102 protein-coding genes and 2 tRNA genes (1 of these 104 only partly in view) are annotated in these 115,343 nt (G+C 39.8%); 51 read left to right on the top strand and 53 right to left on the bottom strand.

The features are described from left to right. Window positions 1-592 carry the beginning of a phosphoglucosamine mutase gene (gene glmM, locus ACIQZ2_RS02000; protein ID WP_395767164.1) on the bottom strand. Its footprint begins 797 nt before the window's first position, so the window shows 592 of its 1,389 coding nt (coding positions 1-592); it begins with the start codon at window positions 590-592; the stop codon falls past the left edge of the window. 199 nt (window positions 593-791) lie between these two features. Here glmM and ACIQZ2_RS02005 point away from each other — a divergent pair, with 199 nt between their 5' ends. Genes ACIQZ2_RS02005 through ACIQZ2_RS02015 form a run of 3 tightly spaced genes read left to right on the top strand, consistent with a single transcriptional unit; the run spans window position 792 to window position 3,776 of the window. Beyond that, window positions 792-1,763, top strand: a complete 972-nt coding sequence (locus ACIQZ2_RS02005; RefSeq protein ID WP_395767165.1) for a bifunctional heptose 7-phosphate kinase/heptose 1-phosphate adenyltransferase — start codon at window positions 792-794, stop codon at window positions 1,761-1,763. Then, a complete protein-coding gene (locus tag ACIQZ2_RS02010; protein WP_395767166.1) occupies window positions 1,744-3,000 on the top strand; it encodes an AGE family epimerase/isomerase in 1,257 nt (418 codons plus the stop codon). Before ACIQZ2_RS02005 ends, ACIQZ2_RS02010 begins: the two co-directional genes overlap by 20 nt. Next, window positions 2,997-3,776 (top strand): TonB-dependent receptor plug domain-containing protein, encoded by a 780-nt coding sequence (locus ACIQZ2_RS02015; RefSeq protein WP_395767167.1) that lies wholly within the window; start codon window positions 2,997-2,999, stop codon window positions 3,774-3,776. Before ACIQZ2_RS02010 ends, ACIQZ2_RS02015 begins: the two co-directional genes overlap by 4 nt. 46 nt (window positions 3,777-3,822) lie before the next feature. Here the strand turns inward: ACIQZ2_RS02015 and ACIQZ2_RS02020 are convergent. Further along, a tRNA-Gln gene (locus ACIQZ2_RS02020) sits at window positions 3,823-3,893 on the bottom strand. A gap of 115 nt (window positions 3,894-4,008) precedes the next feature. Then, a complete protein-coding gene (gene fabD / locus ACIQZ2_RS02025; protein ID WP_395767168.1) occupies window positions 4,009-4,890 on the bottom strand; it encodes an ACP S-malonyltransferase in 882 nt (293 codons plus the stop codon). A 95-nt stretch (window positions 4,891-4,985) separates the two neighbouring features. Between fabD and ACIQZ2_RS02030 the strand changes: the two genes are divergently transcribed. Next, window positions 4,986-6,089: a hypothetical protein gene (locus ACIQZ2_RS02030; RefSeq protein WP_395767169.1), complete on the top strand. Its 1,104-nt coding sequence runs from the start codon at window positions 4,986-4,988 to the stop codon at window positions 6,087-6,089. Here ACIQZ2_RS02030 and ACIQZ2_RS02035 read toward each other — a convergent pair. Next, window positions 6,046-6,435, bottom strand: a complete 390-nt coding sequence (locus ACIQZ2_RS02035) for a DCC1-like thiol-disulfide oxidoreductase family protein (RefSeq protein ID WP_395767170.1) — start codon at window positions 6,433-6,435, stop codon at window positions 6,046-6,048. The two genes, ACIQZ2_RS02030 and ACIQZ2_RS02035, sit on opposite strands and share 44 nt — an antisense overlap. Before the next feature lies 1 nt (window position 6,436). After that, a complete protein-coding gene (locus ACIQZ2_RS02040; protein WP_395767171.1) occupies window positions 6,437-9,226 on the bottom strand; it encodes a gliding motility-associated C-terminal domain-containing protein in 2,790 nt (929 codons plus the stop codon). Between the two features lie 184 nt (window positions 9,227-9,410). Between ACIQZ2_RS02040 and ACIQZ2_RS02045 the strand changes: the two genes are divergently transcribed. The 11 genes from ACIQZ2_RS02045 (at window position 9,411) to ACIQZ2_RS02095 (ending at window position 20,388) form a co-directional block, all read left to right on the top strand. Next, window positions 9,411-10,079, top strand: a complete 669-nt coding sequence (locus ACIQZ2_RS02045) for a succinate dehydrogenase cytochrome b subunit (protein WP_395767172.1) — start codon at window positions 9,411-9,413, stop codon at window positions 10,077-10,079. A 19-nt stretch (window positions 10,080-10,098) separates the two neighbouring features. Beyond that, window positions 10,099-12,078, top strand: coding sequence for a fumarate reductase/succinate dehydrogenase flavoprotein subunit (locus ACIQZ2_RS02050; protein ID WP_395767173.1), 1,980 nt, complete (start codon window positions 10,099-10,101; stop codon window positions 12,076-12,078). Between the two features lie 9 nt (window positions 12,079-12,087). Then, window positions 12,088-12,846 (top strand): succinate dehydrogenase/fumarate reductase iron-sulfur subunit, encoded by a 759-nt coding sequence (locus ACIQZ2_RS02055; protein WP_395617969.1) that lies wholly within the window; start codon window positions 12,088-12,090, stop codon window positions 12,844-12,846. Between the two features lie 48 nt (window positions 12,847-12,894). Continuing rightward, entirely contained in the window at window positions 12,895-13,479 is a 585-nt protein-coding gene (locus tag ACIQZ2_RS02060; protein WP_395767269.1) for a thymidine kinase, read from the top strand. 1 nt (window position 13,480) lies between these two features. After that, window positions 13,481-13,939, top strand: a complete 459-nt coding sequence (locus ACIQZ2_RS02065; RefSeq protein WP_395767174.1) for a YkgJ family cysteine cluster protein — start codon at window positions 13,481-13,483, stop codon at window positions 13,937-13,939. 65 nt (window positions 13,940-14,004) lie between these two features. Next, the gene (locus ACIQZ2_RS02070; RefSeq protein WP_395767175.1) at window positions 14,005-14,922 is read left to right on the top strand and encodes an ROK family protein; all 918 of its coding nucleotides are present in this window, start codon (window positions 14,005-14,007) and stop codon (window positions 14,920-14,922) included. Between the two features lie 155 nt (window positions 14,923-15,077). Then, the gene (locus ACIQZ2_RS02075; protein ID WP_315577664.1) at window positions 15,078-15,314 is read left to right on the top strand and encodes an acyl carrier protein; all 237 of its coding nucleotides are present in this window, start codon (window positions 15,078-15,080) and stop codon (window positions 15,312-15,314) included. A 118-nt stretch (window positions 15,315-15,432) separates the two neighbouring features. After that, window positions 15,433-16,680 carry a beta-ketoacyl-ACP synthase II gene (gene fabF / locus ACIQZ2_RS02080; RefSeq protein WP_395767176.1) on the top strand — a complete coding sequence of 416 codons (1,248 nt, stop codon included), beginning with the start codon at window positions 15,433-15,435 and terminating at the stop codon, window positions 16,678-16,680. Between the two features lie 3 nt (window positions 16,681-16,683). Then, on the top strand, window positions 16,684-17,430 hold the full coding sequence (rnc, locus tag ACIQZ2_RS02085) for a ribonuclease III (RefSeq protein ID WP_395767177.1): 747 nt from the start codon (window positions 16,684-16,686) through the stop codon (window positions 17,428-17,430). 4 nt (window positions 17,431-17,434) lie between these two features. Further along, window positions 17,435-18,409: a hypothetical protein gene (locus ACIQZ2_RS02090; protein WP_395767178.1), complete on the top strand. Its 975-nt coding sequence runs from the start codon at window positions 17,435-17,437 to the stop codon at window positions 18,407-18,409. A gap of 68 nt (window positions 18,410-18,477) precedes the next feature. Further along, on the top strand, window positions 18,478-20,388 hold the full coding sequence (locus tag ACIQZ2_RS02095; RefSeq protein WP_395767179.1) for a hypothetical protein: 1,911 nt from the start codon (window positions 18,478-18,480) through the stop codon (window positions 20,386-20,388). Here ACIQZ2_RS02095 and kdsA read toward each other — a convergent pair. Genes kdsA through ACIQZ2_RS02110 form a run of 3 tightly spaced genes read right to left on the bottom strand, consistent with a single transcriptional unit; the run spans window position 20,385 to window position 22,966 of the window. Next, complete coding sequence (gene kdsA / locus ACIQZ2_RS02100; protein ID WP_395767180.1) at window positions 20,385-21,194, bottom strand: 3-deoxy-8-phosphooctulonate synthase; 810 nt, start codon at window positions 21,192-21,194, stop codon at window positions 20,385-20,387. The genes ACIQZ2_RS02095 and kdsA overlap by 4 nt on opposite strands. Before the next feature lies 1 nt (window position 21,195). Then, entirely contained in the window at window positions 21,196-22,236 is a 1,041-nt protein-coding gene (murB, locus tag ACIQZ2_RS02105) for a UDP-N-acetylmuramate dehydrogenase (RefSeq protein ID WP_395767181.1), read from the bottom strand. Between the two features lies 1 nt (window position 22,237). Next, complete coding sequence (locus ACIQZ2_RS02110; protein WP_395767182.1) at window positions 22,238-22,966, bottom strand: ABC transporter ATP-binding protein; 729 nt, start codon at window positions 22,964-22,966, stop codon at window positions 22,238-22,240. A gap of 96 nt (window positions 22,967-23,062) precedes the next feature. On the opposite strand from ACIQZ2_RS02110, the gene ACIQZ2_RS02115 reads away from it, so the two are divergent. Then, complete coding sequence (locus ACIQZ2_RS02115; RefSeq protein WP_395767183.1) at window positions 23,063-23,965, top strand: prohibitin family protein; 903 nt, start codon at window positions 23,063-23,065, stop codon at window positions 23,963-23,965. A gap of 31 nt (window positions 23,966-23,996) precedes the next feature. Here ACIQZ2_RS02115 and ACIQZ2_RS02120 read toward each other — a convergent pair whose 3' ends face one another. Continuing rightward, window positions 23,997-25,217: a bifunctional 3,4-dihydroxy-2-butanone-4-phosphate synthase/GTP cyclohydrolase II gene (locus ACIQZ2_RS02120; protein ID WP_395767184.1), complete on the bottom strand. Its 1,221-nt coding sequence runs from the start codon at window positions 25,215-25,217 to the stop codon at window positions 23,997-23,999. Between the two features lie 90 nt (window positions 25,218-25,307). Here ACIQZ2_RS02120 and ACIQZ2_RS02125 point away from each other — a divergent pair, with 90 nt between their 5' ends. Then, complete coding sequence (locus tag ACIQZ2_RS02125) at window positions 25,308-26,024, top strand: ABC transporter ATP-binding protein (protein WP_395767185.1); 717 nt, start codon at window positions 25,308-25,310, stop codon at window positions 26,022-26,024. On the opposite strand, the gene ACIQZ2_RS02130 is transcribed toward ACIQZ2_RS02125, so the two are convergent. Genes ACIQZ2_RS02130 through ACIQZ2_RS02140 form a run of 3 tightly spaced genes read right to left on the bottom strand, consistent with a single transcriptional unit; the run spans window position 26,008 to window position 28,941 of the window. Next, complete coding sequence (locus ACIQZ2_RS02130; protein ID WP_395767186.1) at window positions 26,008-26,796, bottom strand: amidohydrolase; 789 nt, start codon at window positions 26,794-26,796, stop codon at window positions 26,008-26,010. The two genes, ACIQZ2_RS02125 and ACIQZ2_RS02130, sit on opposite strands and share 17 nt — an antisense overlap. Window positions 26,797-26,807: 11 nt before the next feature. Then, on the bottom strand, window positions 26,808-28,181 hold the full coding sequence (locus ACIQZ2_RS02135; RefSeq protein WP_395767187.1) for a DUF4270 family protein: 1,374 nt from the start codon (window positions 28,179-28,181) through the stop codon (window positions 26,808-26,810). Then, complete coding sequence (locus ACIQZ2_RS02140) at window positions 28,132-28,941, bottom strand: glycogen/starch synthase (RefSeq protein WP_395767188.1); 810 nt, start codon at window positions 28,939-28,941, stop codon at window positions 28,132-28,134. The genes ACIQZ2_RS02135 and ACIQZ2_RS02140 overlap by 50 nt, the downstream gene beginning before the upstream one ends. Before the next feature lie 132 nt (window positions 28,942-29,073). On the opposite strand from ACIQZ2_RS02140, the gene ACIQZ2_RS02145 reads away from it, so the two are divergent. Genes ACIQZ2_RS02145 through ACIQZ2_RS02155 form a run of 3 tightly spaced genes read left to right on the top strand, consistent with a single transcriptional unit; the run spans window position 29,074 to window position 31,209 of the window. Continuing rightward, on the top strand, window positions 29,074-30,066 hold the full coding sequence (locus tag ACIQZ2_RS02145; RefSeq protein WP_395767189.1) for a lysylphosphatidylglycerol synthase transmembrane domain-containing protein: 993 nt from the start codon (window positions 29,074-29,076) through the stop codon (window positions 30,064-30,066). Next, window positions 30,047-30,526, top strand: coding sequence for a D-glycero-beta-D-manno-heptose 1-phosphate adenylyltransferase (rfaE2, locus tag ACIQZ2_RS02150; protein WP_395767190.1), 480 nt, complete (start codon window positions 30,047-30,049; stop codon window positions 30,524-30,526). The genes ACIQZ2_RS02145 and rfaE2 overlap by 20 nt, the downstream gene beginning before the upstream one ends. A gap of 5 nt (window positions 30,527-30,531) precedes the next feature. Then, the gene (locus ACIQZ2_RS02155) at window positions 30,532-31,209 is read left to right on the top strand and encodes a zinc metallopeptidase (protein WP_395767191.1); all 678 of its coding nucleotides are present in this window, start codon (window positions 30,532-30,534) and stop codon (window positions 31,207-31,209) included. A gap of 63 nt (window positions 31,210-31,272) precedes the next feature. Here the strand turns inward: ACIQZ2_RS02155 and ACIQZ2_RS02160 are convergent, their stop codons facing one another. Further along, window positions 31,273-32,982 carry an amino acid permease gene (locus ACIQZ2_RS02160; protein ID WP_395767270.1) on the bottom strand — a complete coding sequence of 570 codons (1,710 nt, stop codon included), beginning with the start codon at window positions 32,980-32,982 and terminating at the stop codon, window positions 31,273-31,275. Between the two features lie 91 nt (window positions 32,983-33,073). Here ACIQZ2_RS02160 and ACIQZ2_RS02165 point away from each other — a divergent pair, with 91 nt between their 5' ends. Next, on the top strand, window positions 33,074-34,078 hold the full coding sequence (locus tag ACIQZ2_RS02165; protein WP_395767192.1) for a glycosyltransferase family 2 protein: 1,005 nt from the start codon (window positions 33,074-33,076) through the stop codon (window positions 34,076-34,078). Here the strand turns inward: ACIQZ2_RS02165 and ACIQZ2_RS02170 are convergent. Then, window positions 34,075-34,296, bottom strand: a complete 222-nt coding sequence (locus ACIQZ2_RS02170; protein WP_395767193.1) for a PspC domain-containing protein — start codon at window positions 34,294-34,296, stop codon at window positions 34,075-34,077. The two genes, ACIQZ2_RS02165 and ACIQZ2_RS02170, sit on opposite strands and share 4 nt — an antisense overlap. A gap of 314 nt (window positions 34,297-34,610) precedes the next feature. Here ACIQZ2_RS02170 and ACIQZ2_RS02175 point away from each other — a divergent pair, with 314 nt between their 5' ends. Then, a complete protein-coding gene (locus tag ACIQZ2_RS02175) occupies window positions 34,611-34,805 on the top strand; it encodes a cold-shock protein (protein ID WP_130895221.1) in 195 nt (64 codons plus the stop codon). Window positions 34,806-34,940: 135 nt separating this feature from the next. On the opposite strand, the gene lysS is transcribed toward ACIQZ2_RS02175, so the two are convergent. Next, entirely contained in the window at window positions 34,941-36,653 is a 1,713-nt protein-coding gene (lysS, locus tag ACIQZ2_RS02180) for a lysine--tRNA ligase (protein WP_395767194.1), read from the bottom strand. 173 nt (window positions 36,654-36,826) lie between these two features. Here lysS and ACIQZ2_RS02185 point away from each other — a divergent pair, with 173 nt between their 5' ends. Continuing rightward, window positions 36,827-38,302 carry a Do family serine endopeptidase gene (locus ACIQZ2_RS02185; protein WP_395767195.1) on the top strand — a complete coding sequence of 492 codons (1,476 nt, stop codon included), beginning with the start codon at window positions 36,827-36,829 and terminating at the stop codon, window positions 38,300-38,302. 124 nt (window positions 38,303-38,426) lie between these two features. Here the strand turns inward: ACIQZ2_RS02185 and ACIQZ2_RS02190 are convergent, their stop codons facing one another. Next, window positions 38,427-39,518: a pyruvate dehydrogenase complex E1 component subunit beta gene (locus ACIQZ2_RS02190; protein ID WP_395767196.1), complete on the bottom strand. Its 1,092-nt coding sequence runs from the start codon at window positions 39,516-39,518 to the stop codon at window positions 38,427-38,429. Window positions 39,519-39,552: 34 nt separating this feature from the next. On the opposite strand from ACIQZ2_RS02190, the gene aroB reads away from it, so the two are divergent. Further along, entirely contained in the window at window positions 39,553-40,581 is a 1,029-nt protein-coding gene (gene aroB / locus ACIQZ2_RS02195; RefSeq protein WP_395767197.1) for a 3-dehydroquinate synthase, read from the top strand. Here aroB and gatC read toward each other — a convergent pair whose 3' ends face one another. Genes gatC through ACIQZ2_RS02215 form a run of 4 tightly spaced genes read right to left on the bottom strand, consistent with a single transcriptional unit; the run spans window position 40,582 to window position 42,921 of the window. Next, window positions 40,582-40,869: an Asp-tRNA(Asn)/Glu-tRNA(Gln) amidotransferase subunit GatC gene (gene gatC / locus ACIQZ2_RS02200; protein WP_395767198.1), complete on the bottom strand. Its 288-nt coding sequence runs from the start codon at window positions 40,867-40,869 to the stop codon at window positions 40,582-40,584. Next, window positions 40,856-41,038: a hypothetical protein gene (locus ACIQZ2_RS02205; protein WP_395767199.1), complete on the bottom strand. Its 183-nt coding sequence runs from the start codon at window positions 41,036-41,038 to the stop codon at window positions 40,856-40,858. Before ACIQZ2_RS02205 ends, gatC begins: the two co-directional genes overlap by 14 nt. Then, on the bottom strand, window positions 41,038-42,543 hold the full coding sequence (gene gltX, locus ACIQZ2_RS02210; RefSeq protein ID WP_395767200.1) for a glutamate--tRNA ligase: 1,506 nt from the start codon (window positions 42,541-42,543) through the stop codon (window positions 41,038-41,040). Before gltX ends, ACIQZ2_RS02205 begins: the two co-directional genes overlap by 1 nt. A gap of 3 nt (window positions 42,544-42,546) precedes the next feature. Beyond that, a complete protein-coding gene (locus ACIQZ2_RS02215) occupies window positions 42,547-42,921 on the bottom strand; it encodes a RidA family protein (protein ID WP_395767201.1) in 375 nt (124 codons plus the stop codon). A gap of 77 nt (window positions 42,922-42,998) precedes the next feature. Here ACIQZ2_RS02215 and ACIQZ2_RS02220 point away from each other — a divergent pair, with 77 nt between their 5' ends. After that, a complete protein-coding gene (locus tag ACIQZ2_RS02220) occupies window positions 42,999-43,892 on the top strand; it encodes a DMT family transporter (protein ID WP_395767202.1) in 894 nt (297 codons plus the stop codon). A 107-nt stretch (window positions 43,893-43,999) separates the two neighbouring features. On the opposite strand, the gene ACIQZ2_RS02225 is transcribed toward ACIQZ2_RS02220, so the two are convergent. Next, window positions 44,000-45,094, bottom strand: a complete 1,095-nt coding sequence (locus tag ACIQZ2_RS02225) for a chorismate mutase (RefSeq protein ID WP_395767203.1) — start codon at window positions 45,092-45,094, stop codon at window positions 44,000-44,002. Between the two features lie 112 nt (window positions 45,095-45,206). Between ACIQZ2_RS02225 and ACIQZ2_RS02230 the strand changes: the two genes are divergently transcribed. From ACIQZ2_RS02230 to ACIQZ2_RS02240, 3 genes are read left to right on the top strand one after another with little or no spacing between them, the layout of a single operon-like run. Next, window positions 45,207-46,403, top strand: coding sequence for a proline dehydrogenase family protein (locus ACIQZ2_RS02230; protein ID WP_395767204.1), 1,197 nt, complete (start codon window positions 45,207-45,209; stop codon window positions 46,401-46,403). Next, window positions 46,403-46,987, top strand: a complete 585-nt coding sequence (locus ACIQZ2_RS02235; protein ID WP_395767205.1) for a lipoprotein signal peptidase — start codon at window positions 46,403-46,405, stop codon at window positions 46,985-46,987. Before ACIQZ2_RS02230 ends, ACIQZ2_RS02235 begins: the two co-directional genes overlap by 1 nt. A 9-nt stretch (window positions 46,988-46,996) precedes the next feature. Beyond that, the gene (locus ACIQZ2_RS02240; RefSeq protein ID WP_395767206.1) at window positions 46,997-47,722 is read left to right on the top strand and encodes a sulfite exporter TauE/SafE family protein; all 726 of its coding nucleotides are present in this window, start codon (window positions 46,997-46,999) and stop codon (window positions 47,720-47,722) included. Window positions 47,723-47,813: 91 nt separating this feature from the next. Here ACIQZ2_RS02240 and ACIQZ2_RS02245 read toward each other — a convergent pair whose 3' ends face one another. The 9 genes from ACIQZ2_RS02245 to ACIQZ2_RS02285 form a co-directional block, all read right to left on the bottom strand. Further along, window positions 47,814-48,389 carry an OmpH family outer membrane protein gene (locus ACIQZ2_RS02245; protein ID WP_395767207.1) on the bottom strand — a complete coding sequence of 192 codons (576 nt, stop codon included), beginning with the start codon at window positions 48,387-48,389 and terminating at the stop codon, window positions 47,814-47,816. A gap of 38 nt (window positions 48,390-48,427) precedes the next feature. After that, window positions 48,428-48,967: an OmpH family outer membrane protein gene (locus ACIQZ2_RS02250; protein ID WP_395767208.1), complete on the bottom strand. Its 540-nt coding sequence runs from the start codon at window positions 48,965-48,967 to the stop codon at window positions 48,428-48,430. 12 nt (window positions 48,968-48,979) lie between these two features. Further along, window positions 48,980-51,664, bottom strand: coding sequence for an outer membrane protein assembly factor (locus ACIQZ2_RS02255; protein ID WP_395767209.1), 2,685 nt, complete (start codon window positions 51,662-51,664; stop codon window positions 48,980-48,982). Between the two features lie 9 nt (window positions 51,665-51,673). Then, on the bottom strand, window positions 51,674-52,435 hold the full coding sequence (locus ACIQZ2_RS02260; protein WP_395767210.1) for an isoprenyl transferase: 762 nt from the start codon (window positions 52,433-52,435) through the stop codon (window positions 51,674-51,676). Window positions 52,436-52,496: 61 nt separating this feature from the next. After that, on the bottom strand, window positions 52,497-53,174 hold the full coding sequence (locus tag ACIQZ2_RS02265; protein ID WP_395767211.1) for a DUF6089 family protein: 678 nt from the start codon (window positions 53,172-53,174) through the stop codon (window positions 52,497-52,499). Then, window positions 53,174-54,112, bottom strand: a complete 939-nt coding sequence (locus ACIQZ2_RS02270) for a hypothetical protein (RefSeq protein ID WP_395767212.1) — start codon at window positions 54,110-54,112, stop codon at window positions 53,174-53,176. The genes ACIQZ2_RS02265 and ACIQZ2_RS02270 overlap by 1 nt, the downstream gene beginning before the upstream one ends. 82 nt (window positions 54,113-54,194) lie before the next feature. After that, the gene (locus ACIQZ2_RS02275) at window positions 54,195-55,730 is read right to left on the bottom strand and encodes a DUF1501 domain-containing protein (protein ID WP_395767213.1); all 1,536 of its coding nucleotides are present in this window, start codon (window positions 55,728-55,730) and stop codon (window positions 54,195-54,197) included. A gap of 3 nt (window positions 55,731-55,733) precedes the next feature. Further along, window positions 55,734-57,104: a DUF1800 family protein gene (locus ACIQZ2_RS02280; RefSeq protein WP_395767214.1), complete on the bottom strand. Its 1,371-nt coding sequence runs from the start codon at window positions 57,102-57,104 to the stop codon at window positions 55,734-55,736. A gap of 64 nt (window positions 57,105-57,168) precedes the next feature. Continuing rightward, window positions 57,169-57,633 carry a hypothetical protein gene (locus tag ACIQZ2_RS02285; protein WP_395767215.1) on the bottom strand — a complete coding sequence of 155 codons (465 nt, stop codon included), beginning with the start codon at window positions 57,631-57,633 and terminating at the stop codon, window positions 57,169-57,171. Between the two features lie 152 nt (window positions 57,634-57,785). Here ACIQZ2_RS02285 and secA point away from each other — a divergent pair, with 152 nt between their 5' ends. Beyond that, complete coding sequence (gene secA / locus ACIQZ2_RS02290) at window positions 57,786-61,145, top strand: preprotein translocase subunit SecA (protein ID WP_395767216.1); 3,360 nt, start codon at window positions 57,786-57,788, stop codon at window positions 61,143-61,145. A 155-nt stretch (window positions 61,146-61,300) separates the two neighbouring features. Here the strand turns inward: secA and ACIQZ2_RS02295 are convergent, their stop codons facing one another. From ACIQZ2_RS02295 to aat, 3 genes are all read right to left on the bottom strand, one after another. Further along, window positions 61,301-61,672 (bottom strand): four helix bundle protein, encoded by a 372-nt coding sequence (locus ACIQZ2_RS02295; protein ID WP_395767217.1) that lies wholly within the window; start codon window positions 61,670-61,672, stop codon window positions 61,301-61,303. Between the two features lie 153 nt (window positions 61,673-61,825). Continuing rightward, window positions 61,826-62,854, bottom strand: coding sequence for a glutamate 5-kinase (proB, locus tag ACIQZ2_RS02300; protein ID WP_395767218.1), 1,029 nt, complete (start codon window positions 62,852-62,854; stop codon window positions 61,826-61,828). A gap of 47 nt (window positions 62,855-62,901) precedes the next feature. Beyond that, window positions 62,902-63,543, bottom strand: coding sequence for a leucyl/phenylalanyl-tRNA--protein transferase (aat, locus tag ACIQZ2_RS02305; RefSeq protein WP_395767219.1), 642 nt, complete (start codon window positions 63,541-63,543; stop codon window positions 62,902-62,904). Window positions 63,544-63,737: 194 nt separating this feature from the next. Between aat and ACIQZ2_RS02310 the strand changes: the two genes are divergently transcribed. From ACIQZ2_RS02310 to ACIQZ2_RS02345, 8 genes are all read left to right on the top strand, one after another. Further along, window positions 63,738-64,400, top strand: a complete 663-nt coding sequence (locus tag ACIQZ2_RS02310) for a GNAT family N-acetyltransferase (protein ID WP_395767220.1) — start codon at window positions 63,738-63,740, stop codon at window positions 64,398-64,400. A 3-nt stretch (window positions 64,401-64,403) separates the two neighbouring features. Next, window positions 64,404-65,600 (top strand): argininosuccinate synthase, encoded by a 1,197-nt coding sequence (locus tag ACIQZ2_RS02315; RefSeq protein ID WP_395767221.1) that lies wholly within the window; start codon window positions 64,404-64,406, stop codon window positions 65,598-65,600. Next, window positions 65,600-66,550, top strand: coding sequence for an N-acetyl-gamma-glutamyl-phosphate reductase (gene argC, locus ACIQZ2_RS02320; protein ID WP_395767222.1), 951 nt, complete (start codon window positions 65,600-65,602; stop codon window positions 66,548-66,550). Before ACIQZ2_RS02315 ends, argC begins: the two co-directional genes overlap by 1 nt. Before the next feature lie 171 nt (window positions 66,551-66,721). Then, complete coding sequence (locus tag ACIQZ2_RS02325; RefSeq protein ID WP_395767271.1) at window positions 66,722-67,849, top strand: aspartate aminotransferase family protein; 1,128 nt, start codon at window positions 66,722-66,724, stop codon at window positions 67,847-67,849. Between the two features lie 121 nt (window positions 67,850-67,970). Then, the gene (locus ACIQZ2_RS02330) at window positions 67,971-70,088 is read left to right on the top strand and encodes a peptidylprolyl isomerase (RefSeq protein ID WP_395767223.1); all 2,118 of its coding nucleotides are present in this window, start codon (window positions 67,971-67,973) and stop codon (window positions 70,086-70,088) included. 60 nt (window positions 70,089-70,148) lie between these two features. Then, complete coding sequence (gene gldG / locus ACIQZ2_RS02335) at window positions 70,149-71,819, top strand: gliding motility-associated ABC transporter substrate-binding protein GldG (protein ID WP_395767224.1); 1,671 nt, start codon at window positions 70,149-70,151, stop codon at window positions 71,817-71,819. 72 nt (window positions 71,820-71,891) lie between these two features. Further along, complete coding sequence (gene dnaN / locus ACIQZ2_RS02340; RefSeq protein WP_395767225.1) at window positions 71,892-73,016, top strand: DNA polymerase III subunit beta; 1,125 nt, start codon at window positions 71,892-71,894, stop codon at window positions 73,014-73,016. Window positions 73,017-73,172: 156 nt separating this feature from the next. After that, on the top strand, window positions 73,173-73,586 hold the full coding sequence (locus tag ACIQZ2_RS02345; RefSeq protein WP_395767226.1) for a thioredoxin family protein: 414 nt from the start codon (window positions 73,173-73,175) through the stop codon (window positions 73,584-73,586). Between the two features lie 146 nt (window positions 73,587-73,732). On the opposite strand, the gene ACIQZ2_RS02350 is transcribed toward ACIQZ2_RS02345, so the two are convergent. Then, window positions 73,733-74,545, bottom strand: coding sequence for a TerC family protein (locus ACIQZ2_RS02350; protein ID WP_395767227.1), 813 nt, complete (start codon window positions 74,543-74,545; stop codon window positions 73,733-73,735). 143 nt (window positions 74,546-74,688) lie between these two features. Here ACIQZ2_RS02350 and ACIQZ2_RS02355 point away from each other — a divergent pair. Further along, a tRNA-Val gene (locus tag ACIQZ2_RS02355) sits at window positions 74,689-74,763 on the top strand. A 483-nt stretch (window positions 74,764-75,246) separates the two neighbouring features. On the opposite strand, the gene ACIQZ2_RS02360 is transcribed toward ACIQZ2_RS02355, so the two are convergent. The 5 genes from ACIQZ2_RS02360 to ACIQZ2_RS02380 all read right to left on the bottom strand — a co-directional run bounded on the left by ACIQZ2_RS02360 (window position 75,247) and on the right by ACIQZ2_RS02380 (window position 82,227). Next, window positions 75,247-76,119 (bottom strand): YitT family protein, encoded by an 873-nt coding sequence (locus ACIQZ2_RS02360; protein ID WP_395767228.1) that lies wholly within the window; start codon window positions 76,117-76,119, stop codon window positions 75,247-75,249. Beyond that, the gene (locus ACIQZ2_RS02365) at window positions 76,116-78,212 is read right to left on the bottom strand and encodes an adenylate/guanylate cyclase domain-containing protein (protein ID WP_395767229.1); all 2,097 of its coding nucleotides are present in this window, start codon (window positions 78,210-78,212) and stop codon (window positions 76,116-76,118) included. Before ACIQZ2_RS02365 ends, ACIQZ2_RS02360 begins: the two co-directional genes overlap by 4 nt. Before the next feature lie 84 nt (window positions 78,213-78,296). Beyond that, window positions 78,297-78,638 (bottom strand): STAS domain-containing protein, encoded by a 342-nt coding sequence (locus ACIQZ2_RS02370; protein ID WP_395767230.1) that lies wholly within the window; start codon window positions 78,636-78,638, stop codon window positions 78,297-78,299. Continuing rightward, entirely contained in the window at window positions 78,635-79,006 is a 372-nt protein-coding gene (locus tag ACIQZ2_RS02375; RefSeq protein WP_395767231.1) for an ATP-binding protein, read from the bottom strand. The genes ACIQZ2_RS02370 and ACIQZ2_RS02375 overlap by 4 nt, the downstream gene beginning before the upstream one ends. A 146-nt stretch (window positions 79,007-79,152) precedes the next feature. Continuing rightward, window positions 79,153-82,227, bottom strand: coding sequence for a SpoIIE family protein phosphatase (locus ACIQZ2_RS02380; protein ID WP_395767232.1), 3,075 nt, complete (start codon window positions 82,225-82,227; stop codon window positions 79,153-79,155). 338 nt (window positions 82,228-82,565) lie between these two features. On the opposite strand from ACIQZ2_RS02380, the gene ACIQZ2_RS02385 reads away from it, so the two are divergent. Further along, the gene (locus ACIQZ2_RS02385) at window positions 82,566-83,837 is read left to right on the top strand and encodes a M28 family peptidase (protein WP_395767233.1); all 1,272 of its coding nucleotides are present in this window, start codon (window positions 82,566-82,568) and stop codon (window positions 83,835-83,837) included. A gap of 160 nt (window positions 83,838-83,997) precedes the next feature. Here ACIQZ2_RS02385 and ACIQZ2_RS02390 read toward each other — a convergent pair whose 3' ends face one another. Beyond that, window positions 83,998-85,632 (bottom strand): amidase, encoded by a 1,635-nt coding sequence (locus tag ACIQZ2_RS02390; RefSeq protein ID WP_395767234.1) that lies wholly within the window; start codon window positions 85,630-85,632, stop codon window positions 83,998-84,000. Window positions 85,633-85,907: 275 nt separating this feature from the next. On the opposite strand from ACIQZ2_RS02390, the gene ACIQZ2_RS02395 reads away from it, so the two are divergent. Beyond that, window positions 85,908-87,254 carry a Gfo/Idh/MocA family protein gene (locus ACIQZ2_RS02395; RefSeq protein WP_395767235.1) on the top strand — a complete coding sequence of 449 codons (1,347 nt, stop codon included), beginning with the start codon at window positions 85,908-85,910 and terminating at the stop codon, window positions 87,252-87,254. Between the two features lie 192 nt (window positions 87,255-87,446). On the opposite strand, the gene ACIQZ2_RS02400 is transcribed toward ACIQZ2_RS02395, so the two are convergent. Together ACIQZ2_RS02400 and ACIQZ2_RS02405 are read right to left on the bottom strand one after the other, a co-directional pair. After that, the gene (locus tag ACIQZ2_RS02400) at window positions 87,447-89,285 is read right to left on the bottom strand and encodes an FG-GAP repeat domain-containing protein (protein WP_395767236.1); all 1,839 of its coding nucleotides are present in this window, start codon (window positions 89,283-89,285) and stop codon (window positions 87,447-87,449) included. Between the two features lie 198 nt (window positions 89,286-89,483). Continuing rightward, a complete protein-coding gene (locus ACIQZ2_RS02405) occupies window positions 89,484-89,819 on the bottom strand; it encodes a DUF6150 family protein (protein ID WP_395767237.1) in 336 nt (111 codons plus the stop codon). A 340-nt stretch (window positions 89,820-90,159) separates the two neighbouring features. Between ACIQZ2_RS02405 and ACIQZ2_RS02410 the strand changes: the two genes are divergently transcribed. Continuing rightward, window positions 90,160-90,552 (top strand): hypothetical protein, encoded by a 393-nt coding sequence (locus tag ACIQZ2_RS02410; RefSeq protein ID WP_395767238.1) that lies wholly within the window; start codon window positions 90,160-90,162, stop codon window positions 90,550-90,552. Further along, entirely contained in the window at window positions 90,553-91,227 is a 675-nt protein-coding gene (locus ACIQZ2_RS02415; protein WP_395767239.1) for a hypothetical protein, read from the top strand. A gap of 41 nt (window positions 91,228-91,268) precedes the next feature. Here the strand turns inward: ACIQZ2_RS02415 and ACIQZ2_RS02420 are convergent, their stop codons facing one another. Then, on the bottom strand, window positions 91,269-91,865 hold the full coding sequence (locus tag ACIQZ2_RS02420; RefSeq protein ID WP_395767240.1) for an SOUL family heme-binding protein: 597 nt from the start codon (window positions 91,863-91,865) through the stop codon (window positions 91,269-91,271). Between the two features lie 125 nt (window positions 91,866-91,990). Here ACIQZ2_RS02420 and ACIQZ2_RS02425 point away from each other — a divergent pair, with 125 nt between their 5' ends. Next, on the top strand, window positions 91,991-92,776 hold the full coding sequence (locus ACIQZ2_RS02425; RefSeq protein WP_395767241.1) for a DUF1080 domain-containing protein: 786 nt from the start codon (window positions 91,991-91,993) through the stop codon (window positions 92,774-92,776). A 155-nt stretch (window positions 92,777-92,931) separates the two neighbouring features. On the opposite strand, the gene ACIQZ2_RS02430 is transcribed toward ACIQZ2_RS02425, so the two are convergent. The 3 genes from ACIQZ2_RS02430 to ACIQZ2_RS02440 all read right to left on the bottom strand — a co-directional run bounded on the left by ACIQZ2_RS02430 (window position 92,932) and on the right by ACIQZ2_RS02440 (window position 98,815). After that, complete coding sequence (locus ACIQZ2_RS02430; RefSeq protein ID WP_395767242.1) at window positions 92,932-95,577, bottom strand: M14 metallopeptidase family protein; 2,646 nt, start codon at window positions 95,575-95,577, stop codon at window positions 92,932-92,934. Window positions 95,578-95,710: 133 nt separating this feature from the next. Next, window positions 95,711-98,083 carry a T9SS type A sorting domain-containing protein gene (locus ACIQZ2_RS02435; RefSeq protein ID WP_395767243.1) on the bottom strand — a complete coding sequence of 791 codons (2,373 nt, stop codon included), beginning with the start codon at window positions 98,081-98,083 and terminating at the stop codon, window positions 95,711-95,713. A gap of 195 nt (window positions 98,084-98,278) precedes the next feature. Next, window positions 98,279-98,815, bottom strand: a complete 537-nt coding sequence (locus ACIQZ2_RS02440; RefSeq protein ID WP_395767244.1) for a hypothetical protein — start codon at window positions 98,813-98,815, stop codon at window positions 98,279-98,281. A 317-nt stretch (window positions 98,816-99,132) separates the two neighbouring features. Between ACIQZ2_RS02440 and ACIQZ2_RS02445 the strand changes: the two genes are divergently transcribed. Then, the gene (locus ACIQZ2_RS02445) at window positions 99,133-99,516 is read left to right on the top strand and encodes a hypothetical protein (RefSeq protein ID WP_395767245.1); all 384 of its coding nucleotides are present in this window, start codon (window positions 99,133-99,135) and stop codon (window positions 99,514-99,516) included. 127 nt (window positions 99,517-99,643) lie between these two features. Here ACIQZ2_RS02445 and ACIQZ2_RS02450 read toward each other — a convergent pair whose 3' ends face one another. The 6 genes from ACIQZ2_RS02450 to ACIQZ2_RS02475 form a co-directional block, all read right to left on the bottom strand. Then, entirely contained in the window at window positions 99,644-101,437 is a 1,794-nt protein-coding gene (locus tag ACIQZ2_RS02450) for a hypothetical protein (protein ID WP_395767246.1), read from the bottom strand. A gap of 165 nt (window positions 101,438-101,602) precedes the next feature. Then, entirely contained in the window at window positions 101,603-101,929 is a 327-nt protein-coding gene (locus tag ACIQZ2_RS02455; RefSeq protein ID WP_395767272.1) for a DUF805 domain-containing protein, read from the bottom strand. A gap of 91 nt (window positions 101,930-102,020) precedes the next feature. Beyond that, the gene (locus ACIQZ2_RS02460; protein ID WP_395767247.1) at window positions 102,021-102,398 is read right to left on the bottom strand and encodes a hypothetical protein; all 378 of its coding nucleotides are present in this window, start codon (window positions 102,396-102,398) and stop codon (window positions 102,021-102,023) included. Between the two features lie 6 nt (window positions 102,399-102,404). Further along, window positions 102,405-102,956 (bottom strand): hypothetical protein, encoded by a 552-nt coding sequence (locus ACIQZ2_RS02465; RefSeq protein ID WP_395767248.1) that lies wholly within the window; start codon window positions 102,954-102,956, stop codon window positions 102,405-102,407. Between the two features lie 242 nt (window positions 102,957-103,198). After that, the gene (locus ACIQZ2_RS02470; RefSeq protein ID WP_395767249.1) at window positions 103,199-104,098 is read right to left on the bottom strand and encodes a PIG-L family deacetylase; all 900 of its coding nucleotides are present in this window, start codon (window positions 104,096-104,098) and stop codon (window positions 103,199-103,201) included. Between the two features lie 114 nt (window positions 104,099-104,212). After that, window positions 104,213-104,713 (bottom strand): Rieske 2Fe-2S domain-containing protein, encoded by a 501-nt coding sequence (locus tag ACIQZ2_RS02475; RefSeq protein ID WP_395767250.1) that lies wholly within the window; start codon window positions 104,711-104,713, stop codon window positions 104,213-104,215. A gap of 34 nt (window positions 104,714-104,747) precedes the next feature. Here ACIQZ2_RS02475 and ACIQZ2_RS02480 point away from each other — a divergent pair, with 34 nt between their 5' ends. The 6 genes from ACIQZ2_RS02480 (at window position 104,748) to ACIQZ2_RS02505 (ending at window position 112,218) form a co-directional block, all read left to right on the top strand. Further along, complete coding sequence (locus ACIQZ2_RS02480; RefSeq protein WP_395767251.1) at window positions 104,748-106,529, top strand: DUF1800 family protein; 1,782 nt, start codon at window positions 104,748-104,750, stop codon at window positions 106,527-106,529. 6 nt (window positions 106,530-106,535) lie between these two features. Next, the gene (locus ACIQZ2_RS02485) at window positions 106,536-108,623 is read left to right on the top strand and encodes a DUF1501 domain-containing protein (protein ID WP_395767252.1); all 2,088 of its coding nucleotides are present in this window, start codon (window positions 106,536-106,538) and stop codon (window positions 108,621-108,623) included. After that, window positions 108,620-109,336, top strand: coding sequence for a hypothetical protein (locus ACIQZ2_RS02490; protein ID WP_395767253.1), 717 nt, complete (start codon window positions 108,620-108,622; stop codon window positions 109,334-109,336). Before ACIQZ2_RS02485 ends, ACIQZ2_RS02490 begins: the two co-directional genes overlap by 4 nt. 164 nt (window positions 109,337-109,500) lie before the next feature. Continuing rightward, entirely contained in the window at window positions 109,501-110,529 is a 1,029-nt protein-coding gene (locus ACIQZ2_RS02495) for an endo-1,4-beta-xylanase (protein ID WP_395767254.1), read from the top strand. Then, a complete protein-coding gene (locus ACIQZ2_RS02500) occupies window positions 110,519-110,716 on the top strand; it encodes a hypothetical protein (RefSeq protein WP_395767255.1) in 198 nt (65 codons plus the stop codon). The genes ACIQZ2_RS02495 and ACIQZ2_RS02500 overlap by 11 nt, the downstream gene beginning before the upstream one ends. Next, window positions 110,713-112,218, top strand: coding sequence for a glycoside hydrolase (locus ACIQZ2_RS02505; RefSeq protein WP_395767256.1), 1,506 nt, complete (start codon window positions 110,713-110,715; stop codon window positions 112,216-112,218). Before ACIQZ2_RS02500 ends, ACIQZ2_RS02505 begins: the two co-directional genes overlap by 4 nt. 7 nt (window positions 112,219-112,225) lie before the next feature. On the opposite strand, the gene ACIQZ2_RS02510 is transcribed toward ACIQZ2_RS02505, so the two are convergent. Next, complete coding sequence (locus ACIQZ2_RS02510) at window positions 112,226-113,860, bottom strand: M6 family metalloprotease domain-containing protein (RefSeq protein ID WP_395767257.1); 1,635 nt, start codon at window positions 113,858-113,860, stop codon at window positions 112,226-112,228. A gap of 185 nt (window positions 113,861-114,045) precedes the next feature. Here ACIQZ2_RS02510 and ACIQZ2_RS02515 point away from each other — a divergent pair, with 185 nt between their 5' ends. After that, window positions 114,046-115,302: an NAD(P)/FAD-dependent oxidoreductase gene (locus ACIQZ2_RS02515; protein WP_395767258.1), complete on the top strand. Its 1,257-nt coding sequence runs from the start codon at window positions 114,046-114,048 to the stop codon at window positions 115,300-115,302. Window positions 115,303-115,343: the final 41 nt, after the last annotated feature.

Here is a 115,343-nt window from a genome sequence, read left to right on the forward strand (position 1 = left end):
GCACTACGATGCCTCCAGTTGAGTTGACCGCATCCACTAAAACTTTAAAGTTTTTACCTTGAATAGCGGCTTTATCCACCCATCGTAAACCCAATACGTGATCGATGTGTTGCTGAAGGAAACTCGAATCTTCTGTGATTTTACCTAAATCGTTTACCTCAACAAAATTGAAATCTTGATTTTCAGCCAACAGCAATAAAGCCTTGCCATCTTCATCGGAAATAAATTCACCGGCAGCATTCAACAACTTGAGCGCATTCCATTGAGCAGGATTATGGCTGGCAGTAATGATAATGCCACCCGCCGAGTGAGTCCAAGGCACAGCTAGTTCCACAGTAGGCGTAGTAGATAGGCCAATATCCAAGACATCCCATCCCAATCCAATTAAGGTGTTTGCCACCAAAGAGGACACCATGGAACCTGAAATACGTGCATCACGTCCCAAAACGATTTGATTGGATGCGGGTTTGGTGCTTTTCAACCAAGAACCATATGCCGCAGCAAAGCTTACCACATCGATAGGACTTAGGCCATCACCCGGTTTTCCACCTATGGTACCACGAATGCCGGAAATAGATTTAATTAATGCCAAAACTTAACAGATTAAGGTAAAAAGAAGCCCAAAATTAAAGAAATTTGAGGAGAAATTATCAGTTTTACATCCCAATTTTTCATTCCAAAACCTTAGCTTTGGCAAACCTCATAGGATTGCCAAAGCTACGAAAGGAACGTGTGCAACTATTTGCCTCAAAGCATTTTTTTTGTACATTTCCACAATCAAACCTGACAGCATGAATTTCCAACGATTAGAGACCATTTTGTCCCAAATCAGCCAATTACGCATCGCAGTTATCGGTGACTTTGCGTTGGATTTTTATTATGTCTTCAATCCTGAAACGGCAGAAATTTCTGTAGAAACAGGAAAAGAGGTTCAGCATGCCTCCAAAGCCAAAACCTATTTAGGTGGTGCGGGCAATGTTGCAAAAAACCTAGCCCAACTCGGTGCCCAAGTTGATGCATATGGACTGCGCGGAAACGATGTTTTTGGTAGAGAAATGGAATACATTGCCCAATCGCTACAAATAAACACCCATCAACTGAAGGTCAAAAACGAAATCGATACACCTACCTACGGCAAACCGATGCGCCAGGAAGTGGAAGATAGACGATTGGATTTTGGAACGAGGAATCATCGATTCCAACAATTCACACCGGAGGTTATTGATGCACTCTCAGAGCATGTAAAGGAATATGATTGGATTATCATCAATGAACAATTCCAAATTCCCTTACTTGATGAAGCAAATTTAAGAAACTTGCAAAAAATTATTGGTTCAAATGCCATTGCCGACTTACGAAGCTTAGGAGCTTTTGCGACAGAAACGTTACTAAAGGTTAATGAAGCTGAATTACAAAACATCATAGGGACAAGTAGCGAGGTGGAAGAGAGCATTAAGACCTGGGCAGCCAAAAGGCAAAAACCGGTACTCGTTACGCTCGGGGATCAAGGGATGGTTTATGCATCACCCACCGAATTTCATTGGGAAAGAGCAATACCCATACAAGGGCCCATCGACACCGTTGGTGCAGGTGACATGGTGGTAGCTGGTTTTTCAGCAGCTAGAGCGACAGGGGCTTCCATTCAGGAAGCTTGTGAATTTGCCAGCTTGGCCGTACATATAAGTATTCATCATATAGGCGAAACCGGCTCCGCGAGTCCGGACGCAATCAGACAATTACATCATGGACATTCAATCGCTTAGAACTGAAATAAAGGAATACACTGAAGGAGCTTTGTTGCCCTTTTGGATTCAACGAACGGTGGATAAATCGCAAGGTGGATTTATTACGCATTTCAATGAATTTGGGGAGGATTCGGGGGAAGATGAAAAATCGTTGATTGCGATGACGCGATCAGTCTTTACGTATTCTCAGGCCTACCGACATGGATTTGGTGGGGAAGTGATGAAGGAAATGGCTGAGCACGGGGTAAGGTTTCTGTTGGAAAAGATGTGGGATAGCGAACATGGCGGATTCTATTGGATGGTGAACCGTGCTGGTCAGGCCACAAACAAGCAGAAAATCGGATATGGCCATAGTTTTGCCATCTATTCGCTTAGCGAATATACCTTAGCCACTGGAGATCCCGTGGGATTGGAATATGCGGAGCAGGTCTTTGATTTACTCCAAAAATATGCGGTGGACACCCATTACGGGGGGTATTGGGAATTTTTTGCGGAGGATTGGTCGATGATGGGGCCGGGGGCTCCCGGAGGGGACCGCAAAACTTTAGATGTACACATGCATTTGATGGAAGCTTTCACCACCTTGTATGAAGCGAGTGGCAAGGATATTCATCGAAGAAAATTGAAGGAATCGATTGATATTTTGATATACAAAATCATGGACCCCGCAACGGGAACCGGTATTCCACAGTTTTGGGCAGACTGGAGCGTAGCACCACAGATTAAATTTGATATTGTATGGGGTTGGGATCGTTTTCAGGATGGGGGCCAAAAAGCATCAGCAGTGGACAATACATCTTATGGTCACAACTCAGAATTTGCTTGGCTTTTAATGCATGCGCTGAAGGTGGGAAAAATTGATTCGACACCTTATTTGGCCAACATCAAAAAGGCATTTTACCATTCGATGGAAAATGGAATTGACTGGATTAACGGAGGTGTGTATGTTGAAGGCTCACATAGTGGAGGGCCTACGGATTTAGAAAAGGAATTTTGGCAACAGGCAGAAATGCTGATTGGGATGTTGGATGCCTACCTTATTACAAAGGATGGGCAATTTCTACAGGCATACCTGCAAGTGCATCGATTTGTATTCGATAAAATGATTAACCGAAACACCGGTGAATGGTGGCCTTTGATGACCCGGGAAGGAGAACCTATTTGGCGTCATATGGCAACTAATTGGAAAATAAACTACCATAACGTTCGTTCGATGATTCTCTCGTATGAGAAGCTAGGCGAATTAAATTTATGAAAACTAAATTATGCTTCTTGATGCTCTTGGGCTTCCAACTATTCGGACAATCTGAAACTGCGGAAAGTATTTTAAAAAAGTATTTTCATGGGGATCGTCAACAAATATCCATTCGACAAGATACCCTTTGGGTGATATGGCATGAACCAGCCGACAAGGTAAATCCGCTAGAATTTAGGGATACGTCAGCTATTCCTTTGAAACAAATTCAAGAGATTAAATTTATCAAAGGCCGAAACACACAAGGTGAAGCGGGGATTGGTATGCAATTAATACCTGTAGTTTATGACAAGGTAACCTCAATAAAATCGCTTAATGAAGTTGACAATAAAACCTTAAACCAAGTAAATGTTGCCACTGTCAATCAAAAACTACAAGGTCAAGTATCGGGCGTGACGATTGGAAATGACAATTCACCTGGCGGCGGGGCCATGGTCCGAATTCGGGGAATTGGTTCAATAAACGCGAACAGTCCCCTGTATGTAGTCGATGGTGTACCTATTAGTGGGAATATCAACTCCATTAATCCGGGTGACATTGCCTCAGTTACGGTGTTAAAGGATCCTTCTCAAACCGCCATGTATGGCGTGCGCGGTGCCAATGGCGTTATTGTGATCAGTACGATTAAAGGAGGGACAACGAATACAGGAATCCCAGAAGAATTTCAACAGGGCTTTACCCTTCCGATGACAATTTGGACCTGGGGAAAGCAAAGTAATGATTTTAGGAAAACTGGGAGTGATAAAAATCTGAAGCAAATGCTACTGATGCTATAAAAAAAGCCTTCTACAAAAATGTAGAAGGCTTTGATTTATTAATCTGTTGACCTACCAGGACTCGAACCTAGAAAACCAGAACCAAAAACTGGTGTGTTACCATTACACCATAGGTCAATACCAAATAGTGATGCAAAAGTAAGGTCTTGCTCCCAAAAAATCAAACATCGTTCTAAAAAAAACGAATTATTTCTTCAAGCGAGTACCTAACACCTCATTAGCAAGGATTTAATTAGGCCAATTCCATCGATGACACAAGTGCATCTATATGAATCTTTTTCACTAAGCCTTGTAATACCTTTCCTGGTCCACATTCGATGAATTCAGATGCTCCCATTGATACCATGGTTTCGACCGACTGGGTCCACCGAACTGCTCCTGTTAATTGAGCAATTAAATTCGCTTTGATGATCGCGGGATCTTGTGATGCCTGTGCATTTACGTTTTGAACAATCGGACAGATCGGTTTTAATACTTCAGTCGCTTCAATCGCTGCTGCCAATTCCACACGAGCCGGCTCCATAAATGGCGAGTGAAATGCCCCACCTACCGGTAAAGTTAATACACGCTTAGCGCCTGCTTCCTTCAATTGAATACCCACCGCCTCGATGCCTTCCACTGAACCTGAAATTACTACTTGACCCGGGCAATTGTAATTTGCTGCCACAACAGAAGGTCCATAAGCGCTACAAATTGCTTCAATCGTCGCATCAGGTAAACCCAAAACAGCCGCCATCGTACTGGGTTGAATTTCACATGCCTTTTGCATGGCTAAGGCGCGCTTGTATACCAACTGTAATCCGTCTTGCCAAGCTAATCCTCCTGCAGCTACCAAAGCCGAAAACTCACCTAATGAGTGTCCTGCAACCAATGCAGGCGCAAAATCTTTTCCTAATTTCGCTACCAGTACCGAATGCAAATAAATAGCGGGTTGAGTAACACGGGTTTGTTTCAACTCCTCCTCAGTTCCTTCAAACATCACTTTAGAAAGCGAAAAACCTAATACGGCATCTGCTTCTTCTACGATTGACTTTGCAGTGGAATAATTTTCATAAAGATCTTTCGCCATTCCTGGAAATTGAGACCCTTGACCCGGGAAAACATATGCTTTCATTTGTATATTTTTTTATAAATTTGACGTCGCTAATTCACTATTCTACAAAGATAAACAATTGTTAAATTTCATTGTTACGGTTTGAAATAAAACACATGAAGAACAAATTACCACTTAACGTTATTTTTTCTTTGCTGATATTGACACTTTACGCTTGCAAACCTGAGGAAATAATTACGCCTGTCAAAGAGCCTCCTACGATTGTAGATTTGGACTTAAAATCAACACGCAAGTTTGTTCAAAGGAATGATAAAAATGAAGGTGAAATTTTAATCGTAGGAAATTCCACTACCCCATTTACATCCGCAAAAGTCAAATTCAAAAACTACTTTGGGGGACAAGAAACCGATTGGCTAACCTTAACACCAGGTTCATCAAACACCTTCAGTGGCAGATTTACCTTAAAAGGTGGAGGCTATTATCCACAAATCATCCTACAAAAAGATAACGTTGTTTTAAAAGATACTTTGCTGCCCTGGAACTTTAAAGTTGGCGAGATTTTCGCAATAGTTGGCCATTCGTTAGCTGAAGGACAAATGCCCTACACCATAACTGCCTATGACCAACAATGGTGTGAAATTATCAAATGGCCCACCCAGAATGGAATTGATGGTTTTTGGGGGCGATTCGCTGACAAACTTCGGGTAAAATTACAAGTACCTATCATGGTTTACAATACGGGCATAGGCGGTAGCAATTCGTATCAATGGGGGCAATCCGCCTATGGACTAGAATTTGAAAGCCCAATATTTAATTGGAAAAACAGGCACCCATTTTTCTTTTTTGAAGAAAGACTCATTAATGATATTCCTAAAACGGGCTTAAGGGCAGTCTTGGTAATGCATGGAGAGAACGATTATACAATCGCAGAAAATCAAATTATCGAAAGCACCCGAGCCTACATCAATAAAACCAGAGAATTATTGTCGGCGCCAAAACTCACCTTTGTCATTGCAAAGTCAAATACCAACCTCGATATCATTGAAGTTTCAAGAGTTAAATCAGCGCAAAAAAGAATGCTAACGGAAATTCCATTTACATTCTTGGGTCCAGATTTAGAAACCGTGGTAGGTGGAGCATATCGTTGGGATGGTATTCACTTCAACTTTGCTGGACTTGAAGAAGCTGCGGAACGTTGGCACCTTGCTTTAACACCTACTTTTTTCCAACAAACGATTCCTGTGTATCAATCGAAATAAATTCGCATGATTTATCTGTTCCCTTAGTCCTGCGATTACGAGCTACCCAATCATATCCAACATCAAGCAGTGGTTCAGGTAAAAAGAATAGCAATCGCAAGGGCTGAGCATACCAACGAGCTATTTGTAAAATTTTAGCTATCGCCGCAGATTTAATAAACAATTGATTATTTGTTAACACTTTAATGCTGTCAACCGACCAATTCGGATCGTTTGACCACGCTAGTAATACCTCCTCAGAAACCTTATTTAAAGGAACTATAGTTAATCCGGGTTTACAAAGCCGACGCAACCAACGAGATGCCCATAAGCAGAATGAACAATCGCCATCAATAACTACTAGCATTTTATCTTACTAGCTCGAGCCAGCCTTTTAATTGTTTACTAGACTTTGAAACATCCGTTACATCAAATTCTACATCTACCGTATAAAAATACGTTCCTGTCGCCATTGGCTGCCCACTTTTTGATCGTCCATTCCATCCAAATCCTGGTAAATCACCCGCATACTCATATACCAAAGACCCGTAACGATCCACAATTTTAGCCCGCACCTGCTTCACAAACCGAGGGCAATACATGGCTTGAAATACATCATTCTTCCCGTCGCCATTTGGACTAAATAAATTAGGTAAATCAAATGAAGGACAATTATCCACACAAACTACATTACTTTTAGGACTCTCAAGCCCATTTTGGCTAACGGCCGTAACGTAATAACACGCAATGTGTGATATTAAGTTCTTATCCAAAAATTCCAAAGATTCCGTTTCAGCTATTTTGGTAAATGGTGCAGTAGATGACTTGGCAACATAAATTCGATATTTTTCAATGAAAGGGTCGCATGTCCCTGATACAACCGGTTTCCATGTCAATAGATTCGAGACCGAAATAGACTCACAATTTGACGTTTGAACACCACAGTCTGGTAAACTAACTTGTAAAACAGGAGGACAAGGAGCGGCTAACTGCACCAAGGGTTTGATGCATATTCGTTGCGATGCATTCTCTATTCTTCTGGCAGGTAACACATCACCGTAGCTACCAACCGTCTGTACATAATAACAATAGGTGGAATCTGCAGAAAACGTTACATCCAATTTTCCATCGGTTGAAATAAAATCAGTTCCCAAATCGGTGTACTGGAAAGAACTTGGTCCTGCCACAGACACATCCGAAATTTGATTGAATTTATTTGAACCGGGATACGTTTCTCTATAGATCCGATGAACCTGAAAATCATTCGACCACGGTACCACTGAAGTCCAAGCTAATTTGATGGATTTGACCGCTGCTTGCGCAATCAAACGAACAGAACTTGCTGGTGCTGGACTATCCAACAGCTTTAGTGCTCCATTAGCAGTGTAATAAAAATCAACTTGATATCGGTATCCTTTTTCGAGTGTATTCATGCCCTTGTCTAGGAAAATCGTATCAGCAGTAACCCCTACCTCAACAAATTGACTTCCTGTGAGCCCCTCGGCACGTTTCAATCGGTATTGGTAAGGCGATTTATAAATAGCCGTATCCAACTTCAGGGGTTTTGTCCATTGAACCTTCATTTCACCTGCGGTCACATCCGTTTTTATAACACTTACTTGAGTCATTAAAGGGGCAGTAGATGCAATAAATGCACAAACAGATTCCGACATCGGGCTATAGTTTAAAAACCCTTTGGCATTTTGAAACTCAACAACCAATACATATGAATAATTCGTATTCTTCATTAATCCCTCTCCCCCATTTCTATCGACAAAGGAGTTTTGATCAATCCCCACTTCACCAATTTTAACAAAGCCATTTGCCGTCATCCCCGTTGAACAAGCTGCATTAACAACGGCTCCACAAGCACCCGTCCTGCGATAAATTAAAGTCTTGGCTCCTGTCAAAGCACAACTAAATGAGTTCCAGGTCAAAAGTGCATTGGTACCCTGAAGCGCAACCTTCAAGCCTTTAGGTGCCGGAGCGATTATTTGAATCTTCCACAGCTTGCTATCCACTAATTTTACCCCATTCCCAACGGAAACAGGAGGATTATCTTCAACCTTAAACAAAACATCATAGGTTTCTTTACGAATATGTTGACATTCAGTCTGCCACCTAAATGTTCCCCTTGCTGGGGAATTTTGTCTAGCAATGGAAGCGAAAGTCGCATACGGTTGTTTAATTGCATAGTCAGAATCCATTGCATACACATTTCCAGAACTAAACAAGGTCAATGGGTCGACTCTTCCTGATTGAGAAGGGACATCAATCGCAGTAATACTTTCATTGATTAATGTACCGGCTTGAATACATACATTGGGTGGAACGGTAATTTTGGGAGCTTTATTATCCACATCTTTTACTTCAATTTGCATATCACGCACCGTTTCGGAAATTTTTACCCCATTACGCCATTCCTCAATTATGAATGCACAGTTATATAAGCCCAATTCTTGAGGTGAGTCCCAAATTAAATCGCCACTTCTTGCATTTATTGTAAAAGAAGATGGAATGCCAGAAACTTCATTAGGTTGTCTAAAATTAGGAGCAGTAATGCCGCGACTTGAAGGATTACAGGTTTCAGAATCACCTGTCCGAGAAACTGACAATCGGTATGCCAAACTATCCCCCTCCGCATCTACCGCATTGGGGTTGTGTATGAAAGGCTGGCCTACAACTGCCGTTAAATCAACTGCAGGATTCAATAACAATGGAGTTGAATTTTGGCCTAAACCTGAATTAATGGAAAAAATGGTTTCAACATAAAAAGAAACCTCCACTGAACGAGTCATATTCCTTACCCCATCATTACGGTTTGGAATTGCTACGGACACCTTGTAAAATAACGCTGGGGCAGGATAAGTATACTGAACCTTGTAGAGATTTTTCAGTGTTCCATTGCCTATATCCAAGGGAGTACCACAGCATCTTTTAGCCTTGATTATCGTAGACCCATCCCCAAAACAAAAATTCACTTCTTCCTGATCTTGATTCGCTCGATTATTCTCAGTATACGTCGTTAAAGTGAATTCATAAGTCAATGTTTTATCAGATATACGTCTAACGGTTATCTCACCTCCCTTTAAGTGCGTCGCCTGAACAGCGCTTAAAGAAAAAAGTAGCATAGAGATGATTAAAATAAATTTCCGCATAAAACATTCAAGTCAGTTGGCAAGTTACTAATGCAAAATTAAAATCGTAAAAAAAACCATTTTTTTACGTGATTAATTTGATTGACAAGCGATTGGATTGTAGTTTTGAACGCTAAAAATCAGTAGCGGAGTTGAAAACAACAATCGCTCAAAATATTTTTACTTTAATCTAATAACCTTATTTATGGCTTGGCTAGCAAAATCTCTTAATTCATCCCTTGGAAAAAAGCTTCTCATGGCAATCACAGGCCTATTTTTGATTAGCTTTCTCATTGTTCACTGCGGTTTGAATGCAACCATTTTCTTAAATGATAAAGGTGCGACATTCAATGAAGGTGCTGAATTTATGGCACATAATCCAATAATCAGAACGATGGAAATCGTTTTATTTGGAGGTTTATTGTTGCATGTTTTTGATGGCCTTCGTCTATGGTTAGACAATAAGAAAAAACGTCCAGTCGCTTATGCGGTTGTGGACGGTGCAGCAAACAGCAAATGGTACTCGCGTTCCATGGGACTTTTAGGAACTTTGTTGTTGTTATTTCTAATTATGCACCTGAAGCATTTCTGGTATTTCTCCCGTTTGACTAACGACTTAACAGAGTCACATACCTTATACAACGAAATGCAAGTTGTCTTCCAAAGCCCAATCGTCGTTATCGTTTATGTGCTTGGTTGTATTTCCCTAGGATATCACTTATTACATGGTTTTCAGAGTGCATTCCAAACATTGGGTTGGAACCACCCAAAATATACGCCTACGATTAAGGCCATTGGGGCAATTTATTCCATTGTTATCGCCGCATTATTTGCCGCTATGCCCGTTGCCTTCTATTTTAATTTGATTCAATAATTCCTCAGCAGATACGGTTATGACAAAATTAGACGCTAAAATTCCAGAAGGTTCGCTGGCTGAAAAATGGACCAAGTACCGCTCAAGCGTGCCTTTAGTTAATCCGGCCAACAAGCGTTCATTAGAAATTGTGATTGTGGGTTCAGGTTTAGCTGGTGCATCTGCAGCAGCCTCATTAGCTGAGTTAGGATATAAAGTAAAAGTATTTTGCTTCCAAGATTCGCCACGTCGTGCACACTCCATTGCCGCACAAGGTGGTATCAATGCAGCAAAGAACTACCAAAATGACGGTGACTCGGTTTACCGTTTATTCTACGATACCATCAAAGGGGGTGACTACCGAGCTCGTGAAGCAAACGTGCACCGCTTAGCTGAGGTTTCGGGAAACATCATTGACCAATGTGTGGCACAAGGTGTTCCTTTCGCACGTGAATACGGCGGATTGCTTTCTAACCGTTCATTCGGTGGAACGCAAGTTCAACGTACGTTCTATGCAGCGGGACAAACAGGCCAACAATTATTATTAGGTGCTTATTCTTCCTTACAACGTCAAGTGGGAATGGGTAACGTAAAAATGTATACACGCCACGAAATGCTTGATGTGGTTACCATCGACGGGAAAGCACGTGGTATTATCGCGCGTGATTCTGTTACGGGTGCTTTAGAGCGTCACTTCGGACACGCAGTGTTGCTTTGTACAGGTGGTTACGGAAACGTATTCTACTTGTCGACAAACGCGATGGGATCGAACGTAACAGCCGCTTGGAAAGCACATAAAAAAGGTGCTTTCTTCGCGAATCCTTGTTACACGCAGATTCACCCGACGTGTATCCCGGTTTCTGGTGATCACCAGTCGAAATTAACCTTGATGTCTGAGTCATTACGTAATGACGGTCGTATCTGGGTTCCTAAAAAGGAAAACGATACCCGCAAGGCGAATGAGATTCCTGAAGACGAAAGAGATTACTACTTAGAGCGTCGCTACCCAGCGTTTGGTAACTTAGTACCACGTGATATTGCGTCTCGTGCAGCCAAAGAGCGTTGTGATGCAGGTTATGGTGTAGGTGCTTCCAAAATGGCAGTTTACCTAGATTATGCAGCGGCGATTGTACGTTACGGAAAAGGAGAAGCAAATAAAAACAACATGCACAATCCATCCGATGAAGAGATTCAAGCGATGGGTAAGGCAGTCGTAAAAGAGAAATATGGTAATTTGTTTGATATGTACAAGCAAATTACGGGTGAGGATCCATACGAGGTACCGATGCGTATTTATCCAGCGGTTCACTATACCATGGGTGGACTTTGGGTAGATTATAATTTGATGACGACTGTTCCAGGTTTATATGCCTTAGGAGAAGCTAACTTCTCAGATCACGGCGCGAACCGTTTAGGAGCATCAGCCTTGATGCAAGGTTTAGCGGATGGTTATTTCGTGATTCCTTACACCATTGGTAATTACCTAGCCTCTGAGATTCGTACCCCTTCTATGTCAACGGATTCTGAAGATTTCGTTGCAGCTGAAAAAGCAGTACGCGATCGTTTAGAGACTTTGATGAACATCAAAGGTTCGAAACCCGTTGATTACTTCCACAAGCGTTTAGGAAAAATTATGTGGGATGAGTGCGGTATGGCACGTAGCGAAAAAGGTTTGAAAGCTTCCATCAAAGAGATTCAAGCATTACAGAAAGAATTCTGGTCAGATGTGAAGATTCCTGGCGAGATCGATAACCTGAACCCTGAATTAGAGAAGGCTGGCCGTGTGGCTGATTTCTTAGAATTAGGGGAGCTAATGTGTATAGATGCGCTAGATCGCAACGAAAGTTGTGGTGGTCACTTCCGTACGGAATACCAAACGGAAGACGGGGAAGCCCTTCGTGATGACGAGAACTACGCGTATGTAGCTGCTTGGGAGTACGAAAAACAATCGAAATTCAAGCTTCACAAAGAAGAATTGAAATACGAAAACATCAAAATTGCTCAAAGATCTTATAAATAATTCGATACAATGGAAGGACATTTAAACCTGACACTCAAAATTTGGAGACAAAAAAATGCAAGCGTAGCTGGTAAATTCGAAACATACCAGGTAAGCGGCATCTCCACAGATATGTCATTTTTGGAAATGATTGACGTGTTAAACAACCGTTTGATCGAAGAAGGAGATGATCCGGTAGCATTCGACCACGATTGCCGTGAAGGTATTTGTGGTATGTGCTCGATGTACATCAATGGCCGTCCGCATGGACCTAACCGTGGTGTGACGACTTGCCAATTACACATGCGTTCATTCCAAGATGGCGAAACAATTACCGTAGAGCCGTGGAGAGCAAGTGCATTCCCGGTTATCAAAGACTTAGTCGTTAATCGTTCGGCATTTGACCGTATCATTGCAGCAGGTGGATTCGTTTCGGTGAATACAGGTAATGCACAAGATGCGAACAGCCTACCTATTCCGAAGGAAGATGCGGATGACGCGTTTGCGGCTGCGGCTTGTATCGGTTGTGGTGCATGTGTGGCTGCGTGTAAAAATGCATCAGCGATGTTATTTACTTCAGCTAAAATTTCGCAATTAGCCCTTTTACCTCAAGGTAAAGTAGAAGCTGCGAAACGCGCAGAAGCGATGGTTGCTCAAATGGATGAAGAAGGTTTCGGTGCTTGTTCTAACACAGGTGCTTGTGAGGCGGAATGTCCTAAAGGTATTTCGCTAGAGAATATTGCACGCATGAACCGCGAATATTTCTCTGCTACTTTTTCTTCGAAATAACACTTCATTTATAGCCCCTGATTGAAATTTCAGGGGCTTTTTACGCCCTTGTTTTTAGAACCTACTCATTCACGTTCATCCCAAAACCATCCATCCCTAGGATGGATTGAAGTGATTTGTGGATCCATGTTTTCTGGTAAAACAGAAGAACTAATTCGCCGGTTAAAGCGGGCGAAGATAGCTCAATTGCGCGTAGAAATTTTCAAACCTGCCTCAGACACGCGCTATCACGACGAAGATATTGTTTCACATAATCAAAATTCGATTCGGTCTACGCCCGTTTTAAGTGCAAGTGAAATTTTATTATTAGCGGGCGATTGCGATGTTGTAGGTTTAGATGAGGTTCAGTTCTTTGATGAATCCATCGTTGAAGTAGTTGATTCCTTAGCGAATCAAGGTAAGCGTGTTGTCATCGCAGGTTTAGATATGGACTTTAAAGGAATCCCCTTTGGCCCTATGCCAAAATTAATGGCTATAGCGGAATATGTCACCAAAGTTCATGCGGTATGTGTTCAATGTGGTGATGTTGCTCATTACTCATATCGCATCGTCGACAAAGAAGAAACGGTACTGTTGGGTGAAACAGAGTCCTACCAAGCACGTTGCCGAGCCTGTTTTCAAGCATCCATCTAACATGCCAAAAGATCCGAGTTTTAAAAAGGTGTTCCAACGAATCAAGGCCAAAAAGCCGAGAGATCTGGATATTCAATTTGAAAAGGCGCATCAACAGGTTTTTGAAAACCTAGATTGCTTGACCTGTGGGAATTGTTGCAAAACAACCAGCCCGATGTGGAATGAGACGGACATCCAGCGCGTCGCTCATTTACTGAAAATGAAAGTATCTCAATTTCTAGATCAGTATTTAATTAAAGATGCGGACGGCGACTGGGTGTATCCAGCGGCACCCTGCCCTTTCTTGACTTTAGAAGATAATACCTGCCAAATCTACGAGTACCGCCCAAAAGCCTGTAGAGAATATCCTCACACCGACCGGAAAAACATGTTGGGCATCCTGAATCTAACCCAAAAAAATGCGGTAATCTGCCCAGGTGTTACGCAAATCATGGAAAAATTGGAGCGAATTTACAATTGAGTGCTAGCAGATTTGAAATTGACATGAAAAATCAAGAAATTGAACTTTCATTTTAATAGCAAAGCATGTCAGCAGTAGAATATTTAGGCATTGATGTAGGTGGTACCGGTGTGAAAATGGGTATCGTTCATGCAGATACAGGCCAAATCAATAATTTTCAAAGTTACGACACAGCCACGTGGCGTGAATCGCACCACTTTTTGGATCGTTTAGCCGATGCGATTGCTTTGCAATTGTACCAACATAAGAATGTCAAAAAAATTGGCATCGGTTTACCCGGTATTTTAACCAAAAATCGCCGTACGTTAATTGAAATTACAGCAATTCCGGAAATTGATGGTTCGCCCATGATAGACATGTTGGAGAAAAGATTTCCAGAACACGAATTTTTCATGGAAAATGATGCCAATGCTGCAGCATTAGGGGAGTTTTATTTCTCACCAGAAAAAAAATCGATGCCCGAAGATTTTGTCTTCATAACCTTAGGTACGGGAGTTGGAGGTGCAGCTATTATAGATCGTAAAATTTTCTTAGGTGGGGATGGCAATGCCATGGAGCCTGGACACGTACCATCAAAAAATGGAAAGGTATTAGAACGCAACGTAGGAAAGAAAGAGTTATTACAACTCGCTACTGAAATGCGTGCAAATTATACGGGCCAAACGGTACTTGCCAGTGACGGCACTATATCAACGACGGCCTTGGTTGTTGCCGCTGAAGAGGGTGATGCACTTGCCCTTGCGATATGGGATGAAGTAGGAAGTTTATTGGGTGATATGTTGGTATCATTAATCCGTATTTTGGATATAAAAAACATCTTTATCGGCGGTGGATTATCAGCATCATTTGACTTCATTATACCGAGTATGGAGCGCCAATTGAACTACTGGTTAACACCAGCATACTTAGAAAAGTTAAATATTAAAAAGGCATTATTAGGAAATGATGCGGGACTTTTAGGTGCAGCGTCACTCTGTTTTTAAGTTAAAACAGCCTAGGGTGCACATTTTTTTTATAAAAACAATTCGAATTATTACAATAAATACTTTTAAAGTGCAAAATGGAATAAAATTTGTTTGATTTTCTAACATTTAATTCTAATCTTTGCAACGTTTTTGAACCCCAAAATATTTATAAAATGTCAGATATTGCAGAAAAAGTAAAAAGCATCATCGTTGAGAAGTTAGGTGTTGAGGCATCAGAAGTTACAACTGAGGCGTCTTTCACAAACGATTTGGGAGCTGACTCCTTAGACACGGTAGAATTGATCATGGAATTTGAAAAAGAATTCAATGTTTCTATCCCAGATGACCAAGCTGAAAACATCCAAACAGTAGGCCAAGCGGTTGCTTACTTGGAAGAAAACGCAAAGTAATCGAATCACACGATCATAATGATGTCAATTAGTACCTGGTAATTCCTAAGGATTTTTCCTCAGTTGAACCCTTGGCTAATTGACATTTTTTATTTTTACAAAGTCTATTTATTCACACATGGAGTTAAAACGCGTAGTTGTTACGGGCCTAGGAGCTCTTACACCGATAGGAAATACAGTTGATACTTTTTGGGAAAGTTTAGCCGCTGGAAAAAGTGGATGTGCCCCCATTACCCGATTTGATGCTGAAAAATTCAAAACGCGCTTTGCTTGTGAGTTAAAAGACTTCAAGGTTGAGGATTACATCAATACCAAAGAAGCGCGTAAAATGGACCCATTCACACAGTATGCGGTAGTTGCTTCCGACGAAGCTATTGCTGATGCTGGTTTTGATATGGAGAAATTAAACCTAAATAAGGTTGGCGTTATTTGGGGATCGGGTATAGGTGGATTGAAGACCTTTGAAGATGAAATGATTTATTTCGGTCAAGGGGATGGTACTCCTAAAATCAATCCGTTCTTTATTCCTAAAATGATTGCAGATTCAAGTTCTGGACAAATTTCCATCCGAAATGGATTTCGTGGACCGAACTACGTAACGGTCTCGGCTTGTTCATCTGCCAATAATGCGATTATTGATGCCTTTAATTACATTCGTACGGGACGTGTTCACGTATGTATTACTGGAGGGTCAGAAGCACCCGTAACGATCGCCTCAGTAGGTGGATTTACTGCCATGCACGCCATGTCTACTCGAAATGATGATCCTACTACGGCTTCGCGTCCATATGACGTTGATCGCGATGGATTTGTCGTTGGTGAAGGTGCAGGTGCCTTGGTATTAGAAGAATATGAGCACGCGAAAGCACGTGGTGCAAAAATTTATGCTGAACTAATTGGGGGAGGATTTTCATCCGATGCCCACCACATTACTGCCCCACATCCAGATGGATACGGTGCTTTATTATCTATGATTGATGCATTGGAAGATGCACAAATCAAACCTGAGGAGGTTGACTACATCAATACCCACGGAACATCCACACCGATAGGTGATCCACAAGAAATAAAAGCCATCATTGATTGTTTCGGAGAGCATGCTTATTCATTGGCCATCTCATCCACAAAATCGATGACAGGCCACTTATTAGGTGGTGCGGGAGCGGTAGAAGCCGTAGCATCGGTTCTGGCGATTAAAAATCAATTTGTTCCTCCTACCATTAACGTATTCAACCGTGATCCAGAAATTGATCAACGCATTGACTTGACTGAAAATGTAGGGAAAGCTCGTAAAATTGATGTAGCCTTAAGTAACGGCTTCGGATTTGGGGGCCATAACGCAACTGTCATCTTTAGAAAAATCTAATTTATGAAGGTATTTTCTCCGGTATCCTGGTTCGGCCTAAATTCCAAAGATGAACGCGAGAAACACCTTTATAAATCTGTCAAACACCTTATAGGGGCTAATCCGTCTAATCTCGAATTATACAGATTAGCCTTTTTGCATGCCTCCGCCTCACGCGAATCAGTTGCGAAATCTTACAAAGAGTCCAACGAACGATTGGAATTTTTAGGCGATTCCGTTTTAGGTATGATTACAGCAGCCTATCTTTTTAAAAAATTCCCTTTCAAGGATGAAGGTTTTTTAACTGAAATTCGTTCCCGCATGGTAAGTAGGGAGTCGCTTAATGTCTTGGGAAGAAAATTAGGCTTAGAAGAAGTTATCGAATACGAAAATCAAAGAAAAACATCCTTGTCTCGCTCCAGTATGTATGGAGATGCCTTAGAAGCCTTTATTGGTGCCGTATATTTAGACAAAGGCTTTGGATTTACGCAGAAATTCGTAACACAAAAAATCCTTGCGCAATACTTTGATTTGGACACGGTTGTGCAAAACAATCCCAACTTCAAATCTATTCTTATCGAATGGGCACAAAAAGAAGGAAAAAAGGTGCAATTTACCCTGGATGAAGAGGGCGCTCATCACGACAAAGAATTTACAGCATTTGTCCTACTGGAGAACGAAAAAATTGCCGAAGGAAAAGGTTATTCAAAGAAAAAAGCCGAGCAAAATGCAGCTATGAAAGCTTGTGAAGCGCTAAAAATCAATCAATAAGCGTATGAAACCGAATATATTTCTACATTACTGGAACCCAAAAGACACCCTATTAAGTTTTCAAGAGATTCTATCATTGGATTGTGATCCTTTGGTACTTGCAAGCATTCAAGCGGAGTTAATGCTGCAATTGAATAGTGCTGATGTGCAGGAGAAATTGCCCAATTTTGATTGGTCAAATATGCGCATGCAAGAAAAATGGAATTCCATATCGCAAACGCTCTTGATGCAAGTTCAGTTGCCAGAACAAATTTGGATGGATTGGATACAAGCACTTAGTAGTCAAGTTACTCCTGTAGAAACTGAAATACCAACTTTTGCTGATCTTTTAAATGCGGAAGTTTACTATGAGCGCCCTTCCGATTCACTCGAGGAAATCAAAGAAGAAGAAGAAGAAGAAGAAGAAGAAGAAGAAGAATCTATTGAATTTTCAGCAACAGTAGAATCTACCGAAGACGCGTGGACAGCAATTGAAGACGAAACAGAAGAGGTAAATTTTGTTCCTGAGATACAAATAGAGGTATCTGATTTGCAAGCTGTAGCTTGGGAAGATGAAAATCCCACAGAAGAACCCATCGAACAATCGATTCCAGATTATTTTGAAGTTTCAAATGAATTGCCTGAGTTAAGTGATTTAACGCCCGAAGAGACCAAAACGCAAAGCATAAAAGACATGTTAGCGGACTCGACTGAAGAAAAGGTTCTAGACACCATTCAAGTAGACGACCATTCATTGAAAAATATGGTTGCCAACCAAATGACTTCATCACTAGCGGAAAGCATTTCCTTGTTTCAACGACTGAATTTTATTCAAGAATTATTTGATGGAAATGCTGATCAGTTTAGTCAATTTATTGAATTTATTGATTTTGAAGCTAGTCCTAGTCAATGGAAATCAGAGGTTAATCAACGCTTTAACTTACCTGACTCACCCGCCTGGAATGAGTTAAGTTTACTAATCGAACGGAAATTCAGCTAATTGATTTTCTTTATCAGTTTTAGTCCTTCTAAAAATATAATCATGAGCTAGTTTCAAGAAAAAAAAACTTGAAACAGCTCATTTTTGTTTATCTGCTTATTACAACTACCCTCTTTGCACAAAATCCCCTTATACTAACTGAGGAAAAACAAGGGATAATCGCATTTTACCAGCAAAATCCCTTTGATATCAATCAAGTTGAGGAATCTGAACTCATTGCTTTGGGTATACTTGAATCGAATCAAATTGGAGCTTTCCTGTTACACCGAAAACAAATAGGTCGCTTTCTTTCGATTTACGAATTACAAACCATTCGCCATTGGGACATTGCGACCTTAAGGATTTTACAGCCATTACTGATATGCAAATCTAAAACCTCTAGTTGGCATCAATCAGAAAACAACAAGAATCAAATCATTCTGCGAACTGAAAGAACAATAGAACAGAAAAATGGATTTTCTGAGCCTACAAACCGAAGCAAAGTACGCTTTACTGGAAATCCTTACAGTACCTTACTGCGATACAGAGGAACTTGGAATTCAAACATTCGAGTAGGATTCCTTTTAAGCAAAGATGCAGGCGAACTTCTTTACTCGGATTTCAGTAGTGCATTTATAGAACTCAAAGACCGAAAAGGACATAACAAATTAATTCTAGGCGACTACATTAATCAATGGGGACAAGGACTGGTTCAATCCGGCTCCTTTTCTTTAGGGAAGAGTTATGAAAGCATTCGAGCTACCCAAAAATTTCATGGAGGTGCGCTTGCCTATACCTCATCAGGAGAAAGCGAATTTTACCGAGGACTTAACCTTCAATCAAGTTTTCAAAATATCCAAGGTCAATTATTTTTTTCTTCACGTAAAAAAGATCTCATACTCGTTAAAGACCGACAATATTTTCGAGCTTTTCAGCTTGATGGCTTACATCGGACGCCAACTGAAATAAGCCAATTAAACAAGCTACATGAATTAGCAGCGGGCGCTAACCTTCGATATATAGGGAAACACCTAGATGTGGCAATCGCACAAACTTGGACGAAATGGAATTATCGGTTTCAACCGAGTAATCCATTAGATTGGCAAGGGGATTTACTCATGAATACATCGCTGAGCTATATTCGACAACAGGCTAATGTTCGAATATCCGGGGAAGTTGCCTATACCGCCAATTCCGCATGGGCTATGATTCAAGCGATGTCATGGGCCATCGATAAAAAAACAGATTTATCAGCCATAATCAGAGTATATGAAGCAGGTTATTTCAGTCCTATGGCTAATGCAATTAGTGAGAGTTCTAACAATAAAAATGAGTGGGGCGTGTATGTTGGACATCAATTCCAGCGTAATAAATACCAACGATTTTCAAGCTATTTAGACCTATTTCGTTTTCCTAAAGCTAGCTCAAGTCAATGGGCTGCTGAAAAAACCGGTTGGGAATTTTTGAGTCGCTTTCAATGGGACCGCCGTAAACTAGGTCACTATTTTGCACAAGTAAAATGGACTCATAAATACCTAAATAGCCGAAACAATGGATTAATTCCGCAGAATTTATATCAAATAAGTGTTGATTGGAATAGGCCCATACATAAAGTAGATTGGCATGGTAGAATCATGTGGGCACATCTTCAATCCAAAGAGCAAAATGAATCAGGTTATTTGATGCTAAATGATTTCAATTACCACTTCAAACGTATCAAAATACAACTACGAACGGCATGGATTTGGTCAGGAAGTTATGATACAAGACTTTATGCATATGAACCTAGCCTACCCTATTCTTTTTTGTTGCCTGCTTACTATGACCCAAGTACCCGAAATGTATGCTTGATTGAACTCAAAAGTAGGGATAAGCTTTCCTTTGCGCTAAAAATAGCAAGAAGTGACTACTTTCAAAAAAATGTAATTGGTTCCGGATTAGATGCTATCCCCAAATCGCACAAAACCGATATTGGAATTCAGATGACTTATGCACCCTAAACGATGGATTCCCTGACTTTCAATAGTTTCTCTAATAAACCTTCCAACTGATCCAAAGGAAGCATGTTGGCTCCATCTGATTTTGCAACGGAAGGATTCGGGTGAGTTTCAATGAATAAGCCATCAGCTCCAACCGCAATGGCAGCCTTAGCAATGGTTTCAATCAAAGCAGGTTGGCCGCCAGTTACCCCACTCCCCTGATTAGGTCGCTGTAAAGAGTGCGTACAATCCATTATGACAGGCACACCAAAATTTGCCATCTCAGGTAAATTCCGGTAATCAACCACAAGGTCTCCATAACCAAAAGAATTACCACGGTCAGTTAAGTATACTTGAGCCGCAGGGTTTTCATGCAAAACCTTCTCGACAGCAAACTTCATCGAGGCGCCTGACATAAATTGGCCTTTTTTAATATTAACCGCCTTCCCTGTTTGAGCTGCGGCAGCTAGAAGGTCGGTTTGACGACATAAAAATGCTGGAATTTGCAAGACATCTACATAGGCCGCAGCCATCGCTGCTTCGGAACTTTCATGAATATCAGTAACCGTAGGTAAGTCAAAATGCGCGCCTACTTCCTTTAAAATTTCCAACGCGACAATATCACCAATACCCGTAAATGAATCAATTTTAGTCCGATTAGCCTTTCGGTAGGAACCTTTGAAAATAAAAGGTATCCCCATGGACTTCGTAATTACATCAATGCGTTCGGCAATTTCAAATGCCAAGTCCCGACTTTCGATAGCACAACTTCCTGCCATTAAAAAGAATGGCCCTTTTCCTAAATTTTCTACTGTGGGTAACTGCATTTTATACTATATTTACTTCAGTCTCTAGCGCGATACCGAACTTTTCCAAAATCGATTTTTTTATTCTCTCTGAAAGGTCTTGAATTTCAGATCCGTTTGCCTTTCCATAATTTACCAAAACCAAAGCTTGTTTGGCATGCACGCCTGCATCACCACTCCGATACCCTTTCCATCCCGCCTGCTCAATAAGCCATCCAGCAGGGAACTTAACATCCGTACTTCCAACGACCGGATAATGCGGGATTCCTGGATATTGATCTATCAATTGATTAGCAATCGGTTCTGAAACGGTTGGGTTTTTAAAGAAACTGCCCGAATTGCCAATTTCTTTTGGATTCGGCAATTTACTTTCTCGAATCGCTATAACCGCCTCAGCAACATCACGAATACTTGGCAAATTGACGCCTTTTTCGGACAGAACAGCTTGTATAGCACCATAAGAAGTCTGTGGCTGGGCTTTTTTATTCAGGCGAAAACTAACTGATGCGATAAGATATTTTCCTTTACCAGCATGTTTAAAATAACTTTCCCGGTAACCAAATTCACAACGGGCAGAATCGAATCGCTCGACTTCCATCGTTACTAAATTTAAGGCATCAAGATGATCAAATGTATCTTTAATCTCAACGCCATACGCACCTATATTCTGCATGGGTGCCGCACCCACAGTACCTGGAATTAAACTTAGATTCTCAATGCCGGCCCATTGATGGTCCACGGCGTACCAAACTAAATCATGCCAAACAACCCCAGCACCAGCCTTTACCCAAACATGATCTGCATCCTCATCTATAACCTCAATGCCATTCATTTGGATTTTGACTACCAAGGCATTCACATCTTGTGTCAATAGTAAATTACTTCCCCCACCCAAAAACAAATGTTTGATATGTGCATAATTCCCTTCCTCCACAAGTTGAATATATTCTTGCAAATGATTGATTTCAACAAAATAGCGTGCAGCAACGTCAATACCAAATGTATTATACGGAAGCAGGGATACATGTTCAAACACACGAGGAGCCGATTTAACCGAGGGCATATTAAGTCAGTTTGGTCGATAAAAATTCTTGAAGCGCAGGGACATCTGTACTAAGTAGGTTTTGGTTGCTACCATCCCAGAGCTTTTCACCATCCTTCAAAAACATTATGTATTCGCCCATACGCATCACTGAATTCATATCATGTGAGATAACGATGGTCGTCATATTAAATTCTTTCGTAATTTCTTGAATCAATAAATCAATTTTAACCGCAGTTAAAGGATCTAATCCTGAATTAGGTTCATCGCAAAATAAATATTTTGGATTCATCACAATGGCTCTTGCAATTCCAACCCGCTTCTTCATACCTCCCGAAATATCTGACGGCATTTGATGCGCAGCATCTTCTAAACCTACCCGCTGTAAGCACATCATCGCTCGCGCATTTTTTTCTTCGATCGTTTGTGATGTTAAAGTGTCAAGGGGAAAACGAACATTTTCAAGTACGGTCTTTGAATCAAACAAGGCCCCTCCTTGAAATAAAACACCCATTTCGCGGCGAATAGCTTTAACCGTATCTTGATCTGCTTTTAGGAAATCTCGACCATCATAAAGCACTTGACCTTTTTCAGGCTTAAGGATACCAATCATACATTTTAGCAATACACTCTTACCTGTGCCACTTCCTCCGATGACCATATTGATTTTTCCAGGCTGAAAACTAGCTTCTATACCATCTAAAACAACCCGGCCTTCAAATTCTTTATGTAAGTGCTTCAACTGAATCATCTTCAAAATTAGCTATATTTTAGCGAAAAACGACAGAACAAATTTGATTTTAAACGCTAAGAAATATGTACCTTCGGACTACTAAAAAACAAAAACATGCTACTAACCATTCTTGGCGCTTTATTATTCATCGCCAGCAGAACAATGAACAATCCCAATTTCGTTTTTGCTAAATTTTCAAATCCCATTCGAAATGTGGCCATCGTTCTCATACTATTAGGCATTAGCAGTTCAACCATCAAGCAAATCGATGCAGGCGAGGTCGGTGTTCAAAGTATTTTCGGTAAAGTTTCTGAAAGCACATTATCCAGCGGCCTAAACTTGGTTAATCCACTGGCTAGCGTTACCATTTTTGATTCCAAAACTCAAAATTATACCATGTCGGGCGTTCATGATGAAGGGGATAAAGAAGGTGACGATGCTATCCGGGTTTTAACGGCGGATGGATTAGAAGTTGTGGTGGACCTGACGGTTTTATATCGCATTTTACCTTCAAAGGCGCCAACAATCCTTCAGGAAATCGGCCCAGATTATAAAGACAAGGTCGTTCGCCCAATAACGCGAACCATGATCCGTGACAATGCCGTTTATTACGATGCAGTCGCTCTGTATTCATTGAAACGCAATGAATTTCAAACCCGTATTTATAAAGACATTGAAAGTAATTTCAAAAAACGTGGACTTGTATTGGAACAATTATTAATACGCAATATCAACTTACCCAATTCGGTAAAGCAGACCATTGAATCGAAAATCAATGCTGAACAAGATGCACAGAAAATGCAATTCGTTCTTTTAAAAGAAAAACAGGAAGCAGAACGTAAACGTGTTGAAGCGCAAGGCATCGCGGATTATCAAAAAATATTGTCAACAGGCCTGAGTGACAAGCAATTGCAATATGAATCCATCATTGCCCAAAAAGAAATCGCCAAATCACCCAACACGAAAGTCATTATCATGGGAAATAAATCAACACCCATCATTCTGGGGAATAACTAACAAAAAAGGCTCCGATTAACGGAGCCTTTTTTTATTTATTTAAAATGGTATGACCCATTTTATCGCGTTTTGTTTTTAGATACATCTCATTATGCGGATTTGATTGAATCTCAATGGGCAGCGTTTCGACAATTTCCAATCCGTAACCCAATAAACCTGCACGCTTTTTCGGATTGTTGGAAATCAATTTAATTTTTCGAATCCCCAAATCACGAAGAATTTGAGCTCCTACCCCATAATCCCGCTCGTCAATTGCAAAACCTAATTCCAAATTAGCCTCCACTGTGTCACGCCCTTGTTCCTGTAACTTATAGGCTTTCAGTTTATTCAGTAATCCAATCCCACGGCCTTCTTGGAACATATAAAGCACAACCCCTTTACCTGCAGACTCTACCATCTCCATCGCTTTATGCAATTGGTCACCACAGTCACACCGGCAAGAACCGAAAATATCTCCTGTAACGCAAGAACTGTGAACGCGCACCATAACGGGCTCATCTGCCTCCCATGTTCCTTTTATTAATGCCAAATGGGTATCTCCCGTATTTTTTTGCTTGTAGGCAATTAAATCAAAATGGCCCCATTCGGTTGGCATGTCAACACCAATTTCACGCTGAATCAATGATTCGGTCGCTAATCGATATTCAATAAGATCCTTGATAGTAACTAACTTCAAATCAAATTTATCAGCAATACTTCGCAAATCAGGTAGGCGAGCCATAGACCCGTCTTCGTTCAAAATTTCAATCAAAACGCCTGATGGTTTGAATCCCGCTAATTTGGCAAAATCCATGGAAGCCTCCGTATGGCCAGTACGGCGCAAAACACCTTCTGTACGGCTCTTTAAAGGAAAAATATGACCGGGACGACCTAAGTCGCTTGGGCGCGTAGTAGAATCCACCAAAGCTTTTATAGTCTTAGCACGATCCTGAGCTGAAATCCCCGTTGTGCAACCATGTCCTAATAAATCAACGGAAACGGTGAAAGGCGTCTCATGAGAAGTTGTATTTTGATCAACCATCATTTCTAAGCCCAATTCAGCGCAACGATCATTCGTTAATGAAACACACATCAAGCCGCGAGCTTCACGAATCATGAAATTAACAATCTCAGGCGTAATCGCTTCCGATGCACAAATCAAATCACCTTCATTTTCCCGATTTTCATCATCAGCTACAATAATCATTTTCCCTTGACGAATATCTTCTATCGCATCTGCTATGCTATCCAAACGTATACTTTCCTCCTGCATTATTCCTTGTTTTTGAAACGAAAACACAAAGGTAAGCAGAAATAGTTCCCATTTTAGCTACCTTTGTCAGATAAAATTAAAGATTACAACATGTCCATTGAAGCGAAAAACCTCAGCAAACAATATGGCGACCAACTGGCAGTCAACGCCATTTCATTTAACGCACAAGAAGGGCAAATTGTTGGATTTTTAGGTCCAAATGGCGCAGGAAAATCTACCACCATTAAAATGCTGGTAGGTCTCGTTCAACCTAGCTCAGGCGAATCCTATCTGGCAGGAGATTTAGTTCAGTCCAATTCCCCCATCATCAAAAAAAAAGTAGGGTATTTAGCGGAAGATAATCCCTTATACCTCGACATGTATATTAAGGAATTTCTCACATTTATTGCATCCGTTCAAGAAATACCTTCTGCCATTCGAAATAAACGAATAAATGAAGTAATCGAATTAGTTGGGCTAAGCCAAGAGCAAAGCAAAAAAATCCATACCTTATCAAAAGGCTACCAACAGCGGGTGGGAATTGCTCAAGCTATTTTGCATAATCCATCCATATTGATTTTAGATGAGCCAACGAGCGGTCTGGATCCAAATCAAATGGAAGAAATCCGCTCATTGATTCTATCGCTTAAGCCTGGTAGAACGATTTTATTTTCAAGCCATATATTAAGTGAGGTGGAAGCAATTTGCGACCGTTTGCTACTAATAAACCAAGGAATTCTACAAGCTGATTGCAGCATGAAAGAAGCAAAAGCATTTAAAGGCGGCATCGCGCAATTTTTTCAAGAAAAGACTAAAGTAAAAGACTAAACGAATCGGCGTCTAAGTGCGCAGGAAACTTCGCTCTAAATTCCTTCAAATCTTGAGAAGATAGGGTTTTTGTTTCAATGGATTCTATGGCAGTCAATGGCAACATATCTTCACCTGTATAAGATAAAATAGTAGAAGCACCAGCATAAGCCAATTGATTTCCATCTACTCCGATTCTATTCACACCAATGACATATGCTAAGTTCTCAATGGCACGCGCACGTAGCAAGTTGGACCATGCTAAGCCACGAGATGCAGGCCAATTCGCTACATAGATGGCTAGATCATAGCATAAATTTACATTGCGTGACCAAACTGGAAAACGTAAATCATAACAAATAAAAGGAGCTATCGACCACGACTTATACGAAATCAAACAAGCTGCATCTCCGGCTGAATAAAAGGAATGCTCATCCCCCATTCGAAACAAATGACGCTTATTGTAAGAATCAATTTTGCCCGATGGATGAACTGCGAGTAGTCTATTATAAAACTTACCACCATCTTTAATCTTAAGGCTTCCGATGACTAATACTTGCAAACGATTGGCTTGTAATTTCATCCATTGAACTGTTGGCCCCCCCATAACTTCGGCACCTACTGAACTCATACTAAATCCAGTACTAAACATTTCAGGCAAGACAATAACATCTGTTTGCCCCTGCAAATTTTGTAGATGCTCCTCGAGTAGGGCACAGTTGGCGATAGGATCTTCCCAAACCAAATCAGTTTGAACATAACTCACCCGTAAATCTTGATTCGGGGTAGACATAGTACCAAGTTTTATTTGGCAATATAAGAATAATAAATCCGGATTTTTGACTTTAATGCACTGAGTGCAACAAACCGAGCAGACTCGCTCGTCATTTTGGTAAATCCAGTTTGACTAGCTGTAATTGAAGGAGTAACAAGAAATCCAAGATTTTTTCTACGACCATTTAAAATAGACTGTAACTCAGTTGTAACATTAAATGTGAACGTCTTCAATACAGGGTTGTAGTTTGAAGTTTGAATACCAGCGGCGCCTTCAGAAATCACATAGCCCAAACCAAAGGAATTACGAATAGGTCGATTATTGGAGTCCACTTGCAATAAGGTTAATTGACTAAGAATTTGATTCACATCAGAACCATCTTCAGCCTGTAACACTAATTCAGCTTTATTGATCGCAACATTACGATTGCCCTTTAAATTCATAAGCGTTGGAAAATCCAATTTAGTGACATATCCAGAACCGGATTGCACATAGGTCATTTGACCCGTAGCAGCGGCAGGGACAGAATCACCAGATTTAACGAGCGCAGCTAATGCACCGGTTTTTTTAATATTGAACTGATTAAAGCGGGCTTGCACCTCAGCCAACATGGAGCTTGATAAACTGAAATAATAATCCAATTTGTATTTTTTCGTATCATTTGGATTATGCCAGTACAAAGTCATCCGAGAATAGGTAGGAGTAAATCCAAGCAAAGCCGATTTTGAAACTGAATTAGACTTAAACATTAAACCCGGAAATGATTTACGAAAAGCAAATCCACCACCAGCTAGGGTCTTATCAGAAAATTTTGAAATCAATTCATTCCCTAAAGCTTTTGACATATGAAAACTCAAGGTGTCCAATTTCAATGAATCCCCGTTCGAAGCTTTTGAGCGAACAACATTTGGTAGAAAAGTATGGCTTCCCACCACAGCAGGTAGAACCGCAACTGAAGAGGTATTTGAAAAATATTCTTTCGAAATACTTAAGCTATCCTTCAATTTATACACTTGAATTGTTTGCAGTTGGTTGGTATCGCCTTGGAAACTTTTATATACTAAGTGCATCTTCAATGAATCCATGATAGAAACATTTGTCGCAACCAAGGAATCTGCATTAGTAACTTGTGTATATGCGGAGGACTCAAAAGTACCTAAGACAGGATGCGTAAATGAACCAACTAGCAAGGTATTATTCCCACCGGTCTGGATAGAATCCATCAAAACCGTTCTTCCACTAACTCGCAAGGTATCGGTGAAATTTAGACCTACTTCTACGCTAAACAAATCTGCACCAATTTCTTTAGGCGCATCACAAGAAGCGAGAAAAAGGAAAAGTATACCTAACCATTTAGTTGCCGGCCAATTCAATGTACGTTTTTTCGAAGAAATCGAGGTCATTATCGGCAATATTTTGGAAGGTTTTATCTTGAAATTCATCAATAATAAGTTGAATACGGCTGTTATCCGCATTTTCTAAAGAAACAATTTTATCAGCAAACTCAGCCCCAATCTTGATGAACGAAGCATAATCTCCAGCGTCTAAACTTGACAAATGCTCGTCATCCATATCGCCAATCTTAACTTTCTCTTTCAAATCATCGACTGAGAACGTAAAATCAAAGCTTGTATTGTGAGGAGAAAATATTGTTTTGGAATCTTTGAAAATCGGATGACTACGGTAATATGAAGAAATGTATAAAGGCACAAAGCTTGACATCCAATCATTACAATGAATGACGTCAGGCGACCAACCCAACTTAACAACCGTCTCTAAAGCACCTTTACAGAAAAATATGGCTCGTTCATGATTATCCTCATAAAAAGCGTCTTCTTTATCAGTCAATACATATTTCCGTTGGAAATAATCCTCATTATCGATAAAATACACTTGCAACTTTGCTGCAGGTATACTGGCTACTTTAATGGTTAACGGCTTTTCGTCATCACCCATCGGAATCGTAATGCCAGATAAACGAACGACTTCATGCAAACGGTTTTTACGTTCATTAATCGAACCAAAACGGGGAACCAAAATTCGGATTTCCATACCACGCTCCTGCATTGCTGTAGGTAAAGCGCGAACAAAATCAGCTATTTTGGAAGTATTGAGGAAGGGATCAACCTCGCTGGAAACGTAAAGAATACGTAATTTAGACATGCTAAAATTAGTTAGGGGATTTTATCCCAAAAAACAAATGCAAAAATATAAAAAATTAACCACAAATCCGCACGTTTATTAATTAAAGGTCTTTATTTTGCCTATTGAATTCATCTGAATCCACAAGATTACATGCTAAAAGCCCTCTTTAAATATTCTATATCCACCTTATTGGCAAGCGGTCTGCTTTATTGGGCATTTTCAAAAAGCGATTTACATTGGGTAGATATTTACCAAACAGCACAAACAGCTAATTATCAGTGGATTATTGTTTCGGTTATCATCGCCTTGCTTTCTCACCTATTTCGAGCATTGCGCTGGGAACAGTTGCTTGAGGCGATGCAGTATAATCCCGGAGTTACTCGAACCTTCTCAGCCGTACTTATTGGCTATTTTGCCAACTTTATTGTTCCTCGGATGGGTGAAGTTTCACGTTGTGGATCGCTTCAGAAAACAGCCAATATACCATTTGAAAAGTCATTTGGAACAGTCATTACGGAACGAATCGTTGACTTATTAGCCCTAGCTGTTTTAGTTGGCCTTACCTTTATCATCGAATGGAAACCGATTCAACAGTTCCTATTCCCCAACTTTCAGCTTCCCTCAACTACATTTTTAGCGAGTATGGGTGCGGGAGCCATAACCCTATTGGGTTTAATCTGGATATTACGTGATCGCTTCATGATTCGATGGAATCAATTTGTCCTAACAAATAAGGTAGGTCAGTTACTTCACGGCTGGTTTGTGGGCATTCTTAGCATAAAAGAGGTCAAAAATCCTTCTAAATTCATACTCTATACACTATTGATATGGCTTGCCTATTTTGCAAATACCTATACATTATTACTCGCTTTCCCTATTAGTTCTTCACTTAGCCTATCGGCAGGATTAACCGTATTGGTTATGGGGACATTTGGTATGGCAACCCCTACACAGGGAGGAATCGGAGCTTACCATAGTCTTGTGGCTTCTGCTCTGAGTTTTTATTTAATTCCGTTGAAAGACGCAACAGTATTAGCAACTTTTTTCCATGGAACTCAAATGGCAACCATCTTGTTATTTGGCGGATTAAGTTTTATTATCACCTTCTTTTTACCCAAAAAAAATGCAGGAATCGAGTCATAAAATTTGCACATTGGCTGAAGCAAAAACGAGGCGAGCCACATGGAAACAAGAAAATGAAACTGTCGTATTTACCAACGGCTGTTTTGATATTCTTCACCTTGGCCACGTAGACTATTTAGAAAAAGCACGACTTTGTGGGAGTAAAATGATTGTAGGTGTCAATACAGATGCTTCTGTGCGCCAACTAAAAGGCCCAACAAGACCAGTAAATAGTGAATATGCGCGCGCAAGAATTTTGGCAGCGCTTGGATTTGTTGACTTGGTTATTATTTTTGATGAAGAAACCCCATTAAACTTGATTAATGAATTGTTACCCGATGTACTTATTAAAGGCGATGATTACTCCATCGAAACTATTGTAGGGGCCAAAGAGGTTATTGCCAACGGAGGAAAAGTAACAACAATACCACTAGTTCCAACATATTCAACCACAAATCTTATTCAAAAACTTAAAAACTAAAACATATGATTATTGCTATCATCTTTGGTGTCCTAGGAATGCTTATCTCTTGGCGACTAAAATCTAAATTCAAAACGTATTCAGAAACTGCGCTGCAAAGCAATCTCTCCGGTCAAGAAATTGCCGAAAGGATGTTGGCAGATCACGGAATTCGTGATGTTCGTGTCATCACTGTTGAAGGCCAACTAACGGATCATTATAACCCGGCAGACAAAACGGTTAATTTGAGCCACGATGTATATTATGGTCGTAATGCGGCGGCGGCGGCGGTTTCTGCGCACGAATGCGGACATGCTGTTCAACATGCCAAAGCATACAGCTTCCTACAGTTCCGAAGTGCCATGGTACCGATGTTAAATATCGCAAATGGGTTTATGCCACTATTATTAATGGCAGGAATGATGTTATTGTATTCTACTGGAAATAATACGGTGTTAGCTATCGGCGTGGCCTTGTTTGCCTTGGCTACCCTTTTCAGTTTTGTTACCTTGCCCGTTGAATTTGATGCCTCGAATCGCGCATTAGCATGGATAAAGGCAAACAATATTGTTACCCCAGCAGAATATGAACTTTCTAAAGATGCGCTTTGGTGGGCTGCTATGACCTATGTAGTCGCTGCACTCGGTATGCTCGCGCAGTTATTGTACTACCTTAATTTAATGAATAGAAGAGGTAATGACTAGAAAAACTTAGAGTTAAGAAGTAAGAGTTAAGAAGTATTACAACACTTACTTCTTAACTCTTACCTAATTTAACTTACTCTTCCGGTAACTATATCCAAAATAGATTAATATTCCAGCTAGGCACCAATAAGCAAAACGCTCCCAATTGGTTGCACCCATTTGGGTCATCAAATACAAATTGACCAATAACCCCAAAACGGGAATCAAAGAAAGCCTGTGCGTAAAGCAATAAATAGATAGCACTCCCCAAATAACGAAGAAGCCTGTCATAATCAAATGATCTGCTTTGGCATCTCCATGGAAATAGCTTTCCAACCAAGAAGTCCAAGCAGCAGAATCGGGTAAGGATAAATACAAAGCAACAATCCAGCACAAACCTATCCAAAACGACGCATTGATGTACGGAATTTTAAATTTCGATTTCTTTTGATTTTCTGGATCCAAATCTAAAATCAAGACACCCGCGCAAACCAACACGAAAGCAAATAAGGTTCCAATACTACTTAGATTGATTACCTCTTCCAAATTCGCAAACAAGGCTGGTACCCCCACCAATACTCCCGTCATGATGGTTGAAAATGAAGGAGTTCGATATTTAGGATGAATACGAGAAAAAGCTTTTGGCAACAAACCATCACGAGACATAGTCATCCAAATACGAGGTTGGCCTAATTGATATACCAACAAAGCACTAGTTAAAGCGATAACAGCACTCGCCGCAACCACACCTGCAACGCCCGGCAAATTTACTTTCATGAACATGAAAGCTAATGGATCTTCAATTCCAGCCAACATATGAGAAGGAACTATACCTGTCAATACTAGGGTGACCAAAACATATAAAACGGTACATATAATCAAAGCCCACATCATAGCTTTGGGGATATCGCGTTGGGGATTTTTGCATTCTTCCGCCGTGGTGGATATGGAATCAAATCCAATGTAAGCAAAACATACAGCGGCAACACTTTTCAAAACACCAGAAATCCCATTGGGAGCAAAAGGCGTCCAATTCTCCACTTGAACGTAAAATGCACCCACACCAATTACGATGGCAATGACTAATAATTTTAATACAACAAGGATATTATTGGTATTTTTTGATTCCTTAATTCCTATGTAAACTAAATAGGTAATGGCAATCGTAATAAACAAAGCCGGAATGTTGGCAACAAAATGCCAACCAAATATGGTCGGTGCAGACTCATATGCCAAGTATCCCTCACGTACATTTACCGACAATGCCTGGAGCGATTGACCAGATTGAAGTAAAGGTTCAGCTTCAGAGAAGGCTCTTTTGGCCGACAAGTAATCCATCGTTAAAAACTCGGGGACATGAAGACCTAAACCTTCCAATAAATCAACAAAATATTTTGACCAAGAAATAGCAACGGCTACATTGGAAATGGCATACTCCAGTAATAAATTCCAACCTAAAATCCAGGCCACAATTTCACCGAGACTGGTATATGCATAAGTATAAGCACTTCCACTGATGGGAACGGTTGCAGCAAAACGCGCGTAACAAAAAGCCGTAAACATACATGCTAATGCAGTAAACACAAAAAGCATGGATACTGCTGGCCCACCATTAGCAGAAGCTTGACCAATCGCTGAAAAGATACTAGCGCCAATAATGGCAGCAACCCCCATGAATGTTAAGTCACGTACGCCTAAATTTCGATGCATTTGACCACCCTCTAACCTTTCAATCTCTTGTTGGTCTGAAATTATTTTATCAATTGACTTCTTACGAAAAAGGGAAGACCACATCATATAAATTAGTTGCTTGTTGTAATGAAGCACAAAAATACATCTTTATTAAAGAAATTCTAATTAAACGAAAAGCCTTACCTTTGCAAGCATGTCGGTAGCCGTTGTTATTTTAAATTATAATGGAAGTGCATTTCTATCGAAGTTCCTTCCGCAAGTAATCGCCACAAGCCCTGAAGGGGATGTATATGTGGCTGACAATGGTTCTGTGGACGATTCCATTGAAATCCTTACGAGTCAATTCCCAACGGTTAAGATTATTCAATCAAGCCAGAACTTGGGTTATGCGGGGGGGTACAACTACGCATTAAAACAAATAGAGGCAGAATATTATGTTTTAATGAATTCGGACATCGAACCTAAAGCAAATTGGCTTCACCATTTATTAGTCTATTTTCAATCAAACCCCCATGTTGCTGCCGCACAACCCTTCATTTTATCCTATGAAGAACCCAATAAATTTGAATATGCAGGCGCTGCAGGTGGATATTGGGATAGGTATGGGTATACATTTTGTCGTGGACGAATTTTTGATAAAATAGAAAATCAAGAACAGCAATACGCGAGTGCCATCGTAAACTGGGCGACGGGCGCATGTTTGATGGTGCGATCTTCAACTTACTGGGAAGTAGGAGGACTTGATGCTATTTTTTTTGCCCATATGGAAGAAATAGATCTTTGCTGGCGATTACAAAGAGCCGGCCATGCCATAGCTGCGGTGGCAAATAGCGAAGTTCTGCATGTAGGGGGAGGAACATTAGCTCAAGGAAACCCGAAAAAAACGTATTTGAATTTTAGAAACAATTTAATCTTACTCTATAAAAACCTGATACCCACCAAGCGGTTCAGAATACTGCTGACGCGAATGGTTTTAGATGGATTAGCTGGTGTTCAATTTTTAAGCAAAGGCGAATTCAAACAAATACTCGCTATATTGAAAGCTCATAAAGATTTTTATGGCTATGTACTTTTCGAGAAAAACAAAGAAAATATACCGCCTGAACTACAGAAAAAAGAGGTAATAAGTTATACGGGGAGCATCGTATGGGACTACTTTGTAAAAAAGATTACGAAATTTTCAGATCTAAAATTCTAAATATCCCAAACAGATGGATTATTTCGTTGGCGCAAGTAACGACGAATATTCATCCAAAATGCCATAAAAAGATAGATAATTATAGGCGAACCTAATGTCAAAAAAGAAGTATAAATAAAGTACAAGCGAATGCTGCTTGTCGATATTTTAAACTTTTCTCCTAAGCGCGTACAAACTCCAAAGGCCTGATTTTCAACGAAGTATTTTACTCTGTACATCAACTTTCATTTTTTGAATTACAAAATTATCTTTTTTTCATTAATTATAAGAAAAAAGTAATACATATAAATAAAGTGCTATAAATTATTAAAAAAGTTAAATTAAATTTTCAGCAAACTGATAATTAATTGTAAAATGCTTGCATACAATTTTATTTTTTCTACATTTGAGTACTTAAAAGATTTAATTCAACCATAGTTCAGACTACATTTCTCTAGTATCTTCCTCTATTTATAGTTTTTGATTCTAAAGTTCACAATGGTCTTCTTGCGCGGAACAATCTAATTGAGTATTAATTTTTAACATTATTTTTATGCAAACTGGTAAAGTAAAATTTTTCAACGAAACTAAAGGCTTCGGATTCATCGTTGATGATCAAACAGGCGAAGACATTTTCGTACACGTAACTGGCCTTTCAGGTGTTACAATTCGCGAAAACGATTCAGTATCTTACGAGGTAACTGATGGAAAGCGTGGAGCAAACGCAATCAACGTAAAGAAAATCTAATTTTCTTTCGTTTAATTTGATTAGAGCAAATCAGTAGATTTCAATATATATTATTGCCCCATTGATCTCTAGTTAAAGAGAAACAAAAAAGCCTTCATCTAGAAGGCTTTTTTTATGTTTATACTTTTCATAGTATTAAGAAATCCAGGCAATTACCTCGTCTTTCGTGGGCAAAGCCGCATCAATTTTCAATTTCTTTCGCAAACCACCCAAATCATTGAAGACTTTATTCGGGTTAGCTTCTTTTAATTGAGCTAATGTCAAAATGCCCATTTTCTGTAAAGCCGGTATCCAAACCTCGGGAACGCCTACGCTGGCAAACTCTGAATCGGATGAAACTTCTTTAACAAGTTCAGGGCGCATTTGAGGAAAAAACAAAACTTCTTGAATAGACACTTGATTCGTCATCAACATAGTCAATCGATCGATTCCAATACCGATACCCGATGTTGGTGGCATGGCATATTCCAAAGAACGCAAGAAGTCAAAATCCATCGCCATCGCTTCGTCATCACCCTTTTCAGCCAAACGCAATTGATCTTCGAAACGCTCCTTTTGGTCAATTGGATCATTCAATTCCGAATAGGCATTCGCAATTTCTTTCCCATTTACAAATAATTCAAAACGCTCCACCAAGCCTTCTTTTGAACGGTGTTTTTTGGTTAATGGAGACATTTCTACTGGATAATCCGTAATGAATGTTGGCTGAATTAAATTCGATTCCACCTTTTCACCGAATAATTCATCAATTAACTTCCCCTTCCCCATTTGTGCATCGACCTCCATGCCTAAACTCAAACAGTGTTGGCGCAATTCATCTTCCGACATCGCATCAACATCCACACCAGCATATTGTTGGATTGCACCTGAAATCGTCAATCGAGGATAAGGCCCAGCAAATTCGATATCATTATCCCCAACCCGCAACTTAGTTTGACCATGCAAAGTTTGAGCCACAGTTTGGAAAATGGTTTCGGTTAAATCCATCATCCAATGATAATCTTTATAAGCTACATAAAACTCCAAAGAAGTAAATTCCGGATTATGCGTTCGGTCCATTCCTTCATTTCGGAACATTTTGCCAAATTCATAAACCCCATCAAAACCGCCAACTATCAAGCGCTTCAGATATAGTTCATTTGCTATACGCAAATACAAAGGCATGTCCAACGTGTTGTGATGCGTATTGAATGGACGGGCAGCTGCACCACCATGGACAGCTTGCAAAACAGGTGTTTCAACCTCTAACCAACCTCGCTCATCAAACATCGAACGCATGGTTGATATGATTTTGGCCCGCTTAATAAAAATATCCTTGACATGAGGATTTACAATCAAATCAACATAGCGTTGTCGATAACGCATCTCTGGATCAGAAAATGCATCATAAGTCTGACCGTCTGCTTCTTTAACAACCGGCAAAGGACGTAGCGCCTTTGACAATAAAGTAAATTCTTGAACGTGAACCGAAATCTCACCTACTTGCGTAGTAAATGCATATCCTTTTACCCCAACAATATCGCCAATATCCAATAACTTTTTAAATACCGTATTGTATAAGGTTTTATCTTCCCCGGGACATAAATCATCCCGCCGGAAATACAGTTGAATTCTTCCTCCCGCATCTTGTAATTCCGCAAAAGAGGCATTACCCATAATCCGAAAACCCATTAAGCGACCGGCAAGAACAACTTCTTGATAATTTCCTTTATCAGGCGAATAATTCGCAAGTATTTCCGCAGAATGTACATTCGCCGGATACTCCGCTGCTGGATATGGGTCAATTCCCAACGACATTAACTCTTGTCGCTTTTGTCGACGCAGCTGTTCTTGTTCACTTAGAATCATCAGAATATATGGGATAAAATGAAGCAACAAAAATAGCCATTTCTGTTCGCAAATAAAAGTTGATTTGAATTCTTAAAAGTTGTTAATTCGAATTTTAAAGTTGAAAAATCAAACAAATTTTACGTTAAATTCGCAAATCAAATGCTAACCCTTTTATAAATCGCAAAATGGAAATGAAAAATCAGTTAAAATCCTACGTAGTCATCGCCCTTTTATCCAGCGGAGTAACCTTAGGGGCATATCAATTACTTAATTTAGGGAATCAATCAAATTTTAGTGATTCCCCATCCGCATTTAGTAGTAACGTTTCCAATATTTCTGCCGCAGGAAGTCCGGGTGAATTCACCTATGCTGCTGAAAAATCTACGCCTGCTGTAGTGCACATAAAGACAAAAATGGAACAAAGACAACGCCAATATTCGAGTCCATTTGATGATTTGTTTGGAGGATTCGGTGATCCATTTGGCGGAGGGGGGCGTCGACAAGCACCACAACAAGCTGAAGCATCAGGTTCGGGCGTTATCATCAGTGCTGATGGGTATATCGTAACCAACAATCACGTGGTGGCAGAAGCTAGTGAAATTTCAGTCATGTTGAATGATAAAAGAGAATTCAAAGCGAAAGTGATTTCTACAGACCCTGCTTCAGATTTAGCGGTAATACAAATCAAGGCAACCGATTTGCCATTCTTGACTTTTGGCGATTCAGATGCATTAAAAGTGGGTGAATGGGTATTAGCTGTAGGTAATCCATTCAACTTAGAATCCACGGTGACCGCGGGTATTGTATCAGCAAAGGGACGTCAAAATATCATTGACCGCGACGATGACCGTGCGGCAAACCCATTGGAATCCTTCATTCAAACTGACGCAGCGGTAAATCCAGGCAACTCAGGTGGGGCTTTGGTTAACCTTAAAGGTGAGTTAATTGGTATCAATACGGCCATCTATTCACGTACAGGCCAATTCGCCGGATACTCATTTGCAGTTCCAGTGAGTATCGTTAAAAAAGTATCCACAGATCTCATCAAGTATGGCAATGTCCAACGCGGATTCTTAGGTGTGAGTATTTTGGAAGTAAATGCCAAATTAGTGGAAGAAAAAGATTTAAAAGTGTCCACTGGTGTTTATGTGGGAGGTTTCTCTGAAAACTCAGCAGCTAAAACTGCGGGCATCAAAATCAACGACGTCATTACAAAAATTGATGGAATTGAAACCAAATCTACTGCGAAATTGATGGAAATCGTTGGCCGTAAGCGTCCGGGTGAAACAATGAACGTTACGGTAAATCGTGATGGGCAATCCAAAGATTTTACCGTTACGCTAAAAAACAAAGATGGCAATACATCGATTGTGAAAGGCGAAACAGGTGATTCCTACAAATCTGAATTCTTAGGTGCTAAATTTGGCGCATTAAGCAGTTCTGATAAGGAGAAATTCAACGTAAGTTCGGGTGTTAAAGTGATAGAAGTTTTACCAGATGGCCGATTAGAAATGTATGGTTTATCAAAAGGTTCAATCATTACCAAGATAAACGACAAGGCTGTTAATAACCCGAAGGAAGCTGCTGAATTATTAGAAGCACGTAAAGGTCGTACAAAGCTTGAGGGCATTGATGTAGATGGATCGAGGTTCATATATGTGTTGTAATCAGTCGCTTATGAACAGTCACTGGCTGCTAGTCCATTTTCGACAACTAAAAAAGCCCTACTTGGAGTTCCAAGTAGGGCTTTTAATTTTTTATTCTTAGAATTTGTAACCTTCGGCTAAAGACTTACTTTCTATACATCACCGTTTTAACTGCATCAATCGTACGAGCCACATTAGGCAAAATTTCTTCAATTAACGTAGGTGCATACGGCAAAGGTAAATCACGGGAATTTACACGAACAACGGGAGCATCCAAGTAATCGAAAGCCCAACGCTGTAAGTGATAGGCAATTTCAGATGAAATCGCAGAAAGTGGATTTGCTTCCTCCACAACTACACAACGATTCGTTTTCTTAACAGATTCCACTACTGAAATGTAATCAATGGGACGAACAGTACGTAAATCAATTACTTCCGCATTGATCCCTAATTTGGTCAATTCCTCAACAGCAGGTAAAACGACACGTGATAACATTTTTCCAAAGGTAACAATCGTTACATCTGTACCCGCTTTCACAATATTTGCTTTACCGATTGGAATCAAATACTCGCCATCTGGAACCAATCCTTTATCACCATACATCAACTCAGATTCCATAAAAATTACAGGATCATTATCACGAATGGATGCTTTTAACAATCCTTTCGCATCAGCAGGTGTGGCCGGAACCACAACTTTCAAACCGGGCGTATTGGCAAACCAATTTTCAAAGTTGGAAGAATGTTGTGATGATAATTGTCCTGCATTTCCAGTAGGACCTCGGAATACGATTGGACAAGAATATTGACCACCCGACATCGACATCAATTTAGAAGCAGAATTAATAACTTGGTCAATGGCCACTAATGAGAAGTTGAACGTCATAAACTCAATAATAGGACGTAAACCATTTGCTGCAGCGCCTACCCCAATACCACCAAAACCTAGCTCGGCGATTGGTGTATCAATAACGCGGTCTGGACCAAATTCGTCCAACATACCCTGAGATACTTTGTATGCGCCATTATATTCGGCAACTTCCTCTCCCATTAAGAAGACTGTATCATCACGACGCATTTCTTCTTGCATAGCCTCACGCAAGGCTTCTCTGTATTGAATTTCTCTCATATTATTTCGTTGTTTTGGGTACTCCCAAGCAGCGACAAAATTAGGTAAGAAAAAGCATACCACAAAACCAAAATTAAGGTTACAATCGGTCAATTTTGTTAAAATCATCGTATTTTTGAATTTCCATTGTATTAAATCAACTATGTCAGTTCAAATCGGCCCTATTTCTGCTTCATTAACTACATTTTTATCCCATCACGATCATTCACATATCGCGGTGATTGTAGATGAAAAGACGCAAAAATTTTGCTTGCCGCTGATTCAAAATCTTCTGCCAAAAAAGTTTACCAAAATTGTCATTCCATCCGGAGAGGATAACAAAACCTTGGCTACCTGTGAGAAAATCTGGTCAGCGATGACAAAAGCTAATATGGATCGTCATGGATTGCTGATTAATTTAGGGGGTGGGGTAATTGGCGATATGGGAGGATTTTGCGCCTCTACCTATAAGCGTGGTATTGATTTTATACAAATACCTACCACTTTATTGGCACAAGTAGATGCCAGTGTGGGGGGTAAATTAGGAATAGACTTTCATGGATTAAAAAACCACATTGGGGTATTCCAACTGCCTAAAACGGTATTAATTGATCCTACCTTTATCGAAAGCCTCCCGCAGCGCCAAAAGCTTTCGGGTTATGCTGAAATTATCAAACATTGTTTGATTCGTGATGCAGATAAGTGGGATGTTATTTCCCATGTAGATTTTGATGAAGTGGATTTAGCCGATTTAATTGCACATTCAGTTGAAATCAAAAAAGCCGTAGTGGCAGAAGACCCTAGAGAAAAGGGATTAAGAAAAATTTTGAACTTTGGCCACACATTGGGTCATGCGGTCGAAACCTATTTGTTAGGCTTAGGTAAACGTTCCGTACTACATGGTGAGGCTATTGCGGTAGGGATGATTACCGAGGCTTATTTGGCATATCAGCGAAATTTAATCCAAGCAGATGAATTAGAGGCAATTGAAACCATGTTATTTGCAACCTATGGTCGCATTCAAATCAAGCCTTCAGAAATTCCAGCAATTATTCAATTGACGGCGCAAGACAAGAAAAATAAGGGCTCGGAAATTCGCTTTTCACTATTGACCGGCATTGGTGACTGTGGCTATGACATACCCGTTTCTAAGGCTGAGATGAAAAAAGCCCTAGAATACTACATAGGTTAATTATTCAATAACCTGCGGGACCTTAAAATATTGTTCATTCGTATCGGGCCCTAATTTTAGAGCCTCCTCTCGCGAAAGGTTTGTTATGGCTTTATCCTCCCTAAAATGATTTAACGCCGAGGTCATGTGGGCCAAAGGTGGAACACCATTCGTGTCGACCGAATTCAATGCTTCCATCCAATCCAACACCTTATTTATGGAATCTTGCATTTCAGCTACATGAGATTCTTTCAAATCCAAACGGGCTAAATGAGCAATTTTAATAACATCTTCCTTATTTACCTTCATTTTTCTTTGGTCTTCGTTTTTTATCCTCAGGCATCTCTTTATCCAAAAAAGCATTTAAGGTATCTCGATCTAAATTCGTTGTAATTTGACCAAGTGAATCTATATTCATTTCAAATCCTGCTAAATCTGGATGTACTTTAGGAGCTTTGGTTTTGGGCTTCGCTTTCATTAAGAATTTTTTGGGAAAACATGTAATGCAGCAGTTAAACGCTCTAAAACTTGGGTTTTCCCCCAAAGTTGCATGGAAATCATTAAATCAGGACCTGCTCCATTACCACTCAAAGCTACTCGCAAGATTTGCATTACTTTACCCATTTTGATTCCAGCCCCTTCCAGGACCGTATGAATGGTATGTTTAATTTCATCAACTTGCCAATTAAGCACACTAGGTAAGGCCTGCTCGATCAAACGTAACCCCTTTTCAGCTTCAGCATTCCATTTATTCTGGATGACAGCCTCATCATACGTTGCGGGTTGTTCAATAAATTGATCAACCAAGCTTTTTAACTCTTGAGGAAAAGTAATACGATCTAAAAACAAGGATACAAACGCTAAACCTTGTTCAGCCGGCAAATTCCCTAAATAGTGCTTAGCCAATTCTTCGGGTGCTTGTAGCTGTAAATATTGCTCATTAAACCACTTTGCCTTATTCACATCAAATTTGGCTCCCGACTTATTAATACGTTCCAACGAAAAGGCTTCCACCAATTCCGCTAAACTAAACAACTCTTGTTCGGTACCTGGATTCCAGCCTAAAAAGGCTAAGAAATTTAAGGTCGCTTCTGGCAAATAGCCTTCTTGCTTAAAACCTTTTGAAATGACACCTGTTTGAGAATCCTTCCATTCCATTGGAAAGACTGGAAATCCACCTAAATCCGCATCCCTTTTAGATAATTTACCATTCCCCTCTGGTTTTAACAAGAGCGGCAGATGAGCAAATTGTGGCGCAGTCCAACCGAATGCTTGGTATAATAAAATATGTAAGGGTGCGGAAGGCAACCATTCTTCACCTCGAATTACGTGGGTGATTTCCATAATATGGTCATCTACGACATTCGCCAAATGATATGTAGGCATGCCATCGGATTTCATTAACACCTTGTCATCAATACTTGAGGTGTGAACATGAACCCAATCGCGCACAGAATCCTGAAAACGCACCTCTCCTTTAGCCGGCACTTTTAATCGAATTACATAGGGTACATTTGAATCGAGTAGCTCTTGCACGGCTGCAGGTGGCATGGCCAATGAATTTCGCAATTTAACACGCGTCAGCGCATTGTATTGAAAGGCTGAACCTTTGCTTTCAAACAAGGTTCTTATCGCATCCAATTCCTCAGAGGTATCAAAAGCATAATAAGCCTTTCCTTCTTGAATCAATTGATCAGCATAAACCATATACAAATCCTTCCGCTCACTTTGTCTGTAAGGCTCATGCGGCCCGCCAGCTCCTACCCCTTCATCAGGGCTTATTCCCAGCCAGGTTAAACTATCTAAAATATATTGCTCAGCACCAGGAACAAAACGAGTTTGATCGGTATCCTCAATACGAAGAATGAATTTTCCGCCCATTTTTCGAGCGAAAAGGTAATTATATAACGCAGTTCTAACCCCGCCAATATGTAGAGGTCCCGTGGGACTAGGGGCAAAGCGAACGCGAATAGTTGAAGACATAAATTATGATTTATAGGCAATACAAGAAATTTCAACTCGGACATCTTTGGGTAGGCGGGCTACTTCTACTGTTTCGCGGGCTGGAGGATTTTCTGGAAAATACGCGCCGTACACTTGATTAATTTTGGCAAAATTGTTCATATCCTTAACAAATATGGAACATTTAACCACGTCAACGTAAGAACATCCAGCAGCTTTCAAAATATGACCCAAATTTTTCATTACTTGATCCGTTTCTTCTTCAATGCTTGCGCCAGATTCAAATACTGTTAATGCAATTTGACCAGAAACATAAACGGTTCCATTGACTTCAACACCTTGAGAATATGGACCAATTGCTGCAGGCGCATCAGGAGAAAAAATTATTTTTTTTATCATACCTTTGAAATAAGAGATGCAAGTTACCAAAATTTGCCTGAATCTCGAATCAGGAATATTCGGAATCGTTATTTTTCATGCGTAAAAAAATTCATCAGATTTGGTATAAAAATAAGGGCATTGGTTTCATGCTACTTTCTTCATTATGCTTTGCTTTGATGTCGGCACTTGCTAAATCCATGAGCGAACGTTTCAGTTCTGTGGAATTGGTGTTTTTCCGAAGTGCGGTAGGACTTCCTTTTTTATTGATAAGCTTATACCGACGGCCAGGAGTTCAAAAAGGTGGAAAACTCTACTTCATTATCCTTAGGGGCCTATTAGGAGCCTTTACCTTGTATTGCCTCTTTTACACGCTCGAACATTTAGGCCTTTCCCTTACAAATACTTACGGTCAAGCCTTTCCCTTGTTTATTGCGATTTTCAGCTTCTTGATATTCCCGAGCGAGCGGTTATCTGGTCGTCAAGTGTTTTTCTTATTCGTGGGTTTTTTAGGCATACTCTTGATTTTTCAGCCAGAGGCTACGGGCGAATGGTTTAATCATGCAACCGGAATAATCTATGCCATGGGTACTGCCCTCGGATACCTAGCTATCAAAGAGGCCCAAAAATATTATGACTCTCGCTGGGTGGTGGTATCATTTATGGGAGCAGGATTAATTGCATCGACCATTTCCTTGTGTTTAGGCACTATCGGCAAGATGCCAAATAGTTTTTTTACCGGATATTGGGTGACTCCTACTGCATTTGAATGGCTAAAAGCTCTCGTTATGGGATTATTGGCTTTGGGAGTTCAATACTATACCACCCAAGCGCTATTACATGAAAAAACCAGCATTGTGGGGGCCGTTGGGAATAGTGCGGTTTTATTCTCAATCGCGATTGAAATAGCGTTAGGTCACGGATTGCCTTCCTTACTTGTTTGTGCGGGAATGGGATTGGTGGTTTGGGGAAGTTATCGGGTAAGCAGGTAAGTGGTGAGAATCATGAGGTCAAAAAACACTTAATTCTTAATTGTTTAGCTAAAAAAAAGCCCCAAGACTTCGATCTAGGGACTTTCCTTGATATTCAATCGGTAAGATTAAGCCGTTGCAGAATTCATCACTTCCGTTTGCTTACGAATTGATTCTAGGTGAACCAACTTAAACATTTCTTCAATAAATTCAGGATACAAACCTAATCCATTTGCTTGGTTTGCACGGTCATTGTGTAGTTGCTTCCAACGGTCTAACTGTAGTACAGCCACATTATTATCACGCTTGTACTCGCCCAATTTTTCTACAACTGCCATACGAGCAGCCAATACCTCCATTAACTCACGGTCAATGTTATCAATCTTTTCACGTAGACTAGCCAACTCATCTGAAAAATCAGCCCCATAATTTGCGTTACGAACCTCTAATTCACGCAACATTTCACCTAATTTCTCAGGAGTCACTTGTTGAGATGCATCAGACCATGCTGCATCTGGATCACGGTGTGTCTCAATAATCATTCCATCGTAATTCAAATCCAAAATACGTTGGGATAATTCCATCAACAAAGCACGCTTTCCAGCCATGTGAGATGGATCACCAATAAGTGGCATTTGAGGGAACAAACGCTTCAATTCAACTGCCATGGCCCACATAGGTGAATTACGGTATTTTGTTTCTTGCGCATTTGAAAAACCCCGGTGAATGGCACCTAACTTCTTAATACCTGAACCTTGTAAACGTTCAAATGCCCCTACCCACAAAGCCAAATCAGGATTCACTGGATTTTTAACTAATACGGGAATGTCCACTCCTTTCAATGCATCCGCTAAATCTTGGACGTTAAAAGGGTTTACCGTAGTACGCGCTCCAATCCACAAAACATCAACACCGTATTTTAAAGCTAATTCAATGTGTTCTGGAGTGGCAACTTCAATAGCCAATGGCAAACCAGTTTCTTTTTTCGCCTCAACTAGCCATTTCAACGCTGGCTCACCCATACCTTCAAAACTTCCTGGACGCGTACGAGGCTTCCATACTCCAGCACGCATGATATGTGCATAACCTTCAGCCTTGATACGACGGGCAGTTTCTAATACTTGTTCCTCAGTTTCAGCTGAACATGGACCCGCAATAATCAACGGCTTTCCACCAGTCTGAATCCATTCTTGCATAGGTACAATGTCTAAATTGGCATTCATAATTTTCGGATTTACAAGGCTTACGCCCCAAACATTTTGTTTATTTTATTTTATACTTCACCGATTCAACGGATTATTAATTCTATTATATTTGCAAGCTATTTCGAAATCAATGAACAAACCAAACGCTTCAAACTTGTCTCAGCTTTCGTTCGAAGACACCAAAATTGCCTTTTCTTCTAAATCCAATTACCAACTCAAAAAGGCCTATTGGATATTTGCCTTAATGAATCAAAATTGGCTTGTAAAGTTAGGGACTTTTTTTATCAAATTATTCCTTTTCCTTCATTTTCCTATCAAAAGACTGATAAAATCGACGATTTACGAACAATTCTGCGGCGGTGAAACGATTCAAGATTGCGAACAAACCATTGACCATCTACATTCAGGGAAGATCGGAACTATTTTAGATTACTCGGTAGAAGGTGAAGAAAATGAAAAATCCTTCCAAAATACAAAATTAGAAATTTTAAAAACCATCCAAAAGGCACACGATAATCAAGCAATTCCTTTCGCAGTCTTTAAAATGACAGGTATATTCCAAATGGAACTTTTGGAAGAATTTCAAACAGAGAATGGCTTATCAGAAGATGATGAGGAAGCCTTTCTGCATAGTAAAGAAATTTTAATTGAAATTTGTCAAGCTGCACACGACTTACAAGTCCGCTTGTTTGTCGATGCAGAGGAAAGTTGGATACAGAATACCATCGACACTTTAACGTATGAAATGATGGAGCGATTTAATAAAAAGAGCGCCATAATTTTTAATACCTACCAGATGTACCGAGTTGATATGTTGGGCAATTTGACCAAGGCCATTCAAATTGCAAAAGAGCAATCCTATTATTTAGGGGTTAAACTGGTACGGGGCGCCTACCTCGAAAAAGAAAGACAACGTGCGCATGAGGAAGAATATTCTGAACCTTTGCACAAAGACAAGGAACATACAGATTTTGACTTTAATGCCGGTATGCTTACCTGCTTAGACCATCTCGATCATGTACACTATTGCCTAGGGACGCACAATGAAAATAGTTGTAAACTCTTAATCGAAGAGATGGCCAAAAGGGGTATTCCACATAATCATGAAAATATCTACTTTGCCCAACTACTTGGCATGTCGGATAATATCAGCTATAACTTGGCATCAGCAGGATATAACGTAGCTAAATACGTACCTTATGGACCTGTGGAATCGGTTATGCCTTATTTGTTTAGACGCGCGGAGGAGAATAGCTCCATTGCAGGCCAAACTTCAAGGGAATTCACATTATTACTCAATGAAGTAAATCGCAGAAAAAACGTATAATGAAATCGAATTACCGCTATTTCCTACTTAGTTTACTAATCATCCTTTTGGATCAAGCCATCAAAATGGCCGTACATAATTTTATGGATCCCGGGTATTATGGTCAAATAGAACTCATCAGCCCGATTGTTAAACTTCATTATACCTTAAATCCTGGAATGGCATTTGGCATAGAATTAGGGTCAGACTATGGGAAATTGATTTTAACAAGCTTTCGTATAGTAGCAATGTTTGGGATAGGTTATTTTCTATACAAATTAACGGTTAATAAGTCGAAACCACTTTTATTAATTTGCACATCCTTGATCTTAGGGGGGGCTATTGGTAACTTAATTGATTCTGTATTTTACGGGGTTCTATTAAATAATGCACCAGTAGGAGCGCCTATGCAATGGTTTCATGGTCAAGTGATTGATATGTTTTTCTTTGATTTCTGGGAGGGCGTTCTACCTAGTTGGATACCTATTTGGGGAGGTACCTATTACTCAACACCGATATTTAATTTCGCAGATGCAGCCATTTTTTGTGGCGTAGTCATTATCTTGTTTTTCCAAAATCAATTGTTTCAGCAAGATAAAGAATAAGGATAAACCATGGGGCAATATTTCATATTCTTTATATTGGCCCTCCTTGCTGAAATCATAGGAACCATCTCTGGATTTGGTTCATCAATCTTGTTTGTTCCTTTAGCATCATTTATCCTCGATTTTAAAATTGTCTTGGGCATCACAGCCGTATTTCATGTATTTAGCAATCTTTCTAAAATAGTACTGTTCAAAAAAGGAATCAACAAAAAGATTGCCTTTCGATTGGGTATCCCAGCCGTCTTGTTTGTTACGCTTGGCGCTTGGCTGACTAATTACATTCCACAAAAAGAAATTGAGTTTGGGATGAACATCATCATTTTGTTACTCGCTATTTACCTAATGACTGGCCGCCATAAAAGTCTTAAGGAATCCAATACCAACTTATACCTAGGTGGAACTCTTTCAGGCTTTTTAGCGGGTTTAATTGGGACAGGGGGTGCTATTCGCGGCATCACCTTAGCGGCGTTTAATCTCGAAAAAGATGCCTTCATTGCTACATCAGCATTAATTGACATGGGGGTAGATTCGAGCAGGGCAATCGTTTATATAATGAGCGGATATTTTCATCAAGAACATATCATTTATATTCCATTCTTGATAACCATTTCAATTTTGGGGACTTATGCCGGCAAAAGGGTACTTCATTTTATTCCTGAGAGGAAGTTTCAATATATCGTATTGGGGGTTATTCTAACCACATCTATCTTGCAGACAGTAAGGTACTTTTGGTAAGAGGTGAGAATGAAGAGGGGTAAGCGCTTCGTTAGAAGTTCAACAAAAAAAGCCCCGATTTGCATCGGGGCTTTCCAGTAAAATCCGGGGCTTACTTTTTTGCTGGAGCAGCAGCAGCGGGTGTTGTAGCCGGCTTAGGGGTAATACCCATTTTCTTCAATACCAAATCAGACATATTAGCATCTGTAGGGTAGTGCAATAAAATTGGAGCTGTACCCATTCCTGCATCATAGTTGAATACATAAGTGAAGGCATTCTCATTCGCTACTGCATGCATGTTCTCTTCTACTTTCTTCAACAAGGGCTGTAACAATTGTGCTTGCTTCTTTTGCAAAGACGTTTGAGAATTTTGCTGAAACTCTTGGATAGAGGTTTGCAAATTCTGTAATTCTTTCTCCTTGTCCTGCTTGATGATATCAGCTGTTTTAGGATCCGCATTTAATTTCTCAAAAACCGCCAATTTATCCTGAAAATCCTTCACTTTACCTTGATAAAGGGTTTCATATTGCTTTTGCGTATTTTTCAAATCCTCTTCCACTTGCTTAGCTTCAGGCATTTGGCTTAGGATGTAATCAGCATTAATAAATCCAATTTTAACTTGTGCTTTTGCCGGTAAAATAGCCATTCCGAACACAAGGCTCATAGCTAAGAATAGTTTGTTTTTCATAAAAATTTAATCTAGTTGTTTTTTGTTTTATAATCTTATTATTTCTTTAAATTCGGATCTAACTCCAATCCCAATTCTTCCAAAACATAATCAGAGTAATCATGAATTGGATTCGTATAAATTAATGCTAAACCGTCATTTGCCTTGTCAAAGACAAAATCCAATCGTTTTTGACGAACTACTCGCTCCAAAGCTTTTGATATTTCATCTAATATCGGCTTCATGGCATTTTGTTTGGCTTTAAACAATTCGCCCTCATCACCAAAAACCCTTTCTTGAAAGCTCTTTAGCTCAAGATCTTTTGCCTTAATGGCAGCAAGCTTTTGCTGGCGTAACTCATCGGTCAATAACAACTCTTCCAAATGATACTCTTTCTCCATTTGGACTACTAAAGCTTGCTTATCTGTTACTTCTTTAATCCAAGCCTTTGTTTTTTCATTTAAAACCTCTTGTACCTTTTGGTACTCAGGCATTTTACTGGTTATAAACTCCGTATCGATGTAGCCAAACTTTTGTCCATAAGTCCGTTGACCCAAGAACATAATTCCCAAAATTAAGAAAAAAATTGACTTTTTCATTGATAATATTGACTAGCGAATTTGTTGGCCAATTGAGAATGTAAATGCTTGTCGGCCAAAATCTGAATCACCAGGTCGTGGCTTATCAAAAGCAAAACCATAATCAATACCAATCATTCCAAATGCCGGCATAAATATGCGCGCTCCGAATCCTGCTGATTTATATAAATTAAATGGATTATAGTCTGTCATTGAAGCGAAGTTATTTCCTCCCTCGGCAAATCCCAATACGAAAATTGTCGCTGAAGGATTCAATGAAACTGGGAAACGCGCCTCCATAACAAATTTGTTGTAGGCCACACCCCCATTACCATAGGAACCCGAAGGTCCAATTACACGATCCTTGTATCCACGTAAACCGATAATATCCCGGTTAAAGGCAAAGCCTTGAACCATACCAGAGCCCCCTAAATCAAAACGTTCAAATCGCGTGGTGGGCGCTCCACCATAAGATCCCAGAAATCCGAGATGCGCTCGTGTATGTAGAACCAATTTGCCAAATAATGGAGTAAACCAACTCGCATCAAACATCCATTTATGGTACTCAATTAAACTTCCATCTTTGTTACCTCCTAACAAGGAGAAAGGGGGAGTTAGCGAAGCATTGAATGAGAAACTTGACCCCATACGTGGGAATGTGGGATTATCAATACTATTCCGAGAAAAGTTGGTCATTAAAGTAATAGAGGTCGACAAACCTTGTGGATAAGCCCATGTATAATAACGATCAACATCAAATTGAGAAAATGCTAATGAATTACTTAGCGAGAAGTAATCATCTGGCCATTTCAAGCGTTTTCCTAAACTAAAGGTAATCGAGTTTACATTAAAATGGGCATCTACTAAAGAATCGGGAACTGAAAATGAATTCATGCCAAAACCTCCACCAAAACCACCTAAACCGCCACCGCCAAAGCCGCCTAAACCACCACCGAATCCACCACCACCAAATCCGCCTCCACCAAATCCGCCTTGACCGAAACCACCTCCACCAAAACCTGCGTTTCTGAATTTATATGGATACGATACACTACGATTTAACGAAATAGAGAATGAGTTAGGTTTCTTTCCACCCAACCAAGGTTCAGTAAACGTAAAGCTATAGTTTTGATAAGCAGCGCCATTCGCTTGAAAACGTACCGCTAATTTTTGACCATCTCCTGCAGGTAAAGGTCGCCAGGCACTCAAATTCCCAACGTTTTTCGCAGAGAAATTATTAAATACCACACCCAAGGTTCCTACGAAACCTATAAATCCTCCCCAACCACCTGACAACTCAATCTGATCTGATGGTTTTTCCTCTACATTATATTCAATATCCACCGTTCCATCTGGACGAGGTTGTGGATTAGGCGTGATTTTTTCAGGGTTAAAATATCCAATCGTTGAAAGTTCTCGAACCGTACGTATAATTGCTGATTTGTTAAATTTCTGACCAGGAAGGGTTCGAATTTCACGCATAACCACGTGGTCTGAGGTCTTCGTGTTACCATTTAAGATTACCTTATTAATGGTAGCTTGTTTACCCTCACTGATTCGTATGGTTAAATCGATAGAATCCCCTTCGATAGCAGACTCCACAGGTTCAGCATTGTAATATAAATACCCATTATCCATATAGACCGAACTCAAGTCATCACCAGGATTTCCTTGCATTTTCTTGTCCAATTCCTCAGTATTATACACATCTCCCTTTTTTACGCCCAATACCATACTCAAGACTGAATCGGGATAAATGTAATTTCCTTCAAAATTGATATTACGGTAATAGTACTTTTTACCCTGAACGAGGTTTATGTATAAATCAACCAACTTTTGATCAACCTTTACGATTGAATCTCCATTAACTTGAAAGTCACGAAAACCCAATTTGTTCATCGCATCTAACAGGGTTCCCTTATCCTCATCCCATTTCTTAGGTACAAATTTGGAGGGTTTGAACACCCGACCAAAACGTACTTGTTTTGTATTCTTTATCTTGCGTAAAATCAAGTTGCGTGATTTTTCATCAATTCCATTCAATACAATCTTACGAACCTTTACCTTCTCTCCTTTCTCAATGTTGACAACCAATGTGGCGTTATTTCCACGTAAAGTATCCACACGAATTGTGGACTTTGTTTTTATATTCAAACGCCCTTTTTCTTGATAGTATTTACGAATAGCTAATTCTAAATTCTTTTTAAGCGTTTCTGTAATGATTTTTCCTTTATAGGTCTTAACCTTCTCACTTAAACTTTCTTGTTCTCCTTTACGTATTCCTACGTAATTTATGGCATACAATCTTGGGCGTTCTTTTAATTCAATTTGAAGCCAAATTTTATCGCCTTCCACTTTGGATGCAAAAATTTCTACCTCTTCCAAAATCCCTTGATCCATAATTTTACGGATAGCAGTAGCCACAGCATCACCCGGCACTTTAATTTTATCACCTTTTTGAAGTCCCGAAATATTAATCATGGAAGCTCCATCGTAGAATTGAGAACCAGTTACCGCAATGTCAGCAATTTCATATTCCTTGGGATCCGACCAAGAAAAAGTCGATGCGGGTGCACTGGAAGTACTAAACAGACGACCACCCAAAATTTGAGCTTGTGCAGTTTGAGCTATAAAAAGAATCAATCCAAGCAAAAATGCCTGCAACAACCGAAACCCTTTTGATTCTTTACGAAAATTCATGTAAATGTCTTTTTTCATTACCCGGGATTAACCCTCACGTTTAACTTGTTCACTTGTCTTACCAAAACGACGCTCACGCATCTGAAAATCTACAATCGCTTGATGCAAATTGATTTTTCTAAAATCTGGCCAAAACAACTCTTCAAAAATATACAATTCCGCATAGGCTAATTGCCAAAGCATAAAATTACTAATTCGGTGATCTCCACCCGTCCGAATCATCAAATCCGGATCTGGCATTCCAGCCGTCGAAAGATGTTCGTTAATTAAATTCGAATCAATTTCAGTTGGCTTAATTTCTCCAGCTGCCAACTTCAATGCAATTTTTTGTGTGGCTTGCGTTAAATCCCATTTACCGGAATATGACAAAGCTAAAACCAACGTTAATCCTTGATTATCTGCTGTTAGATCCAAGGCGGCCTGTAATTCTTTCTGAGAACTTTTAGGCAAACTCTCAATATCACCTATCGCTTTCAAGCGAATCTCACTCTTCATCATCCCAGGTAACTCGTCATGAATCGCACTAACCAATAAACTCATCAAAGCCTTTACCTCCGCGAGTGGACGATTCCAGTTTTCCGTTGAAAATGCGTACAAGGTCAAATACTTAATTCCAAGCTCTCCACAACCTTCAATAGTTTCCCGAACAGCAGCAATAGCATGCCGATGACCAAAAATACGATCCTTAAAGCCTTGCTGTTTTGCCCATCGCCCATTACCATCCATGATAACGGCGACATGCACCGGCAGATTGTTTACATCTATAGAATCTTTTAATTTTTGACTCACAACGCAGTTAATAGAAAATACAAGAGACAAAGATAACGAATCCCGCCCCTTATTCAAAACTTTAATCCCGTGGACAATAAACAGAAATTAATGAGTAGGTTAATGACAATGAACTTTGTAAATATTGATCAGATTTATTCAAGGTGAAAATTCTTGCCTGCTCTCCCCAAGCCGGCTGGCCATCCAAAATATTCGATAAGGATTTACTCGTCCCGAACTCCCATTGTAATCCAATTCGGTTATTTATTTGTGCCTTTACGCCCACCCCAAAAGGGATTGCCCAAGTAAAATAGGTCTTAGGATTGGGAATATTCCCCTCCGGACTAACAAATAAAAAACCAAGCCCCCCATAGATGTAAGGTGTCCAATTTCGAATATTTCGATTAGCTTGGTAATCCTTAAGGTTATAATCAACCAATCCCGAAAATTCAATCAAAGGACTTGAAAAACGATTCGTAGAATAAGAAATACTGGGTAATGGATAATTTGCCCCATCCCCATCCAATCCAGTAAAATTTAACCTTGCCCGGTAGGCTATGGCCTGCTTGGGTTGATATCGTAATTGAAAATTAACCGCTGCATTTAGCGTTTTTAGTTGGGATAAACGAGGACTCAAATGCCAATTCGATAAATCTCCCTTATACAAAGTTGTCCCAGCACCAGCAGACATTGACCAGCGTTGTGCTATTGACGAAAAAGCGCCAAAAAGCAGAAAGAAAAGAATGAAAACGGTTCTCATTAATTAGGCAAGGGCGGGCAATCAATTTTATTTTTCAGGTGATAGATAATTCGAACCTGTGTAGTAAAATATTGGTCCGGGCCAGTAGAAATTTTAGGAGCACCAGGAACGCGAACTATTCGATTAATCAAGGTATTAGCGGCATATGATTCACCGGAACGATCCGTATACAGCATCGACGGTCCTGGTACAACCGAACTCCGATTATCAGTTACATCATCTAAATAATCCGTAAAAGCGATTCGATATCCAAAATCAAAACCAACATCTATGCTACTATTGATTTTGTATCGAAAACCGACGCCAAAGGGGATTGACACGTTGGCAAGTGAATACTCAACGCCTTCATTTCGGTAGTCCAACAAACCTCCTCCACTTTCGGATAACCAACTTCCTTGAACTAACTTTCCTGTCCCATCGACAAATGCTGCTGTTCTAGCGTCCGGCGAATGCATGAAACCCGAAACACCCAAATAAACATAGGGAGAAACCGCATTGCGTTTCAAATTGTTCTCTGGATTTCCTCCAATTTCATAAATCCCTACCAAAGATAATTCCTTGATATCATTTCGGAAATGCAAATTTCGATTGAAATTAGTCTCAAAGATTCCCGGTGAAGAAAAATAGCTATCATCCCCAGCAATTCGAATATAATTAAGCCCCAAATTTGCACTGAAATTAGGCGAAAGGTGACGGGTAAAATTAACACCTAAATTCCAACGCGTTGTTTGTAGCCCGACAGACATTATCCCTCCAATAGGCACCAAATCACCTAAATAATGTGATGAACCTACACCAAAAGACATAGATGTGTGTTTTTTGAATACCGGGAATGGCGATTTTTTCTTTCCTTTTTGGCCTAAAAACCACATTTGACCACTCGAATCTGTTTGACACAAAGCGACCAACAATAACGCGACAACGAAGAATCGAAACATAGATTTACTTAGCTTTTTACCAACAACGAATAGGCACATAGGATTGTTGTGTCAAATTCAAGTTTCGAAGATAACAATTAATCTATTCAATCACCAATTGATGCGTAATTCGCTCAGCACGATTTGAACTCAGACTTATCAAATAGTGCCCTGAAGCATAGCTTTGTAAATCAATCCGTGCAGAATATGATCCAACCTTCCGTAGACCCGCATCGATAATTTTGAGCTCCCGACCTTGTAAGTCGAATAATGCCAAAGAAATCGTTGCTTCCTCGAATACACCATATTGCAAAAGGGTTGTGCCACGGGCAGGGTTTGGCCACGGCACCATTAACTCCATTTTAGCTGCATCTGGTAATACTTCAGTCGAATTCTTGTAGATTGGTAATCGTTCAAAGGTGGATTGGAAAATTGTCTGGGTTCGAACATTATCAAGTCCCAAATGATCCCGTAAAACGGTACTGTAAACTTGTCGATAATCAAAATTAAACTTCATATCACCATTGCTATCCAATACTTTCAGATTGGGATTTGCTCCAATCAAGCCTCCTCGTACAGTTTTTCCAATAAAAAACATGGGCGCTGCTGTACCATGATCTGTACCAGCTGTACCATTTTGTTTCACACGTCGACCAAATTCAGAGAACGTCATGATACTAATACGATCTGAGAGATTCTGATTATCCATGTCCAACTGAAAAGTGGTAACGGCATCTGAAATCGTTTTCCACAAATTCGCATGTTGGGTTAATTGGTTCGCATGCGTATCAAAACCACCGATATTCAACAGATAAACGGGTGTTTCCAACCCGCCCGAAATCAATTTTGATACAATACCAAATTGCCTACCTAAATTCGTGGATGGATAAGTAACAGAATTTTTGCCCTTATTAGCCCCGTCACGTATGACACCTGCATATTGTACCGAAGCGGCAGCAATCTGTTTCAAAAATCCGAGTTCCTCACCAGCCAAGGTAGCCGGTGGAATATCGGTATCAGAGGGTGTTCCACTGACTAGTTGGTAAAACAAATTAGGATCTTCAAAAACCGTACTAAATCCACCTTGATCCGATTGAAACAACAGGGACTCTACAGAGCCCAATTGTACAGCCATAGGATGCTTTGCGTAAGAAACGGGGAATTCGGGGTACCGAGTCCGTAAAAAACGGCCTGCCCATCCTTCATCCCAGAGCGTATTTGCATCTGACCCAGTATTCCAAATATCAGTTGCGCGGAAATGTGATCGATTGGGATTGGGATAACCAATATTCTGCGCAATACTGACCTGACCCTTATCGTAAAGTCTTTTGATCCCTACCGCTGATGGATGCAAATACATCCCTTGGTCGAGTTTTAACGCAACTTCCTTTTTTATAGAAATGGTGGGTCTTCCTGCATGATATATATCATCCTCAGCGGGAATTACCGTATTTAACCCATCATTCCCACCACCAAGTTGGATGATAACAAGTACCTTTCCCGCTTGAACATTTGCCGCATGAGCAGCCGGGATTTGTCCAAAAGCCTTACCGGTTACACCAGTTAAACCAATTCCAACACCACCCGACAAAACGGCCATCTGGTGTAAAAAAGCTTTGCGATTTATCTGTTTTTTCATAGCCTAGTTCAGTTGATATTCAGGTAAACGCATGATTGCTTTTAACAACCTCAAAATACGGGCATCGGCTTGTGGCGTAAAGGTTGACCAATTTGCCGCAATGGTACCATCGAGTAATGTATCCAACAAGAATTGGCGTTTAGATTGCGATAGGGGAAATAAAATTAGGGTATCAATAACATCATTAACAAACAAAGCCGCATTTTCACAATTTGCAAAACTTCTTGCATAGGCTAAGGCCTCCAGTTTTCCTTTAACAGCTGTACCATTAAATCGCCTACCACTTAAAATCGAGTCGGTGAAGCCTCCTCTGTAGGAATACGTGGTCGAACTAATCCATTCCCTTTGTCCTGGCCAACCGGCCACATCAGGCGGTTGGAACAATTGCATTTGCAACGTTTTAGACATATCATAAAGATTAATGAAATCCGGTGTTTTTATTTGCAAAGCCTTCAAAGTCCCTACCATCAATTCTTGAGGATCTTTAATATGACTCGCCATAATTGAAACTTGATAAAAATGGTCTGAAAGCAACATGAAACGTAACACAGGTTTTATTTCATAATTATTCGCCCGAAGCACGGTTGCCATTTGACTAACAAACTTTTCATCGGGTTTATGATAAATAAATTCTTTGTAGATTTTGCGACATAAAAACTCCGCACAAGCTTTTTGTTCAAATACCCAATCAACCAATGTGTTAACATTGAATTGGGCTGTTTTTCCAAAAATGGTCACAGATGCATCTTTATGCCAACGGTTAGGGTCAAAAGCAGCTGAAAGACCTCTTACCTGCCATCCAGATAATACTTTGGCAGCTTGTCTAATATCATTCTCCGTGTAATTACCTATCCCCAGAGCAAACAACTCAAAAAGTTCACGGGCAAAATTTTCATTGGGACCAGTACCTCTACTGTTGTTGCCATCTAAATAAATAAGCATCGTAGGGTCTACACAGACTTCTTTTACCAATTGTTTTATATTCCCAAAAGCAAATTTGCGAAACAGCTGATTTTGCTGATACATGTGTTGAGGATAGTTGACCTTGTCGCGCTCACAGGCAAAATGATCATGCCAAAAAAGCACCATTTTTTCCTGCATGTTTAATCCTTCATTAAACATACGTTCATACCACCAATACGTTAATTCACGATACCATCTACCGGCATCACCCGAATCTTGTTGCGCTTGCGCTGGGGTCGTATTTACCCAAGCACCGGGGGCCGCTGGAAGTGGATTTGATGAAAGTAATGCGCGATCTACCAATTCCTCCAACGTTCCGAAGCCCATAGCTTGCTGAAATTGATCTTTTGAATAACCAAAAAGTGAACGGGCTAACAAATGCTTCGCATTTGCAACGGTCAAATTGGGCATATTGAATAGAGTTGTTTGCCCGAATATAATTGGATATTTATAATTATCAAAAAAGTGATAATTATTATTTCTTAAAGAAAATTTTAAGCAATGTATCAGGCTTAGAGAATCGGGTTACCTGCACATTCAAACTACCCGATTTTTTTTTAAGTCGCTGAGGAACAGCAACATGCTCAAAAAAAGTAGAGTCAGCTCGATAAAGATCCAGTTTCTTACGTTTACCGCCTTTTTCTACGACAACCAAGATGTAATGCGTTTCGGATTTATCGCTCGCATCAGCGTATTTTTTTCTGATTGCTCCATCAAGTTCCATTTCTAGCACTTCAGATTCTGAGTCATAAACGTCCTCTGCCATCAATGATGGTATAATGGTTTGACTTAACAAAGCTAAACCCACCAAAATAAACAGATAGGTAGAAAAATTTTTAGTACCTCCACTATCAGAGGAACTCCCGAACATATCCCCAAAAATGGGCATCTTTAATTTTTTACGCGGTGTACGACGAGGAGGAATCGGATAATCAGCCATATAAATTCTAGATTGAGCTACAAAGCAAATGAATTATGACTTGAATTCCGTAAAAATTTTGGATTAATTCTAATAACATAGCAAGGATAAAAATTCAAATTGGTAAATTGCAAATTAATTTATGACCAAGCCTAGATAGGCTCTATTTTACCATGTTTTCAATACTAAGCAAAAGCATTACAAAAATATTTGGCACGAAATCAGAACGTGACATCAAAGCAATCATGCCGATTGTAGAAAAAATCAAAGAAGAATATGCGCGCTTGCAAGTTCTTTCGGATGATGAACTTCGTGCTAAGACTTCTGAATTCAAACAACGTATTCAAGATTTTTTGTCAGATATCGATACGCAAATTGCCTCCTTGCGTGAGCAAGGCAATGCGACAGAGGATGTAGATGAAAAAGAAACCTACTTTACCCAGATTGATAAATTAACCGAAGAACGAAATAAAGCATTAGAAGTTGTTTTGTTGGAACTTCTTCCTGAGGCTTTTGCGGTAGTAAAAGAAACGGCTCGTCGTTTTACAGAGAACAAAAAATTAGTCGTTACAGCGACTGTTGAGGATAAATTCATCGCTGCCAAGAAAGCAAATGTGGTCATCGAAGGGGATAAAGCCATTTGGCATAACCAATGGCTTGCCGCCGGAAACCAAATCACATGGGACATGATCCACTACGACGTGCAGCTGATTGGTGGTGTCGTACTTCATCAGGGAAAGATATCGGAAATGGGCACAGGAGAAGGAAAAACGTTAGTTTCAACACTACCTACCTATTTAAATGCCTTAGCGGGACGTGGAGTACATTTGGTAACCGTAAATGATTACTTAGCGAAACGTGACTCAGAGTGGAATGCGCCATTGTTTGAATTCCACGGCTTGAAAGTAGATTGCATAGATAAGCACGAACCGAATACAGATGAGCGCCGTCAAGCCTATTGGGCTGATATCACATACGGAACAAATAATGAATTTGGGTTCGATTATTTGCGTGACAACATGGCTCGCAGCTTGGAAGATCAGGTTCAAAGACCGCATCATTTCGCGATGGTGGACGAGGTTGACTCCGTGTTAATCGATGATGCACGTACCCCCTTAATCATTTCAGGACCTATACCAAAAGGAGATGAGCAGGAATTTGAGGCTTTCCAACCGCGCGTAAGTAAACTGGTTGAAGCTCAAAAGCAAATCGTTCAAAACTTCTTGGTAGAAGCTAAAAAAGCCATCGCTGCTGGTGATAAAAAAGAAGGCGGATTAGCTTTGTACCGTGCTTATCGAGGGTTGCCTAAGTCAAAACCCTTGATTAAATTCTTGTCGGAAAACGGCATGAAACAACTAATGAATGAAACGGAATCGATCTATTTGGCAGAAAACCAAAAATTGATGCCACAGGCAGACGAACCCCTTTTATTCACGATTGAGGAGAAGAATAACCAAGTAGAATTAACAGAAAAAGGCTTAGCCTTTATGAGTGGGAATACCGAAAATCCCAATTTCTTTGTCTTGCCTCACTTATCAATCGATTTGAATAAAATCGAGCAAAACAAAGCCCTTACTGATGCTGAGCGTTTGTCACAGAAGGAGCAATTAATAGTGGAATACAATGAGAAAGCATCGCGCATTCATACAGTAAACCAATTGTTAAAGGCCTATACGTTATTTGAAAAAGATACGGAGTACATCTTAGTTGAGGGTAAAGTAAAGATTGTCGATGAGCAAACGGGCCGTGTTATGGAAGGACGCCGGTATTCCGATGGATTACATCAAGCGATTGAGGCCAAAGAAGGGGTGAATGTGGAGGATGCTTCACAAACCTATGCGACAATTACTTTGCAAAATTACTTCCGTATGTACCACAAATTAGGTGGTATGACGGGTACGGCAGAAACGGAAGCGGGCGAATTTTGGACGATTTATAAACTGGATGTGGTTTCTATTCCTACAAATCGTGTTATCCAGCGAAAGGACCAAGAGGATAAAGTTTACCGCACGGTGCGGGAGAAATACAATGCAGTTGCAGAAGAGATTCAAGAATTAGTAGCTGCAGGCCGGCCGGTATTGGTGGGAACAACTTCTGTTGAAAACTCGGAATTATTAAGTCGATTATTGAATATTCGCAAGATTCAACACAATGTCTTGAATGCCAAACAGCACGCGCGTGAGGCGGAAATTGTAGCAGAAGCAGGACAATCCGGTAAAGTAACGATTGCAACCAACATGGCTGGGCGTGGTACGGATATTAAGTTAAGTCCGGAATCGAAGGCAGCCGGTGGTTTAGCAATTATTGGTACAGAGCGTCATGAATCTCGCCGCGTAGATCGCCAGTTGCGTGGTCGTGCGGGACGTCAAGGGGATGTGGGGTCTTCTCAATTCTTTGTATCGTTGGAAGATAATTTAATGCGTTTATTTGGGTCAGATCGTATTGCGAAAGTGATGGATCGTTTGGGCATGGAAGAGGGAGAAGTTATTCAGCACTCGATGATTACCTCATCGATTGAACGTGCACAAAAGAAAGTAGAGGAAAATAACTTTGGTATACGTAAGCGTTTATTGGAGTATGACGATGTGATGAATTACCAACGAAATGCTATATATAAGCGTCGCCAAAATGCCCTGTTGGGAGAGCGTTTATCTCTTGATATCATCAATATTTTATTCGATGTATGCCAAGACATTACTTCGAATTATCCAAATTATGAGGAACTTGAATTAAAAGTAATTGAATTATTGGGTATCGAACCGCCATACTCTGTTGAAGAATTTAACCGTTTGCCGCTAGATAAACGTACCGAAAAATTGTTCTTAGCGGCTGAAGTACATTACAAGTCGAAAAATGAGGTGATTGCCCAACAAGTCATTCAAGTTGCACAAGAAGCAAAACGTCAAGGATTCTCCGGTATTCAGGTTCCAATTTCCAATGGACATATGGTTACCGGTGTGGTGGTTGATGCTGATAAAACTTTGGCTACACAAGGCAAAGAGGTAATCTCAGAGATGGAGAAATTCATCACGTTGACTCTGATTGACCAAGAATGGAAAGAGCATTTACGCGAAATGGATGATTTGAAGCAATCGGTGCAAAATGCGGTATTTGAGCAAAAAGATCCCTTGTTGATTTACAAATTTGAGGCCGTAAATTTATTCCAACGCTTTGTAGCACGCGTTAATTCTGATACCATCAGTTTCGTAATTAAAGCGGAAATTCCAGCTGCACAATCGACGAATCAAACGGCTCCCAAAGCACCGAAAGAGAAAGCACCGAAATTGCAATTGAGCAAAGATGAGGCCTTGTCTTCTTTATTGGGCGGATTGGCTGGTGCGCAAGATGAGCCTGGATATCACGATCCATCAGCGGGCCAAGTAGAACGTGTTGCACCTCGCCAGGCGATTAAGATTGCTGACCGTAACCAACGCGTTACCGTTCAATATCAAGATGGAAGCATCAAAGAAAACGTAAAATACAAAGCTGTGGAGGCCGATGTTGAGAGCGGGAAAGCGGTGGTAATTGAATAGACGTTGGACGCTAGACCTTGGACCTTGGACGCTAGACGTTAGACGCTAGACGCTAGACGTTGGACGTTAGACGCTGGACATTGGAAGTTGGACGTTGGACATTGGACGTTAGACATTAGACGTTGGACGTCGGGTGTTAAATCATATCCGATATTTTATTTATTTTTCTCTAATTCCTTGGTTAAGAAATTAATCAAGGAATTTGTCATTTTACCAATGATGTCTAATTGGCTAACTAATTCCTGCTGGTCTTCTTCAGTTATATAATCTAAGTGAAAAGCCGTTAGAACCATGGACTTAACTTCACTCAGGGAGCCTAAAGCAATCGATAAAAAACGCTTAAATTCCCGATCCGACTTACGATCAAATCCTTCTGCAATATTGTTTGAAATTGACACACTAGCTTTGGTAATCTGATTCCGAAATCCAAAATCATCCAATAAATGAAAATGGAAATAGATTTGTTTGGTCAATAGAACTGAGCGTTGCCAGACCAACAAGTTTTCGAATTTTCTTTGCGTTTCCATCGGGCCAAAGGAAAAGAAACTAGCGAATGCTAAGAATTAAAAAGCTGATAATTAGTTGAAAAAAATCAACTTACCTATAATCATGGAGAATTGACTTTAAACTCCATCAAACTGACGTCTGAAGTCCAAAGTCTAACGTCCATTGTCTAATGTCTAATAGACCACTATATCATCCGCATTTGCCACTTCCCTACCCTCGGATGATCCACTTAGTTCTGCTTTGGAGTAACGTGTCCTTGCGATGGCAACCGAATTTTTGAGTGGATCAAGAATTTCAACGACTTCGCCTTTTTCGAAATCACCGATGTATTCGATTACACCTACCGACAAAAGACTCTTGCGGTTTTGGATTGCTTTTACGGCACCTTTATCTAATACAATTCTTCCTGAAATTACACTGCCGGAGGCTAACCACTTTTGGCGAGCAGAAAGTGTCGCTACTTGGGGTTCAAAAACGGAACCAATTTTTTCATGTAATGCATCTACAATACCATTCGCTTGATCCAAACCAAAAATTACCACCTTGATTCCCATTCGAGTCGCCAAACGCGTGAAGGTTAATTTGGATATCATGCCTCCCAAACCGGTAGTAGATGTATCCGAATTTACAACATCTAAAATAGATGCATTGATTTCCGAAACATAGCGAATGACTTGCCCATTTTCATCAAGTAGTCCGCCAACCGAAGTGGAAATCAACAACTTTTCAGCTCCAAAACCTGTTGCAATCAACGTTGCCAATTCATCATTGTCGGAAAATTTCAACTCCACATTACTCACCACATCATTTTCATTCGCAATGGGAATGATACCATTTCGCCAAAGCTCCTGATAGGTTTCCTTGAGCTGCAAAAATGATTCGCGGTTCGAAAAATGCTGGCGTTCGCAGAGACTTTGGGCGATAGCAATGCCGTATTTTTGAAAATATTGATTGTATTTGGCAATTAATAAAGGATTTCCAACAGCCGCTGCAGCTTTTCGCTCTGATAAACTTCCTTTATACTGTTTCAATGACCCTTTTCCTGCGGCCACTGCCCCACTGGATACAAGTACGATCGAATAATCATTTTGCAAACTAGCCACCTGCGCCGCAATTTTCTCAAGCGTCTGCTCATTCACCTCCCCATTGCGATGTGTAATGGAAGATGAACCAAACTTAATTACGAGAATAGGCTTCGACATGATTTATAAAATTTGAAACAATTTAGGCCTTTCTGATGAAATTTAGGCTATTTAGTAGGTAATTTAAATTCGCATGCTTTTTGCAAACTTGCACTTAACAACTTTTCATAGTTCGAACGTTTAATTTCGACGGCCCCATAGCGTTCAACATTATCATTCATGAACTGCGTATCCAATAGCGTAAATCCATTGCTTTGGAGAATTTCCATCAAGTGATGAAAGGCAACTTTGGAGGCATTGGAAACCTTCATGAACATAGATTCTCCAAAAAAAGCAGAGGCAAAATGCACGCCATATAAACCACCGACCAACTCGCCTCCTAGATACGATTCTACCGAGTGAGCAAATCCCATGTGATGTAATTCTACATAGGCCTGAATAATCTCCTCCGAAATCCACGTTTCTTTTTCATACGCTCTAGGCGAAGCACAAGCCCGAATAACCGCCTCAAACTGCGTATCTATTCGAATTTCAAATTGACCACGATTGATGACTGGCTTCAGGGATTTGGCTGGCTTATAGGTATCAATAGGTATAACAGCACGCGGGTCAGGGCGATACCAGTAGATGGTTCCATCCGCCTCCGCCATCGGAAATACGCCCGAAGTATAGGCATAAATTAAGGCTTCTGCTGTTAATGAATTATCATTTTCCATGAAATAATCAGGTGATTGTTGGGATTTAACCATTGAATTACTGAAATTTACCCCCTAAATCGAGACAAAATTAGCGTTTAATCACGCTTATTCTCAAGTAATATGAAGATAAATAATTCAAATCGGTATGTAGTCACGTCACTTCGACGACGACGATTCATCTTCAGGGTATGATTTCCCTGCGAGATTGATTTACCTATTTGTTTCATTTATACTTGATTCCATTGATGAATTCATATACTGTCCAAATCGCTAGTCAAGCCCATTTTGACCTAGCTGAATCCATTTGCCAAGAGATGGCAGAATCTGCCAAAGCCCGCGGCACAGGAATAGCCAAACGTACGCCTGAGTACCTGAAAGAAAAAATGTCAGAAGGCAAGGCCATCATCGCTACGGATGATGTTTCGGGTGAATTTGTAGGTTTTTGTTACATCGAAACCTGGCAACATGGCAAATTTGTGGCCAATTCAGGTTTAATTGTCAAACCGAGCCACCGGCAGTATGGCGTTGCCAAAGCCGTAAAATCCAAAGCGTTTGAATTATCCCGAGAGCGTTTCCCTGATTCTAAAATCATAGGTATTACGACCTCGTTGGCCGTCATGAAAATCAATTCAGACTTAGGCTATGAGCCCACAACCTTTTCTGAATTACCGGTAGATGATAATTTCTGGAAAGGATGTCAATCTTGTGTGAATTATGATATCCTTACGCGTACTGAACGCAAAATTTGCTTATGCACTGGCATGATTTTTGACCCAGCACAAAGTGGCACCAAGCCAGATACGGATGAAAAATGGATCTTTTTAAAGAACATAGCCGATTTCGCCCAATTGAAAAAATTTAAAGAGAAATTATTAATGCCTTTTCACAAAAAAGGGAAATCCAAATAAATTATGAGCAAGCCGAAAGTGATTTTAGCATTTAGTGGCGGATTAGATACATCATTTTGTGTCAAATACTTAACAGAGGAGCGCGGCATGGAGGTACATTCAGCCCTCGTCGACACCGGAGGTTTTTCACCTGCGGAATTAAAAACGATCGAGGAGAAGGCCTATTCATTAGGCGTTACTTCACATGTTACGTTAGATGTAGTGGAAGAATATTACCAAGATTGTATCAAGTATTTGGTATTTGGTAATGTATTGAAAAACAACACCTATCCCCTATCGGTTTCTGCTGAGCGTGTTTTTCAAGCTACAGCTGTAGCTAAATATGCGGCAAAATTAGGTGCAAAAGCCATTGCGCATGGTAGTACAGGCGCAGGTAATGACCAAGTTCGTTTTGATGTCGTTTTCCGTATTTTGGCCCCCGAATGTGAAGTAATCACGCCAATTCGTGATTTACAATTATCACGTGAGGCTGAAATTGACTTCTTGAAATCGAAAGGTGTCGTACAAGAATGGCATAAATCAACCTATTCGATAAACAAAGGGCTTTGGGGAACATCCGTGGGAGGAAAAGAAACATTGACTTCTGATGGCTATTTGCCAGAGGAGGCTTGGCCTACTCAATTGACGGAGACCAAACCAAGTAAGATTTCTTTGCAGTTTGAATACGGCCAATTGGTCGGTTTAGATGGCGAAAAATACGCAAGTTCAGTAGACGCAATTCGCGCATTAACGGCGCGTGCAGGTGCATATGCCATTGGTCGGGATATTCACGTAGGTGATACCATTATAGGAATTAAAGGACGTGTGGGCTTTGAGGCTCCAGCACCATTAATCATTATCAAAGCCCATCATTTATTAGAAAAACATGTGTTGACAAAGCACCAATTGTATTGGAAACAAAACATTGGTGATATGTATGGAAGCTTGTTACATGAGGGCCAATTCTTGGATCCTATCATGCGTAATTTCGAGACTTTCTTAGCCGATACGCAGGATAATGTGACCGGAACCGTAAACGTGGTTTTATCGCCATATCAATTCCAGGTAACGGGTATTGAGTCGAAATTTGACTTAATGTCATCGGCTTTCGGTGCTTATGGAGAAATGAACAAGGCGTGGACGGGAGACGATGTGAGAGGATTCTCGAAAATCGTGTCGAACCAAACCATGATTCATCGGAAAGTAAACGAATCAAACTAATGGCAAAAATTGGAATCGTAGGAGCTGCAGGCTATACAGGTGGTGAATTATTGAGAATCTTGGTTAATCACCCTGATGTTCATTTGACATGCATCATGTCCAAATCGCAAGCGGGTAAATTAGTTTCTGATGTGCATACGGATCTATTGGGATCGACGAGTGCCCGTTTTTGTGCTGATTTATATCCAGTTGATGTTCTTTTCTTATGTTCAGGTCATGGCGAGTCAAAGAAATTTTTGGCAGCTAATGAGATTCCTTGGCATACCAAAATCGTTGATTTAAGCACAGATTTTCGAGATGAATCCGAAGGATTTGTGTATGGTCTTGCGGAATTCCAAAAAGATAAAATCAAATCGGCAACAAAAATCGCCAATCCAGGATGTTTTGCAACGTCGATTGAGTTGGCCTTATTGCCTGTAGCGCAGGCAGGCTTATTGAAATCAGATGTGCATGTTTCAGCCGTGACTGGGTCAACCGGTGCGGGACAAGCTTTATCTCCAACGAGTCATTTTTCTTGGCGAAATAATAATGTCAGTATTTACAAAGCGTTTACGCACCAGCACCTAACGGAGATTGGGATGGTTTTAGGAGCGAAAGCCCCAGCGCCCAAGGTAAATTTTATCCCGTACCGCGGAAATTTTTCTCGTGGAATTATGGCCAATGTGTACACCGCCTTCACTGGAACGCTAGAAGAGGCAATCGAACTATACGAAACCTATTACCAAGATTCCCCATTTGTTTTCATTAGTCCTCAAGCAGTTGACGTGAAACAAGTGGTCAATACCAATAAATGCTTTTTGCATTTGGAGGTGCATGATGGACAATTATTGATTAGTTCAGTCATTGATAACCTCATCAAAGGCGCATCCGGACAAGCCGTTCAAAATATGAATTTAATGTTGGGCTGGCCAGAAACGGCGGGATTAGGATTGAAGGCAATTGGACATTAGAAGTTGGGCATTAGACGTTGGACATTAGACATTGGACGTTGGACGTCAGACCATTAAGGGGGATTGTAGAGACGCGATACTTCGCGTCTAATTAGACATTAGAATTAAGAGTTAAGAATTGAGAGGTAAGAGTTAAAAATATAAACTAGCCACTAGAGACTAGCGACTGATATTATGAACTTATTTGACGTATATCCATTGTATCCTATCGAACTTGTAAAAGCGCAAGGAAGTATGGTTTGGGATAAAAATGGACAAGAATATTTGGATTTATATGGCGGGCATGCGGTGATATCGATTGGACATTCACACCCAACATATGTGGCCAAGATGACGGAACAATTATCCAAGATTGGTTTTTATTCAAACTCAATTGTTATTTCGGGTCAAGCGGAATTAGCTGAAAAGTTGGGACGCGTTTCAGGCTACCCGACCTACCAATTATTCTTAACTAATTCAGGAGCCGAGTCCAATGAAAATGCCTTAAAGTTGGCATCCTTTCATACAGGACGTAAAAAAGTCGTTTCATTTAGCAAGGCATTCCACGGCAGAACGGCTGGGGCAGTTGCCGTGACAGACAACCCGAGTATTATTGCACCGATTAATGACACCTCCCATGTCACCTTCCATCCCTTTAATCAAATCGAAGGATTAGCAGATGTGATCACGGAAGAAACGGCTGCTGTAATTGTGGAAGGTATTCAAGGTGTGGGAGGTATTCAAGTTGCCTCAACACCCTTTTTACACGCATTACGTCAACGTTGTGATGAAACAGGAGCCCAATTAATTTTGGATTCAGTACAATGTGGTTATGGACGCTCGGGCAAATTCTTTTCCCATCAATATGCAGGAATTCATCCTGATATCATGACCACAGCAAAAGGTATGGGCAATGGTTTCCCGATTGGCGGTGTCTTAATCGCACCGCATATTCAGGCAAGCTATGGCTTATTGGGTACGACCTTTGGTGGAAATCATTTGGCATGTACGGCAGCGAATGTGGTATTGGATATTATTGAAGAAGAAAATTTATTAGCTAATGTGACCCAGATCGGGTCCTACATCGAACAAGAACTAATGGGAATCGAAGGGATAAAAGAAATTCGAGGTCGTGGGCTAATGATCGGTATCGAGTTAGAAGAGGCCGTAGGGCCTGTTCGGGATGCTTTATTACACCAGCACCACATCTTCATGGGCTATGCTGGGAAGCATACGCTTCGTTTATTACCCAGTTTGGCAATTGACCAAGCGATTGCAGATCGTTTCCTTGAAAGTTTGAAACGTGTATTGAAGGGCTAGATTAGTTTACAATTGACTTGCTTTTTGATTAGAAATGTGATTATTTTGCGTTTCTTTTGTTTAAGACAAAGTCTAAAAATAAATAGAAAAAAGCGTACAAAACAATTAGATAATAGTATCAATGGCATTAATTACAAAAATTAGAGAGAAATCAGGAATTGCGGCAGCGGCTATCGCGATCAGTTTAGTGTTGTTTCTCGTGGGAAGTGATATTTTCCAAGGCAATTCATCCTTATTTGGTTCAAGTTCACAGGAAGTAGGTCAAATCGCGGGCGAAAGCATCATGATTCAAGACTTCCAAAAGAAAGTGGAAGAGGCAACAGCAAATTATACAGCTCAAACAGGCAAAGGCCCATCTGAGCAAGAGGCTGCGTCTATCCGTGACCAAGTTTGGAACCAATTCATTTTAGATATCGCATACAAGAAAGAATTTGATGCCTTGGGTTTACAGGTTTCTGAAGAAGAGCTGATCGACATGGTTCAGGGGAATTACATTCACCCATCGGTTCGCCAACAATTTACAAATCCACAAACTGGACAATTTGATAAAACTTTTGTGATCCAATTTTTGAAGAATTTGAAAACGATGCCTGCCCAACAGCAACAGGCGTGGGCAGCATTTGAAAAATCAATTTCTCAAGATCGTATCCGCTCGAAATACGAAAGTTTATTGCGTTTATCCAACTATGTAACACAAGTAGATGCGGCAAAAGAATACCAAGCTCAAACAGCGAAATTCAATGCACGTTTCTTGTTTGTACCCTTCTTTTCAATCTCAGATTCTACTGTTAAAGTTACCGATGCGCAATTAGAAGAATACTTATCGAAGCATAAAGACCAATTCAAAGGAACAAATACACGTTCAATTCAATATGCTACTTTCCCGGTAATTCCTACGAAACAGGATACGGTTGAGTTTTACACATCCATCAAAAAATTAGCGAAAGACTTAGCGGTTGCACCCAATGATTCCGCTTTTGCTATGTTGAATTCAGATGTTCGTACACCTTACCTTATGTCGTATGCTGAAATTCCAGAAGCGGTAAAATCGATGTTGCCAACATTCCAAGTGGGCGGTATCTATGGTCCATTCAAGGAAGGTTTAACTTACTCAATCTATAAATACGGGGGTGTAAAGAAAGATTCATTATTCACGATGCGTGCAAGCCACATCTTGATTGCGCCAGCTAACAAATCTGATTCAGCAAAAGCTCAAGCTAGACAGCGTGCTGAAGCTATTTTGACGCAGATTAAAGGAGGAGGAAGCTTCGAAACTTTAGCTCAAATGAATGGCATGGATGGTACTGCTCAAAATGGGGGTGATTTAGGCTATTTTAAAAATAATGGCGGAATGGTTAAATCATTCGAAAAAGTATTGTTTGGCTTTAACGGAACTGGTTTAATGCCCGCTGTAGTTGAAACTGAATTTGGATTTCACGTTGTCAAAGTAACAGATGCGAAGACGAATACGAGCTATAAGTTGGCAGCCATCAACAAAACAATTGCGCCTACTCAAGCTACATTGGATAGGGTATTCTCCCAAGCAGATGCTTTTGCTAATGCCAACGGAACCTTAGGCGCATTTGAAGCAGCGTTGAAAAAAGATAAATCAATCATCATGATGCGTGCAGATCGCTTACAAGAAAACGCGTCAGCGATTAATAATTTAGCTAATGCGCGCGAGATTGTTCGTTGGGCATTCGATGAGAACACGGCTGTAGGCGATGGTTCTAAGAAAGTATTTGAGCAAGATAATCAATACATTGTTGCATTCCTTACTGGGAAAACAGACAAAGAAAACGTAACGGTTGAAGACTTCCGTGTCGAATTAACTGCCTTGGTACGTAATGAATTGAAGGGACAGCAAATCTCAAAGAAATTAGCAGGCATTAAGGGGACGTTAGAGCAAATTGCGCAAAAATACGGTGCAGGGGCTTTGGTTGAAACGATACAAGATCAAACATTAGCGGCTGGAATGTTGAATACAGCAGGCCCAGATGCTGTGGCTTTAGGTCGTATCGCAGGTTTGAAAAATGGAAAACGGAGTTCTGTTTTCGTTGGAGACAATGGTGTATTCATCGCTGAAAAAACGGGTGGAGTAGCGGCTCCGGCATTAGCGGATTATTCACAATTCAAAAACCAAATTCAAATGATGGGTGTTCAGCGTTCATCATTCTATATCAATGAGGCAATTAAGGATAATGCCAAAATTGTAGATAAGCGTTACAAGTTCTATTAATAGTACTTAGCCCATATAAGAAAAGCATTCTGTAAGGGATGCTTTTCTTGTTTAGATGCGATGAAAAGAAATATACGTGCTTGGATATTAAGTATTTCAGCAGGGCTACTTTTGCTCTTGGTGAGCCCGTATATCTATATGCGCTGGGATTTAAGCGAGGAAAAGAAGTTCACCTTAAGTGAATCAACCATCGCCACATTACAAGCTTTAGATGGCCCTATTCACATCAAAATTTACTTGGAAGGTAATGACTTACCGGGCGGCTTCAAGAGGCTTCAAAAAGCGAGCTTGGACATCTTACATGATCTACAGCGAAATAGTCCACAAACGATTAGCCTAGAGACGGTTAACATCTACGATGCCTATCCGAATACCGACGAAAGGGAGAAAGAGATATTTCTACTTGATTCTTTGGGTTTACCACCGACTAACGTCGTTAACAACGCGGGAGGTAAGCAGGTGCAACAAATGGTATTCCCAGGAATAGTCATTGAGAAAGGGGATAAAAAAACGGGGGTTTTATTATTGAAGGGAAACCAACTGGCATCCTCACAGGATGTATTAAACCAGTCGGTGGAGGGGCTTGAATATGAAATCATGAAGGGAATCCAAAGCTTGATGGAAACAGAACGCAAAAAAATCGGATTCTTTTTGGATTACAGTCGGGTCCCAGCCATTCGCCAATTAGGGCTTATCGCTAATTTGCGTAAATCCTATGATTTATATCCCGTAGACTTAAGTGCTTCATCGACCTTGGAAGGTTTAGATGCGATATGTTTAATCCAACCAGACCGTAAATTCAGTGAATCGGATCAATATAAAATTGACCAATTTCTGGTGAAGGGTGGAAAGGGAATTTTCTTTTTGGAAGGAGTTCGCGTGGATACGATTGAAGGCCAAGGTTTGGTGAGTTCTGTGATGGATGTGGGTTTAAATGAGTTGCTATATCGGTATGGATTGCGTTTGAATGCCAACTGGGTAAAGGATGGTCAATTGAGTGGCATGATCCCGTTGGAAGTGGGGAATTTTGGAGATAAGGCCAATTTGCAATTGATGCCCTGGCCAGCATTTCCTTTGTTAACAGGAAATCCATCCTCGGTGATAACGAAGAATTTGGATGCAATTTACGGGAAGATGGTGTCGAGTATTGATACCGTTTCCGGCAGCAGTGGCTTGAGGAAGACACCCTTGTTATCGACAAGTCCGTATACACAGATACAAAAGGCACCGGCTACCCTACCCTTTGCATCTTCGGGCAAGGATTTCAACCCAGCTCAATATCAATCGGGTTCTCAGGTGATCGCGTATTTACTGGAGGGTCAATTTCAATCGACCTTTATGAATCGACCATTGCCACAGGATACCTTAGCCAAAAGTTTCGTAACAAAAGGTCAAAAGGCTGGAGGATTAATTGTGGTGGGTGATGGGGATTTGGCCTTGAATGGAATCGATCCAAACACCAAGGGGCCTGCACCCTTTGGCTATGACCCCTTCATGAAGCATACATTTGCGAATCGCGATTTCATCTTGAATGCATTTCATTATTTACTGGATGACCAAAAGGCTTTATTGGCCCGAAACAAAAACATCCGTTTGCGTCCATTGGATAAGGCAAAAGTACAGGCGCGGCGAAGCTTTTACCAGTTCCTGAATGTGGGAGTTCCGGTGGTATTTGGGATTGTCATCAGTCTTTTGGTAATTCTTTACCGTAAGCGTAAATACGGAGCTTAAACGCTTGGCTTTGTAGCCAAATTAATTTAACTTCAAGGTCTGAATTCAACATCAATAATTAATTAATACGCAATGAAATTTTTAGTAGCCTCCAACGTCTTATTGAAGCAACTATCAGCCATTAATGGGGTGGTAGCTAGCAATCCAATTATTCCTATCTTGGAAAACATTTTAGTGGAATTGGAGGGAAACAAATTGATGTTAACAGCGTCCGATTTACAAACGGTAATGACCACAACTTTGGAGGTTGAGGGATTTGAGAACGGCTCGATTGCCTTACCGGCTCGATTATTGTTAGAAACTCTTCGCAGTTTACCTGAACAACCGGTTACCATCGGTGCAGACCAGGGAACATTTGGGGCAGAAATTGCGACACAAAATGGCCGTTTCAAGTTGAGTGGAGAAAATCCCATTGACTTCCCACGTATTCCAGAAGTAGCGAAAAATCAATCGATATCCTTATCAGCCTTAACTTTAGGTGAGGCGATTGCTAATACGTTATTAGCGGTATCCAATGATGATATGCGTCCGGCAATGACGGGGGTGTTGATTCAGATGATGGGCGATCATACGAATTTTGTTGCGACGGACGGACATCGTTTGGTGCGTTACCGCAGAACGGATTTAAAAACGGAAGGCAGTAGTTCATTGATTTTACCTAAGAAAGCTTTGTCATTGTTGAAGTCGACATTGCCCGCTGAAGAAACCCCCGTAACGGTTGAGTTCAGTTCTTCCAATGCATTCTTTAGTTTCCAAAGCTTCCAGTTGATTTGTCGGATTATTGATGAGCGTTTCCCAGAATATGAAAATGCGATTCCGAAGGAAAACAATGAAATCTTAACCATTAATCGTTTGGAATTCTTGAGTTCTGTGAAGCGTATTTCAATTTATTCAAACAAAACAACTCACCAGATTCGGTTAAAATTATCATCTAATAAATTAACCCTTTCGGCGGAGGATTTAGATTATTCGAATGAGGCGAATGAAGCCTTGACCTGTGATTACGCTGGCAAGGATATGGAGATTGGTTTCAATGCGAAATTGATATCCGAATTATTGGGCAATTTGTCGTCCAAGTTTGTTGACATCAAATTGAGTGAGCCAAACAAGGCAGGATTAATCATCCCATCGGATCAAGATGAGGCGGAGGATATTTTGCTATTGGTGATGCCGGTGATGTTAAATTCTTATAATTAATTCCTCTGGAATTAATTATAAGAATTTAACAATAGACATTTAACGTTGGACGTTGAAGTAAATGAAAGCAACATTTTATAACCCTAGGCTTTAGCCTAGGGACCTCAGACTAAAGTCTGGGGCCGTATGTAACTAACCAATTAAAACTTAATAAAAATGAAAAACTTATTTGTTTTCTTACTTGCATTGATGTTATCCTTACCAGCCTTCGCTGAAGGAGATGGGGTGAATTTTTTTGAAGGCACGTTCCGTCAGGCATTAGCGAAAGCGAAGAAAGAGAAGAAGATGGTTATGCTAGACGCCTACACTTCTTGGTGTGGTCCATGTAAGGTTTTAAAAAACAAAGTATTCCCTAACAAAGAATTGGGGGATTACATCAATGCGCATTTCGTTTCTATTGGCGTGGATATGGAAGCAGGAGAAGGCCCAGCCTTAGCGAATATGTACCCTGTGAAGGGTTACCCGACCATTTTGTTTTTAGATGCCTCAGGCAAGATCAAAAAAGAAATCTTGGGATTACCTCAAGGTGGCGCTAAAGAGTTGTTGGGGGTTGCGAAAAAGGTGAAATAGGGGAAAGAAATAAGAGATAAGAGTGAAGTAATAAGCCATAAGAAGCCCGGGAAAATTTCCCGGGCTTTTGTTTTTTTTTAAAAGAAGAAATAATAAAAATACCTTTTTCTTCTTAGCTCTTAATTCTTCATGCTTAATTTCAATCCCTATATGATTCCCTCCTTCTCAGCTTGATTCTTCAAATCGTTAATTTCCACCTTCTTATTACTACGCTTACGCATTTGAATGTTTATAAATTCTACGAATAGTGAGAATGCAATAGAGAAGTACAAATAGCCTTTAGGTATTTGGCCTATATTGTTTCCTAAGATACTTAATTCAGATCCGTGGCTTGCTTCTGCAATGAGCATAAAACCAATCATAATCAAAAAAGAAAGACCGAGCACTTGCAAAGAAGGGTGATCGTTTACAAAGCGACCAACAGGCCCTGAAAACCCCATCATGATAACAGCAGAGGCAACCACAGCGATAATCATGACCATCATGTTATCTGAAAGACCAATTGCGGTAAGTATGGAGTCAACTGAAAAAACCAGGTTAATCAAAGCAATTTGCGTAACTACCTTCGCGATGCTATTGACCGTTTTACCACTTTGTGCGATGTGTTCCTCCTCCCCTTCAAGTTTCATAAAGATTTCATTGGTGGCTTTGTAAATCAAAAATAAACCTCCTATGAACAAGATAATGGCTTGGCCACTGGGGGCTACTTTAAGGAAGCCCCAGTCGATATGCGCAAAGGGTTTTTGTAAAGAGATTAAGATGGATATTCCAAACAAAAGGATAACGCGAAAGATCATGGCCAGGAAAAGACCGATGTTTCTTGCTTTGGGTTGGTCTACTTTGGGTAGTCGAGAAGCAGTAATGGATATGAAGATGATGTTATCGATACCTAAGACGATCTCTAAAAAGGTCAAAGTCAATAAACTAACTAAATTATCCAGGCTAAATAGTGATTCCATACAAAAAATATTGAGTTGTAAAGATGGTGTGTTTCAAGCAGATAATCAATAAAAAGCGCCTTCACATGAAAAAAAATCAGCTTTTTTTCAGAGCACATTTGCATAAAAAAAATAAAAAGTGAATATTTGCAGACCAATTAAACGGTCCTATAGCTCAGCTGGTTCAGAGCACCTGCCTTACAAGCAGGGGGTCCTAAGTTCGAATCTTAGTGGGACCACACAAACCACCTCAAACGAGGTGGTTTTTTTTTCGGCAGAGCTAGCAAAGAATGGGATAACTAGCGGGTATTACGAATGAAATGTAGATTTATATAAATTAAAAACATTTCTCATTCTTTTATAAATTATTTTTACGTTTGGTAGCTCCCTATGCCAAAGGCTAGCTTTACATTTTTTTGTAATTTGTCATTAAATAATCCCTTGTATTCGTAATCATTGCCATTTCAATGACCGTAATTGACCTTAACCGAAAAAACGGAATATTTGATTTTGGTTATGCTTGACATGCAAAACATTCCAACTACCGCGTTCAAAGTTATCTTCAGCGGTAGGTTCAATGAAAAACGTAATGACTAATAATAATCGTAAGCCTCCATACTAGACTTCTGGTATTTTACGCACATCACAGAATCTAAAAAATAGTACATAACGAAATCCTGATTTGATTTAAGCGTAGCTAGGAAAGCATTAAATCAAGTGATTTAATGATCCCCTTTTCTTTTTAATAAAACCCCACCTGCCGCTTCTTTAATAATATTCGTAAAAATGAAGGCATTGGGATCAAATTCAAGTACTAAATTTCGCAGGTGCCTAACCTCAAAACGCGTCATGATGGTGTAAATAATATCCGTAGGGTGACTGGTATCAAAACTGTCTTTCATGAATCCTCGCTCACCTTTATAAACCGTAATTCCTTTCCCCATTTGCATCACCACAGCCTTCTTGATGTCTTCATGGTTTTTGGAAATAATTGTTACCCCAATGTATTCTTCCAAGCCCTCTACCACATAGTCAATACTTCGCGTCGCGATAAAATAGGTCAACATCGCATAAAGTGCGGTAACCATTCCTAAACCAATGGCAGCGATCAAAAATAAGATGACATTAATTCCTAAAATGATTTCAGCGATTGTAAAACCAGAACGTTTAAGAGTATACAAAGCCAATACCTCAATCCCATCGATAGCACATCCTCCACGCATTCCCAAGCCAATACCCAAACCCAAGAAGAGACCCCCAAAAATTGAAATCAACAATTTGTCTGAAGTAATAACAGGATACGGAACGAAAGTTAGCACCAATGTCAACCCAATCACAGCTAATAAGGTGCGTATTGCAAAACTTCTGCTAATTAAATAACCTCCCATTATGATGAAAGGTACGTTACACAATATAACTAATACGGTAATGGGAATATGATAGGTTTCATGAATTAAAAGTGCTACTCCAGTTACACCGCCATCCAAAAAATGATTAGGCACCAAAAAGCTCTTTAAGGCAAATCCAGCAAATAAAATACCTGAAACAGAATAAATAAAATCTTGAATGTTTTCTCTGGTTGAATGTGAACTCATGAATATTTTGATTTAATAATTTGTAAATGCTTTTCTTTTTGCTCCGCTCTTAAATTGCGTGCTGTATTCGTAAAATAATGGTGATTTTCTAAGAATTTAATTTGTATCTGATCCCAAGCAGCTTCTTCATTGACCACATTGCTAGCTTTTAACTCGTTGAATAATAGACTGCCGATCGTAAAAAAATCAGCTCGACCTAAATAATCTAAATCGGCATCCGCCAAAATTTCTTCCAGCAAGTTTTGAGGTTTTTGAGGAATTTTAGTGGCCCTAATCATGCCACAAATACTTTCAATTTCAGCTTTTGAAAACCCGATTGGAATCAAATGGTCTTTGGCCATTTGACACGAAATTTCCTCGTGACCAGCCGCCTGTTCTAAAAAACCGGTATCATGAAAAAGGGCAGCAACCAATAACAGTTCTAATTCATCTTCACCTATTCCCTCAGAAACAGCAATCTTTCGGGCACTGATAAATACATCAAGGGTATGTGAAATAGCATGATAAAATAAGTCGGGCGATAAGTTGATAAGCAATCGGTTGATTACTAAATCATAAACTTCCAAGACTCTTGGCGTTGCAAAACAAGTTGAAAGCGCATAAATCTGAACTTCTTGTGCCTTACCTTTTACTTTGATAGCCTCCAACTTTTGAAAATCAAAAAGGCCTGAATGTTCAACATCGGCAACAACTGATTCGGATACTAGAATTTGCCCAGCATCAGCATTGGAACACAAGCGAGAAGCAAGGTTGACCGCGTCACCAATAACGGTATAATTCATTTGATCTTTTGATCCAATGTTTCCAGCAATCGCCTTTCCTCGGTTGATTCCAATGCCAATTTCAATGGGATCCATCCCTTTTTCTATTCTTCCCGCATTAAAATCAATGAGTAATTTTTGCATTTCAATGGCGGTCAACAAGGCTCTTTGGGTGTCGTCATGGCCATAAATAGGCGCCCCATAAATAACCATTAAAGCGTCACCAATAATCTTATCGAGCGTACCATTGTATTTAAAAACTACATCAATCATCAAATCAAAGTAATCATTGAGTGTCCTTACTACATCAATCGGATCCATTTTTTCACTCATATTAGTGAAACCGCGGATGTCGGTGAATATCGTAGTCAAGGTTAACTCCTGTCCACCTAAATTCAATAAATCTTCATTTTCTAAAATCTTATCAACAATCTGTTTTGAAACATATTTCTTAAACGTACTTTTAATTTTATCGAGGTAAGAAATATCCTCCATGGCTATAACCATTCCAATTTGCTCGCCTTGATCATCGATCAACGGAGAGATAGTCAAATTGACATGAACTGATTCCAGCCCTATTTTAATTAAAAAGTTTTGTTCTGAATAAACGCTGACTTCCTGTTCAACTTTCTCTAGCAGAACGATCAAATCAGGATCTTTTTCAAACATGATTTGGTAATGGTTACCAATGCATTCATCAGTTGAAATATGCGCTATTTTCTCCGCTGTTTTATTGACATAATCAATTTCACCAAACAAATTCGTGGTAATTACTCCCGTATGAATCGACTCCATGATGTTATCATTCAATCGTTTCGATTCTAAAAGGGTATCCAATAAAAATGTATTGTTATACGCTACACTAGCCTGCACAGAAATAGCTGAAAGCATCGCAGCATCCTCGGCTGAAAAATCGGACTTACCATTTCGAAGCTCTTTGTCAAAAATGATGATAGAACCAAGTAATTGATTTTTCCCCATGATGGGGGCAGCAAGAGCAAAAGATTTCTCTAGTTTCTCAAGGTGAATATTCTCAATCGAATTACAGGCAAATTTCTCCTGTTGAGTTGCGAGCAAATTTAAAAATCCTCTCTTTTTATTAAAAATTATCTTAGAAAGAACTTTTTCATCCAAATTAAATACGGCTTTTGGAATAAATAAATCTGAATTTTTTTTCTCAATCAAAATAAACCCGCAGGATGCATCTAAAATCCCGCACGTACGAATTAAGATGTCTTGTAACAAATCATCTACATGCTCATGTTCAATCAGCGTATTGGTGATTTCTAGTAATGTTTCTAATTCGAGCTGTTTGAAAGCAATATTATTCATGAATGTAGTTTAATCGCAGCAAATACCTACCATGCCTATTATGGTATTATTATAAAGCTTTCATTGAATTTGAAAAACATGAAATTAAAAATCAGCTAGAGCTTCTTCTTTGGTTGCATAAACAGATGAGTATTTCGATAGCCCCATAATTTTAAAGGTCTTGTCTACGATTGGGGCTAGATTGTAATACCCTAATTTCCCGTCCACTTCTTGCAATTTTTCGATAATTTCAATCAAAATAGATACGCCAATACTATTGACCACTTTCGTCTGGGCCATATCCAATAAAAAGCGCGTTTTCCCATTTGAAATGTTTTCATTACAAATATTTGAAATTATTTCACCCCCTTCATTATTCAAATATCCCTCAGTAATCAAAATTACTAAATCGTCTTGTGCTTCTATGTTTACGTTAAATTGGCTCATGATTCTTTCTTTTTTGTCATTGTTACGGTTGTACCTTCTTTGGTGGATTCAAATTCAACGGAATCCATTAATTCTTTTATAAGTTGTAAGCCCCAGCCTCGCTTGCGTTCTTCCGTGCCCAACTTATTTTCAATTTTAGGAATTTCTACCTTTGATTTATCAAAACCAATTCCTTGATCTATCACTTTAATCACTAAGCAATCATCCTCCAAAATAAAATGTATAAATACGTTATTTTGTGCACGAGAATGCTCAAATGCATTTATGCATGCTTCAATAAGTGCCATACTAATCTCCGCTGCTGCTTCTTCACTCAAATCCATGTGCTTAGCAACAACCTCAGCCGTATTAATTGCTACTAATTCCATGTTAGCAACAATCGGAAGTTTTAATTCAATTTTCGGTTTGTCCATTTTTTCATTTTTATAAACTATGTCAAGTATTTTTTTAATTGTAACAAATGTCAAATCATTTCAAATAGGCCATTCACCCATTAAGAATATAAATCAAGGCATCAAACACACTTAAATACTACGATAGTAATATCGTCAGGCGTTGTTTGACCTGCCAACCAATCACTTCCCAAGGTAACTAAAGCATCCTTTATTTCTTCGGCAGATTTATCAGCATTCGCTAAAATGCAATCTTCAACGGCCTGGTAACCAATTTGAACACCGCTTAAGTTAGGTGCTTCAGGTAAACCATCGGATGCAATGACAAAAATATCCCCTTTAGCAAATGAGCGTTCTTCCATATCAAAAGTAGCCCCATACAATCCGCCTAAAGGCAAGCCACTAATTTGTATTTCTTCAATGGATTTCTTCTTGGCTACATACAAATAACATGGAGGCATCGCCGCTGAACTGAGTTTCAATTTATTACCCTTAAAGTGGGTAATATTTAGACTCATCCGTAAAATTCCCAAATCTACTTTTTTAACAAGTCTGTTCAAATCATAAAGCATTTTATTAGGCTCATCTAGTGGAAGGCCTATCAAACCCGCTTTGGTAATGGAAACAAGCATACCCGCCGCAGTTCCATGTCCTGTGGCATCCCCGCAGACAGCGACCAAACTACCATCAGGCTGGGGATGAAAATCATAATAATCACCGCCTACTTCGGATGAAGTTTGAAGGTAACTCGCTATTTCTAAACCATCCACCTTAGGCAAGGTCTTAGGTAACATTCTATTTTGTAAATCTTTGGCCGCCTCTAACTCCGCAATTCTTCGCTCATCTTCCGCCTTGCCTCTTGATTTATTAGCTTGGTATTTTCCAAATAAAATAAACAGATAGGCCAATATTCCTAAGTAAACTAAATAGGCAAAAATCGTCCTATACCAAGGCGGCGAAATCTTGATTACAACACTGGCTTCCTCACTAACATGACCAGAAGCATCCATCGCGCGCACATGAAATACGTAAGAGCCCTCTCTTAAATTGGTATACTCTTTTTTAGAGTCTCTCGTATAAGCCGACCACGTATCATCTTGATTTTCAAGCCAATAACTAAAAGTGGTTTTATTCTCAGTTCCAAATAAAGGATAGGCTACCTCAAATACCAGGTTGTTTTGATCAAAAGGAAGTTTTTCAGGAACGATTGGAATAAGTTCCCCATTGGAAGAAATAGAGCGAATTAAAGCTTTAAATTTTTGAACGGGTTCTTTTAAAGCTAATGAAGGAACATATCGATATAATTTACTATCCTGCGAACCCATCCAAATCACTTCGTCGTCACCACTTCCTTCAGGCAAAATTTGGTAACTCAATTCATCTAAATCCACTTTGTAAAAAGGGTATTTTTGAAAAGTAAAGCCTTTTTTAATATCAAAATAGGTTTTAAACAATCCTTTTTGACAGATAAGCCAACCATAACCAGCCTCCTTGTTAAAAGCGTAATTTGCTAGTTCACTAGAAACCATAGCATCTAAGCTAAAACCCGAAAATTTCAATTTCTTTGCTTTGACATCAACAATAAAGGTTTTATTTGAAGAATCTAATGCAGCCAAAACCTTCTCGTTTAAATAAAAAAGTTTTTTTAACTGCTTGGTTTTAGCAAATGATTTATCTTGACTAATAGGAGTAAATGTACCTTGGCCCGTTGAATCGTATGTGAACATCACGATTCCTTTTCGCGTAGATATAAATATTTTCCCAGGCTCAGGCTCAAAAATTTCTCTACCACTGTACTTTTCTCCACCTTTGATTTTAATTTCTTTCCATACTCGGCCATTAAATTGATGCAATAAAAGACCATAGGCAGTGTTGCTACTAAATAAAAGGGTAGGATTCAGCTTCGATTGCATGGATTCAGAGCTTCGATAGGTATCTGAAATTTTAATCTTCTTCCCATTTAAAATAGCGTTTATTGAAAAATTGTTTGTACTGACAATTTGATCATCAAAAACACTTAACGTCCCACCCAACTCTTTAACATCCAATGACTTAAAAACGGACGTTTCGGTAATCGACTTCTTGGGAATGAATTGGTATAAATCATCAAAAGTACGAATGATTAATTTCCCCTGATGTCTAATGATATCCGACACACCACCTTCAATTCCGTTTAATGAAGAAAAGTTGGTCAAAGAAGGATCAAAAGAAATTTTAGTTAGGCCTGAATTTGTCCCCCAAATATCCCCCACGCGGTCTTGTGTAGCGAAATACATGCCCGTTTCAAATAAACCTGAACTCTTGCCTACCTCAGCATTTGTACTTAAGTCTTGATTTAAAAATAAGATCCCTTTGTCTGTGGTAATAATGGCGATCTTACCATTTCGCATAACCTTATCATTGATGTAGGACTTCCCTTCTATGACATATTGATTGGCATAAGGATTATTCACAGGCAAAAATTCACCTTTTTTCGTCATCCTGATTAATCCAATATTTCTCGAGACCAAGAGGTGATCTCCATTCGCCAATTGATAGTTTGCTTCAATACGATTTTCAGCAAACAACTTTTCCGAACCTTTTATAACTGAAAATCCAGCTTTTTGGGAGAATTTAAACAAGCCCTTGCCCCAAACTCTCAAATACACGCCATCAGGTGAACTGAGTATGATATGAACATTTTCCTTAAACTTATATGCACGTAAGTACTTTTTGTCTTTAAATAAATAAACTGCATTTTCTGTTTGAAAAAATACGGTATCTTGATGTATGGCTACGCCCCATAAAGAAGCTGTCATCTCGTCCTTCTTGGGTAATTTTTCGGAGAGAGAGATGTATTCATTTTGACCAAATTTATTTTTTTGTAGATAACCAAAATTTAAACCGGCAAATCCTACATAAAGCGTATTTTTTGAATCTGCCTCAGCATCACGAATAAAAGCATTCAACGGCTTTCCATTCTGCAAAACCCTCCTAACTCTTTGTCCATCAAATTCGATTAATCCGTTTTTGACATTACCTACATAAATGACACCATCCTTATCTTGATATACGACATAGTTTCCAAAAGAAGAATTCAAGAAATCTCTTTTATAATGCGAAATAAAAAAGTTTCCAATTTCTAAATCTTTGTCGGTCCTTGTATTTGAAAATAAACCAAATGGGAGAAGGAGCAAAATAGCGAATACTATTTTCATGTAGTTATACGTATTATATAGGTTTGAGAGCTTTAATTAATGTACAAAAGCAAAACGAATTTATTAGTTTCTGCCAAATACCATATTGTGAATTTAGAAAAATATAATGAATTCAAAAAAAACTATGAAAATTTCATTTTTATTCAATATAACAACAATGACAACGAGCTGATTTTGATATGCATATTCGTAAAAATGGCACAATATCATCAATCATTAATCCGTTCAGAAAGTCATTTGATTAATCTGTCCAGTCAGCCTAACTGAAATCCTTTTCCCAAACTAGCAAAGCCTTTCTACAGGTAATTGTGTAATATTGTCTGATTAAACAGTATACGATGAAAAAAATCTTATTTACCTTATTAGCATTACCCTTACTGGTTCAGGCGCAGAAAATTGATAAAATTATTACGCGGGCAGAAACGGAGCGTATCGAAACTTATTTAGCCTCAGACGAGCTTGCAGGCAGAAAACCTTTTACGCCGGGTATTGAAAAGGCCGCAAATTTCATTGCCGGAATATTTGAAAAGGCAAAACTGCAAAAGACCAACGGGACCTATTTACAGACTTTTCCTATGTTCAAGTCTTCGCTAATTTCCGCTGCTGGAAGCATGGATGACGTAGCTATAGAGGCAAAAAATATCGCAATTATTTCCAAAGAGTCATCGGTTGAGCTTGACGAAAAATCGGGTTACGAAGTGGTAAGCATTCAGGCGGGAGACAATTTTGGCCAAAATGCTTACAAGATTATGAATGCTCAAAAACCCACCATCGCTTTCTTGCATGATAGCTTTGCTAAATACATTCCACGTCTTTCTGGCAGAGGCCCGCTAAGGGAAACGCAAGCCACCATTATTTTCGTAATCGCGAATACCACGCCTTCGAAATTTAAGATCACTGCAACCCAAAAAGTAGAACGTCTTGAGTTAGCTAACGTCGTGGGTATCCTACCTGGAAAGTCCCGTCCGAATGAATATGTTATTTTCTCGGGCCACTATGATCACCTAGGAATCGGAAAAGCCGTGCAAGGAGATTCAATTTACAACGGCGCAAATGACGATGCTGCTGGAACAACAGCTATGATGATGTTGGCAAAATACTACGCTAAAACGCGTAACAACGAACGCACACTGATTTTTGCTGCATTTACTGCGGAGGAAAGCGGTGGCCACGGAAGTGTTTATTTCTCGAAGCAATTTAATCCAGACCAAGTGGTGGCTATGTTTAATTTGGAGATGATTGGAACCGAAAGTAAATGGGGTAAAAATAGCGCCTACATCACGGGGTATGAGAAATCTTCCATGGGTGAAATTTTGAAGAAAAACCTAATAGGATCACCTTTTACTTTTTATCCCGATCCTTACTTAGATCAAAACTTATTTTACCGCTCAGACAATGCGACTTTAGCCGAATTAGGCGTTCCTGCGCATACTATTTCTACGTCTAAGATGGACAGTGAACCTAATTACCACAAGCCAAGCGATGAAGTGCAAACGTTAGACCTAGATAATATGACCGAGATAATTAAGGCAATCGCCAAGAGTGCTACTAGTATTGTTTCAGGGAAAGATACCCCTAGCCGCGTAGATACGACCAAATTGAAACAATAAATAGCCACCCCTCCTGAAAAAATCGGCTTTGTATTTAAACTTAAATCTTAGCCAAATTCGGGTTATTATATTCCAATTAAATTTCACAAGAAACCTGTCGGCTCAGCCCGTCGGACCATAAAAACCACCTCATGTAAGGTGGTTTTTATTATTTAGCAACCTACTGAAACCCCTTCGGATTTACTTCCTCATGCCCCGTGTGATCTTGATAAAACTGCGCAATGCGCAAGAGCGTGCCTTCGTCGTATAACTTCCCTACAAAAGATATGCCCGTTGGCAAATTGTTTTTTGCATCAAAGCCCGTAGGAACACAAACTACCGGGTGGCCGGTGAGATTCGTGATTGCCGACTGATTCCCACCTCCCCGCGAAGGGCAGATAATGGCATCGAATTGCGAGACCACTTCATTCACCTTTTGCATCAACAAATACCGGTGGCGTTGCGCATTGATGTATTCCACAGCAGGAACAAATCGAGACGTCCTGAATTGATTAGGCCAGTCGTTTTTGGTTTGACGGGTCAGAAGATCATCGATGTTTTTACGGGTCAACTCATCAAACTGCGCTGCACATTCCGCACCGATCACCACATCCATGATGTTGAATGTATAGGCTTTTTCATCAGGGAAATCGACTGGCATTAATTGAACCCCTTGTTTCTTCAAATCAGCCAAAACCTTCCATTCACTTCGTGTCGTATCGGTAATCTTATCAAAATAATTCTTTGCATATCCAATCTTCATTCCTTTCAAAGAACGATTTGCCTGGTAATTAAAAGGCATGTTCACCGCGGCCATATCCTTGCCATCCGTTCCATGTAAATAATTGAAGACAATCGCTGCATCATTCGCTGAGCGGCAAATCGGACCTACCTTGTCCAAACTATAACTTAAGGCCATCGCACCTGACCGACTGATACTGCCGAAAGTAGGCCGTAAACCCGTCGCCCCACAAGTAGTCGAAGGCGAAACAATACTTCCCCAAGTTTCTGTCCCAATCGCAAAAGGCACTAATCCTGCCACCGTAGCCGAGGCTGAACCAGCCGATGAACCTGAGGACCCGTATGCCAAATTCCATGGATTTTTTGTTCGTCCGCCATACCAATAATCCCCCATAGCTAATGCACCCAGCGTAAACTTGGCAACAAGCACGGCGCCCGCATCTTTCAGTTTAGTATATACATAAGCATCCTCATCTATCATTTGATCCTTGTAGGGTGCTGCTCCCCAGGTTGTCTTTGTCCCCTTCACGGCAAATAAATCCTTCAATCCATAAGGAATTCCGTGCAATAAACCCCGGTATTTTCCCGCGGAAATCTCTTTGTCGGCCTGGCGTGCTTGTACAAGTGCCATATCTTCCTGCAGACTGATCACACATTGCAAACTTGCGGCATGTGCCTTGATTCGCTCAATAAAAAACTGCGTTAGGTCAACAGACGTTATTTGCTTGGATTTAATCAAAAAAGCTAGTTGATCAATCGAATAAAAAGCGAGCTCACTCCTATTTTTTGGTAAAGACGCTCGAACGACAGGCCAAACAACCGGCCTTTGCTTTTGATCAAATTTCATACCCGGAAGTCTGGGGTTTTGCCATAAACTCAACGGCACATTATTGTTCAAGGAAAGTGCATGCATCGCCTTGTAATTGGCTAAATTATCCATCACATCTGAATACAGCGTATCTAATTCTTGAGTGGTAAAAGTCAAATCAAATAGTTGAGCGGCTCCTGATAAATCCGATTTGGTCTGAGCAAAAACGGGAGAAGCAAACAAGAGTAATAAAGCGATTTTTTTCATATGAATTTACACGGTGGTTTGGGCACGATTTGTTAAACATACTAAATATAGCTCTGAAGAAAAAGTGGCAGATGAATCCTTCAAGACCTATGGGGTATTACCCTGCCATAGACTTCAATTACATCCGCATGTGTACTTGTTATCCAACTAAAAATTAAAAAATGATTTTATAATCAGAACGATTGGTAAGTAAAATTTCCTATTTTTATTTTTCCAAAACCTACTCCATCACCTGTAAATTGGAGCATTTTTAAAAACCTATTAAACCTACATTCATGCTAAATAATCGTAGAAAATTCATCCAACAAGTAGCCTTAGGTGCCGCCGGAATCAGCTTAGGAAATATTCACAATGCCTTCAGCGCTAAAAGTTATTCGCGGATTATTGGGGCTAACGACCGCTTGAATGTAGCCTTAATGGGTTGCGGCCGCCGGGTTAGCGCCTATTACGATGCATTAAAAGACAAAAAGAACAATGTTGATCTTGCGTACATCTGTGACGTAATGAAAAAGCAAAGGGAAAAGGTAGGACGAGATTTACAAGGGAAGGTGAGTGGAAAAGCTACTTTGGTGAATGATATTCATGAGGTCTGGAATGACCAATCCGTGGATGCCATCTTTAACGCAACACCGGATCATTGGCATGCTCCGGGAACGTGGATGGCGATGCAAGCGGGTAAGCATGTCTACATTGAAAAACCCTGTAGTCAAAATCCGCGTGAAGGGGAATTGCTTGTAGCCTTTCAAAAAAAATACGGTAAGGTCGTGCAAATGGGAAACCAACAGCGCTCTGCGAAAGAATCGCAAGAAATCATCGCTGAAATTCATAATGGGGCCATTGGTGAGGTCTATAAAGCCCTCGCATTTTATTCTAACCAACGTGGCGAGGTGCCACATGAAAAAAAAGCACCCATTCCAGAAGGTTTGGATTGGGAATTATGGCAAGGACCTGCGCCACATCGGGAATACACATCTGAAACTTGGGATTATAATTGGCACTGGTACGGATGGCATTGGGGCACAGCAGAGACCGGTAATAATGCAACGCATGAATTAGACGTAGCGCGCTGGGCCTTGCAAGTAACATACCCCGAGCATGTGGAAGTAGAAGCGGCAAAGCGTCATTTCAAAAATGATGGCTGGACGATGTACGATACCATGGAAGCAAAATTCCGTTTCCCCGGGAATAAGATTATCGAATGGGATGGAAAAAGTCGGGCTGGCTATCAAACCTATGGTAGCGACCGAGGAACCATCATTTACGGTAGCGAAGGATCAGTATTCGTGAATAGACAAGGGTATACCCTTTTTGATCGTCTTGGTAAGAAAATCAAAGACAGTAAATCGAGTGGGACAGAGGCAGGCAATACCTTAGGCGGTGGCGGGGATATGACGGATTCGCACGTAGCGAATTTCTTTAATGTCATACGTGGAACAGAGACCAAATTAAATTCTCCAATCGAGGAAGGTGCCATTAGTCAAATGATGTGTCATTATGCCAACATTTCGTATCGAATTGGGAAATCATTCCAAGTTAACCCTACTGATGGGCATATTTTAAATAAAGAAGGAATGAAACTATGGGGCCGCGAATACGAGAAAGGATGGGAGCCTAAATTATAATTTGGAAAATAAGGAAAGCCTTTTAATTGATTTATCGCAGGTTTATTTTTGATAAAACAAAGCCCTCAAATTCAAATACAAGTGGACTTGAGGACAAGGGCATGATTACTTTTGAAGTAGCCGGGCTTACATTTTGTTTAAGTATATCCTTTAATATACAAATCAAAAAGTTATCATTTAAAACCTGATTAATCACCTTTGTTTACTTATCTTCAGTAAACTAACTTGGCCATTAATTAGGGATGTTAGGTTTATTACATAATTCCCCACCGAAAGGCTGGATAAGTCTAAAATTTCTGAATTCCTGACAGATTCCTTTTTCCATACAATCACGCCTTTTACGTCATGAATTTCAGCCTTTACCAACAGGCCAAAATCGTCAGGAAAGGTAACTTTTATTGACTGATCAAAAGGATTGGGCGAAAGGGCAACTTTATTATCTGTTAGTTGCATTGCGGTAATTAATCCGTATTGGCTCAATGAAATCTCTGATATACATCCATTAGAATCTGTGTATTTGACACTATACAAACCATTAACCGATGCGTTTATTTTTTGGCCTATTTCACCTTTGAGGATAGTCCCGTTTAGATACCACTGATTCCCAGCTAAGGCAGAAGAAATTAAGGTGGTATTCCCCTCTCGTGTGATCGTAGGAGCTTTGGGAGTATCTAATTTAGTCAAGACCATCTCATCTGATTTAGTTTCACACCCTAAGCTATCCGTTTTCACAACGAATACTTTGCTTGAGTTGACAAATCGCTTCGTAATTACATTAGATGAATCAACTTGATTTCCAACATACCATGTATACTTATCTTTTTTTACGTTATTTATTACAGTCAATCTTAAAGTGTCAGAAGAGCAAAATGTAAATTTAGAGGTATTTAAAATGGGCTTTATGGCATTATGACAATTGTTTCTTACCATTTTAAGCCCGTTCCATTCCCACCTCAAATTTAAATTTCTATCATTTACCACAATGTCAACCTTTCCATTATTATCCAAATCAAAAACTGAAATAGGTTCATCCCAAATAGCGGAATTCAAAAATGTGGCATTCTCCATCAGTTGATTAGTAAAATCGCTGAAATTCTTTAGATCAGTTGATTTGAAAACCTTTATACTCCAATTCGCCTTTGCATCATTCATCGGTAAGATCACCTCATTAATGCCATCTTTATCTATATCATGGGCATTGATATCCAATACATATAAATCATTGGGAATCGAAATAGAGACGCCATTATTTTGATTAAAATTACCTTTCCCATCATTCCATAATATTCTGAATCTGTTTGCGTAGTTATTCGTGGGTGAATAAACATCGTTCAAAACCAAATCAAGAAAATTATCTTTATTCATATCAATTAACTCAACTCGATCAACCCAGCCAATGGTGTCCAAATTTGAAGGCTTATTCGAAAAATTACCCTTCCCGTCATTTAGTAGGGTACGGTTATAGATACCTTTAGCTACTTGATGGTGCGTTGAAAAAGTAAGAACATCAACATCTCCGTCATTATCAATATCCCCAGAAGTACCGCTTCTCCAAACGCCATAAAATCCAATGGAATCTACTTTAAATGATTTACCATCAAGATTCAACATTGAATAAAGAGGAAATACAGGATCAGGACAATTTACACAACCAGCTGGATCCATTCCAGTAAGTAAAAATGCGTCTAATCGACCATCCCCATTAAAGTCAGAAACAAGTGTTTTACCAGCAAATAATTTTTTATTATTCAATTGTATTTTTTCCTCTATAAGTCCACGTTGAGAATTTTTAAAAAAAGCGGGACCTGGCCAAGCATAGGGAACAGATAAGTCATAACCCTGAAATTGCATTACATCATCAAGCCCATCATTGTTGTAGTCAAACTGCGCAAATGAGGCAAATCCACCCGGAATTTTTAACCATTGTGGACTGTTTGATAATTCGTAAGATGTCTTGGGCTTATTTACTTGACAGAAAATGGATGTGGATAAAATAGGCAGTAAAACTATAACGAATATGTACTTTTTCATTTTACATAATGAATTACGGAAACTAATCCTCTCCTAATAAGTACTGAATAACCATCAAGGATCAGCCTTTAACAATGTTAACCACCAAATGAAACTCAAAACGAATGATTCACCTAAGCCTCTAGATTAGAAATATGAGTACTTTCTTATCTCAAGTGTTTCAGCGCATCAGGTAATAAACTGATGCATGTCAAATCATCAATACAATAAATGCTGCTTTGATGAATTTCTCCAACCAGCTTGACTTTCATAGTTGACAAAAAACACTTTCAAATCCGCTTGACTTTCATAACGGACGAAATAGATTTTTTTCTTAGCCTGACTCGCATAATTTGTAAAAAACCATTTGCCATCATTGGGCCCAGCTTGGCTTTCGTACTTCACTTTAAATACCTTTAAATCAGCTTGACTTTCATAATTGACCACGAATACTTTAACGTCAGCCTGACTTTCATAATCAACAGAAAAAACTTTCTGGCATTTGGCAGCATACGATGCGACCATGGCAATGCATATCAAAACTATTTTTTTCATATTAGGTAATTTAATTTGACAATGAATATGTCTCAAAAATAGCAGAATATTCTTACTAACACTATGGAACGCATGAAATCAATAGACAGATTCAAACTGCTTGGTTTTGCTAAATCAATCCGCTGAATGAAGCTTTCGCTTAACATACCAAGATCAAATATTTACCGTTAAATAAGTTACATTTTAAAATACCTGCAAAAATTAATAACTAGATGAAAATTAGCTAATCAAGGACTTACCTTAGGCCTTTGGTATATCAAGTTACTAATCGAGTTCATTTTTTATTCAAAATATGTTGAATTGTAAACTTCCCATTTTCCTATTAATTTGCTGTTGCAGCATGCTCATTTCTTGTAATTCTACCTGTGACACTTGTGAAGGAGAAGGTAAGGTATTTTGTCAAACCTGCGAAGGAAATGGGGAAACCGCATGCTCCCATTGTGAAGGTACAGGCATAGATGAATGTTCTTATTGCAAGGGTGCGGGAGAAATGTCTTGTACGAATTGTGCTGGTTCAGGAAAAGAGCGAAAGTTGGACATTGCCTCAGGTGAATATATTGACCAATCTTGCCAAAAATGCAGTGGCTCAGGGACTTCCGAATGTAATTTTTGTTCAGGCGAGGGCTCTGGCAATTGTGAACCTTGCAAAGGAACAGGGAATGTTACCTGTAAAGAATGTAATGGAGAAGAAAAATTAGTTTGTAAAACATGTGATGGCACGGGGAAAATTTAAATGAATAAAATCTACAATCGCCATGAAGACCCTTTTGAGTGGTTGCCGGGATTAGATGCCAGCGAGGATTTCATAGCACCACCTTCTTATACGGATCTATTTAATCGTTGCGACCAGGCGTATGATGACATCTTAACTGGGGATGTTTTAAACTACCGATTAGATGAGCTGAAAGCTGTTTTGGATAAACATCAAGATTTATTTGATGAGGCAGACCAACTTGTGACGGTCTATGAGGGATTCGATCATTTCATTTATTTGTATGATGCATTAATTTCAGCCTACCAATTTACACATGATCAAGGATGGAATGCGTATTTCGCTCTTGATGATTATTCCAAATTTGACATGAGCATAGAACGTCATGTACTTGATTGGCTGAAAGCTTATGGAGATTTAAACAACACCATTGCGTTTCATTTACACTTCAATACGGATTGTGATTGCAATAACCTTAGCTACTATCGCATAAGTCCTATTGGTATTCATATACACCACGATGACCTAGCGAAGATTTTTGAATTCTCCCGTTTGTATGCAGCGCATTATGCCGAATTACTCATAAAGTATATGGATATTTCATGGGAAGAATATCATACCTTGACGGAGAAAGAGCCCCTGTATTACCGGCGAGATAATCTATTTTATTATTTGTCGAAAAATAAAAATCCTTAAGAGCTATTAGGAAAATGGTATTCGTACTGATTGAAAAGAATTTATTCTTTCCATTCGATGGGAATGACCACTTCATTTGTTCTTCCCCAAAACTGGTAAGGGGCATTATAACCTAAATAGGTATAATCACCAGCAACTTTTATTCCATTACTTTGAATTAACTGAAGTAATTGATCACGCTTTTCTTTTATCTTTTCATCATCTGCATAGCCACCAAAACGGATAACGGCCACATACTGTGGGCTAGATTTTACGATGTGAACGCCAGAATCCTTCGGTTTTGGCAAATCTGATTCTTGGTATTTTTCAGGCATGACAAAACTCATCGATGAACCTTTCTCACGCATTTCCATGCGTACTGGCGAGGTCATCGCAATACTTTTTCCTTGATCATTTCCTCCAAAAATATAGCCTGCTAATTTCCTGAAGCCACTGTTGGCCACCGACTTATAATCGGTTCCGGAACTGTAGATTTTGGCAAATGTAGCAGCAGGATAAAACCTAATCTCGTATTGCGCTTCCTTTTTAACCAACCTGTATTTTTGATTTTCTGTCTTAAGATTACTACTCACAACCTTATATGATTGTACCATAAGGAATATTAAACCAATGCCCGAAATAACGTAAAATGCTTTCATGTTAAATTGCGTTTAGTACGAATAGCATTTAAACCAGCAAGTAGATAGAATAGTTTCCTAATTAGCGGAAAGATTAATTTTATTTTACACGTAATTGCCTTATTTTCAATCAATAATCCTTTCCTATGAAAAACATCTTCTTCGTAATTGCACTTTATAGCCTTGCTTTCATATCAGAAGCAAAACCCAAAAAAGAAAAATGGATTCAACTATTTAATGGGAAAAATCTCAAAAATTGGACAGTTAAAATCCACCATCACGAGGTTGGCGATAATTACGGAAACACCTTTCGAGTGGAAGATGGCATGATCAAAGTTCGCTATGACCAATACGATCAATTCAATGAACGTTATGGGCATTTGTACTTCAATAAACCTTTTTCACATTATATACTTCGCATGCAATATCGCTTTACCGGGGTTTGGAGAAAAGATGCTCCCATTTATACCGAGCGAAATTCAGGTGTCATGTTTCATTCCCAAGATCCCAACACCATGCCGAAAGAACAAGATTGGCCTATCTCCGTTGAAATGCAGTTCTTGGGAATTTTGGAAGATGGGAAGCCTAGACCCACCGGAAATATGTGTTCACCCGGGACTGACGTCGTTTATCAAGGCAGAATCGATCCCCGCCATTGCATCAATTCAAGTTCCAAAACATTTGAAAATGAGCAATGGATTACGGCTGAATTAATTGTGCGCGGGGACTCTTTGGTTACGCATAAAATAAATGGAGAAACGGTATTGGAATATAGCCAACCGCAGATTGGGGGAGGCGTTGCTAATCGCTATAACCCTGCGCTGAAAATCGATGGAAAGCTATTAAGCAGTGGATTTATAGCGCTGCAGAGTGAAGGCCAAGAAATTGATTTCAAAAATATCGAGCTATTGGATTTGTCTAAAGCTAACTAAGCAAGAGATAATATCATGTAGTAACAGTCTATTGACAAATACACAGAAAAATACCTCCAAACAGCCTAGTCAACCATAGAAACTACCCACACCATTGGAGCGACTCGGTATATCCTTACGGCATTAGGGAGTAACGCATAACCTGTACCAAATACCTATTTGTGCTCAAACAATTGATTAAACACCATTTTAAAGGTATTGTGCGTTTGCCCTCTGAAAGTAACTTCTGGACCATAGACAAACAAATTACCCTTGCCTACTTTGGCTTGAAAAGCAGCTATCCCGTCCTGCAAATACGTCTGACCAAAGGCCCACCCACTACGTAAGGTTTTATCAGAAGCGTACCAAGCCAGTGGAATTAAGTTGCCATGGGCAATCGCCTCCGCCGACAAATTAAAGACCGGACTGGCGCTAAAATATACATCTGCTTTAGACGTCATCCCCCAGTTGGCCTCCACCTCATTATCCACCGCAACTTGCATCACACTACCTGGAATATAAAATTTCTCACCTGGTAAATCGCGCTCTTTGCCATTAACAATTTCAACCAGTGCATTTTTTACGGGCAGATTTAAATGATAAGCAAGGTTTGAACTAGACCCAATGGTAATGATGTCTCCCCCCTCTTCTAAGAATGCACGTAAACTTGGGATTGATTTTGCCGCCGTTATTTTTCCCAGCGTCTCTTGATACTCCGTAGGAATATCAGCTTCAACGGGTTCCCTACTCATGTACTCGCTTGGCGCTTCAGCTTTCAAACTTGGAATGGCTCTAGTAACAAAGATGAGTGCGTCATACTTAGACTTCAGGTTGCCCTTGTCGATTTCTTTGGCAAATACCAACTTAAAATCAAAATGGTGTTGTTCTAATATCCAACGTAACCAACCCGAGGGCATTGAGCCACCGTACACATCCCAAAGGCCGATGCGCTTAGCGCCGATTTTTTTTGAATCTTGCTTTGGTAAATTTACCAAAGGTGTAATTTTCACGCTTGCCTTCGCAAGGATTGATGAAGCAGCTAAACTGTGCGTGACATAAAATGCATCTTTTGTTTTGGTCACTTCAACACCTGCTTTTAATAAATCATTTAACAAGGTAAATGAAGCATTATCTGAAGTAGGGAATGCATAATAAGTAGCCGTTTCAAACGTGGGACTCGCAACTTGCAACTGACCGTATGGAATCGTTTCCAAGGGAGCATCGAGGTCAGTCAAGATCCGGTCAAACTGAATACCCATGGTAAAAGCAGGTGTCCAGCCCGCTGAATCATATGGACGAACAGGAGGACCACCCGGGTATTGGAAATCATTTGGGTGGTCTTGCGGCTCAAACATATCAATAACATGTGGACGAAAAGCTTGATTGGTTTTAACCACAAAAGAACCTTGCGGATATTTCTTTCCATTAACTTCAAAAGCCTGGGTCGCCTTCTCTACACGGATTCCACTTTTAATCAAGATATTCACAAAAGCCAAACGCGTTGTTGATTGATCCGCCGAAATAATGTAGGCACGGGCATCACGAGTTGACGGATTAGCATATACGACAGCAAATAAGCTATCACTTTTGGACTTAAGGTTACCACCAGCAAGGCTCGTTAATTTCTCCACTTTATTGGGCGAAAGCGTCCAATAATCCTTCGAACCAAGCTCAATGGATTTACGACCCATTTTGTAAATATTCATCAGTACCTCTTCGCGGTGGCGTGTGGCATAATTCAGCACCGCATAATTCAATGAAAGCGAATAGTCGATGGAGTTTTTGAAAAACCATTTACGCGGCGTAATGGGGAAAGGTGTCGCGGAATTGGGAATTAATCGATTGGGAACTAACGGAATGGTCTTCGGCGTAGGATCGCCAATAATCTCCGTTAATAGACCAATGATGTTGTGATAATAGGCTGTTGTACGGAGTCCGCCATTCCACCAAGTAGAATAAACAGATCCTGATTTCATGGTATACCCCGGTTTATCTTCCGCATTTAAACGGGAGCTCATCGCTGCACCTAAGGCATCGATTCCGGTAACTAATAATGGATCGTAGACATAATTGAATGGATCCCGGTATGGTGGCCCAGCGACAACAGTTCCTTCCGGCCCTGTTTGATGGTGATTATAGAGAATCTGCGGCATCCACTCAATGTATTGTTGGCGTGCCATATTCGCCGACTCGCTCATATTCATCATGTAGAAATCCCGGTTATTGTCATGGCCAATGTATTTTTCATACAGACGTGGCAAGAATTCCGTGGACCGCTTTAACGTATCTGCCTTGCGCATGTACCAGTTGGACACCAACTCCTGCCCATCCGGATTTGCGTGCACAAAAAGGATGATGGTATTCTCAAGAATACGCTTTGTTTCCTCATCGTTACGGGTGGTGAATTGATAAATGGATTCGATCCATTGATGAATCCCTACGGTTTCGGTCGCGTGCAATCCCCCATCGATCCAAACAACGGCTTTCCCTTCTTTGGCTAAGGCTTTAGCTTCTGATTCACTAAGTCCTTCAGCACGAGCGAGGCGCTGAGAAATGGACTTATACTTGGCCAAATTCTTGATGTTTTTAGGATCAGAGACCATCACCATGTATTGATTTCGACCCTCTTCGGTTTTCCCGATGGATTGCAATTTTACGCGTGGGGAAGCTTTGGCTACCTTTAGTAAATAGGCTTCTGTTTGCGTAAACGTAGCTAGGTGATAATTATCTCCGATTGAAAATCCAAAATGAGATTTGGGGCTAGGAACTTGACCAAAAAAGATATGGGATATGAATAGGAATAGTAGGGTGATTTTTTTCATGGGGTTGATGGAGGTAAGAATTAAAGGTAAAAAAAATGATTTAAAAACCTGACCGGAATTTTAAAATTCAAGTGCCTCTAATCCAAATTTTATCATGGGAATATGCGTAAGGAAGTCGCCCAAAAAATTCCATTCAACTCCCCAGTTTACTAATTTTAATTGACTTGGCATTTGAATTATCATTCGACAGTATTTGCAAAAGGTAATTACCCGCATTCAATTGACTTAAATCAAGTTGCTCACCATTAACAACGATTGATTTTATCATACGTATCATTCCCGAATGATCAACTACTTTAACCTGTACCGTTCGTCCGAACTCGGTTGGGAAATTGACGCTAAAATAATGGGAAATTGGATTGGGGAATACGTTAACCTGACTCAATATCACTTCTTCCGTGGCTGTTATGATGACAACCATGGGCTTACTGACCTCTGTGCCACAGGGAGACTCAACCTTAACGGTATAGTTTCCACCTTGGGTTGGGATAATCGATTTTTGATTTGCATTATCAATCTTAAGTCCATTAAAATACCATTGATTCCATTCATTGGAACTCGATGTTAAACTACCATTGGGTTCTTGGGTAATGGATGGAATTCCAGGAACAGGGATAAGCACGACACTTGCTGGATTACTCAAGGGGCTACTACAACCGTCAACCATGGCTTTCACTTTATATTCCCCGGCTACATTGGCTAAATAGTTGGCTTCAAAAGCATTTGGAATAGGATTCCCATTACGGTACCATTGATTCAAGGAGCTGCTACTTTTCAAAAGTACAGTACTGCCTGCACAAAGAGTAAGGGGAGATGAGTTCGAAATCACAGGGGCAACGGGAATACGCTTCTTCGTAATGTTTATGGTATCGCTCCTTAACACACAGCCATCCCTACTGCTTTCTGTTATGAAGAAAGTTCCTAATTCTTTCAAATTGGAGGCATTCGTTTTAGGATCAAAGATTGAAGTTTTGCTATTAAATGTAAATGTATAGTTTGACCCAACATTTATTTTTTTCAAGCCTACCAATAAACTATCGTTTTGTAGACATAAACCAGCTGTCGAATAAGTCAACCTTGGCTTTTCGATAAAATCACAATCCATTTTATAGGCGATGATATTGGTAAACATGGCGTCTTGATCTTTCCGCTTATCAAAATATTGCAAGAATGATGTGTGTGTTTTATAATCATAATGAGGCCAAAAACCCAATGAATCTGCTCTGGTTTGGTCAGAGTCAAACAAAATAGGATGGCTATGCAGCTTTTTTACTTCATACTTTTTTGTGGTTGGATTAAAAAGAAAATATGAAAATTGATTTTGGTAGATAAATCCAATTCCATGATTTGGCAAAATATCCATGTAGCCATCATGATTGATATCATCAAAGACATCTGAGATACCCGATCTAATTTTACCTATTTTGTAATTGAGGCTATCTGCAAAAAACCGTTGGCTAATGTCCTGACCGTTTTCATTAAATATTACTGCATAGGTAGTTTCATCGCTCTGTTTCCAAAAAGAAAATAAATATTCGTTTTTCCCATCCCCGTCAAGATCTTGAGCAAAACCTTGTCGGCCTGTATTATGAAAAGGTTTACGCGACAATCCTTGAGGTATAGCTATTTTAGAAATCGCCTTTTTTTCCTTGGCGGTTATGTACCCAAACATATCCAAGGGAGAACTCCTTAATTCATTTCTTGGATCTTTAAGTATTCCAAACAAAGTATCTTGCTGGGAAAACATGGGCACAAAAAGTCGGCTTTTAAAAAGGGAGTCGGCTGAATTTCGCTGAAAAAGCTGAAGTGTTTTTCGCTGAAATTTACCCTTATAGTCAAAAACCTGAATTGAATCCTCATGGGGATACCGCATGGGAATCGATTTAGGCAATTCATCAACCAAGCCTAAAAACGCCAATTCGTCGTCTTTGTCTTGATCGATATCTATAACCTGATAATGCCTAGTTGACCCACCGGTATCGTTAAAAAAACTTCCTTCAAAGGATTTGTTGCTTTTATTTATGAACATGAATTCACCCATATTCTCGCTTGAATCATACCACTTGGGCATGGATGAACGAGAACCGTGCCAATTGTCCGTTGGTTGATAAACATCTAAAAACCCATCTCCATTAACATCCAACACGATGTGTCCATCGTCTCCACCTTTAAAATCGAATACTTGATTTGAATCTAATTCGAAATTATTATTGCCCCGATTCAAAAAAACGGCTTTGAATTTCCTGGAATCAATTATGGAATCTTGCCAAAACATTCTGCTTGTCCCCACGGCAGCAAACTGTAATACAATATCAGATAATCCATCCCGATTAAAATCGCCTGTTGAAATCCATCTACTTTGGGTACCATGAAAACCCGGGTATTGGGCGCTCATTTTTGACCACCAGGCTTTGTTGATGAGTAAGCTATTTTTAGGAATCGTTTGGCTATATACGTTGGAAAATAATCCAAGCAAAATACAACCCACCAAACATAATTTTCCCATGAATATTAAAAGTATGTAAAGTGAAATTACCCAATAAAATTATAAGTTAAGCTAAAAATCAAAATACCTTTCAAGGCCCCCATCAGTATATCAAACAGCATTCAAGTTTTAATTGCATCCGATTCGCATCGAACATTGGGATACAAAAAAGGGAAGGCCATTGCCTTCCCTCAAACTTTATCACAATTGATAGCTTTATTTCTCAGCAGCTGCTCTGGCTGCTAACTCCTCCATAATCAATTTAGTATCATACAAATGGATGTCACGAACAACCTTGTCATTTTGCCACAACATCGCACGATGCAATGGAATTAAAATATCTTTCCCAGTAAAACTGCCTTTTGCCAACATCACACCCCATACATTAGTCCATACCTCTCCGTTATTTAACTTCAATGTAATGACGCGAAGACGATCAAATTTGACATTTGTCCAATTTTTATATTGGCCCTTAAAATCGGCCAAAAATGCTTTTTTATCTTGAATGTCCACAAGCGTGTCACTTGGGTAATACACTTGAATGTTATCCGCAAATGCATCACCTGACCAAGTGGTGTCTTGATCGGCGTAAGCTTTCAGTTGGGCTTCAATCGCTTTGGATTTATCATCCAAACTGGTCATCGTTCCACCAAGTGCATCCGATGTAGCATCTCCTGATTTACTTGTTTCTGTTTTGGGGTTACAGTCAAACATCGCTGTCGCAAGAGCGATCATCATCAATAATTTTTTCATTTTTTTATGCGTTTAGTTTATATTTTGAAGCATGAACGTAGTGAATTAAACAGCGTGTTAAACGCAGCTAACTACGTAATTTGTTCCAAATACTGAAAATGGAACAACTCAACTTCAGCGCATTGATTTTATTTGGCTTCCCATAGGCCAAAGAGTTAATTCAAAAAATAGAACTAATCGTAGGGATGTAAACTAAACCGGGGTATTGGCACAGCCAACTTGAATAAAATACCATATAATAAATAGGCCAATCTAATTGAACTTCAATAAGAATTTATCCTTTACTTTGCTTTTGTAATTCAATAATTCGAACGTATATGAAAAAGTATTTACTAGTAACGGGGCTACTATTCATTTCAATCTTTGCCAACGCGCAAACAATCTGGACAGAGGAAACAAAACTCAAAGGGACCATAGGCAAATATGATATTTTCATGACACTTGCTGTTCCTTATGGAGGAGCCTCCAGATGTCTTGTGATTGGTAAATACCATTACGGAACCAATAAAAAATACATTGATCTTTGTTCAGAAGAAGAGGGCATTATCGTTGAGCGAGTTAATAACAAAGAAACTGGTTATTTTTTGATTTACGACTGGAATAAAAGCGTAGGGCAAACGGTAACAGGTTTATGGACTTCCATGGATGGAAGAAAACAATATGCGGTGAAGTTAAAAGTGGTAGGAAAAGGACAATACTAAGATTATTACTTATTTTCAAGAGGTATTTTTTTCAAAATACATGTCCTAGGTAACTCATACGATTTTAATAGTTGAGCGAAACATGCAGCCCTTTTGCTTTGTATCCCTTAGATAGTACCGATTTCATCTATTTCAACTCAAACGTAAACTTTAGCTTGGATTTAATCGGAACCCCATTTTTCCTTGCTGGTTTAAATGGTTTAATTAATTTAACGGCATTTGCCACAACTTCATCCATTGCCAAACTAATTGAATTTTCCGTCGTAATTGATTCAATCATTCCTTTTTCATTGACAGTCACTTCATACAATACGCGCAACACCTTACCTTTTCGCGAGTTAAAATCATATTCCATTTTTGAAACAATGTCTTTATTTAATTCTACCAAGCCGCCAGGATATACCGGCACATCAGAATCTGCCTCAACTTCCTGTTGTTTGGCAACCGGCTTCAGTGGGTTGGCTTTAAGCGTTAGTAGGTATTCCGTTTCCTTGAAATACAACATATCATCCGCCATATAACCGACCTCCCCTTTGTGGTTTACTTTCCAATGACGATTAATAAATCCTTCGACCTGAATGGTTTCAAAGGCAGCAATCGATTTTGCCGCTGATCCATATTCAGGCGTTTTACGTAATTTCGCTTCCCGATCCAAAACAACACTATTGGGTTGTGGACTTGGACTAAGGGTAGTTTTTACCGGTTCCGATTCCGCAGCCAACTGCTTCAATTTAGCTTCATATTGCTCTTTATAACTTAAAACACTTCGTTTTATGACAAATAGTTGGGCTTCATCCACTATGAATCCCAATTTCCCCTGGTAGAGAATCTGCCAATGATTCGAATCATAACCTGTCACCTTAATCACCTCATCTTTAGGAATAATCGTCGGTTTTTTCGTTTGAATCAACGTCGTCTTAAAGCCTACATCCTTTAACAAGATCACCTCATCCACTTTCAGCACAAGGGGTGCTGGCTTTTCGATGGGTTTAGTTGGCGTAGCTTGTGCCACCGCTTTTGGTGGTTCAGGTTGTGAAAGCGGTTTGGCCTCCTCCATTGCTTGTTTTTGCGCCTCCGCCAACTTATTGATTTCTGTTTGCTCCTTTGCAAATGCTGCCTGCAATTTAGCACGAGCATCTTTTTCATCAATATTTTGATCCGCAATCAAAATGTATCCTTCGCGATCTTTGAATTTTATCTTCCAAAAAGCATCTTCTTGGCCTATAAGCGCTACTTTTTTAGATGCCGTTAAGGTTCCCACCGCACTGGAGAACACATCCGGCTCAATACGCATCTTCGCGTCCTTGATGATTTTAATTTCAGGATAAAATTGACTATCCGAAATCATTGGATTTTCAACATCCTCCTTTTCGGGCTCCTTAGGTGGAGCAGGCTTTTCTTCTACTTTCTTTTTCTCTAATAAATGGGCGACTTTCGCATAACACTCCCCATCCTTGGTAGAATTCTTTTGCTTGCTTATTCGCACCTCACCGAAAGGAACCAATAATTTTTTACCTACAAACGAATTATCCCCATTCGGATCAGCTAAAGGCTGAACTCCATCCCAAACATCATTTTTTCGACGAATACCTATGTTGACATTAGCCGTTTTACAGATAACTACGCCTTGACAATCCTGAAAAATCAAAATAAATGACAAGAACTTGTCTTCGATTTGCTTAGTCGGCTTTTTTGAAGTAATCCGAAATCGATACAAATGGTTTGAATTCCCAAATTCTGATTTACTATCGCAAGCTAGTAATGATAATTTATAATCAACCTCAACAATGAGCTCTTCATTTTCATACAAAGAACCTGCACTTTCCCAATCTCCTGTAATAGGAATATCCACCAGTTCTTGCCCCAAACATTGCATGGAAACAAGAAATAAGCATACCAACAAATACGTATATTTTCGCAAAAACAATAGGAAATTGACCTAAAAATACAAAATACTTAATTTTTTATTTCTATCAATTTATCAAAATTAGTATTTATTAAACGGTACCACTTATTATAAATAAAATTGGCCCATTTTGGGCCAATTTTACTGATAAATCATTTTAAAGAATCACATTGACTAAAGCTATACTTTTTGTTCTTTCGGATCTTCCCCATATGAATTAGCACCTTTTGTTCCTTCCGTACAGGCTAAATACAGGTTATAAAATGGAATTAGAATAAACCAGCCACTTTTATCTACGTCATGCATTCTTCTAACACCGACTGCAATAGAGGGTATAATCGTAGCAAGTGTGTAAATATTTGAAAGGTAAGCACTCGTATAAAGCGCTATTAAGCCTATGCCAAATGTAATTAATGCATTAAACAAGGTAAAGTACCAATATTCGCTTCTTCTAGCTCTGCCTTTAAATGTTGCATAATTTTGGAGTACGTGTAAATAATAGTTCATAGTTAACAAGTTTATTTTTTCGTAGATATGGTTCTATGAATTAACCCTGTTTATTAAAGTTGTTTCTAGGCTCAACTAATATCAATTAAATTTATTTACCTGTTTTTTTTTCATCAGCTTCATTGCACATTCCAACAACTAAATCACTGATCATGTCCTCTGTTTGGCCTTCCCCATTTATTTCAAATGCATTAATTTCCCACGTTTTGTCATCATTTATCTCAAACTGTATAACAGCATTTGCAGGCTTATCTTCATAAGTTATTTCACCAGATACATTCAAATGATATTTGTTGTCATCAGGAGATACAAAACTTTCCCATTCTGGATTGGCAAAAAAACCATCAACTAATTCCTCCACCGTAGCCTTCTGACAATCATCAAAATACCCCTTTTTTATACTATTATCCATTTCTGATTTACAGCCTACGAACAAAAATAATCCCAAAATCAATAGTAAATACTTCATCTTATTCTATTTTAAATGTTTCATTATATGTGCACAAATCAACTCTGATTTAGAAGTTGGCAAATTTTTAATTGAGCCATCTTTCATCACCAATTGAATTCCGAATTCAACACTTACTGCCCTAGCTAACTTAGAATTTCCAGTATCTTTTGTCTTAACTGCACGTACAGTTTCCATATTATTATACTCAAAAATAGCCTTCTCTTCTTCTATGACATCGTTGTTATTAGTAATGACTTTTTGCTCCAAATTATGAGCTCTGTAAATGATTTTCTTATTTGTCAAGGTAATTATTGTTGACATACCTACATGTTTGAACAACATCTCCTCGCCATCATCTAAATCTGTAAGTAAATCAATTTCAGATTTGTCCAAAGCTATTTGTTGGTTGTAAAGCCAAAAACCTGCTAAGATCATTAACCATCCACCATACTTGGATATGACACCTACACCAACAACTAACTCGAGCCAACCAAAAGAAAAATCATTTGCTACCCACATTATCAAATCGGCAGCACCTAATACTATTAAAGCATATGCTAAATATTTCTTGTTCATTTTGAATGCGTTTACTTATTGGATATGTTTTATGGATTTAATCGTAATAAATAACAAACCTTATCGATTTATCATTTAAATTAAAAAAATCCAAAATAAAATAAGATTAATTATTTAACGGTAACTATGTATAGTAAACAAGAAAATACCGCGACTGAACAAATTATTTCAACTCATTTACTGATTAAAACAACGTGTTGAGGTGGGGTGAAAAATTTCCTACTGGGTCATGAAATTTTAAATTATTTTGAAGGTGCAGCAAAACCCGATTTAGCCAAATCATCAAAAAGCTTTTGAACGTCTTTAATTCCTTTTGAATCATTTACATCAAAGTATCGATAGGTCTCCATATCCGTCTTGTGTATTCCATTTTCTTGAATTGCACCTTGCGACTTATACTCCGCAATCACCCAATCCGCGACAATTTTATAACTTACTTTATCATTTTCCTTAAACTTAAATGCTCGATTCAAGGTGAATACGGGTGAATTAGGTTTGATTTTAGTCTCTGGGAAACCCTCCAACATGCTAAACTCGACAGGCTTGGATGTGGCAGATTGCGGACTACCGGCAATGATGATGGGTTTATTTGCACCCTTAAATCGCTGAACTGCTCGTAATGCCATTAGGACTGCGGTCTTATGATGCCCATGCTGACCTGCATGAGGCAACATCGTTATGATGAAATCATAGGCACGATCAGCTAACAAACGGTCCATTCTTCTTTCCACATAGGGTATCTCCCAATTTTTCCCTGAGATGTAAGGCGTCGGATCCGTGGTATACCAATCATCCGGTTGCTCCATGAAATAAATATTTCGAACCCCCATAATCTTACCTGCATTCAAAATTTCCTGCTTACGCAACATGGGCAAATGAGTCCGCGCAACAACCGAATCCGTAAGGTTTAGTCCATAATACATAGCACCTAATTGCGAGTCAGCAAAGCCTCCTCCCCCATCAGTCATAACGGCCATATCCACAGTACCCTTTAATTCATGGGTAATCTTAAACATGGTGACTGAAAATCCGGTCTCATCATCCGGATGGGCGGTTACAACGAGAACTTTGGGGCCTTGTGCCAGCATGGAAATAGGCGACAAAAAAGCCAAAAGCAGCATGATTGGTAGCAATTTTTTCATTTGATTCAGGGTTTTTAGTAACATTCGAGTACACTCATAATTGCTTAATAGTAAGCAAGTTAACAGAAAGTTACTAGCAAGCACAAAATCTAGCCACTGATTTAAACGCAATGTTTATGATTTTAGGACCTTTAAATAAGTTTTATATAGCGTAACGGGAAAACGAACGAGTCCTCCTGAGATGCTATTGGAGCTACAAGTAACTAAATTAACTTCCGAGGTATTGTATGAATTACCGTGGTTTTCACATTTAAAGCGCCCATTAACCACAACCCAAGAGGCTCGAGCACCTTGATGTGGGCAGCAATTATCAAAAGCTTTTATGGTAGTATTATCGGTTTTGATTAAGAGTATTCCTGCCTCAAGGACATTGCTAAAACCTGAAATATCTGCTAACTTACTGAAGTTTTTATGCGCTAAATTGACGAATACACTTTTACCCTCAATCAAAAAGCCTTCGTCATTAAATAAAGCTGAAACACGTTTAAATTCTTTTTCATCTTCTGATGTGGCAGGAACGACTGTTTCCGCCTCTTCTTGACAAGAACTTAGGAGCGCCAGTTGCGCGACAGTCAGCGCCGGGCAAAGATGTTGAATGAAGTTTCTGCGTTTCATAGCTGCAAGAAACAACTTATTTAGGAAATAATAAATGGCAAACGAGAAAACACCCAAGGGCCAAACACCTGATTTAGTCGATTTATTTACGAAAGAGAACATTCGCTTAGACACCGTGGGTATTCGTAAAAATCGCACCTATGGCTCTACAAAAGGACTTTCTCCGTACGCAGGGGAGTTTGGCAAAGCACAAAAAATGCATTTGCTTAATCGGACGCTTGTTGGATTTAGCTACAAGAGTTACCAAGAAATCAAAAATCTAAATCTGAAGCAATGCATTGACCTAATATTAACACCAGAAAAACCCTTCTCTCCGCCGATAAACGACTATTACTTGGATATCATGGACAACGAAGCTGCGGTTAAGGCAGATGTCCCCAAAGGTAGCGTTTGGGTCACCGCACCCGAATTTATTCAAGATGATGGCATATTATCGGGGACAAGAAAACAATGTACCAAGGCCTGGTTTGTCAAACAATTAGCCAAGCAAAATACTTCGATTCACTGGAGAATGGTCTTGTTTTACCATAATATATTAGTTGTTTCTATCACAGATTCGGGATTTGGCAAGTTTGCGTTTCAATATTTGGATACCTTATTCAAATATTCTTTAGGCAACTACAAGGAATTGATTTACCAAATTACCCTAGACCCGGCCATGCTCGTTTATTTGAATGGGAACCAGAATAACAAAGCAGCCCCTGATGAAAATTATGCCCGCGAGTTACAAGAATTATTCACCGTAGGCAAGGGTCCAAATTCCAAATTTACCGAAAGTGACGTGTCTGAAATGGCCCGCCTTTTAACCGGATGGTATTTTGATTGGGATAAATCACAAAAAAAAGAAGGGCGAACGGAAGTCCTTAATAGCTATTGGAATCATGATACCGGCGTAAAACAATTCTCCGCTTTTTATGGTAATCGGAAAATTTCCGGATCAAATGACCCAGATCGGGCCGATGGAGAATTACGAGAAGCCATCGATATGATTTTCGACACCAATGAAATTGCTCTGTATATTTGTCGGCGTATCTACAGTTTCTTCGTCAATCCCATAATCGATGGGCCCACCGAGGAAATAATTATTGCCCCACTAGCCAAGATTTTCCGGGATGCCAAATTTGAAATCCTCCCAGTGCTTCGAACTTTATTATCCAGTGAGCATTTCTTTGATTCCATGCATTACAATGCCATCATCAAATCACCCGCGGATTTTGTCCTCGGCCTATCCAAAGAATTTGATATGCCTTTATTGGACAACAAGTTTGCTCCTTTTATCAAAGGCAATGATGAAATTTATTACGAATATAGGCGCTACGTTAGCCTCGTATATCAAATGAGTAATTTGGGCATGAACCTTGGGGACCCTCCCAATGTAGCCGGCTGGCCTGCCTATTACCAAACACCCGCCTTTGATTTGTTTTGGATTAATTCAGAAACCATTATCAAACGCTCCCAATATACCGACTCCATTTTTAACTGGGGCAATTGGCTACATTACAATAACGCAAGCAAAACAGGGATGTTAGTCCGTGTAGATTTAGCTGAATACGTTCGTCAATTTGAAAATCCCGAGAAATTGGACGTGCTAGTTGACCAATTAATTGAACGCTTAATTAATGTTCCCATTTCAAAAAGTAATCGAACCCTGATTATTGACAAGATTATGCAAGGTAATACCAACACCAATTATTGGACTGGAGCTTGGTATACCTTTCTTGGGAATCCTACGCCTGAAAACCGACAGGTAATTCAGAATCGCCTTGCACAAGCGATGACATTAATTTTCCAATTTGGCGAAACACATTTACATTAAGGAGCCATGAATAGACGTAACTTTTTACATAATATGGCCCATTTGGCAGCGATGCCAGCCTTCATCCCGGGAATGGAAGCGTTTGCGCAAAGCGAGCTTTTAACCAATACCGCTGATAAAGGAAAAATTTTGATCATCCTGCGTTTTGATGGTGGAAATGATGGCTTAAATACCGTCATTCCTTTGGATCAATATGCCAATTTGCAGAAAGTTAGACCCAAGGTCATCTTGCCAGAAAACAAAATACTACCCATAAAGGGCACGTCTGCAGGTTTACACCCTGCTATGGCCGGATTGAACAATTTACTCGACGAAAAACGATTAGCCATTATACAGTCGGTAGGTTACGCTAAACCCAATTATTCACACTTTCGGTCTTCTGATATTTGGATGTCGGGCTCTGATTCCGACATCAATGTGCCCTCTGGATGGATGGCTCGGTATATCGAATCCCAACACCCTAATTATCCCCAGGCCTATCCCAACGCTAATTTTCCACATCCACTGTCGATCGAAATTTCTTGGCAAGCCAGCTTGTTATTTCAAGGTCAAAACTCCTTCACAAGTTTGATCTATAGTAATCCAGACAGCTTTTATAAGTTGATGAATCCATTCGTAAATACCTATCCCGAAACCTTACAAGGGTCTCGTTTGGCTTATTTACAATTGATTGGAAGACAATCTCAAGAGTATGGCGCAGTTGTTCAATCAGCTTTCCGAAAAGGAACTACCCCCATTCCCTTCGAAGAAAATGATTTAGGCAACCAATTTAAAATTATCCAAAAACTCATATCAGGTGGCTTGAATACACGGGTATACATGCTACGGATTGGTGGATTTGATACCCATAACCAACAAGTTGATGCAAGCGACCACACCAAAGGCATGCACGCGGTATTATTGAAGCAAGTCAATGATGCCATCGTGACGTTTATGAAAAACCTGGATGCGCAAAATCTCGGGGACCGGGTTGTGGGAGTAACTTTATCCGAATTTGGACGTACCATTCATTCCAACAATAGCGGGGGGACCGATCACGGAACGGTAGCACCGATGTTTGTATTTGGCAATGCTGTTTTGGGCGGTATGATTGGAACAAATCCGGTGATTCCAAAAGAGTATAAAATGAACGATGATTTACCCGTTCAATTTGATTATCGTCAAGTGTATTCATCCATTTTGAATCAATGGATGGGTTCGTCCAAAAGCAATAATAATCAGATATTATATCGCGAATTTGAGAAAATACAACTCATTAAAGACACCTTTGCTGATGCAGATTCAGACGGTGTACCTGATTTGTATGACCAATGTGCCAATACACCATTGGGAACTTTGGTGGACATAAATGGTTGTCCCGTATTTACTATGGCCACGAATAATTATAGCATTCAGGCTACGGCGACCACCTGCCCAGGCATAAAAAATGGAGCGATGCAAATCACCTTCAAGGACACGAAATTTACCTATTTTGTGGATATCAAAGGCCCTGGGGGCTTTACAAAATCACTCAAAGCCGTGGCAGGAGCTAAACAGTCTTTGGACAACTTAGATATTGGAAATTATAATTTATCCATCAGCATCGAAGGCCAAAAAGAATATATTCAGCTATTTGATATTCAAATCAAACAACCGGCTCCTTTGATTGTTCAAGCGAGCACGAGTCCAGATCAGCAAAGCATAAGCTTGGCTTTGCAAGGTGCTGAATCTTATTTTATTCAAGTAAATTCAAAAACCGTTGAGGTGAAGGAGTCAAGCTGGTCCATCGATTTAGAAAAAGGAATCAATAAAATTCGCGTTTGGACTTCTCAAGACTGCCAAGGCGTTTTCAATCGAGAGATTTTCCGTTCAGAACAAATTCAATGCTTCCCAAATCCTTGTATAGGACCTGTCAACGTTTATGTGGCAGGACGAGATTCTCGCGTGGAAATTACGCTTTATGATTTGCAAGGTCGCACATTGTCTCATAATACTTATACTTTAGACATCAATCGAATCACATCGTTGGATGTAAGCCATTTACCGGCTGGATCCTACTTGCTTGAAGCGAAAGGACAAACAGTCCAACAACAAGTTAAACTGATGAAACTATGAGAAATAACCTGCGCATTTTACTCATGGCATTATTCGTTTGGGCATGTAACGCAAAGACAGACGAGCCCATGGTTACTCCAGCCGTTCCGGAAAAAGCACCAGATGCGGTGGAGTTGAGCAAACCGGCCAACAATACCGTCTGCTTGCTAGGAACCAATACCAGTGGAAACGAAGTTCAATTCACTTGGGCACCCGTGGCATCCGCAACGAGTTATGATTTAAAAATCACGAATTTGATAACCAATTTCACAGAAACGAAAAGTTTTCCCACCAGCCCCGCAAACGTGACCCTTATAACAGGTGTCGCTTATGAATGGCAGGTAATATCTAAATCAAATAAGTCGGCGTTAACTACAGGCTCCGCCAAATGGAAGTTTTATTTAAGCGGTGCAGGACAATCCAGCTATGCGCCCTTTCCGGCAAGTTTGACATTTCCGGCTTCAGGCCAGCAAGTTACTGCAACGGCAGGGCAAGTAAAGTTGACATGGTCTGGATCGGATCCGGATTCAGGTAATTCATTTTTATCCTATGAGGTTTTTGTAGATACTGATATCGCAAAAGTGAAGAACCGCGAAGTCACAGCACAAAAGATCAAAACGGAATCACTGAGCATTCCAGTAAAGTCGGCAGCCACCTATTACTGGATGGTCAAAACTACAGATGAAACAGCTTCCTCAAGCTATTCAGCAATATACGGATTTAGGGTTAATTGATCCTGGCATAAAAACGGCATTACCGTTCAGGTAGATGTACGTAACGAATGGTATGTATACGATATGATCTGAAGATAAATCTAATATTGTCGAAAAATGATTCTTACCTTGAAGGCCAAGTCATAAGGAATCACATAAAATTGTATCTTCGGAAAACCTATTTTATGAAAAATATACTTTTAGGCCTGCTAATCTGCTTGGGTCAAATTTCGTTTGGTCAGGAATCTTTTCTAACAGACCACTTCCCCTTTCCCATAGGAGCATCACTAAATCCAAGATTATTAGCCGAAAACGAATCCTACGAATACCGTGCAAAAACGGAGTTCAATAGCGTAACTGCTGAAAATCACATGAAAATGATGATGGTACATCCGGAAGCCAATCGCTTTGATTTCAACAAAGGGGATGAAATTGTGAAATTTGCTCAGGCCACGCAAAAACGCATCCATGGCCATACGTTGGTTTGGCATAATCAAGTTCCCAAATGGATGACTGAATTTTCAGGTGATGCACAGGCCTGGGAAAATATGTTGAAAAACCACATACAGGAAGTAGCCAAACATTTCAAGGGCCAAGTCACCGGTTGGGATGTAGTCAACGAAGCCTTCTTAGATGATGGGACCTTGCGCCCATCGATTTGGTCGAAAAATATCCCCGATTACATTGCCAAAAGTTTCCAATGGGCCCATGAGGCTGACCCAAATGCCATCCTATTTTACAATGACTATGGACAAGATGGCAAACCTAAAAAAATGCAAGCCATATTGAATTTGGTGAAAGAGCTTCAAGCACGTCAAATACCTATTCATGGTTTAGGGCTACAGATGCATATCAACATACATTCGAAAAATGAAGAATTAGCCAGCGTCATTCATCAGTCACAAGCAACCGGACTTGCCATTCATTTTTCGGAATTGGATATCGCCGTTAACCCCAAAAATGATTCAACGTTTGTCTATACTGAATCAGCCCAAGAGGCTCAAAAAAATAAATATGAATTCATCTTTCAATCTTACCAAAGCATCCCTAAAAAACAGCAATATGGAATTACCTTCTGGAACGTAGGCGATAAAGATTCTTGGCTTCGCGGGTACTTCAAAAGACCCAAAGAATACCCGCTGCTTTTTGATGAATCTTACCGAAGAAAACCGTTGTATTCCAGCTTACTTAATTTATCAAAAAATGAAAAATAAATCGACAACACGTTGGGTATTACAAGCCACCAGTGGCTTAATCCTGACAGGATCTGGACTTTCGCTTGCCATCGATGCAGGCATTAGCAAATTGCAGGGTGGCGAGTGGTTTTGGTATGGAACCGGAGCGCTCGTGGTCTTTCAAGCTGGATTATGTTTGGTCATCGATTCTACCCGATTTAGATGAAAAAGTACTTTAGCCTTTTTTTAATTTTAGTGAGTTTTGCTTCGAAGGGGCAAGAAATCAAATTCGATACCCAAAAAACCTTTCAGACGATGCATAGCTTTGGGGCTTCCGACTGCTGGTCGATGGCCATGGTAGGGAAATACTATCCTGAAAAGAAAAAAAAGCAAATCGCTGAATGGCTATTTAGTCAGGAAACAGACGCATCAGGTACGCCCAAAGGAATCGGACTTTCGCTATGGCGATTTAATATCGGTGCAGGGAGCTCAGAACAAGCCAATCAAAGTAAAATAAAATCGGAATGGAGGCGAGCCGAATCATTTTTGACAGACGGAAAATATGATTGGACGAAGCAGCAGGGCCAACAGTTTTTCTTGGAAGCAGCAAAGAAATACGGAGTGCCCTATACGTTGGGCTTTTTGAATTCTTCGCCCGTCCAAATGACGCGCAATGGCCTTGCGATTGGGAGTGGAAAATTAGGTGAGTGGAACTTTAATAAAGAAAAAATTGACGCTTGGACATCATTTCTTACCGAGGTATCTACGCATTTTAAATTCACCTATGTAAGTCCATTCAATGAACCCCAGTGGGATTGGGGACCAGATAAATCAGGTGAAGCATCGCAAGAAGGTACACCCATCAATAATTCAGATTTGGCTTGGGCGACGCGAAAACTGGCTGAAAAATTTCAACAATCGAAAATCGAAACGCGCATTATCATTCCGGAAGCAGCGCAACTCAATTATTTAGTTGACCCGAAAAGCAATCGGCCGCAACAAGATGGTCAAATCGAAAGCTTTTTCAAACCCGAATCTTCCAACTACCTAGGGAATCTGACATCTGTAGAACGCGTCATCAGCGGACATAGTTACTTTACTACATCGCCTGAAGATAGACTCTTATCAACCCGTCAAGCGGTAAACGATAAAATCAAAGAAAACAATCTGGCCTTTTGGCAATCGGAATACTGCATTCTCGGAGATAATGCAGGTGAAATTAGGGGAAATGGCGTTGATTTGGGAATGAAAACAGCATTGTATGTCGCTAAGGTTATACATGCCGACTTAACCTATGCGCAGGCAACATCATGGAGCTGGTGGCTAGCCGTCAGCGCCAATGACTTCAAAGATGGATTGATTTATACCTTTAATGGAGAAACAAAAGGGGAAAATGACGCAAATAAGTTTAATGCAGAACTATACGATTCCAAAACACTTTGGGCATTGGGCAATTATTCAAGATTCATTCGTCCGGGTATGAAACGCATAGAAGCGAGCATCAATCAATCCGATTGTTTAATTTCCGGATATACGGACAAGAAAACGGTTGTTTTGGTGATTGTAAATGCAGGGAAAGCCTTTCAGCTTGAACGACTTACGCCGCGGGAAATTAAAACCTATACCACTTCAATTGATCAGAATTTAGCTTATCAGCTCGCTAAAAATGGAGTCATAAATATACCCGAGGCATCGATTATTACCTTGGAATTTACCTATGATAAATAAACTAAATTTATTTGCTTTTTATCTCAACCAGATCACCGTTTGAATCAGAAGAAATACATTTAATCGTATAATTGAGATATGAAATCTCTTGACCTACTGACAAGGGTGCTGATAATTTTCGAATATCGGTTTCGTTAATAGGTAAAACCTTAATCGTTCCCGTTCCCGAGGCGATATTGGTATCTACTACATAAACCAAGGGGCCTTCTTTGCTAATTTTACTGTCATATCCCAGTTTTCGCCTACTCTCAACAACGATAGCTGCTGTTTTGCTAATTGGCATTGTTAACATTTTTATTCCACCAGCTGTTTCTATAGGAGTTAAATAAGCACTATTTACGGTATTGGTACAGACAATTTGATCATCCGAAATCCAGCCTAAAATCCATTTTTCCCAAGCGAACAAATCTTGCCCCGCGCCACTAATCAATCCCATAATACTGAATTCACCTACAAATCGATGCGGATTCCCTTGATATGCATATAAATCAACCAAAGACATATTATGACCAAATTCATGATTAAACCATAGACCTCCCCAAAAATTTAAATCATAACCAGATGTTGCACTGTTCAAAAATTCCCGCCCATCGGCCTTAATTCCCTGACCAGGAAAAGCTGTTAATGCGGGTCCATTTTTCAACTTCGTGGCATCTGGGTTAGCGATAATGATAACTGCATCTGCACCAGAAAAATCGACATCTGGATCCGCAAGTGTGACCGCCTCTTGAATATATTGTTTATGTAAAGCAAAGGTCAAATTATCCCATCCATATTGGCCTGAGCCTTTAGACATTCGATACCATTTATGAATAGGATTAAACTGAATATTCAACTTTCCATAAGATACAGCATTAAAATAATTTTCTCCAGTAGGAGATAAAACCTTAAAAACCTGTTCTGTTGATTTGACCGCAACTGCATCACTAAAATCAACAAAAACAACATTAACCTTGACCGTACCTGTGGAACGCATACGATTAGCAATTCTAGGGAAACCAATACCTACATCTCCGCGCGTCATCATCTCTGGCAACTTACATATCCCGATTGAAATTGGATTTACTGTTTTAAATGATTTAACAGCACTGTATGAGGTACCCGCAGCATTCGTTGCAAAGGCTGCCGCATAATAGGTTTTCCCGCCTAAAAGACCTTTTAAAGATAGCGTAGATTCGCTAACCTTGTTGTCAAGATTTAGCGATTTAAAATCATTGATGGTTGGAACAGGTGATGTACTCCAACAAACACCAGAAGTAACTATTGTGCCACCGCCATTATCAATAATTTTAACTACAAAATCTGCCGACGTACTTGATAAATTCAATGGATTCTCTCCAATCGATACCGTTGGGATGACAGCCTTTTTTTCAAACACCCCAGTAACTTGTTTATCTGCATCCATTGAAAAAGTGATTGGATTTTGTGTACCGGTAATGCTTCCCCGCCATTCTTTGAATATATAATCTGAAGCAGGTGTTGCATTCAACGAAACAGACTGACCACGCTCGTATGAATTACTGGGTGGAGATATCGTGCCGCCATTCGTTGGCATTGCATCGACCGTTAATTTATGCTGGATTATTTCCTTTGAACAGGAAAAAAGCAAGATAAAATTCAGAAAACAAATAAACTTCCGCATTAGCTCAGCATTGATTCAAAACACCAAATTACATTTATTTTAATTTCAATTTTATAGAATTTATTAAACGGCAGTAAGCTATTATAAGATAAAATAATCACATAGAAAATTAAATCAGACAGTCTAAAAGTATGCCCAAAACGAAATAGTCCAACTAAATTTAAATGCGGCTATGAATAAAAAAAATGAAGCTGCCCTGCGTATCTTGCAGCTCATTAGCATCTAGCGCATTGAAAATTACCATCATCGGTGGAGGAGCTGCTGGCTTCTTCGCTGCCATTTCTGCCAAAACCCATTTTCCAGAAGCACACGTTTGCATCTTGGAAAAAACAAGTAAATTCCTTGGCAAAGTGAAAATTTCAGGTGGTGGACGATGCAATGTGACCAATGCAACGTTTAATTCCCGCATGCTTTCTGAACATTATCCACGAGGTGAAAAATTTCTTCGCAAAGCCTTTGAACAATTCAATGCGCAAGACACGGTAGATTGGTTCGAATCACGCGGTGTGGCATTAAAAACCTACCCCGACAACTGCATATTCCCCCTTTCAAATGAATCGCAAAGCATCATCGACTGCTTTCTACATGAGGCCAGAAGCTTGGGCATTGAATTGATTACCAACCAATCCGTAGAAAATATTCGAAAAAAAGATCAAGGTTTTGTCATTGAAACCAACCACGATTTATATCAGACAGACCGCATAATCATTACGGTGGGGGGCCAACCGAAATCTACCTGGTTTACTGCCATCGAGTCTTTTGGTCACAACATCATTTTACCCGTCCCTTCCCTTTTTACCTTCAATATGCCCAAAGAACCCATCAAGGCGCTGATGGGTCTCGTAGTCGAAAAAGCACGTGTTCGCATCGAAGGACAAAAGCTTTTAGGAGTCGGTCCACTCCTCATCACACACTGGGGTATGAGTGGTCCAGCCATCTTACAGCTTTCCGCCTGGGGTGCTCGGGTTCTGGCTGAAAAAGAATATGTATTTTCAATACTTGTCAACTGGCTGGATGAGACTAAAGAAGAGGTCCTTCGTCAAGAATTCATCCACATACAAAAAATACACGGAGCCAAGATGATTCAAAATCATAACCCATTCCCAATTCCGAATCGATTATGGTTTTATCTGTTAGAGAAAAACGAAATCAAACTAGAGGCCCGCTGGCACGATTTGGTAGGCAAAAATGCCAATAAACTTATTAATACGCTCATCAATGATCGCTATGAGGTACAAGGAAAAACAACCTTTAAAGAAGAATTTGTGACGGCTGGCGGTATCGATCTCGCGGAAATAGACGTAAATACGATGGAAAGTAAATTGAGCCCTGGACTATTCTTTGCAGGTGAAGTGATGGACATCGATGGCATCACCGGAGGCTTTAATTTTCAAGCAGCTTGGACAACAGGCTACATAGCCGGAAAATCCTCAGGCCAATAAGTACTTGCCTTAAAGTTTTTTTGTATCTTCGTTAAACGTTA

It is taken from the genome of Aquirufa sp., from assembly GCF_044342065.1.
Taxonomy (GTDB): Bacteria; Bacteroidota; Bacteroidia; order Cytophagales; family Spirosomataceae; genus Aquirufa.

Excerpts from the sequence above, each read along its gene's own strand:
- secA (WP_395767216.1), top strand. The coding sequence starts at position 57,786 with ATGTTTTCAATACTAAGCAAAAGCATTACAAAAATATTTGGCACGAAA.
- ACIQZ2_RS02270 (WP_395767212.1), bottom strand. The coding sequence starts at position 54,112 with ATGTTTCGATTCTTCGTTGTCGCGTTATTGTTGGTCGCTTTGTGTCAA.
- rfaE2 (WP_395767190.1), top strand. The coding sequence starts at position 30,047 with ATGCAGGAATCGAGTCATAAAATTTGCACATTGGCTGAAGCAAAAACG.
- ACIQZ2_RS02470 (WP_395767249.1), bottom strand. The coding sequence starts at position 104,098 with ATGAAAAAATTGCTACCAATCATGCTGCTTTTGGCTTTTTTGTCGCCT.
- ACIQZ2_RS02475 (WP_395767250.1), bottom strand. The coding sequence starts at position 104,713 with ATGAAACGCAGAAACTTCATTCAACATCTTTGCCCGGCGCTGACTGTC.
- fabF (WP_395767176.1), top strand. The coding sequence starts at position 15,433 with ATGGAGTTAAAACGCGTAGTTGTTACGGGCCTAGGAGCTCTTACACCG.
- ACIQZ2_RS02205 (WP_395767199.1), bottom strand. The coding sequence starts at position 41,038 with ATGAAAGCGAAGCCCAAAACCAAAGCTCCTAAAGTACATCCAGATTTA.
- ACIQZ2_RS02310 (WP_395767220.1), top strand. The coding sequence starts at position 63,738 with ATGAATTCATATACTGTCCAAATCGCTAGTCAAGCCCATTTTGACCTA.
- ACIQZ2_RS02230 (WP_395767204.1), top strand. The coding sequence starts at position 45,207 with ATGAACAAACCAAACGCTTCAAACTTGTCTCAGCTTTCGTTCGAAGAC.
- fabD (WP_395767168.1), bottom strand. The coding sequence starts at position 4,890 with ATGAAAGCATATGTTTTCCCGGGTCAAGGGTCTCAATTTCCAGGAATG.
- ACIQZ2_RS02170 (WP_395767193.1), bottom strand. The coding sequence starts at position 34,296 with ATGTACAGAGTAAAATACTTCGTTGAAAATCAGGCCTTTGGAGTTTGT.
- ACIQZ2_RS02135 (WP_395767187.1), bottom strand. The coding sequence starts at position 28,181 with ATGACCTCGATTTCTTCGAAAAAACGTACATTGAATTGGCCGGCAACT.
- ACIQZ2_RS02410 (WP_395767238.1), top strand. The coding sequence starts at position 90,160 with ATGCTCATTTCTTGTAATTCTACCTGTGACACTTGTGAAGGAGAAGGT.
- ACIQZ2_RS02130 (WP_395767186.1), bottom strand. The coding sequence starts at position 26,796 with ATGTCTACCCCGAATCAAGATTTACGGGTGAGTTATGTTCAAACTGAT.
- ACIQZ2_RS02360 (WP_395767228.1), bottom strand. The coding sequence starts at position 76,119 with ATGAGTTCACATTCAACCAGAGAAAACATTCAAGATTTTATTTATTCT.
- ACIQZ2_RS02405 (WP_395767237.1), bottom strand. The coding sequence starts at position 89,819 with ATGAAAAAAATAGTTTTGATATGCATTGCCATGGTCGCATCGTATGCT.
- proB (WP_395767218.1), bottom strand. The coding sequence starts at position 62,854 with ATGTCGAAGCCTATTCTCGTAATTAAGTTTGGTTCATCTTCCATTACA.
- ACIQZ2_RS02385 (WP_395767233.1), top strand. The coding sequence starts at position 82,566 with ATGAAAAAAATCTTATTTACCTTATTAGCATTACCCTTACTGGTTCAG.
- ACIQZ2_RS02005 (WP_395767165.1), top strand. The coding sequence starts at position 792 with ATGAATTTCCAACGATTAGAGACCATTTTGTCCCAAATCAGCCAATTA.
- murB (WP_395767181.1), bottom strand. The coding sequence starts at position 22,236 with ATGCCCTCGGTTAAATCGGCTCCTCGTGTGTTTGAACATGTATCCCTG.
- ACIQZ2_RS02460 (WP_395767247.1), bottom strand. The coding sequence starts at position 102,398 with ATGAAGTATTTACTATTGATTTTGGGATTATTTTTGTTCGTAGGCTGT.
- ACIQZ2_RS02480 (WP_395767251.1), top strand. The coding sequence starts at position 104,748 with ATGGCAAACGAGAAAACACCCAAGGGCCAAACACCTGATTTAGTCGAT.
- ACIQZ2_RS02330 (WP_395767223.1), top strand. The coding sequence starts at position 67,971 with ATGGCATTAATTACAAAAATTAGAGAGAAATCAGGAATTGCGGCAGCG.
- ACIQZ2_RS02515 (WP_395767258.1), top strand. The coding sequence starts at position 114,046 with ATGAAGCTGCCCTGCGTATCTTGCAGCTCATTAGCATCTAGCGCATTG.
- ACIQZ2_RS02505 (WP_395767256.1), top strand. The coding sequence starts at position 110,713 with ATGAAAAAGTACTTTAGCCTTTTTTTAATTTTAGTGAGTTTTGCTTCG.
- ACIQZ2_RS02015 (WP_395767167.1), top strand. The coding sequence starts at position 2,997 with ATGAAAACTAAATTATGCTTCTTGATGCTCTTGGGCTTCCAACTATTC.
- ACIQZ2_RS02375 (WP_395767231.1), bottom strand. The coding sequence starts at position 79,006 with ATGGAATTAGTAGCAATTAATACGGCTGAGGTTGTTGCTAAGCACATG.
- ACIQZ2_RS02490 (WP_395767253.1), top strand. The coding sequence starts at position 108,620 with ATGAGAAATAACCTGCGCATTTTACTCATGGCATTATTCGTTTGGGCA.
- ACIQZ2_RS02010 (WP_395767166.1), top strand. The coding sequence starts at position 1,744 with ATGGACATTCAATCGCTTAGAACTGAAATAAAGGAATACACTGAAGGA.
- ACIQZ2_RS02445 (WP_395767245.1), top strand. The coding sequence starts at position 99,133 with ATGAAAAAGTATTTACTAGTAACGGGGCTACTATTCATTTCAATCTTT.
- ACIQZ2_RS02065 (WP_395767174.1), top strand. The coding sequence starts at position 13,481 with ATGCCAAAAGATCCGAGTTTTAAAAAGGTGTTCCAACGAATCAAGGCC.
- ACIQZ2_RS02120 (WP_395767184.1), bottom strand. The coding sequence starts at position 25,217 with ATGCAGGAGGAAAGTATACGTTTGGATAGCATAGCAGATGCGATAGAA.
- ACIQZ2_RS02110 (WP_395767182.1), bottom strand. The coding sequence starts at position 22,966 with ATGATTCAGTTGAAGCACTTACATAAAGAATTTGAAGGCCGGGTTGTT.
- ACIQZ2_RS02070 (WP_395767175.1), top strand. The coding sequence starts at position 14,005 with ATGTCAGCAGTAGAATATTTAGGCATTGATGTAGGTGGTACCGGTGTG.
- ACIQZ2_RS02440 (WP_395767244.1), bottom strand. The coding sequence starts at position 98,815 with ATGAAAAAATTATTGATGATGATCGCTCTTGCGACAGCGATGTTTGAC.
- ACIQZ2_RS02395 (WP_395767235.1), top strand. The coding sequence starts at position 85,908 with ATGCTAAATAATCGTAGAAAATTCATCCAACAAGTAGCCTTAGGTGCC.
- ACIQZ2_RS02345 (WP_395767226.1), top strand. The coding sequence starts at position 73,173 with ATGAAAAACTTATTTGTTTTCTTACTTGCATTGATGTTATCCTTACCA.
- ACIQZ2_RS02140 (WP_395767188.1), bottom strand. The coding sequence starts at position 28,941 with ATGTCTAAATTACGTATTCTTTACGTTTCCAGCGAGGTTGATCCCTTC.
- ACIQZ2_RS02050 (WP_395767173.1), top strand. The coding sequence starts at position 10,099 with ATGACAAAATTAGACGCTAAAATTCCAGAAGGTTCGCTGGCTGAAAAA.
- rnc (WP_395767177.1), top strand. The coding sequence starts at position 16,684 with ATGAAGGTATTTTCTCCGGTATCCTGGTTCGGCCTAAATTCCAAAGAT.
- ACIQZ2_RS02510 (WP_395767257.1), bottom strand. The coding sequence starts at position 113,860 with ATGCGGAAGTTTATTTGTTTTCTGAATTTTATCTTGCTTTTTTCCTGT.
- ACIQZ2_RS02400 (WP_395767236.1), bottom strand. The coding sequence starts at position 89,285 with ATGAAAAAGTACATATTCGTTATAGTTTTACTGCCTATTTTATCCACA.
- ACIQZ2_RS02370 (WP_395767230.1), bottom strand. The coding sequence starts at position 78,638 with ATGAGCCAATTTAACGTAAACATAGAAGCACAAGACGATTTAGTAATT.
- ACIQZ2_RS02075 (WP_315577664.1), top strand. The coding sequence starts at position 15,078 with ATGTCAGATATTGCAGAAAAAGTAAAAAGCATCATCGTTGAGAAGTTA.
- aroB (WP_395767197.1), top strand. The coding sequence starts at position 39,553 with ATGTCAGTTCAAATCGGCCCTATTTCTGCTTCATTAACTACATTTTTA.
- ACIQZ2_RS02265 (WP_395767211.1), bottom strand. The coding sequence starts at position 53,174 with ATGAGAACCGTTTTCATTCTTTTCTTTCTGCTTTTTGGCGCTTTTTCG.
- ACIQZ2_RS02255 (WP_395767209.1), bottom strand. The coding sequence starts at position 51,664 with ATGAAAAAAGACATTTACATGAATTTTCGTAAAGAATCAAAAGGGTTT.
- gatC (WP_395767198.1), bottom strand. The coding sequence starts at position 40,869 with ATGAAGGTAAATAAGGAAGATGTTATTAAAATTGCTCATTTAGCCCGT.
- ACIQZ2_RS02275 (WP_395767213.1), bottom strand. The coding sequence starts at position 55,730 with ATGAAAAAACAGATAAATCGCAAAGCTTTTTTACACCAGATGGCCGTT.
- ACIQZ2_RS02030 (WP_395767169.1), top strand. The coding sequence starts at position 4,986 with ATGAAGAACAAATTACCACTTAACGTTATTTTTTCTTTGCTGATATTG.
- ACIQZ2_RS02040 (WP_395767171.1), bottom strand. The coding sequence starts at position 9,226 with ATGCGGAAATTTATTTTAATCATCTCTATGCTACTTTTTTCTTTAAGC.
- ACIQZ2_RS02245 (WP_395767207.1), bottom strand. The coding sequence starts at position 48,389 with ATGAAAAACAAACTATTCTTAGCTATGAGCCTTGTGTTCGGAATGGCT.
- ACIQZ2_RS02090 (WP_395767178.1), top strand. The coding sequence starts at position 17,435 with ATGAAACCGAATATATTTCTACATTACTGGAACCCAAAAGACACCCTA.
- aat (WP_395767219.1), bottom strand. The coding sequence starts at position 63,543 with ATGGTTAAATCCCAACAATCACCTGATTATTTCATGGAAAATGATAAT.
- ACIQZ2_RS02125 (WP_395767185.1), top strand. The coding sequence starts at position 25,308 with ATGTCCATTGAAGCGAAAAACCTCAGCAAACAATATGGCGACCAACTG.
- ACIQZ2_RS02390 (WP_395767234.1), bottom strand. The coding sequence starts at position 85,632 with ATGAAAAAAATCGCTTTATTACTCTTGTTTGCTTCTCCCGTTTTTGCT.
- ACIQZ2_RS02175 (WP_130895221.1), top strand. The coding sequence starts at position 34,611 with ATGCAAACTGGTAAAGTAAAATTTTTCAACGAAACTAAAGGCTTCGGA.
- ACIQZ2_RS02315 (WP_395767221.1), top strand. The coding sequence starts at position 64,404 with ATGAGCAAGCCGAAAGTGATTTTAGCATTTAGTGGCGGATTAGATACA.
- ACIQZ2_RS02455 (WP_395767272.1), bottom strand. The coding sequence starts at position 101,929 with ATGAACTATTATTTACACGTACTCCAAAATTATGCAACATTTAAAGGC.
- ACIQZ2_RS02500 (WP_395767255.1), top strand. The coding sequence starts at position 110,519 with ATGAAAAATAAATCGACAACACGTTGGGTATTACAAGCCACCAGTGGC.
- ACIQZ2_RS02435 (WP_395767243.1), bottom strand. The coding sequence starts at position 98,083 with ATGGGAAAATTATGTTTGGTGGGTTGTATTTTGCTTGGATTATTTTCC.
- ACIQZ2_RS02420 (WP_395767240.1), bottom strand. The coding sequence starts at position 91,865 with ATGAAAGCATTTTACGTTATTTCGGGCATTGGTTTAATATTCCTTATG.
- ACIQZ2_RS02285 (WP_395767215.1), bottom strand. The coding sequence starts at position 57,633 with ATGGCTGATTATCCGATTCCTCCTCGTCGTACACCGCGTAAAAAATTA.
- ACIQZ2_RS02415 (WP_395767239.1), top strand. The coding sequence starts at position 90,553 with ATGAATAAAATCTACAATCGCCATGAAGACCCTTTTGAGTGGTTGCCG.
- ACIQZ2_RS02280 (WP_395767214.1), bottom strand. The coding sequence starts at position 57,104 with ATGCCCAATTTGACCGTTGCAAATGCGAAGCATTTGTTAGCCCGTTCA.
- ACIQZ2_RS02495 (WP_395767254.1), top strand. The coding sequence starts at position 109,501 with ATGAAAAATATACTTTTAGGCCTGCTAATCTGCTTGGGTCAAATTTCG.
- ACIQZ2_RS02240 (WP_395767206.1), top strand. The coding sequence starts at position 46,997 with ATGGGGCAATATTTCATATTCTTTATATTGGCCCTCCTTGCTGAAATC.
- ACIQZ2_RS02115 (WP_395767183.1), top strand. The coding sequence starts at position 23,063 with ATGCTACTAACCATTCTTGGCGCTTTATTATTCATCGCCAGCAGAACA.
- ACIQZ2_RS02250 (WP_395767208.1), bottom strand. The coding sequence starts at position 48,967 with ATGAAAAAGTCAATTTTTTTCTTAATTTTGGGAATTATGTTCTTGGGT.
- lysS (WP_395767194.1), bottom strand. The coding sequence starts at position 36,653 with ATGATTCTAAGTGAACAAGAACAGCTGCGTCGACAAAAGCGACAAGAG.
- ACIQZ2_RS02425 (WP_395767241.1), top strand. The coding sequence starts at position 91,991 with ATGAAAAACATCTTCTTCGTAATTGCACTTTATAGCCTTGCTTTCATA.
- ACIQZ2_RS02145 (WP_395767189.1), top strand. The coding sequence starts at position 29,074 with ATGCTAAAAGCCCTCTTTAAATATTCTATATCCACCTTATTGGCAAGC.
- ACIQZ2_RS02365 (WP_395767229.1), bottom strand. The coding sequence starts at position 78,212 with ATGAATAATATTGCTTTCAAACAGCTCGAATTAGAAACATTACTAGAA.
- ACIQZ2_RS02485 (WP_395767252.1), top strand. The coding sequence starts at position 106,536 with ATGAATAGACGTAACTTTTTACATAATATGGCCCATTTGGCAGCGATG.
- argC (WP_395767222.1), top strand. The coding sequence starts at position 65,600 with ATGGCAAAAATTGGAATCGTAGGAGCTGCAGGCTATACAGGTGGTGAA.
- ACIQZ2_RS02465 (WP_395767248.1), bottom strand. The coding sequence starts at position 102,956 with ATGAACAAGAAATATTTAGCATATGCTTTAATAGTATTAGGTGCTGCC.
- ACIQZ2_RS02235 (WP_395767205.1), top strand. The coding sequence starts at position 46,403 with ATGAAATCGAATTACCGCTATTTCCTACTTAGTTTACTAATCATCCTT.
- ACIQZ2_RS02045 (WP_395767172.1), top strand. The coding sequence starts at position 9,411 with ATGGCTTGGCTAGCAAAATCTCTTAATTCATCCCTTGGAAAAAAGCTT.
- ACIQZ2_RS02165 (WP_395767192.1), top strand. The coding sequence starts at position 33,074 with ATGTCGGTAGCCGTTGTTATTTTAAATTATAATGGAAGTGCATTTCTA.
- ACIQZ2_RS02380 (WP_395767232.1), bottom strand. The coding sequence starts at position 82,227 with ATGAAAATAGTATTCGCTATTTTGCTCCTTCTCCCATTTGGTTTATTT.
- ACIQZ2_RS02160 (WP_395767270.1), bottom strand. The coding sequence starts at position 32,982 with ATGTGGTCTTCCCTTTTTCGTAAGAAGTCAATTGATAAAATAATTTCA.
- ACIQZ2_RS02185 (WP_395767195.1), top strand. The coding sequence starts at position 36,827 with ATGAAAAATCAGTTAAAATCCTACGTAGTCATCGCCCTTTTATCCAGC.
- ACIQZ2_RS02035 (WP_395767170.1), bottom strand. The coding sequence starts at position 6,435 with ATGCTAGTAGTTATTGATGGCGATTGTTCATTCTGCTTATGGGCATCT.
- ACIQZ2_RS02190 (WP_395767196.1), bottom strand. The coding sequence starts at position 39,518 with ATGATTTTAACAAAATTGACCGATTGTAACCTTAATTTTGGTTTTGTG.
- ACIQZ2_RS02225 (WP_395767203.1), bottom strand. The coding sequence starts at position 45,094 with ATGAATGCCAATTTAGACATTGTACCTATGCAAGAATGGATTCAGACT.
- dnaN (WP_395767225.1), top strand. The coding sequence starts at position 71,892 with ATGAAATTTTTAGTAGCCTCCAACGTCTTATTGAAGCAACTATCAGCC.
- ACIQZ2_RS02215 (WP_395767201.1), bottom strand. The coding sequence starts at position 42,921 with ATGATAAAAAAAATAATTTTTTCTCCTGATGCGCCTGCAGCAATTGGT.
- gltX (WP_395767200.1), bottom strand. The coding sequence starts at position 42,543 with ATGTCTTCAACTATTCGCGTTCGCTTTGCCCCTAGTCCCACGGGACCT.
- kdsA (WP_395767180.1), bottom strand. The coding sequence starts at position 21,194 with ATGCAGTTACCCACAGTAGAAAATTTAGGAAAAGGGCCATTCTTTTTA.
- ACIQZ2_RS02295 (WP_395767217.1), bottom strand. The coding sequence starts at position 61,672 with ATGGAAACGCAAAGAAAATTCGAAAACTTGTTGGTCTGGCAACGCTCA.
- ACIQZ2_RS02155 (WP_395767191.1), top strand. The coding sequence starts at position 30,532 with ATGATTATTGCTATCATCTTTGGTGTCCTAGGAATGCTTATCTCTTGG.
- ACIQZ2_RS02430 (WP_395767242.1), bottom strand. The coding sequence starts at position 95,577 with ATGAAAAAAATCACCCTACTATTCCTATTCATATCCCATATCTTTTTT.
- ACIQZ2_RS02055 (WP_395617969.1), top strand. The coding sequence starts at position 12,088 with ATGGAAGGACATTTAAACCTGACACTCAAAATTTGGAGACAAAAAAAT.
- ACIQZ2_RS02350 (WP_395767227.1), bottom strand. The coding sequence starts at position 74,545 with ATGGAATCACTATTTAGCCTGGATAATTTAGTTAGTTTATTGACTTTG.
- gldG (WP_395767224.1), top strand. The coding sequence starts at position 70,149 with ATGAAAAGAAATATACGTGCTTGGATATTAAGTATTTCAGCAGGGCTA.
- ACIQZ2_RS02220 (WP_395767202.1), top strand. The coding sequence starts at position 42,999 with ATGCGTAAAAAAATTCATCAGATTTGGTATAAAAATAAGGGCATTGGT.